General features: G+C 72.2%; 97 protein-coding genes, 1 pseudogene and 1 riboswitch (1 of these 99 running past the window's edge). Of the genes and pseudogenes, 69 read left to right on the top strand and 29 right to left on the bottom strand.

Features of this window, described 5'->3' with window-relative positions:
• The first annotated feature begins 222 nt into the window (after positions 1-222).
• A complete protein-coding gene (locus ACFWEE_RS05015; RefSeq protein ID WP_386886433.1) occupies positions 223-1,392 on the top strand; it encodes a MarR family transcriptional regulator in 1,170 nt (389 codons plus the stop codon).
• Positions 1,393-1,586: 194 nt separating this feature from the next.
• Here the strand turns inward: ACFWEE_RS05015 and ACFWEE_RS05010 are convergent, their stop codons facing one another.
• Both ACFWEE_RS05010 and ACFWEE_RS05005 read right to left on the bottom strand, forming a co-directional pair.
• Complete coding sequence (locus tag ACFWEE_RS05010) at positions 1,587-1,793, bottom strand: DUF397 domain-containing protein (protein WP_386886431.1); 207 nt, start codon at positions 1,791-1,793, stop codon at positions 1,587-1,589.
• Positions 1,790-2,623, bottom strand: coding sequence for a helix-turn-helix domain-containing protein (locus ACFWEE_RS05005; RefSeq protein ID WP_386886429.1), 834 nt, complete (start codon positions 2,621-2,623; stop codon positions 1,790-1,792). The genes ACFWEE_RS05010 and ACFWEE_RS05005 overlap by 4 nt, the downstream gene beginning before the upstream one ends.
• A 90-nt stretch (positions 2,624-2,713) precedes the next feature.
• Between ACFWEE_RS05005 and ACFWEE_RS05000 the strand changes: the two genes are divergently transcribed.
• The 3 genes from ACFWEE_RS05000 (at position 2,714) to ACFWEE_RS04990 (ending at position 3,996) form a co-directional block, all read left to right on the top strand.
• Entirely contained in the window at positions 2,714-2,959 is a 246-nt protein-coding gene (locus ACFWEE_RS05000; protein ID WP_386886484.1) for a hypothetical protein, read from the top strand.
• An 80-nt stretch (positions 2,960-3,039) separates the two neighbouring features.
• Positions 3,040-3,258, top strand: a complete 219-nt coding sequence (locus ACFWEE_RS04995) for an NUDIX domain-containing protein (protein ID WP_386886428.1) — start codon at positions 3,040-3,042, stop codon at positions 3,256-3,258.
• Positions 3,259-3,516: 258 nt separating this feature from the next.
• Entirely contained in the window at positions 3,517-3,996 is a 480-nt protein-coding gene (locus ACFWEE_RS04990) for a hypothetical protein (RefSeq protein ID WP_386886426.1), read from the top strand.
• A 355-nt stretch (positions 3,997-4,351) separates the two neighbouring features.
• On the opposite strand, the gene ACFWEE_RS04985 is transcribed toward ACFWEE_RS04990, so the two are convergent.
• Entirely contained in the window at positions 4,352-4,876 is a 525-nt protein-coding gene (locus tag ACFWEE_RS04985) for an ArsI/CadI family heavy metal resistance metalloenzyme (RefSeq protein WP_386886424.1), read from the bottom strand.
• Between the two features lie 80 nt (positions 4,877-4,956).
• Here ACFWEE_RS04985 and ACFWEE_RS04980 point away from each other — a divergent pair, with 80 nt between their 5' ends.
• From ACFWEE_RS04980 to ACFWEE_RS04970, 3 genes are all read left to right on the top strand, one after another.
• Positions 4,957-5,370 carry an ArsR/SmtB family transcription factor gene (locus tag ACFWEE_RS04980; RefSeq protein ID WP_386886422.1) on the top strand — a complete coding sequence of 138 codons (414 nt, stop codon included), beginning with the start codon at positions 4,957-4,959 and terminating at the stop codon, positions 5,368-5,370.
• Complete coding sequence (gene arsB, locus ACFWEE_RS04975) at positions 5,367-6,485, top strand: ACR3 family arsenite efflux transporter (protein WP_386886420.1); 1,119 nt, start codon at positions 5,367-5,369, stop codon at positions 6,483-6,485. Before ACFWEE_RS04980 ends, arsB begins: the two co-directional genes overlap by 4 nt.
• An 82-nt stretch (positions 6,486-6,567) precedes the next feature.
• A complete protein-coding gene (locus tag ACFWEE_RS04970; protein ID WP_386886482.1) occupies positions 6,568-6,984 on the top strand; it encodes an arsenate reductase ArsC in 417 nt (138 codons plus the stop codon).
• A 1-nt stretch (position 6,985) separates the two neighbouring features.
• Here ACFWEE_RS04970 and ACFWEE_RS04965 read toward each other — a convergent pair whose 3' ends face one another.
• The 4 genes from ACFWEE_RS04965 to glgX all read right to left on the bottom strand — a co-directional run bounded on the left by ACFWEE_RS04965 (position 6,986) and on the right by glgX (position 14,530).
• Positions 6,986-8,233 carry a hypothetical protein gene (locus tag ACFWEE_RS04965; RefSeq protein ID WP_386886418.1) on the bottom strand — a complete coding sequence of 416 codons (1,248 nt, stop codon included), beginning with the start codon at positions 8,231-8,233 and terminating at the stop codon, positions 6,986-6,988.
• A 225-nt stretch (positions 8,234-8,458) separates the two neighbouring features.
• Positions 8,459-10,336 (bottom strand): ABC transporter ATP-binding protein, encoded by a 1,878-nt coding sequence (locus tag ACFWEE_RS04960; protein WP_386886416.1) that lies wholly within the window; start codon positions 10,334-10,336, stop codon positions 8,459-8,461.
• A complete protein-coding gene (locus ACFWEE_RS04955) occupies positions 10,333-12,189 on the bottom strand; it encodes an ABC transporter ATP-binding protein (protein WP_386886414.1) in 1,857 nt (618 codons plus the stop codon). The genes ACFWEE_RS04960 and ACFWEE_RS04955 overlap by 4 nt, the downstream gene beginning before the upstream one ends.
• 133 nt (positions 12,190-12,322) lie before the next feature.
• On the bottom strand, positions 12,323-14,530 hold the full coding sequence (gene glgX / locus ACFWEE_RS04950) for a glycogen debranching protein GlgX (RefSeq protein ID WP_386886480.1): 2,208 nt from the start codon (positions 14,528-14,530) through the stop codon (positions 12,323-12,325).
• A 240-nt stretch (positions 14,531-14,770) separates the two neighbouring features.
• Between glgX and ACFWEE_RS04945 the strand changes: the two genes are divergently transcribed.
• Entirely contained in the window at positions 14,771-16,024 is a 1,254-nt protein-coding gene (locus ACFWEE_RS04945; protein WP_386886412.1) for an Ig-like domain-containing protein, read from the top strand.
• Positions 16,025-16,220: 196 nt separating this feature from the next.
• Positions 16,221-17,486 (top strand): Ig-like domain-containing protein, encoded by a 1,266-nt coding sequence (locus ACFWEE_RS04940; protein ID WP_386886410.1) that lies wholly within the window; start codon positions 16,221-16,223, stop codon positions 17,484-17,486.
• A gap of 116 nt (positions 17,487-17,602) precedes the next feature.
• Here the strand turns inward: ACFWEE_RS04940 and ACFWEE_RS04935 are convergent, their stop codons facing one another.
• Complete coding sequence (locus ACFWEE_RS04935) at positions 17,603-18,484, bottom strand: alpha/beta fold hydrolase (RefSeq protein WP_386886408.1); 882 nt, start codon at positions 18,482-18,484, stop codon at positions 17,603-17,605.
• A gap of 109 nt (positions 18,485-18,593) precedes the next feature.
• Between ACFWEE_RS04935 and ACFWEE_RS04930 the strand changes: the two genes are divergently transcribed.
• From ACFWEE_RS04930 to ACFWEE_RS04920, 3 genes are all read left to right on the top strand, one after another.
• Positions 18,594-19,361, top strand: coding sequence for an enoyl-CoA hydratase/isomerase family protein (locus ACFWEE_RS04930; protein WP_386886407.1), 768 nt, complete (start codon positions 18,594-18,596; stop codon positions 19,359-19,361).
• A gap of 374 nt (positions 19,362-19,735) precedes the next feature.
• A complete protein-coding gene (locus ACFWEE_RS04925) occupies positions 19,736-20,251 on the top strand; it encodes an ATP-binding protein (protein WP_386886405.1) in 516 nt (171 codons plus the stop codon).
• 434 nt (positions 20,252-20,685) lie between these two features.
• The gene (locus ACFWEE_RS04920; protein WP_386886403.1) at positions 20,686-20,901 is read left to right on the top strand and encodes an EF-hand domain-containing protein; all 216 of its coding nucleotides are present in this window, start codon (positions 20,686-20,688) and stop codon (positions 20,899-20,901) included.
• 97 nt (positions 20,902-20,998) lie between these two features.
• Here the strand turns inward: ACFWEE_RS04920 and ACFWEE_RS04915 are convergent, their stop codons facing one another.
• The gene (locus ACFWEE_RS04915; protein ID WP_386886401.1) at positions 20,999-22,483 is read right to left on the bottom strand and encodes a carboxylesterase/lipase family protein; all 1,485 of its coding nucleotides are present in this window, start codon (positions 22,481-22,483) and stop codon (positions 20,999-21,001) included.
• A 257-nt stretch (positions 22,484-22,740) separates the two neighbouring features.
• Between ACFWEE_RS04915 and ACFWEE_RS04910 the strand changes: the two genes are divergently transcribed.
• On the top strand, positions 22,741-23,694 hold the full coding sequence (locus tag ACFWEE_RS04910; protein ID WP_386886399.1) for a formylglycine-generating enzyme family protein: 954 nt from the start codon (positions 22,741-22,743) through the stop codon (positions 23,692-23,694).
• Positions 23,695-23,762: 68 nt separating this feature from the next.
• Here the strand turns inward: ACFWEE_RS04910 and ACFWEE_RS04905 are convergent, their stop codons facing one another.
• Both ACFWEE_RS04905 and ACFWEE_RS04900 read right to left on the bottom strand, forming a co-directional pair.
• Complete coding sequence (locus ACFWEE_RS04905; protein ID WP_386886398.1) at positions 23,763-26,096, bottom strand: N-acetylmuramoyl-L-alanine amidase; 2,334 nt, start codon at positions 26,094-26,096, stop codon at positions 23,763-23,765.
• 370 nt (positions 26,097-26,466) lie between these two features.
• Positions 26,467-27,444 carry a terpene synthase family protein gene (locus tag ACFWEE_RS04900; protein WP_386886396.1) on the bottom strand — a complete coding sequence of 326 codons (978 nt, stop codon included), beginning with the start codon at positions 27,442-27,444 and terminating at the stop codon, positions 26,467-26,469.
• A 696-nt stretch (positions 27,445-28,140) separates the two neighbouring features.
• Here ACFWEE_RS04900 and ACFWEE_RS04895 point away from each other — a divergent pair.
• Positions 28,141-30,315, top strand: a complete 2,175-nt coding sequence (locus tag ACFWEE_RS04895; RefSeq protein ID WP_386886394.1) for a SpoIIE family protein phosphatase — start codon at positions 28,141-28,143, stop codon at positions 30,313-30,315.
• Positions 30,316-30,451: 136 nt separating this feature from the next.
• On the top strand, positions 30,452-32,470 hold the full coding sequence (locus tag ACFWEE_RS04890) for a LamG-like jellyroll fold domain-containing protein (RefSeq protein WP_386886392.1): 2,019 nt from the start codon (positions 30,452-30,454) through the stop codon (positions 32,468-32,470).
• 133 nt (positions 32,471-32,603) lie between these two features.
• On the opposite strand, the gene ACFWEE_RS04885 is transcribed toward ACFWEE_RS04890, so the two are convergent.
• Together ACFWEE_RS04885 and ACFWEE_RS04880 are read right to left on the bottom strand one after the other, a co-directional pair.
• Positions 32,604-33,236: a TetR/AcrR family transcriptional regulator gene (locus ACFWEE_RS04885; RefSeq protein WP_386886390.1), complete on the bottom strand. Its 633-nt coding sequence runs from the start codon at positions 33,234-33,236 to the stop codon at positions 32,604-32,606.
• A gap of 284 nt (positions 33,237-33,520) precedes the next feature.
• A complete protein-coding gene (locus ACFWEE_RS04880; RefSeq protein ID WP_386886388.1) occupies positions 33,521-37,417 on the bottom strand; it encodes a type I polyketide synthase in 3,897 nt (1,298 codons plus the stop codon).
• A gap of 573 nt (positions 37,418-37,990) precedes the next feature.
• On the opposite strand from ACFWEE_RS04880, the gene ACFWEE_RS04875 reads away from it, so the two are divergent.
• From ACFWEE_RS04875 to ACFWEE_RS04830, 10 genes are read left to right on the top strand one after another with little or no spacing between them, the layout of a single operon-like run.
• Positions 37,991-39,106: a sedoheptulose 7-phosphate cyclase gene (locus tag ACFWEE_RS04875; RefSeq protein WP_386886387.1), complete on the top strand. Its 1,116-nt coding sequence runs from the start codon at positions 37,991-37,993 to the stop codon at positions 39,104-39,106.
• Complete coding sequence (locus ACFWEE_RS04870) at positions 39,103-39,825, top strand: cupin domain-containing protein (protein ID WP_386886385.1); 723 nt, start codon at positions 39,103-39,105, stop codon at positions 39,823-39,825. The genes ACFWEE_RS04875 and ACFWEE_RS04870 overlap by 4 nt, the downstream gene beginning before the upstream one ends.
• Positions 39,822-40,211 carry a cupin domain-containing protein gene (locus ACFWEE_RS04865; RefSeq protein ID WP_386886383.1) on the top strand — a complete coding sequence of 130 codons (390 nt, stop codon included), beginning with the start codon at positions 39,822-39,824 and terminating at the stop codon, positions 40,209-40,211. The genes ACFWEE_RS04870 and ACFWEE_RS04865 overlap by 4 nt, the downstream gene beginning before the upstream one ends.
• Entirely contained in the window at positions 40,204-41,304 is a 1,101-nt protein-coding gene (locus tag ACFWEE_RS04860; protein WP_386886382.1) for a zinc-binding dehydrogenase, read from the top strand. Before ACFWEE_RS04865 ends, ACFWEE_RS04860 begins: the two co-directional genes overlap by 8 nt.
• The gene (locus tag ACFWEE_RS04855; RefSeq protein ID WP_386886380.1) at positions 41,294-42,100 is read left to right on the top strand and encodes an SDR family oxidoreductase; all 807 of its coding nucleotides are present in this window, start codon (positions 41,294-41,296) and stop codon (positions 42,098-42,100) included. Before ACFWEE_RS04860 ends, ACFWEE_RS04855 begins: the two co-directional genes overlap by 11 nt.
• Positions 42,101-42,135: 35 nt before the next feature.
• Positions 42,136-43,257, top strand: a complete 1,122-nt coding sequence (locus tag ACFWEE_RS04850) for a VOC family protein (RefSeq protein WP_386886378.1) — start codon at positions 42,136-42,138, stop codon at positions 43,255-43,257.
• A gap of 39 nt (positions 43,258-43,296) precedes the next feature.
• Positions 43,297-44,397 carry a ketoacyl-ACP synthase III family protein gene (locus ACFWEE_RS04845; protein WP_386886376.1) on the top strand — a complete coding sequence of 367 codons (1,101 nt, stop codon included), beginning with the start codon at positions 43,297-43,299 and terminating at the stop codon, positions 44,395-44,397.
• Positions 44,388-45,371 carry a 3-oxoacyl-ACP synthase III family protein gene (locus ACFWEE_RS04840; RefSeq protein ID WP_386886374.1) on the top strand — a complete coding sequence of 328 codons (984 nt, stop codon included), beginning with the start codon at positions 44,388-44,390 and terminating at the stop codon, positions 45,369-45,371. Before ACFWEE_RS04845 ends, ACFWEE_RS04840 begins: the two co-directional genes overlap by 10 nt.
• 46 nt (positions 45,372-45,417) lie before the next feature.
• Entirely contained in the window at positions 45,418-46,155 is a 738-nt protein-coding gene (locus ACFWEE_RS04835; protein WP_386886372.1) for an SDR family NAD(P)-dependent oxidoreductase, read from the top strand.
• The gene (locus ACFWEE_RS04830) at positions 46,152-46,949 is read left to right on the top strand and encodes an enoyl-CoA hydratase/isomerase family protein (RefSeq protein ID WP_386886370.1); all 798 of its coding nucleotides are present in this window, start codon (positions 46,152-46,154) and stop codon (positions 46,947-46,949) included. Before ACFWEE_RS04835 ends, ACFWEE_RS04830 begins: the two co-directional genes overlap by 4 nt.
• Positions 46,950-47,034: 85 nt before the next feature.
• Here ACFWEE_RS04830 and ACFWEE_RS04825 read toward each other — a convergent pair whose 3' ends face one another.
• A complete protein-coding gene (locus ACFWEE_RS04825; RefSeq protein WP_386886369.1) occupies positions 47,035-47,511 on the bottom strand; it encodes a MarR family winged helix-turn-helix transcriptional regulator in 477 nt (158 codons plus the stop codon).
• A 112-nt stretch (positions 47,512-47,623) separates the two neighbouring features.
• Between ACFWEE_RS04825 and ACFWEE_RS04820 the strand changes: the two genes are divergently transcribed.
• The 4 genes from ACFWEE_RS04820 (at position 47,624) to ACFWEE_RS04805 (ending at position 52,737) form a co-directional block, all read left to right on the top strand.
• A complete protein-coding gene (locus ACFWEE_RS04820) occupies positions 47,624-48,859 on the top strand; it encodes an MFS transporter (protein ID WP_386886367.1) in 1,236 nt (411 codons plus the stop codon).
• Positions 48,860-48,879: 20 nt separating this feature from the next.
• Positions 48,880-49,818 carry an NADP-dependent oxidoreductase gene (locus ACFWEE_RS04815; RefSeq protein ID WP_386886366.1) on the top strand — a complete coding sequence of 313 codons (939 nt, stop codon included), beginning with the start codon at positions 48,880-48,882 and terminating at the stop codon, positions 49,816-49,818.
• Between the two features lie 121 nt (positions 49,819-49,939).
• Positions 49,940-50,857 (top strand): TIGR03619 family F420-dependent LLM class oxidoreductase, encoded by a 918-nt coding sequence (locus ACFWEE_RS04810; RefSeq protein WP_386886364.1) that lies wholly within the window; start codon positions 49,940-49,942, stop codon positions 50,855-50,857.
• 260 nt (positions 50,858-51,117) lie between these two features.
• On the top strand, positions 51,118-52,737 hold the full coding sequence (locus tag ACFWEE_RS04805; protein ID WP_386886362.1) for an AMP-binding protein: 1,620 nt from the start codon (positions 51,118-51,120) through the stop codon (positions 52,735-52,737).
• A gap of 94 nt (positions 52,738-52,831) precedes the next feature.
• Here the strand turns inward: ACFWEE_RS04805 and ACFWEE_RS04800 are convergent, their stop codons facing one another.
• The 4 genes from ACFWEE_RS04800 to gcvT all read right to left on the bottom strand — a co-directional run bounded on the left by ACFWEE_RS04800 (position 52,832) and on the right by gcvT (position 57,254).
• Positions 52,832-54,214, bottom strand: a complete 1,383-nt coding sequence (locus ACFWEE_RS04800) for an L-serine ammonia-lyase (protein WP_386886360.1) — start codon at positions 54,212-54,214, stop codon at positions 52,832-52,834.
• Positions 54,215-54,368: 154 nt separating this feature from the next.
• Positions 54,369-55,631, bottom strand: coding sequence for a serine hydroxymethyltransferase (gene glyA / locus ACFWEE_RS04795; protein ID WP_386886359.1), 1,263 nt, complete (start codon positions 55,629-55,631; stop codon positions 54,369-54,371).
• An 18-nt stretch (positions 55,632-55,649) separates the two neighbouring features.
• Positions 55,650-56,027: a glycine cleavage system protein GcvH gene (gene gcvH / locus ACFWEE_RS04790; protein WP_386886357.1), complete on the bottom strand. Its 378-nt coding sequence runs from the start codon at positions 56,025-56,027 to the stop codon at positions 55,650-55,652.
• 111 nt (positions 56,028-56,138) lie between these two features.
• On the bottom strand, positions 56,139-57,254 hold the full coding sequence (gene gcvT, locus ACFWEE_RS04785; RefSeq protein WP_386886355.1) for a glycine cleavage system aminomethyltransferase GcvT: 1,116 nt from the start codon (positions 57,252-57,254) through the stop codon (positions 56,139-56,141).
• Between the two features lie 148 nt (positions 57,255-57,402).
• A riboswitch (glycine riboswitch) is annotated at positions 57,403-57,500 on the bottom strand.
• Between the two features lie 171 nt (positions 57,501-57,671).
• On the opposite strand from gcvT, the pseudogene ACFWEE_RS04780 reads away from it, so the two are divergent.
• The 11 genes and pseudogenes from ACFWEE_RS04780 to ACFWEE_RS04730 all read left to right on the top strand — a co-directional run.
• Positions 57,672-58,160 (top strand): annotated as a pseudogene (locus ACFWEE_RS04780) (AAA family ATPase); the annotation flags it as partial.
• Between the two features lie 261 nt (positions 58,161-58,421).
• The gene (locus ACFWEE_RS04775; protein ID WP_386886479.1) at positions 58,422-59,189 is read left to right on the top strand and encodes an enhanced serine sensitivity protein SseB; all 768 of its coding nucleotides are present in this window, start codon (positions 58,422-58,424) and stop codon (positions 59,187-59,189) included.
• A 231-nt stretch (positions 59,190-59,420) separates the two neighbouring features.
• A complete protein-coding gene (locus ACFWEE_RS04770; protein ID WP_386886353.1) occupies positions 59,421-60,209 on the top strand; it encodes an enhanced serine sensitivity protein SseB C-terminal domain-containing protein in 789 nt (262 codons plus the stop codon).
• A gap of 559 nt (positions 60,210-60,768) precedes the next feature.
• On the top strand, positions 60,769-61,770 hold the full coding sequence (locus ACFWEE_RS04765; protein WP_386886351.1) for an ABC transporter permease: 1,002 nt from the start codon (positions 60,769-60,771) through the stop codon (positions 61,768-61,770).
• A 36-nt stretch (positions 61,771-61,806) separates the two neighbouring features.
• Entirely contained in the window at positions 61,807-63,582 is a 1,776-nt protein-coding gene (locus ACFWEE_RS04760) for an ABC transporter substrate-binding protein (protein WP_386886349.1), read from the top strand.
• A 72-nt stretch (positions 63,583-63,654) separates the two neighbouring features.
• Positions 63,655-64,662, top strand: a complete 1,008-nt coding sequence (locus tag ACFWEE_RS04755; RefSeq protein WP_386886347.1) for an ABC transporter permease — start codon at positions 63,655-63,657, stop codon at positions 64,660-64,662.
• Positions 64,659-65,759, top strand: a complete 1,101-nt coding sequence (locus ACFWEE_RS04750; RefSeq protein ID WP_386886345.1) for an ABC transporter ATP-binding protein — start codon at positions 64,659-64,661, stop codon at positions 65,757-65,759. Before ACFWEE_RS04755 ends, ACFWEE_RS04750 begins: the two co-directional genes overlap by 4 nt.
• On the top strand, positions 65,756-66,958 hold the full coding sequence (locus ACFWEE_RS04745; RefSeq protein WP_386886344.1) for an ABC transporter ATP-binding protein: 1,203 nt from the start codon (positions 65,756-65,758) through the stop codon (positions 66,956-66,958). The genes ACFWEE_RS04750 and ACFWEE_RS04745 overlap by 4 nt, the downstream gene beginning before the upstream one ends.
• Before the next feature lie 18 nt (positions 66,959-66,976).
• Positions 66,977-67,648, top strand: a complete 672-nt coding sequence (locus ACFWEE_RS04740; RefSeq protein ID WP_386886342.1) for a trimeric intracellular cation channel family protein — start codon at positions 66,977-66,979, stop codon at positions 67,646-67,648.
• Between the two features lie 135 nt (positions 67,649-67,783).
• The gene (locus tag ACFWEE_RS04735; RefSeq protein WP_386886340.1) at positions 67,784-68,695 is read left to right on the top strand and encodes a thioesterase family protein; all 912 of its coding nucleotides are present in this window, start codon (positions 67,784-67,786) and stop codon (positions 68,693-68,695) included.
• A gap of 276 nt (positions 68,696-68,971) precedes the next feature.
• Positions 68,972-70,432 carry an MFS transporter gene (locus ACFWEE_RS04730; RefSeq protein ID WP_386886338.1) on the top strand — a complete coding sequence of 487 codons (1,461 nt, stop codon included), beginning with the start codon at positions 68,972-68,974 and terminating at the stop codon, positions 70,430-70,432.
• Between the two features lie 214 nt (positions 70,433-70,646).
• Here ACFWEE_RS04730 and ACFWEE_RS04725 read toward each other — a convergent pair whose 3' ends face one another.
• Positions 70,647-71,015: a VOC family protein gene (locus ACFWEE_RS04725; protein ID WP_386886336.1), complete on the bottom strand. Its 369-nt coding sequence runs from the start codon at positions 71,013-71,015 to the stop codon at positions 70,647-70,649.
• Positions 71,016-71,144: 129 nt separating this feature from the next.
• Positions 71,145-73,037, bottom strand: coding sequence for an alkyl/aryl-sulfatase (locus ACFWEE_RS04720; protein ID WP_386886335.1), 1,893 nt, complete (start codon positions 73,035-73,037; stop codon positions 71,145-71,147).
• Between the two features lie 416 nt (positions 73,038-73,453).
• Here ACFWEE_RS04720 and ACFWEE_RS04715 point away from each other — a divergent pair, with 416 nt between their 5' ends.
• Complete coding sequence (locus ACFWEE_RS04715) at positions 73,454-74,416, top strand: zinc-binding dehydrogenase (RefSeq protein WP_386886333.1); 963 nt, start codon at positions 73,454-73,456, stop codon at positions 74,414-74,416.
• A 100-nt stretch (positions 74,417-74,516) separates the two neighbouring features.
• Here ACFWEE_RS04715 and ACFWEE_RS04710 read toward each other — a convergent pair whose 3' ends face one another.
• Positions 74,517-75,167, bottom strand: coding sequence for a TetR family transcriptional regulator (locus ACFWEE_RS04710; RefSeq protein WP_386886332.1), 651 nt, complete (start codon positions 75,165-75,167; stop codon positions 74,517-74,519).
• 64 nt (positions 75,168-75,231) lie between these two features.
• Between ACFWEE_RS04710 and ACFWEE_RS04705 the strand changes: the two genes are divergently transcribed.
• The 3 genes from ACFWEE_RS04705 (at position 75,232) to ACFWEE_RS04695 (ending at position 77,057) form a co-directional block, all read left to right on the top strand.
• Positions 75,232-75,429 (top strand): hypothetical protein, encoded by a 198-nt coding sequence (locus ACFWEE_RS04705; protein ID WP_386886485.1) that lies wholly within the window; start codon positions 75,232-75,234, stop codon positions 75,427-75,429.
• 67 nt (positions 75,430-75,496) lie between these two features.
• Positions 75,497-75,874, top strand: coding sequence for a DUF4190 domain-containing protein (locus tag ACFWEE_RS04700; protein WP_386886331.1), 378 nt, complete (start codon positions 75,497-75,499; stop codon positions 75,872-75,874).
• Positions 75,875-75,887: 13 nt separating this feature from the next.
• A complete protein-coding gene (locus ACFWEE_RS04695; RefSeq protein WP_386886329.1) occupies positions 75,888-77,057 on the top strand; it encodes a cysteine desulfurase family protein in 1,170 nt (389 codons plus the stop codon).
• Between the two features lie 24 nt (positions 77,058-77,081).
• Here ACFWEE_RS04695 and ACFWEE_RS04690 read toward each other — a convergent pair whose 3' ends face one another.
• Positions 77,082-77,768, bottom strand: a complete 687-nt coding sequence (locus ACFWEE_RS04690) for an N-acetylmuramoyl-L-alanine amidase (protein ID WP_386886327.1) — start codon at positions 77,766-77,768, stop codon at positions 77,082-77,084.
• A 61-nt stretch (positions 77,769-77,829) separates the two neighbouring features.
• On the opposite strand from ACFWEE_RS04690, the gene mnmA reads away from it, so the two are divergent.
• Positions 77,830-78,972, top strand: a complete 1,143-nt coding sequence (gene mnmA / locus ACFWEE_RS04685) for a tRNA 2-thiouridine(34) synthase MnmA (RefSeq protein ID WP_386886325.1) — start codon at positions 77,830-77,832, stop codon at positions 78,970-78,972.
• A 49-nt stretch (positions 78,973-79,021) separates the two neighbouring features.
• On the opposite strand, the gene ACFWEE_RS04680 is transcribed toward mnmA, so the two are convergent.
• Both ACFWEE_RS04680 and ACFWEE_RS04675 read right to left on the bottom strand, forming a co-directional pair.
• Complete coding sequence (locus ACFWEE_RS04680) at positions 79,022-79,819, bottom strand: alpha/beta fold hydrolase (RefSeq protein WP_386886324.1); 798 nt, start codon at positions 79,817-79,819, stop codon at positions 79,022-79,024.
• Positions 79,820-79,926: 107 nt separating this feature from the next.
• Positions 79,927-80,262, bottom strand: a complete 336-nt coding sequence (locus ACFWEE_RS04675) for a DUF427 domain-containing protein (protein ID WP_386886322.1) — start codon at positions 80,260-80,262, stop codon at positions 79,927-79,929.
• A 163-nt stretch (positions 80,263-80,425) separates the two neighbouring features.
• Here ACFWEE_RS04675 and ACFWEE_RS04670 point away from each other — a divergent pair, with 163 nt between their 5' ends.
• The 13 genes from ACFWEE_RS04670 to ACFWEE_RS04610 all read left to right on the top strand — a co-directional run bounded on the left by ACFWEE_RS04670 (position 80,426) and on the right by ACFWEE_RS04610 (position 94,636).
• Positions 80,426-80,965 carry a TIGR00730 family Rossman fold protein gene (locus ACFWEE_RS04670; protein ID WP_386886320.1) on the top strand — a complete coding sequence of 180 codons (540 nt, stop codon included), beginning with the start codon at positions 80,426-80,428 and terminating at the stop codon, positions 80,963-80,965.
• 66 nt (positions 80,966-81,031) lie between these two features.
• Positions 81,032-81,721, top strand: a complete 690-nt coding sequence (locus tag ACFWEE_RS04665; RefSeq protein WP_386886318.1) for an SDR family oxidoreductase — start codon at positions 81,032-81,034, stop codon at positions 81,719-81,721.
• A gap of 136 nt (positions 81,722-81,857) precedes the next feature.
• Positions 81,858-82,883, top strand: a complete 1,026-nt coding sequence (locus ACFWEE_RS04660) for a methionine synthase (RefSeq protein WP_386886316.1) — start codon at positions 81,858-81,860, stop codon at positions 82,881-82,883.
• Positions 82,884-82,982: 99 nt separating this feature from the next.
• Positions 82,983-85,184 (top strand): NAD-dependent DNA ligase LigA, encoded by a 2,202-nt coding sequence (gene ligA, locus ACFWEE_RS04655; RefSeq protein WP_386886315.1) that lies wholly within the window; start codon positions 82,983-82,985, stop codon positions 85,182-85,184.
• Positions 85,185-85,599: 415 nt separating this feature from the next.
• On the top strand, positions 85,600-87,789 hold the full coding sequence (locus tag ACFWEE_RS04650) for a putative bifunctional diguanylate cyclase/phosphodiesterase (protein WP_386886313.1): 2,190 nt from the start codon (positions 85,600-85,602) through the stop codon (positions 87,787-87,789).
• A gap of 177 nt (positions 87,790-87,966) precedes the next feature.
• A complete protein-coding gene (gene gatC / locus ACFWEE_RS04645; RefSeq protein ID WP_266709411.1) occupies positions 87,967-88,263 on the top strand; it encodes an Asp-tRNA(Asn)/Glu-tRNA(Gln) amidotransferase subunit GatC in 297 nt (98 codons plus the stop codon).
• Positions 88,264-88,268: 5 nt separating this feature from the next.
• Positions 88,269-89,771: an Asp-tRNA(Asn)/Glu-tRNA(Gln) amidotransferase subunit GatA gene (gene gatA / locus ACFWEE_RS04640; RefSeq protein WP_386886311.1), complete on the top strand. Its 1,503-nt coding sequence runs from the start codon at positions 88,269-88,271 to the stop codon at positions 89,769-89,771.
• A gap of 5 nt (positions 89,772-89,776) precedes the next feature.
• Complete coding sequence (locus ACFWEE_RS04635; protein WP_073727053.1) at positions 89,777-90,010, top strand: hypothetical protein; 234 nt, start codon at positions 89,777-89,779, stop codon at positions 90,008-90,010.
• A gap of 16 nt (positions 90,011-90,026) precedes the next feature.
• The gene (gene gatB / locus ACFWEE_RS04630) at positions 90,027-91,535 is read left to right on the top strand and encodes an Asp-tRNA(Asn)/Glu-tRNA(Gln) amidotransferase subunit GatB (protein ID WP_386886309.1); all 1,509 of its coding nucleotides are present in this window, start codon (positions 90,027-90,029) and stop codon (positions 91,533-91,535) included.
• Positions 91,536-91,668: 133 nt separating this feature from the next.
• A complete protein-coding gene (locus ACFWEE_RS04625) occupies positions 91,669-92,928 on the top strand; it encodes an SLC13 family permease (protein ID WP_386886477.1) in 1,260 nt (419 codons plus the stop codon).
• Between the two features lie 26 nt (positions 92,929-92,954).
• Positions 92,955-93,386, top strand: coding sequence for a signal peptidase I (locus ACFWEE_RS04620; protein ID WP_386886307.1), 432 nt, complete (start codon positions 92,955-92,957; stop codon positions 93,384-93,386).
• Complete coding sequence (locus ACFWEE_RS04615; protein ID WP_386886305.1) at positions 93,374-93,928, top strand: GNAT family N-acetyltransferase; 555 nt, start codon at positions 93,374-93,376, stop codon at positions 93,926-93,928. The genes ACFWEE_RS04620 and ACFWEE_RS04615 overlap by 13 nt, the downstream gene beginning before the upstream one ends.
• Before the next feature lie 63 nt (positions 93,929-93,991).
• On the top strand, positions 93,992-94,636 hold the full coding sequence (locus ACFWEE_RS04610; RefSeq protein ID WP_386886303.1) for a hypothetical protein: 645 nt from the start codon (positions 93,992-93,994) through the stop codon (positions 94,634-94,636).
• A gap of 43 nt (positions 94,637-94,679) precedes the next feature.
• Here ACFWEE_RS04610 and ACFWEE_RS04605 read toward each other — a convergent pair whose 3' ends face one another.
• Entirely contained in the window at positions 94,680-95,840 is a 1,161-nt protein-coding gene (locus tag ACFWEE_RS04605) for a PQQ-dependent sugar dehydrogenase (RefSeq protein WP_386886475.1), read from the bottom strand.
• Positions 95,841-96,191: 351 nt separating this feature from the next.
• The gene (locus ACFWEE_RS04600) at positions 96,192-97,184 is read right to left on the bottom strand and encodes an aldo/keto reductase (RefSeq protein WP_327180173.1); all 993 of its coding nucleotides are present in this window, start codon (positions 97,182-97,184) and stop codon (positions 96,192-96,194) included.
• Between the two features lie 343 nt (positions 97,185-97,527).
• Between ACFWEE_RS04600 and ACFWEE_RS04595 the strand changes: the two genes are divergently transcribed.
• The 7 genes from ACFWEE_RS04595 to ACFWEE_RS04565 all read left to right on the top strand — a co-directional run bounded on the left by ACFWEE_RS04595 (position 97,528) and on the right by ACFWEE_RS04565 (position 110,109).
• Entirely contained in the window at positions 97,528-98,478 is a 951-nt protein-coding gene (locus ACFWEE_RS04595) for a 2-hydroxyacid dehydrogenase (protein ID WP_386886301.1), read from the top strand.
• A gap of 353 nt (positions 98,479-98,831) precedes the next feature.
• The gene (locus tag ACFWEE_RS04590) at positions 98,832-101,672 is read left to right on the top strand and encodes a putative bifunctional diguanylate cyclase/phosphodiesterase (protein WP_386886299.1); all 2,841 of its coding nucleotides are present in this window, start codon (positions 98,832-98,834) and stop codon (positions 101,670-101,672) included.
• Between the two features lie 202 nt (positions 101,673-101,874).
• On the top strand, positions 101,875-103,731 hold the full coding sequence (locus ACFWEE_RS04585; protein ID WP_386886298.1) for an acetolactate synthase large subunit: 1,857 nt from the start codon (positions 101,875-101,877) through the stop codon (positions 103,729-103,731).
• A gap of 22 nt (positions 103,732-103,753) precedes the next feature.
• A complete protein-coding gene (gene ilvN, locus ACFWEE_RS04580) occupies positions 103,754-104,281 on the top strand; it encodes an acetolactate synthase small subunit (RefSeq protein ID WP_386886297.1) in 528 nt (175 codons plus the stop codon).
• Between the two features lie 135 nt (positions 104,282-104,416).
• Positions 104,417-105,418 carry a ketol-acid reductoisomerase gene (gene ilvC, locus ACFWEE_RS04575; RefSeq protein WP_386886296.1) on the top strand — a complete coding sequence of 334 codons (1,002 nt, stop codon included), beginning with the start codon at positions 104,417-104,419 and terminating at the stop codon, positions 105,416-105,418.
• Positions 105,419-105,754: 336 nt separating this feature from the next.
• Positions 105,755-107,347: a phosphoglycerate dehydrogenase gene (gene serA, locus ACFWEE_RS04570; RefSeq protein WP_386886295.1), complete on the top strand. Its 1,593-nt coding sequence runs from the start codon at positions 105,755-105,757 to the stop codon at positions 107,345-107,347.
• A 365-nt stretch (positions 107,348-107,712) separates the two neighbouring features.
• On the top strand, positions 107,713-110,109 hold the full coding sequence (locus ACFWEE_RS04565) for a Tox-REase-5 domain-containing protein (RefSeq protein ID WP_386886294.1): 2,397 nt from the start codon (positions 107,713-107,715) through the stop codon (positions 110,107-110,109).
• Positions 110,110-110,132: 23 nt separating this feature from the next.
• Here the strand turns inward: ACFWEE_RS04565 and ACFWEE_RS04560 are convergent, their stop codons facing one another.
• A complete protein-coding gene (locus ACFWEE_RS04560) occupies positions 110,133-110,939 on the bottom strand; it encodes an SDR family NAD(P)-dependent oxidoreductase (RefSeq protein WP_386886293.1) in 807 nt (268 codons plus the stop codon).
• 78 nt (positions 110,940-111,017) lie between these two features.
• Here ACFWEE_RS04560 and ACFWEE_RS04555 point away from each other — a divergent pair, with 78 nt between their 5' ends.
• The 3 genes from ACFWEE_RS04555 (at position 111,018) to ACFWEE_RS04545 (ending at position 112,773) form a co-directional block, all read left to right on the top strand.
• On the top strand, positions 111,018-111,401 hold the full coding sequence (locus tag ACFWEE_RS04555; RefSeq protein WP_386886292.1) for a MerR family transcriptional regulator: 384 nt from the start codon (positions 111,018-111,020) through the stop codon (positions 111,399-111,401).
• 86 nt (positions 111,402-111,487) lie between these two features.
• On the top strand, positions 111,488-112,192 hold the full coding sequence (locus tag ACFWEE_RS04550; RefSeq protein WP_386886290.1) for a hypothetical protein: 705 nt from the start codon (positions 111,488-111,490) through the stop codon (positions 112,190-112,192).
• Positions 112,189-112,773, top strand: a complete 585-nt coding sequence (locus ACFWEE_RS04545) for a hypothetical protein (RefSeq protein ID WP_386886473.1) — start codon at positions 112,189-112,191, stop codon at positions 112,771-112,773. The genes ACFWEE_RS04550 and ACFWEE_RS04545 overlap by 4 nt, the downstream gene beginning before the upstream one ends.
• Positions 112,774-112,811: 38 nt before the next feature.
• On the opposite strand, the gene ACFWEE_RS04540 is transcribed toward ACFWEE_RS04545, so the two are convergent.
• Positions 112,812-114,071, bottom strand: coding sequence for an amidohydrolase (locus ACFWEE_RS04540; RefSeq protein WP_386886289.1), 1,260 nt, complete (start codon positions 114,069-114,071; stop codon positions 112,812-112,814).
• A 173-nt stretch (positions 114,072-114,244) separates the two neighbouring features.
• Here ACFWEE_RS04540 and ACFWEE_RS04535 point away from each other — a divergent pair, with 173 nt between their 5' ends.
• A complete protein-coding gene (locus tag ACFWEE_RS04535) occupies positions 114,245-115,138 on the top strand; it encodes an FUSC family protein (protein ID WP_386886288.1) in 894 nt (297 codons plus the stop codon).
• Between the two features lie 25 nt (positions 115,139-115,163).
• Here ACFWEE_RS04535 and ACFWEE_RS04530 read toward each other — a convergent pair whose 3' ends face one another.
• Positions 115,164-115,343 carry the end of a PucR family transcriptional regulator gene (locus ACFWEE_RS04530; protein WP_386886286.1) on the bottom strand. Its footprint extends 966 nt past the window's final position, so only the last 180 of its 1,146 coding nucleotides appear in the window; its start codon lies off the right edge, out of view; its stop codon occupies positions 115,164-115,166.

The following is a 115,343-nucleotide window of genomic DNA, read 5'->3' as shown; positions in this document are numbered from 1 at the left end:
AATCCGAGCGGTGTTGTTCATCCGGGAGGTAGGTAGGGGGGTTGAGGAGACCACCCCTACCTCCCACCCTGGTCACGACGAGCAAGTATGACTAATGGTGAGCGAGTTGCGGCGAAGAGTAACGCATGCTTACGGTGCCCACAATGAATCGACCCCGACGCGGTGTTGGCGCACCAGGCCGGGGTCTCACCAAAGATCGACAAGGCAGAAAGACCCGATCTCGTGGCTATTCAGCAGCTTAGCCCTGCCCTGCCCGCACCCGCAGCTTCCCGCCCGTACCGCAGGGCCAGTGTCGGTTACGGCAAGCGGTCCGTGTCCGGCCAAGTCGCCTCCGGACCGCGCGACTTCGCGTTCCTGTCGGAGCGGGAGCGGTATGTCGCCGCCTACGTCGACCACTTGCCCGACGGCGCCGCGATGGACATCAAGTCGCTGGCCAAGGACCTGCCCCTGTACGGCCAGATGGCCATCGGTACCGCTCTGCGCGCTCTCGGCGTGGCCGGGCACTTGCGGCGGGTACGCAGGCGGGCGGAGGGCGGTGGCGCGTGCCGGTGGGTGACGCTCACCTTCTGGTCGCGCACCGCACGGGACAACGAGTGGTGGACCGCCCATCTCGAAGGTTCAGCCGCCGCACCCGAGCAGCCCTGCGCACCCTCCGTCGAGCCGTGCTTCACGTCCCGTTCCGACGCGGTCGTCCCCCAGCAGCGCACCGACGAATCTGCCCCCGGCCGGACTCCGTCCCCCGCCGAATCGGCCCCCGGCCGGTCACCGTCCTCCGACCGGACGTCGGAGGCGGTCACCACGGCCGACCCCGGCCCGGACCTGCCGGTACCCCCGGCGCCGCAGGCTGCGCCGGTCGCCGCGACGCCTGCCACGCCACCGGCTCAGAGTGCGCCTCCGGTTGCCGCCGATTGCCCCTCACCCGCGTATGTCGCCCTGGCCGAACTCGGTCTCCGCGAGCCGCGCTTGACGCTCTCGGCTGCGGACTGCGAGGTGCTGGAGCCGCTTGCCGCCGCGTGGTTCGCGCGGGGTGTCAGTGCCGGGTACCTGACGTCGGCGCTCACCGCCGGACTTCCCGAGCAGGTCGGCTCACCCGTCGGGCTGGTGCGCCGCCGCCTCACCGACAAGATGCCGCCCCGACTGTCCCCGACCCCCACCCCGCCGCCGCTCCCGGCACCGGGCACCCCCGGCTCCCCGGTACACCGACTCCTGGTGGAGTGCACCGACTGCGGGCGCCCCGCCCGCGCCGAAGCGCTCCCGGACGGCCTCTGCGCCCCCTGCCGCACCGCCCACCAGGCCCCGCAACCCGCCGACCCGGGTGCGGCCCCGGCCGAGATCGAACGCGACGTCCCGGCCCTCGTCGCCGGACTCCGCAACCTGATGCGGACCCCGTGACCAGCGCTCACCTCCCACCTGCTTGGTCACGGCCGAGAGTGCCGCTCGGGAGGGCGCCTTGATGGCAACCGATCGTAGGTCGGTAACAGCGTCAGGACGCGCGCCCGCGTCGCGCAACTCGGCCGTCGGACAGTGGACAGCCCCACCGTGCACGCACGGTGGGGCTGTCCACTGTTAGCAGGGTCGCTCGGTGGTCAGCCGGCGAACCCTTCGGTCTTGACGCCTGCCACGAACGCGGCGAAGGAGTTGGCGGAGATGTCCAGGACCGGGCCGCTCGTGTCCTTGGAGTCGCGGACGGGGACGATGCCGTGTACCGACAGCAGGTTCGCCGCGACCTCGATACAGTCGCCGCCGTTGCTGCTGTAGGAGGACTTGTACCAACGAGGGGATGGGGTCGTCACGGGTTGCCCTTTCGTACCTGTTCGATCATGGCCACTGACGCGGTGTGCGACAGCACCTCGGCCTGTAGCTGATAGTAGGCCGTCAACACTCCTTCTACGAAGCGTCGCTCTCGCTCCAAGTGCCCTTGGAACTGGCTCTCCGCGTATCCGACCATGGACCGGTCGGGGAGGGTCAGGAGTCGAACCGGCAGGTTGAACGGTCTACGCTCTGCGACGCTGTACGGCGCAACCTGCAGCATGGTGCGGGGCAGGGCAGCGAACTCGATCAGTCGGTCAAGCTGCGCCCGCATGACGTCGGCGCCTCCGACCTTCCGATACAGACAACTCTCGTCTATCACCACGTGGAGCACAGGTGGGGTAGGGCGCTTGAGGATGGTCTGCCTCTCCGTAAGGAACGCGATCCGCTCGGCCGCCTGCTCACTTGTGATGGCCTGGCGTGCTACCTCGGCGTCAGCCAATGCGGCAGCGTAGTCCGGAGTTTGAAGGAGCCCGGGCATGATGCCGCCGTTCTCGAACAGGCGGATCTCTACAGCTCGTGCTTCAAGCGCCGCGTACTCAGGGAAGCCCTCCAGGAGGGCTTGCTCCCGCACGGAGCGGCAAAGCTGTTCGAACTTGGTCCCCGATCCCAAAGCTTTGTCGACGGCTCGCGCAAACTCTAAAGTTGGCAATTTCCGACCAGTTTCGACCGCAGAAATATGCGAATTGGAGTATCCAACGAGCAAGGCGAAATGGGTCTGTTTGATCCCTTGCGCTTCGCGTGAGCTGCGCAGTTCTGCGCCGAACGCTGCGGCCGGAGATTCGTCAGGGTTTAACGGGCGTGTGTTGACCACGTTTTTCCTCCGAGCAAGAAAACTTGAAGACGGCGACAGACTAGGCCACGCTGAGCACCCCTGGTAGCGGAACTGCTACAGAGAGGAGCGATCGTGTATGCGCCTGGTATCGCCTCTCCGCCGCCGGCCGTCGGGACGGTGGTGGTGGACACCGGCCGTGATGGCCGCATCGGCGAGTTCCGGGGAGTCGCGGGCCCTTACTGGTCGTTGCGCCCCCTCGGCGGCGGGCTCGAATGGGAAGCCGCACCCGGAGCCGTCCGGCCGGCAACCTCGACAGAGCGGCTGCGCGCAGAGAACGCCCGGTGCAACGCCCGGAGTCGGGGTGACGTGCTGTGAGGGCGCCGAGCGCGCGTGAACCGGTGGCTGCCCCGGAGTCGGCGGGGCGGCCTCGTGTGAGCAGAGAGGAAGGGAAACCCGTGGCACGGGTCGACTGCATCGAACTCCCCACTCCCGTCCGGCGGGTCGGCGCCACCGTCTTGGTGCGCGACCGTGCCGGGGCCGTACTGCTGGCCAGGGCCCCGCGCGAGAGCGAGTGGCGACTGCCCGGTGGGGTGGCGTACGAGGGCGAGACCGTCGCGGGGGCGGCCGTCCGGGATCTGGCCGAAGTGACGGGCCTGGTGAGGAACTTCTGCTGAACGGCCTGGTGGCCGCGTGACCCCCTGGGAGTCGGATCCCGGTGGCCCCGTTCGGCACTTCTCGGAGCCGTAGCCACGGAGTCCCTGGAGCCTCAGCCCCCTCGTAAAGCCCCGTCCGCCGGTCCTGCCCCCCCGGGCCGGGCGGACGGCCCGCCCCGCTGCGACTGGTCCCCGCAGCGCGGGTGCGGGCCCCGCTCGGCCCTCCCCCGGGGTCGGGCGGGGCTCCCTTCCTGTCAGCGACACTTCCACGACACTTCCGTGAGGCCTCTCGTGCTGCAATGCACCGCTGTACGCCGTATCCCCGAGATCGAAGCGCTGGTCGCCCTGACCACCATGGAGAGAGCGCCCGCGCAGCCCGTCGACCACCTCTCCTTACTCGACGCGTACGCGCTCTGCGAGCTGGGAGAGCATGCCGAGGACGTCGAGCACGCCGCCTTCATCGGGGGCGCGGAGGACGGGTCCGACATCGACCTCTGGATGTACTGGGACGACGGTCTCCCGGCCCGGTTCGAGGAGTCCCGCTCGTGCCGGGCCATCACGTGGCTGATCACCCGGCCCGACAGGGCGGACCGGTGCACCCTGCCCCCGGGGCACCCGCCGGGCCACTCCTGGGACGTGACCGACCCGCTCGGTGACCTGCTGGACGAGGCCGCCCACCGGGCAGTCGGCCCGCTCCTGGACAAGCCCGTGGACGAGCCCGTGGACGAGCACGCGGAAGACCAGGGCGACGCGTCGTGACGGAGGGGCTGTACTTCCACTGCAACGACGTCCGCCGCGCGCCGTGGGCGGACCTGGCCGACCATCACATGCTGGCCGACGTGGCCCGTACGGTGACCTGCGAACTCGCGCAGAACCACGAAGGTGACCACGCGGACCACCTCGACTATCTCGGGCTCGGGCCCGGTGACGTCTGGGCGTACTGGAACGACGCCGACCCGTGTCACGTACGCGGTTGCCCCACCGTGCGGAGTGGCGGACCGGGCGCTCCCCGCGGTTCAGCAGGACCCCTGTCACCTGTACGCCGGTCACCCTCCAGGTCACTCCTGGGGCTTCGCGGACATGCTCCACGAGTAGGTGGGGCGCCTTGGCCGCCTCACCCGCCGCAGCCGCACCCCGCAGTCGCGGCAGTGGTCGCGGTCGTGGTCGCGGGCGTGACCGCGGCAGGGTCCGCCGCGGCCTCGCCGTCCTCCGGCCGGTCCGCGCAGCAGGCGTCCCCGCCGGGCGTGAGCGCGGGGCTCTTGCCCAGCTGATCGGCGTCGGCCTTGACGGTGTAGACCTCCCAGGGTTCCTTGCCGGGGCCGTGGACCCACACCTTGTCCTGGAGGGCGTAGCAGCAGGAGGTGTCGTTCTCCTCGAAGGTCGCGAGCCCGGCGTCCTTGAGGCGGGTGGTGGCGGCGGTGACCTCGTCGGTGCTGTCGACTTCCACGCCGAGGTGGTCCAGGCGGGTCGCCTGGTCCGGTTCGCCCTCGATGAGGACGAGCTTGAGCGGCGGGGTGGCGATCGCGAAGTTCGCGTAACCGGGGCGCCGCTTGGCGGGCTCGGTGCCGAACAGCTTCGAGTAGAAGACGACGGACGCTTCGAGATCGGCGACGTTGAGCGCGAGCTGGACGCGGGACATGACGTACTCCTCGATCAGGTTGTATCGATGTCTGTCTATTCAAGGTTGCGCCCTGAATCGAGGAACGTCAATATAGAAGCATGTCGAAACAAGAGCTCGTGGTGCTCGGCCAGGACGACGCCGGACGTGCCGGGGAGTGCTGCCCCGGTCTGCTGGACACCCCGCTGGACGAGGAGCGCTCACAGGCGCTGGCGAAGGTGTTCAAGGCCCTGGGCGACCCGGTGCGGCTGCGGCTGCTGTCGATGATCGCCTCGCGGGCGGGCGGCGAGGTCTGCGTCTGCGACCTGACCCCCGCCTTCGACCTGTCGCAGCCGACGATCTCCCATCACCTGAAGCTGCTGAAGCAGGCCGGGCTGATCGACTCCGAGCGGCGCGGGACGTGGGTGTACTACCGGCTGCTGCCCGAGACGACCGACCAGCTGGCGCAGGTCCTCTCCCGCCCGGCCGGCCCCGCCGGGGCGCTTCCGCTCGTGTCCGCGGGGACCTCTTCGTGAGCGGGTGTGCGACGGTGCCCGCGGTGCCCGTCGCCGGGCGGCTGTCGTTCCTGGACCGCCTTCTCGCCGTGTGGATCCTCGCCGCGATGGCCGCGGGCCTCGGCCTGGGCCGCCTCGTACCGGGGCTGGGCGACGCGCTCGCGAAGGTGACCGTCACCGGGGTCTCGCTGCCGATCGCGCTCGGCCTGCTCGTGATGATGTACCCGGTCCTCGCGAAGGTCCGTTACGACCGGGTCTCCACCGTCACCCGCGACCAGCGCCTGCTCGTCCCCTCCCTGGTGCTGAACTGGGTCGTCGGCCCGGCGCTGATGTTCGCGCTCGCCTGGATCTTCCTGCCCGACCTGCCCGAGTACCGCACCGGGCTGATCGTCGTCGGCCTGGCCCGCTGCATCGCGATGGTCGTGATCTGGAACGACCTGGCCTGCGGCGACCGCGAGGCCGCCGCCGTCCTGGTCGCCCTCAACTCGGTGTTCCAGGTGCTCGCGTTCTCCGCGTTGGGCTGGTTCTACCTCAGTGTGCTGCCCGGATGGCTCGGCCTGGAACAGACCGCCCTGGACGTGTCGGTGTGGGAGATCACCCGCTCGGTGCTGATCTTCCTCGGCATCCCGCTGCTGGCCGGGTTCCTCACCCGGCGCCTGGGCGAGAAGGCCAAGGGGCGCACCTGGTACGAGACGAAGCTCGTCCCCCGGATCGGGCCGTTCGCCCTGTACGGGCTGCTGTTCACCGTCGTCGTGCTCTTCGCCCTCCAGGGCGACGCCATCACCTCGAAGCCCCTGGACGTCGTCCGCATCGCGCTGCCGCTACTGGTGTACTTCGCGGTGATGTGGGCCGGGTCCCTGGCCGCCGGGCGCGCGCTCGGGCTCGGCTACCCGAAGGCGGCCACCCTGGCGTTCACCGCCGCGGGCAACAACTTCGAGCTCGCCATCGCGGTCGCCGTCGCCACCTTCGGCGCCGCCTCCGGCCAGGCCCTCGCCGGAGTCGTCGGCCCCCTCATCGAGGTGCCCGTCCTCATCGGCCTCGTCCACGTCGCCCTCGCCCTACGCCACCGCTTCCCCGAGTCCGCCGACACGGCGGCCGGACCCGTCACCGCTCCGGAAGGCTCCGCCCGTGTCTGACACCGTCTCCGAGGCCGTATCCGATTCCGACGCCAAGCCGTCCGTGCTGTTCGTGTGCGTCCACAACGCCGGCCGCTCCCAGATGGCCGCCGCCTGGCTCACCCACCTGTCCGGCGGCCGGGTCGAGGTCCGCTCGGCCGGTTCCGCACCCGCCGACACCGTGAACCCGGCCGCCGTACGCGCGATGGCGGAGGCCGGCATCGACCTGTCCGCCGAGACCCCGAAGGTGCTGACCGCCGACGCCGTACGGGCGTCCGACGTGGTGATCACCATGGGGTGCGGCGACACCTGCCCCGTCTTCCCCGGCCGGACCTACCTCGACTGGCAGCTCGACGACCCCGCCGGGCGAGGAGTCGACGCGGTCCGCCCGATCCGCGACGAGATCGAACGCCGGGTACGCGGCCTGCTCGCCGAACTCCTGCCGGAGAGCGCCAAGAGCGTTCAGAGCGCCGACAGTGCCCAGAGCGTTCAGAGCGCCGACAGCCCCAAGAGCGCCTGAATCAGTCGTCGCGCACGGGGCGCAGGGTCACCAGGTCGTCGCCGTCGCAGTACGTGACCGGGCCGCCGACGCCCTTGCCGGTCTTCGGGAACGCCCGGCAGTCCGATGTCCCCTTCCAGAGGGTGTGCCCCTCGTGGTCCAGCAGGAGCAGCCGGCGCCCGTCCTGCCAGAAGCCGTGGGTGACCGACCGGGCCGCGGTGCTCAGCCCGTGGGGGCGGACCGGCTGGTCGCCGATCGGGTGCAGGAGCCGGTCCGGGCGGCCGGGTGCGCGGACGATCTCGTTGCTGGTGCCGTCGGTGAGCACGTACGCGCCCGGGGCCAGCCGCTGGGAGGGGCGCAGGGTGCCGAAGTAGGGAGCGAGGTCCAGGGCGCCCTTGGCGTCCGGCAGTACCAGCCGGAAGCCGACGACCAGCGGAAGGGCGCGGTCCCAGCGGCACCCGGTGCGCGCGTCGCGCGGGGCCTGGGGCTGGTCCCAGACGAAGCTGTACCGCCAGCCGCGGTCCCCGTCCCCGGAGGTCACCCCGTTCGCGAGGACGGTGGCGCGGCAACTGCCCACGGCCGGTGCGGTGACCACGATGACCCGGTCGCCGGTCACGAGGATGCGGTCGACGGTGCCGTCGGGAGGCCGCAGCCCCGTCTCCCAGGACACCCCGCCGTCCTCCGGGTCGACGGTGCCGACACGGTCGGGGGCGACCAGACGGAACCCGCAGCCGACACCGCTGAGGCCGTCGACGGTGGCGTGCGCGTCGACCCGGCAGGCATCCACGACCCGTACCGCCCCGGGGACCGCGCGCGTCCACCGGAGCGCACCCGACGAGGCGTCCCAGGCGGTCAGGAGGCAGGAATCAGGGTGGCAGACCGCCGTCAGCACCTCGAAGGCGTCCTCGAACATGAACACCCGGCTGCCGGGCGGCAAGGCGTGCCGCCAGGTCACCAGCCCCCGCTCCGGGTCGAGACCGGCGATCGCACTCGGCTCGCCGCGGTCGTCCCTGCCGCCGACCAGCACCACCCGGTCAGTACGGAGGAACGCGGAGTGCGCCGACCCGGGTTGGTGCGAGGTCAACGCGAACTCGGCCGGTAGATCCAGCCGCCAGCCCGGGTTCCCCGCGCCCTCCAGGTTCTCCGCGCCCTTCAGGCGGACCAGCGTGCGGCCTTGGCCGAGCAGCCCCGCCCCGGGGGCGTTCAGTGCCCAGGTGCCATCGGAGTCCGGGCGCACCGGCAGCGGGAGGCGTGAGGATTCCTCGGGCACTGAATCGCCGTCGCCGAACATCGGCTCCGAAGGCGCGAAACAGCCAGCCGCCAGCAGTCCCACCGCCACGGCCAGGAGCCCCCGCCGCCACCGATGCCTCATCGCGCCCCCCGCGATCGATTCGCCCTCACGGTAGAACGCCGTGGGCCGGACCACCGTTCTCCCGTCGTATCGTGACGACCTTGTGGCCCACGGCGCATGGAGCGAAACGGGGGGCGGGAGGCGTCAGGCCAGACTCTCCCGCCACGCCCGGTGCAGACCCGCGAACCTGCCCTCGCCGCCGATGAGTTCGGCCGGTGAACCGTCCTCCACGATGCGGCCGTGCTCCATCACCAGCACCCGGTCCGCGATCTCCACCGTGGACAACCGGTGCGCGATCACCACCGCCGTACGGCCGTGCAGCACCGTGTCCATGGCCCGCTGCACCGCGCGCTCGCCGGGGATGTCGAGGGAGCTGGTCGCCTCGTCGAGGATCACCACCGCCGGGTCCGCCAGCAGCGCCCGCGCGAACGCGACCAGCTGGCGCTGCCCGGCGGAGATCCGGCCGCCCCGCTTGCGTACGTCGGTGTCGTACCCCTCCGGCAGGGACTCGATGAACTCGTGCGCGCCGATCGCCTTCGCCGCCCGCTCGATCTCCTCCGGCGTCGCGTCCGGGCGGCCGATCGCGATGTTCTCCGCGACCGTCCCGGAGAACAGGAACGCCTCCTGTGTCACCATCACCACACCGCGCCGCAGCTCCGCCGTGCCCAGGTCCCGCAGGTCCACGCCGTCCAGCAGCACCCGGCCGCCGGTCGGGTCGTAGAACCGGGCCAGCAGCTTCGCCAGCGTCGACTTGCCCGCACCCGTCGAACCGACGACGGCCACCGTCTGCCCGGCCGGCAGCGTCAGGTCGAAGCGCGGCAGCACCTCGCCGCCGGTGCGGTACGCGAACCGGACCCCGTCGAAGACGACCTCCCGGCCCGGCTGCTCGCCGCGCGGCGCGGGCAGCTCCACCGGTGCGGCGGGCTCCGGTACGGACGGGGTCTGCGCGAGCAGGCCCGCGATCTTCTCCAGCGACGCGGCGGCCGACTCCCAGGAGTTGAGGAACATCGCCAGCCGGTCGATCGGGTCGTACAGCCGCCGCAGGTAGAGCACGGCAGCCGCCAGCACGCCCAGCGCCAGGGTGCCCGAGGCGACCCGGTAGGCGCCCCAGAGCACCATGCCCGCGACGGCGGTGTTGGCGACGAGCCGGGAGCCCGTCACATAGCGGGCCATCTCCAGCAGGGTGTCGCCGTTCGACCGCTCGTGACTGTGGTTGAGCGTCGCGAACACGGCGTCGTTGGACCGCTCGCGGCGGAACGCCCGCACCGGCCGGATGCCGTTCATCGTCTCGGCGAACTTCACGATCACCGCCGCCATCGCGGAGGACCGCACGGAGTACGCCCGCCCCGCCCGCGCCTGGTAGACCCGCACCAGCAGGTAGAGCGGCACGAAGGAGAGCACCGCGATGGCCCCGGTGCCCAGGTCCAGCCAGAGCAGCATCCCCGAGATGAAGACGAAGGAGAGGACCACCGTGATCAGCTCCTGGAGGCCCTCGCTCAGCAGCTCCCGCAGCGACTCCACGTCCGTCGTCGACCGGGAGATCAGCCGGCCCGAGGTGTAGCGCTCGTGGAAGTCGACGCTCAGCGCCTGCGCGTGCCGGAAGATCCGGCCGCGCAGGTCCAGCAGCACGTCCTGGTTGATGCGGGCCGAACCCCGGATGAAGGCGTACTGGAGGAGCCCGCCGCCCGCCGCACAGAGCGCGTAACCGACGCCCACCGCGATCAGCGGGCCGTGGTCGGAATCCCGGAACGCGGGCACCGCGCTGTCGATCGCGTACGCCACGAGCAGCGGGCCCGCCTGGACGGCGGCCTGTTGGACGAGGAGCAGCACCACGGTCACCAGGACGCGGGCGCGGAGCGGCCCCAGCAGCGAGGCGAGCAGCGCCCGGGTGGCGCCGGGGGGAGTGGGCAGGGTGTCCAGGTCGAACGCGTCGCCGGGCCCGGGCGCGGCGCCGGGGGCGGACGTGTCCGGTGCGGGGGTGCCGTCGGCGGACGGGGCGCCCGCGGTGGTGGTACTGGTCATGGGGTCGTGGCCTCCTCGGCGACCGTGATGCCCGGGTGTTCGGAGCCCGACATCAGCCAGGCGTACTCGGCGTTCGTCCGCAGCAGCTCCTGATGCGTGCCGACGGCCGCGATCCGGCCGCCGGAGAGCAGCGCGACGCGGTCGGCGAGCATCACGGTGGACGGCCGGTGGGCCACGATCACCGCCGTGGTCTCCGCCAGCACCTGTCGCAGCGCCGCCTCCACCCGCGCCTCGGTGTGCACGTCCAGCGCCGAGAGCGGGTCGTCCAGCACGAGGAAGCGCGGCCGGCCGACGACCGCGCGGGCCAGCGCGAGCCGCTGGCGCTGACCGCCCGACAGGCTCAGCCCCTGCTCGCCGACCTGGGTGGCGGTGCCCTCGGGCAGGCCGTGGACGAACTGGGCCTGGGCCACGTCGAGAGCCCGGTTCAGGTCCGTATCGTCCGCGTCGTCCGAGCCCATCAGGACGTTCTCCCCGACCGTCGCCGAGAACAGCGTCGGCTCCTCGAACGCCACCGACACCAGCGACCGCAGCCGCGCCCGGTCCATGGCGACGATGTCCTCGCCGTCCAGGGTGATCCGCCCGCCGGTGAGCTCGTGCAGCCGGGGCACCAGGGCGGTCAGCGTCGTCTTGCCGGAACCCGTGGCGCCGACCAGCGCCATCGTCTCGCCCGGCCGGACGTGCAGATCGATCCCGGAGAGCACGGGTACGGAGTCGGGCGCCGCGTCCGGGTAGCGGAAGGCGACCCCCTCGAAGACCAGTCCGGGAGCAGTCCCGGGAGCAGTCCCGGGAGCCGTCCCGGCGGCAGCCGCGGGGGCGGACCCGGGGGCGGTGCCCGTCGCGTCACCGGGGACAAGGCCGCTCTCCTCGGCCACGTCCATGACCTCGAAGTACCGGTCGGTGGCGGTCGCCGCCTCCTGGCTCATCGCCAGCAGGAAGCCGATCGACTCCACCGGCCAGCGCAGCGCGAGCGCGGTCGACAGGAACGCCACCAGCGTGCCCGCCGAGAGGTCGCCGTCCGCCACCTGGATCGTGCCGAAGACCAGCGCGGCACCGATCGCCAGCTCCGGCACCCCGGTGATGAGCGCCCAGATCCCCGCCAGCAGCCGGGCCTTGGTCAGCTCGGTGGAGCGCAGCCGGTGCGAGAGCTCCCTGAACGCCCGCGCCTGGCTGCGGTGGCGGCCGAAGCCCTTGATGATCCGGATGCCGAGCACGCTCTCCTCGACCACCGTCGTCAGGTCGCCGACCTGGTCCTGGGCGGTGCGCGCGGCCAGCGAGTACTTCGACTCGAAGACGGAGCTGAGGACCATCAGCGGGACCGCCGGGGCGAGCAGCACCAGCCCGAGCGTCCACTCCTGGAGGAAGAGGATGACGAACCCGATGGCGATCGTCACCGAGTTGACCAGCAGGAACGTCAGCGGGAACGCCAGGAACATGCGCACCAGCATCAGATCGGTGGTGCCGCGCGACAGCAGCTGACCGGACGGCCAGCGGTCGTGGAAGGCCATCGGAAGGCGTTGCAGCCGGCGGTACAGGTCGGCCCGCATGCCCGCTTCGACCCCGGCCAGCGGCCGGGCCACCAGCCACCGCCGCAGCCCGAACAGCGCCGCCTCCAGGATGCCCAGGAGCAGCAGCCAGAGCGCCCCGAGCCAGACCCCGCCCGGGTCACGGTCGGCCACCGGGCCGTCCACCATCCACTTGAGCACGAACGGGATGACCAGCCCGAGCCCGGACGCGAACACCGCGACGAACGCGGCGGTGAACCAACGGGCGCGTACGGGACGCAGGTAGGGCCACAAACGCTTCAGGGAGCGCACGGTGGACCGGTCCGTGCGCTCGGCGGGGTTCTCGGGCATCAGGGGCGATCCTATGGTTCACCACTGACAACCCTCATGGGGTTTTCCGGCCGTCCGGGCGCTCAGGCACCGCACCGGGGGCGCCCGCCCCGGCACTGGGGGCGCCCGATCCGCCTGTACGGGCGCCCCCCTGTCACCCCGTCACCCGCAGCAGCAGCACCGAGCGCCCCGGCACCGTGAGCACCGAGCCGCCCGCGTGGACCGTGCCCGGGGCCTCGGCCTGGTCCTCCCGGGAGGTGTCGAGGAGGAGTTCGTAGGAGGCGGCCCACGGCGGGCCCGGCAGCAGGAAGGCGGCCGGCTGCTCCGCCGCGTGCAGGATCGCCAGGAAGCTGTCGTCCACGATCTGCTCGCCCCGCGCGTCCCGGCCCGGGATGTCCCGCCCCGAGAGGAAGAGCCCGAGCGTCGCCGCGGGCGCGTACCAGTCCTCGGCCGTCATCTCCTCGCCGTGCCGGGTGAACCAGGCCAGATCCCGCAGCCCGTCGGCGGTCTGGGGCCGCCCGGAGAAGAACGCCCGGCGGCGCAGCACCGGATGGGTGTGGCGCAGCCGCAGCACCCGGGCGGTCAGCTCGGTCAGCCCGCGCCACCCGGGGTCGTCCAGCAGCGACCAGTCGACCCAGCTGATCTCGTTGTCCTGGCAGTAGGCGTTGTTGTTGCCGCCCTGCGTACGCCCCATCTCGTCGCCCGCCACCAGCATCGGCACCCCGGTGGAGAGCAGCAGGGTGGTGAGCAGGTTGCGCAGTTGGCGGCGGCGGAGCGCGTTGATCTCCGGGTCGTCGCTCTCGCCCTCCGTACCGCAGTTCCAGGAGCGGTTGTCGCCGGTGCCGTCGCGGTTGCCCTCGCCGTTGGCCTCGTTGTGCTTGTGGTGGTAGCTCACCAGGTCGCGCAGGGTGAAACCGTCGTGCGCGGTGACGAAGTTGACGGAGGCGTACGGGCGCCGCCCGCCCCACGCGTACAGGTCGCTGGAGCCGGAGAGGCGGTAGCCGAGGTCGCGCACGTCGGGCAGCGCGCCGCGCCAGAAGTCGCGGACGGCGTCGCGGTAGCGGTCGTTCCACTCGGTCCACAGCGGGGGGAAGGCGCCCACCTGGTAGCCGCCGTTGCCCACGTCCCAGGGCTCGGCGATCAGTTTCACCCGGCGCAGCACCGGGTCCTGGGCGATCACCGCGAGGAACGGGGAGAGCATGTCGACGTCGTGCATGGAGCGGGCCAGCGCCGCCGCCAGGTCGAAGCGGAAGCCGTCGACGCCCATCTCGGTGACCCAGTACCGCAGGGAGTCGGTGATCAGCCGCAACACGTGCGGCTGGACCACGTGCAGGGTGTTGCCGCAGCCGGTGTAGTCGGCGTACCGGCGGGCGTCGGACTGGAGGCGGTAGTAGCCGCGGTTGTCGACCCCGCGCATCGACAGGGTCGGACCGAGCTCGCCCGCCTCGGCGGTGTGGTTGTAGACGACGTCGAGGATCACCTCGATCCCGGCGTCGTGCAGGGCGCGCACCATCCGCTTGAACTCGCCGACCTGCGCCCCGGCGGTGCCGCTCGCGGCGTAGTCGGCGTGCGGGGCGAAGTAGCCGATCGAGTTGTAGCCCCAGTAGTTGTGCATCCCGCGCCGGAGCAGATGGTCCTCGTGCGCGAACTGGTGCACCGGCAGCAGCTCCACCGCCGTCACCCCCAGCCGCTTCAGGTGCTCGATCGCGGCGGGATGGGCGAGACCGGCGTACGTACCCCGCAGCTCGGGCGGGATGCCGGGGTGCAGCTTGGTGAAGCCGCGTACGTGGAGCTCGTAGATGACGGTGTCGGCCCAGGGTGTCTTGGGGCGCCGGTCGTCCATCCACTCGTCCTCGCCGCCCGGGAGATCGTCGTGGACGACCACCCCCTTGGGCACGAACGGCGCCGAGTCGCGCTCGTCGCGCACGGTGTCGGCGACGTGCTGCTGCGGCCAGTCCCGCAGGTGGCCGTACACCTCGGGCGGCAGCGAGAAGGTGCCGTCCACGGCACGGGCGTACGGGTCGAGCAGCAGCTTCGCGGCGTTCCACCGGGCCCCCGTCCACGGGTCCCAGCGGCCGTGGACGCGGTAGCCGTACCGCTGGCCCGGCCGTACCCCCGGCAGGAAACCGTGCCAGATCTCGTGGGTCAGCTCGGTCAGCCGGACCCGCGTCTCGCGGCCCGACTCGTCGAAGAGGCAGAGGTCGACCGCTTCCGCCCCGCCCGCCCAGAGGGCGAAGTTGGTGCCCGCCACCCCGTCCGGCCCCACCCGGAACCGCGCCCCCAGGGGCATGGGCGCACCCGGCCACACCGGGGGCGGTTGCGGGTGGTCCGGGCTCCCCGCGGGGGCACCGGACTGCGGCACACGGGTGGTGTTCTCCGACGGCCCGTCGCCCGCGCGGACCGGTCGTACCGGCTCCTGCACGGCTTCCTGCTCGGCTGCGCTCGACACTCCCGGCCTCCTGCGGCTCGTGGGGACGGGCAAGACGGGAGACGCACGCGGCGTCCCGGCCGCGGCCTCCCGGTGAAGTCCTCCCCCCTGTTCTGCCCACCGGGAGGCCCACACTCACGTTTCCCCGGAGCGACCCTGGTCGTTGGTGGGTGCGTGACTCACACAGCGAAGAGAGCGCGGACCGGTCCGGCCGCCGTGCTGACATGGGCAGGACTACTGGTGGTCGCGGCCGTACTGACCGGCTGCACCGGGGGAATTCCGTTCGTCAACGGCAAGGCGCGCGCCCCCGAGGACGCGATCCTCGTCCTTCCGGCGGACGGCGCGAAGAACGTCCCCGCCTCCACCCGGATCGGGGTGGAGGTCCCGGACGGGCACCTGGAGAGCGTCGAGGTGGCGCAGATCGAGGACGCCCGGAGCGACCGGATCACCGGAAAGATCTCCGAGGACGGCCGCCGGTGGACGCCCACCGGCGGTGCGGGACGGCTCCGGCTCGCCGCGAAGTACAGCGTCGACGCGGTGGCCGTGGACCGGATGGGGCGCAGATCGGCCCGGCACACCACCTTCACCACGCTGGTCCCCGGGCACCACTTCATCGGCTACGTCAAACCGGAGCACCGCTCCACGGTCGGCACCGGGATGATCGTCTCCTTCGACTTCAGCAGCCCGGTCACCCACCGCGCCGCGGTGCAGCGCGCCATCAAGGTCACCGCCGACCCCGCCGTGGAGGTGTCCGGCCACTGGTTCGGCAAGGACCGCCTCGACTTCCGGCCGGAGAAGTACTGGAAGCCGGGCACGGTGGTCACCGTCGACATCGGCCTGCGGGACGTGGAGGGCTCGCCCGGCGTGTACGGCAGCCAGAACAAGCGCGTCCGCTTCACCGTGGGCCGCTCCCAGATCTCCCTGGTCGACGCCGCCGCGCACACCATGGAGGTACGCCGCGACGGCGAGCTCGTCAGCACCGTGCCGATCACCGCGGGGGCGCCGAAGACCACCACGTACAACGGGAAGATGGTGGTCAGCGAACTCCACGAGGTGACCCGGATGGACGGGCGCACGGTGGGCTTCGGCGGGGAGTACGACATCAAGGACGTGCCGCACGCCATCAGGCTCACCGAGTCCGGCACCTTCCTGCACGGCAACTACTGGGCGCCCGAGGACACCTTCGGCAACGAGAACGTCAGCCACGGCTGCATCGGGCTGCGGGACGAGAAGGGCGGCAGCGGGTCCGCCCCGGCGGGCTGGTTCTTCGACCGCACCCTCGTCGGCGACGTCGTGGAAGTCGTCAACTCCGACGACAAGACGGTCGCGCCGGACAACGGACTCAGCGGCTGGAACCTCGACTGGAAGCGGTGGAAGGCGGGATCGGCCCTCCCGGCGGTCTCCGGGGCGGCCCGCGCGGGGCGGTGACACCCCGTCTCGGTGAGCGTCCTCGCACCCCGTGTCACCTGCGTTTGTTCCGCCCGTACTTGGGACTGAACGGTGACATCCCCAGTACTTCACCGTCCCGTACCGTGTGGTTTTCTTCTCGATAGGCGCGCATGTTCGACGCGCGGGGGTGTGCGGGGCCCGGTTGGGTCAGGCCGTGCGAGGGGAGACAACCACGATGAGCGGGAAGCCGATACGAGGGCGTGCGGCCGGGACCGGTGGGGGAACGCGTGGGCGCCGGGGCCCCGGCATCCTCGCGGTGCTGCTGGGCGCACTGCTTCTGCTGGTGACGGCCTGCGGCGGTTCCGGCGGAAGCGGTGCGAACAGCGGCAGCGGCGCCGGCTCCGAGGGAGGCAGCGGCCAGGTCCAGGACACCGCCGCCTCCGAGGCGGTCGTCAACGTGGCACCGGCCGACGGCGCCGCCTCCGTGGAGACCAGCGGAGCGCTGAAGATCTCCGCCGCCAAGGGCAAGCTGACCACCGTCAAGGTGGTCGACGCCCAGGGCGCCGAGGTGCAGGGCACCCTCTCCGCGGACGGCACCAGCTGGACGCCCGAACGGCACCTCGCGGCGGCCACCAAGTACGCGGTGCACGCCATCGCCGAGGACGCGAAGGGCCGTCAGTCCGCGAAGGACACCACCTTCACCACGCTGGTCCCGAAGAACACCTTCATCGGGCAGTACACCCCGGAGGACGGCTCGACCGTCGGCGTCGGCATGCCGGTCTCCATCAACTTCACCCGCGGCATCACCGACCCCGACGCCGTGGAGAAGGCCATCACGGTCACGGCCGAGCCCAGCGTGCGGATCGAGGGACACTGGTTCGGCAACGACCGCCTCGACTTCCGCCCCGAGGACTACTGGGCCCCCGGCACCAAGGTGAAGGTGGAGCTCAACCTCGACGGTGTGGAGGGGCGGCCGGGCGTCTACGGCAAGCAGGCCAAGTCCTTCACCTTCACGATCGGCCGCCGCCAGGTCTCCACGGTGGACGCCTCCACCCACCGGATGGTCGTCGTCCGTGACGGCAAGACCCTCAAGGACATCCCGATCTCGGCGGGAGCCCCGGCCACCACCACGTACAACGGCCAGATGGTCATCAGCCAGAAGCTCCCGGTGACCCGGATGAACGGCGACACGGTCGGCTTCGGCGGGGAGTACGACATCAAGGACGTGCCGCACGCCATGCGCCTGTCCACCTCCGGCACCTTCGTGCACGGAAACTACTGGGGCAACTCCGGCATCTTCGGCACCACCAACACCAGCCACGGCTGCGTCGGCCTGCGGGACGTGCGCGGCGGGTACGACGGACAGACCCCGGCCGCCTGGTTCTACAACCAGTCGATTCTCGGAGACGTCGTCGTGGTGAAGAACTCCAAGGACAAGGTCATCGCCCCGGACAACGGCCTCAACGGCTGGAACATGGACTGGTCCGAGTGGATCAAGTGACCGTGCTGAGCAGCTGAGCGGCTGAGCAGCTGGAATCGGGCGGTGGGCCCGGTGCCGTGGAACGACGGCACCGGGCCCACCGCCGTTCCGCGTCCCGGAGCCGGTCCCGGGCAGGTTCAACCGGTGTGGGCCGCCAAGGCGTCGACGAGCACCGGCCAGAGCTCCCGCGGACGGTCGTGGCCCATGTCGGGGATCAGCAGGAGTTCCGCACCGGGTACGAGCTCCGCCGTGCGCTTCCCGCCGCTGGGGGAGATCAGCGTGTCGTCCAGGCCGTGGATCACCAGCGTCGGCACCCGCAGCCCGCGGAGCGCGTCCGCGCGCGAACCGCCCAGGACCATCGCGCCCAGTTGCCGCCCGATCCCCGCGGGGTAGTACGCGCGGTCGTAGCTCGCGGCGGCCAGCTCACGCAGCGCCGCCGCGTCGCCGTACCGCCGGGAGGCCCACACCAGCTCCTTCTCCGCCGCCGCGACGTATCCCTCGCGGTCCGCCGGCTTCGGAGCGGACACCACCGCCTGGGCCTGCGGAGTGGACAGGCCGTACTCGCTCTCGCCGGTCGAGGACATCATCGACGTCAGGGTCAGCACCCGGTCCGGGGCGGAGAGCGCCATCGTCTGGGCGATCATCCCGCCCATCGAGGTACCGACCACGTGGGCGCGTCCGATACCGAGCGCGGTGAGCAGACCGAGTCCGTCGTCGGCCATGTCGCGCAGCCGGTAGGTAACCATCGCGAGGGCGGCGGGGATGTCGCCCGAGCCGACGGTTGCGATGAACTCGCCCGTGTCGACCGGGTGTTCGTCGAACCTCGTGGACAGCCCGCAGTCGCGGTTGTCGTACCGGATCACGTACCTGCCGCGGTCCGCCAGCGCCCGGCAGAAGTCCTCGTGCCAGGCGAGCATCTGCGCACCGAGCCCCATCACGAGCAGGACGGGCGGGTCCCCGGGGTCGCCGAAGCTCTCGTACGCGATGGACACCTCGGGAGACACGGCAACGTTCGGCATACAGGGATCCTGCCACGGAGTCGACGGAGCGCGCCCACGGACGGGCCACGTGACCCGCGCCTCTCCCGCTGCCGCCCTCGTCCGCCGGGACAACCCTTAGCCTGCCGCTATGACCGTAACCCTCGAAGTGCAGGACGGCGTCGGCACGATCCGGCTGGACCGGCCGCCGATGAACGCGCTGGACGTGGCCACCCAGGACCGGCTGAAGGAGCTGGCCGAGGAGGCCGCCCGCCGCGACGACGTGCGTGCCGTGGTGGTCCACGGCGGAGAGAAGGTGTTCGCGGCCGGGGCGGACATCAAGGAGATGCGGGACATGGATCACGCGGCGATGGTCGTACGGTCCCGCGCGCTCCAGGACTCCTTCACCGCCGTCGCCCGCATCCCCAAGCCGGTCGTCGCCGCCATCACCGGTTACGCCCTCGGCGGCGGCTGCGAACTGGCGCTCTGCGCCGACTTCCGGATCGCCGGGGAGAACGCCCGGCTGGGCCAGCCGGAGATCCTGCTCGGGGTGATCCCGGGGGCGGGCGGCACCCAGCGCCTCGCCCGCCTCGTGGGCCCCTCGCGGGCGAAGGACCTGATCTTCACCGGCCGTCACGTGCGGGCGGACGAGGCCCTCGCCATCGGTCTGGTCGACCGGGTGGTTCCGGCGGACGAGGTGTACACGCAGGCGCACGCCTGGGCCTCGGCCCTGGCGAAGGGGCCGGCGCTGGCACTGCGGGCCGCGAAGGAGGCGGTGGACGCGGGCCTGGAGACGGACCTCGACACCGGTCTCACCATCGAACGGACCCTGTTCGCGGGGCTGTTCGCCACGGAGGACCGGGAGACCGGCATGCGCAGCTTCATGGAGGACGGGCCGGGGAAGGCCACCTTCCGCTGAGCCGACGGGCCCGGCCCGGCCGCCCGGGTGTGTGCGTCGTGCGCGCGTGGGGCGGGGTGCGCACGACGTGTGTGCGTGGACGTCGTGCGCGCGTGGGCCGGGTCGCGTCGTGCGGGGGCGTGGGAGCGGTGCGGATTCATCCGTGCGGGCGGCATCGGCGGTACCCGCACCGGGCCGCACCGCTCGCCCCGGGCCGCCCACCGGCCGTCGCGGTCGTTTCGTGAGGCCGATGTTCCGTCGCAGGTCAGCGGGGTCGGCCCGATCATTTTTATGCCTTTGGCATATGCCGATCTCCCTACCGGATCCGGCCATTCCGGGGATGGGATTCCCGCGGAACGGCTCCGGAGGAGGTCCGCTCCCGCCATGATGGGGGCATGGCGGGCCTGGAGGGTGGGGAGCAGCCGCGCGCGCACGGCAGTGCGGCGACGGCGCGGCGGGTATCGGTGTCGGAGGACGAACAGCCGGACCATGTACTGGAGTTGTACGGCAACCCGACCGGCGAGGACGGTGTGCGGCTGCCGTCCCGTCCGGAGTCGGCGGCGACGGCCCGCCGGATCGCGTCGGCGGTGGTCCTGCGGCAGTGGAACCTCTCCCCGCAGCTCGCCGAGTACGCCGTCCTGCTCGTCTCGGAGCTCGTCGGCAACGCCGTACGGCACACCGGGGCGCAGTACTTCGGTCTGCGCATGGAGCGCCGCCGGGGCATGATCCGGATCGGGGTGCGCGACCCCTCGCGCGGCCTGCCGTGTCTGATGCCGGTGCGGGAGATGGACGTGAGCGGGCGGGGCCTGTTCCTCGTCGACAAGCTCTCCGACCGCTGGGGGGTCGACCTGCTGCCGCGCGGCAAGATCACCTGGTTCGAGATGCGGATCTCCGACCGCACGGACCGGTAGGGCGCCCTCGCCGCTCCCCGGTGTACGCAGAAGCCCCCGTCCGCCGTGGTCCGGCGAGCTGGGGGCTTCTGTGGGGGGCCGTGAAATGGGGGGTGGTCCACGGCCGCGTGCATGACCTGTGCTCGGGTCGGAGGAGGTCGTGGGACGACTATGGCACATCAGTCCCCGGGAAACCAAAGGTGCATTTCGGGCAATTGTGGATCAATGCTCCCTTTTGGTATGTGAATCGTAGGTTTCATCAAGGAAACCCCTGGCATTCAGTGAATGAATATGGGGTTCCTTGGATGATTCGTAGATTCCTTGTGAAGGGTGAAGAGTGCTGCCGGTCCCTCGGTCCGGCCGGCGGTCCGGCGCTCCCACCGGCCGCCGCAGGGGTGGGCGCGTCGGCCCGTTAATCTGACCACCGTCAATCGGACAAGCGATAGGGGCGGAAAATGGCGGACATCGAGTCGGCACGCAAGGCGTTCGAGCACTTCGACCAGAACGGTGACGGCCTCATCACGGCCGCCGAGTACAAGAGCGCCATGGCGCAGCTGGGCGACCCGTTCGTCACCGAGACCGTCGCCCAGGCGATCATCAACTCCCACGACGCCAACGGTGACGGCCTGCTCACCTTCGACGAGTTCTGGGCCTCGCAGAACAAGGCCTGAGCACGGCGCCGCGAGGAGCCCGCGGACCGGCGCTCAAGGGGCCCGAACCGCCGGGGGTCCCCGGCCCCGCGGCGGGGCCGGGGCTCACCCACGTGACTCAGTCCGCCGCCCGGTAGGGGGCCCAGCCGCGCAGCTCGTCGTCGCGGGGCGCCTCCACCACGGCGGGAGCGCCCGGACCGAACGCCATCACCGGCCGCCGCGCGTCCCAGGCGTCCCACCCCGGATCGCCGGTGGCCGCGAACCGCACCCAGGCCGCGTGCATCGCGTCCGCCAGCTCCTGCGGGGCGTGCGGACCGGCCAGCGCCACGGCGTCCGGCTGGGCCAGGGTGTCGAAGACGAAGCCGATCTCCAGGGCGTGGCAGGCGCCGAGCCGCCGCACGGGGGAGGGCCAGCCGAACTCGTAGAGGTACGTCCGGCCCGGGGCGCCCGTCCGCGCGTCCGCCAGGACGTTCAGAGGGACCCTCAGCAGCAGGTCCGTCGCGAGCGCGCCGAGCAGCTCGCCCGGTGTGGCGTCCGGGCGGTTGGCCCGGTACACGCGCGCCGTCGCGCCCGGTACTCCGAACTTCAGCAGCGCCAGCCGCAGCCGGACGCGCCCGAGGCGCTCGGTCAGCCCACTGGGCACGAACCAGAGGCGGTACTCCTCGGTGTTCGTCCCCATCAGCAGATCCACCCCGGCCGCCGCGCCCTCGCGCAACGCCTCGGCCGGGTCGCGGGGGAGCAGGTCGCCGTCGACGACGATCTGGAACGCGTTGCGGCCGGTCAGCGGGTTCCCGCCACGGGTCACCTCGCTCTGCGCCGCGAGCAGCGCGGACGGCTCCACGGCCGCCAGCGCCGCGGCCGTCGCCGGAACGCCCAGGCGCCGGGCGACGAGTTCCGTCGTACGGCGTCCCGCCCCGGGCGTCCGCGCGTCCGGCGCCCCGCTCTGCAGCACCGCCCGCCGGAACAGCCCCGCCGCCCTCGGCGCGGCGAGCAGCGCGGCGATGCTCACCGCCCCGGCCGACTCGCCCGCCACCGTCACCCGCCCCGGATCGCCCCCGAACGCCGCGACGTTGTCCCGCACCCACTCCAGCGCGGCCAGCTGATCGAGCAGCCCGAGGTTGGCGGGGGCGTCCGGGAGGACCGCGAACCCCTCGATCCCCAGGCGGTAGTTGACCGAGACCAGCACCACGCCGTCCCGGGCGAACGCCGTCCCGTCGTAGACCGGGACGGCGGAGGACCCGTGCAGCAGCGAGCCGCCGTGCATCCAGACGAGCACCGGCAGCCCGGTCCGCTCCGGGCCGGGCGTCCAGACGTTGAGGTTGAGCCACTCGTCCCCGGGCACCTCGGGGTCCGGCAGCAGGGCGTCCAGGGGCGGGTCGTACGGCCGCTTCGGCGCGGTCGGCCCGAACGCGACGGCCTCCCGCACCCCCGCCCACCGCTCGGGCGGCTCCGGCGCCCGGAACCTGCGGGCGCCCACGGGGGCAGCCGCGTACGGGACGCCCCGGAAGACCGTGACCCCGTTCTCCCGGACTCCGCGCACGGCTCCGTGGAGGGTGGTGACGATGGTGACGGCCGGGCGGTCGTCCGGATCTCTTGCGCGCATGTGCGTCGGCCCTTTCGCGGGTGCCCTCCAGCATGGGGTACTTCCCCGCCGGGCGCGGTCCCAAGAGCCCGCGACCCGGCCGCGCGCACCCGCGAGACGTACCGGGACCCGCGAGACGTACCGGGACCCGCCGACGGCGCACGCGGACGCCCCCGCGATCCTGGACGCGACCGCCGCCGCCCGCCGGCCCCGTACCGCAGCACGTCACTCACCGCAGCACGTCACCCACGGCAGAACGTCACCACCGGAGCTTCCGCATGAGCACGTCCCCCCGGCCCTGTTGCGCCCCCGGCCGCACCCCGCACGGCCCCGACCACGGCACCGGCCCCGACCACGGGCCCGCACTGCTGGGCATACCCGCCGTCCCACCGCCCCCGGGGGACGTACGCGCCCCCGGGCACACCTGGGCCGAACTGCCCGGCGGCACCTTCTGGATGGGCGACGCCTTCGACGAGGGGTACCCGGCCGACCACGAGGGCCCCGCCCGCCGGGTCACCGTCGCCGCCTTCGCCATCGACACCACGGCCGTCAGCAACGCGCAGTTCGCCGCGTTCGTCCGGGCCACCGGACACCGCACCGACGCCGAACGCTTCGGCACCTCCTTCGTCTTCCACCAGCTCGTCCACCCCGACGCCCGGCGCCACGTCGTCGGCACCGTCCCCGGAGCGCCCTGGTGGCTCGGCGTGGAGGGCGCCTCCTGGTCGGCGCCCGAAGGCCCCGGCTCCGGCGTCGAGGACCGCGCCGACCACCCCGTCGTCCACGTCTCCCACGACGACGCCCTCGCCTACTGCGCCTGGGCCGGAGTGCGCCTGCCCACCGAGGCGGAGTGGGAGTACGCCGCCCGGGGCGGGCTGAACAGCGCCCGCTACCCGTGGGGCGACGCGTTCACCCCCGACGGCGAGGAACGCTGCAACACCTGGCTCGGCGACTTCCCGCACCGCTCGGACCGGCCCGGCGGCCCCGGCACCGTACCCGTCACCGCCTACCCGCCCAACGGCCACGGCCTCCACAACACCTCCGGCAACGTCTGGGAGTGGTGCTCCGACGCCTACGGCCCCGGCGAACGCGTCATCCGCGGCGGCTCCTACCTCTGCCACGCCTCCTACTGCAACCGCTACCGGGTCGCCGCCCGCTCCCACAACACCCCCGACTCCTCCACCGGCCACGGCGGGTTCCGGTGCGCCCGCGACACGGGCGCGACGACGCCGTGAGCACGGCAGCGCGCCCCGGCCGGATGTCCCGGTCGGGGCGCGCTGTCACACCGAGTGCCGTACGGACGCTACTTGAGGTACACCAGCCCGTCCGTGGTGATGGCGGGCCGGCCGCTCGTGCCGACCACGACCAGCTTCACCGTGTGCTTGGCGGCGCCCGACCAGGTGGTCGTCCAGATCGCGTCGCGGTACTTGGTGGTCGAGGACTTCAGGTCCACCGTGGCCGTCTTCTTGCCGTCCACGTAGACGTACACCTGCCCCGAGGTCGAGGCACGGGAGACGACGAGCGCGGCCGACCGGCCGGTGAACGTCCACGTGATGCTCGCGTTCTTGGCGCTGCTGGAGTACGACTTCCCGCCGAGGTAGCTGGAGGAGGACTTCGCCGTCCACGTGCCCGTCCGCGTGGTGGAGGTCTCCTGGAGGATCACCGGGGTGCCGATCACGGACGCGGCGGCGGTGTTGCCCGCGCGGTCGTACGCCGTCATCTTCCAGGTCGTCGACACACCCGGCTTGGCGGTCTGGGCGGCGCTGACCGTCGTCGGCGCGAAGGTCTTCGCCACCGGAGCCGTCAGCCGGACCTCCTTGAGCGCGATCCCGTCCGCGGCCTTCCACTTGAGGGTGAGCGGAACCGACGTGGTGTTGACCGTGCCGGCGCTCAGCGCCAGCGAGGGCTTCGTGGTGAAGGCGGGCGCCGTCTTCTCGGCGACCACCGTCGCGGCGGCCGAGAGCGCCGACACCTTGCCCGACAGGTGCGTCGCGCGGACCTGCACCTTGTGCGTGCCCACGGCGAGCGCCGCCGAGGCGGAGGTGGTGGAGCCGTTCGTCGTCGCGACCACCTTGCCGTCCACCAGCAGCTCGTACTTGGCGACGAAGACGGACGGAGTGGACGACGTCCAGGCGACCTTGACGGTCGACTGCGTGTACGTCGTCGAACCCGAGGTGCTGCTCCCGGTGACCGAGGAGACGGCCAGACCGGTGACCGGCCCCGCCGCGGCGGAGCGGATCGCGCCCAACTGCCCGTAGAGCGCGGTGCCGGGGCACTCGGTGTTGAAGCCGTCGCGGTGACCCGAGATCTGGTTGAAGGTGTACGACTTCCCGACGGTGTAGGAGATGCCGGTGCCGCTCGACTGGGTCGCGCCGGCCACCAGCGTCGTCTTGCCGGCCGGATCGCCCTTGTACTGGCCGAGCTTCCACGCGGCGAGCCGGGCCACCGCCGTGGTGGCGGGGGTCGACGCCTTGGTGTCGGTGTACATGCCGATGACCGCGATACCGGCCGTCTCACGGTTGAAGCCGTAGGTGTGGGCGCCGAACACCGGCCGGTCCACACCGCCCTTGCGGCCCTCGAAGATCGTCCCGCACTTGTCGACGATGAAGTTGTAGCCCAGGTCCTTCCAGCCGTTCGACTGGACGTGGAAGGCGTGCAGGCTCCGCATGATGGCGGGGGAGTCCGCGCAGGAGTAGTCGTTCGTCTGCGCGGTGTGGTGGACGAACACGGCCTTGACCGACGTCGTGTACTCCGGCGCCTCGTTGTTGAGCGCCTCGTTCGCGCCCCACGCGGCCCGGCTGACGATCGGCGGCCTCGGCATCGTGGACACCGGTGCGGGCGCCACGGTCGGCGACGGACCGGCCGTCGTCGGGGTCGGTGCCGGCGTGGTCGGGGTGGCCGTCACGCTCGGCGCCGCGGTGGTGGGTGCCGCCGTCGTCGGGTCCGCCGTCGGCTCGTCGGTGCCCCCACCGGGCAGCTCGCCGGTCTCCGGGGTCTCCCCGGCCGCCGGGGACCCGGGAGTCTCCGTCGCCGACGCGGTGTCCGTCGGGGTGGGCCCGGTGGTCTCGCCGTCCTCGGCGGAACCCTCCGTGCCCTCCGGCATGTCCTGCGCGTACGCGGCGGTTTCCGCGTCGAGCCCGGAGCTGCCGGGGTCGACGGTGTCCAGCCGGAGACCCGCGGGCAGACCCGCGGACGAGGTGCCCCCGGAGGTCACCCGGACCTCCACGCCGTTCGACGCCCCGACCCAGCGCGGCTCCGTGGTGCCCCGCACACCGGCCTGGCCGGTCTCGGTGCGGCCGTCCACGTCGGTCGCCAGCGGCAGCCAGCCGGTCCACTCGCCGGTGGCCACCGAGCGGGTCCGCGCCTCGACCGTGCCGGATATCTTCGCCGCCGGGTCGGTCCAGGTGACGCCCAGCAGGCTGAAGGGCTTGGTGTCCTTCTGCTCGAACTCGGCCGCGGTCCCGTCCGCCGACAGCTTGAGCTCGTTCTTGTGCACGTCGACCGGCGCCGGGGCGGACTTGGCGTCCACGCCCCCGTGCGGGTCGTCGGTGCCGGTGACCCCCTGGAACACCAGGACACCCGCCACGGCCGCCGTCGCGACGGCCGCCGTGGCCCATACTCTTCGCTTCGATCTCACGTTTGATTCCCCGAGGACTGGTGATGAGAGAACGGCAGTCCGTCGGTCGGGGCTCTTCCTGGGGCGTGGTCGGTGTGGCGTCCACTGCGGGACGCGACAACCCTCGGGAGCCGGCCGACCCGGTGGTGCCGGAGGGACAGTCTCGCACGGGAGTTCACTCATAAAGGTGAAGGCTCGGTCACGTGTATGTCTTGGTGCGGTAAGCCCGAGGACGGCCTCGCGCGGGACGCGGCTTCCGGGGTTCCGCCGCCGAAATTCCGGAAGCCGCGTGCCGAGGGCGCCTCACACGCCTGACGGGTCCTCCGGAGGTTCTCTCCTCAGGACCCACCGGACGCCCGCGGCGCCCAGCGAGGGAGCCGCGCGGGATGGTTCACGCCGCGAAGAACCGGGAGAGCTCGCTCCGGTCCTCCGGCTCCACCAGGTCCGGGCGGGTGTAGCGCTCGGCCCGTGCGTGGTAGTCGAAGTCGCCCCGCACGAGGCCGCGGTAGTCCCGCACGCACCGTTCGAGAGCGATCCGTTCCGCACCCTCCATTTTGGCCGCGTCCATCTCCACGACCAGGTCCCTCTCGGCCCGCCGGACACGTTCCGCTATCCGGGCCAGCTGGATACCGGCCTCGTCGACGGCCTCTTGGAGCGTGCAGCCGCGGTCGCGCTGGATGAGGCGGACGGCATTGTGCTCGTAGCCCATCGCCGCCTCCTTCTCGAAGGAGCAGATGTCGTTGCAGAGGCCGGAGTGGTCGGTGACCGCGTCCCGGAGCGCGACGTACGCGGGAAGGCTCCGGGCGGCGTCCGTGAGATCGATCCCCGCCGTGATCTCGTGCAGATCGAGGAAGGGCTGCATCGCCACCGAATCCCGGCGGTGCTTCACGAACTGGGCCCGGGACGGCACCTGTCCGGCGGCCCGTTCGACCGCCTCGGCGTAGTACGTCCAGAGCCAGGCCACGGTGTCCCTGCGGAACTGCCGTACCCAGGCCGTCGAACGGTCGCGGTACGTACGGTTCCGCAGCTCCTCCAGGGTCAGTTCCATGGCGGAGTGCGCCACGGCCCCGTCGAGTACCTCGACGAGCCGGGTGATGGCGGAGCCGCACATCCGGGGATCCCGTCCGGCGGGTCCGTCGTCGAATTCGTCGTCGACCAGAAAGGCCCAGAAGAGCCACTGGCAGAACAGGTCGAGATGCTGCTGGGAAGCGGTCGGGAAGATGAGGGAGATCCACAGCTCCGGCCGGGTTCTGATCATCTTCTTCCGGGCCACCGGAGAAAGCTCCACGCCATGGAAGTCCGCCCATCTCCAGGCGGCCTCCTTGGTCTTCTCCAGACCCGGATTGCATCCGGCGCTGGCGAACGGCATGTGAAACGCCGGTAAGGCGATCTGGCTCATTGATACCCCTCGTCAAGACGGTGTGGATGGAGGGTGGGTTCGGCGGGTGGTCGTGGTGTGCACGGAGCGCGAAATCGTCGGGAGCCGTCGGAGTGGGGGCGTTCCGGAATCCGCCTTCTTTGGCCAAGGCATTACCCTGCGAGGTGAGGCGGTTGTGGTGGTTCCTCCCTCTTCCTTCTCCCTGTCGTAGCGGGACCGCCGAACGGGTGTATTCGGCGGTCGGGTGGAACCGGACTTCGGACCCTCGCGTCACCATGCGTGACACCCAGTCAACCCCGGGCGAGCGGCTGAGGGAAGTCGCCCGTGACCGAAATTGTATGGTGCCGCCGAACGCTGGTGACTTTATGAGCGGTTGATGACCGGGCCAGTCCACTCCGTGGCGTACCGATGTCCATGTCGCGGGTGCTCACCGGTCTCACGGAGCGGTCGCGCCGCACCCTCCCGCCGCTGTCCCGAAACCTGCGGCGTTCCCCCCGCGCTTCCCCAGGCCCATCGCCGGAAGCCTTGGCGTTACTGCCCTCCGGCGCTCTCCAGCGGTCCGTCGGCCGCCCGCCGGGCACCCGCCCCCGCCCGTCCTCCGTCCGCACGCCCCCCGATGGCGCGAGCGCGTCGCGGGTCCCAAGGTGAGGAGAGGCGAAGTCGTGTTCGAAGGGCGGTGGTGGAGCAGTGCCGGACGACGACCTCCCGTCGGCGGTCCCCCCGGGCGACCCGGCACCCCCCGCTCTGCTGCACGCCCTCGTGACCGCCCCCGCCATCCGCACGTACGTGGTCGACCGGGACCTGCGCATCGTCCGGGCCGGCGCGCTGACCTTCGGCGAGGCCCCGGACCACGTGGTCGGGCAGCTCCTCACCGACGTGTTCCGGCTGGAGGATCCCGACGCGGCGGTACGCGCCCTCGGAACGGGCACCCCGGAGCCCCCCGGCACGACGTCGCCCTCCTCCACCCGGCCGGCCGCGCCCGCGCGGGACGCCGAAGGCCCACACCCCGGCGAGGGCGGCCCCGGCCCCGTCGGCGTGGTCAAGGCGCACCGCACCGACCCGGCCGGCACCGACCGCACCTTCGCCGTCGCGTTCCACCCGCTGGCCGCCGACTCCGACACCGCCGCACTGCCCGACGCCGCCGCCCCCGGACCCGCGGCGCTGCTCGTGCTCGCCGCCGACATCACCGCCCAGGAGCGCAACTCCGCCCGCGCCGCGGCCCTCGACGCCGTACGCGAACGGGTCGGCCAGTCCCTCGACCTCGCCGTCACCTGCGAGGAACTGGTCATGGCGCTCGTGCCCGGATTCGCCGACATCGCGGTCGTCGAGATCGTGGACGACGTGCTGCGCGGAGCCGACGCCCCCGCCGGCCCGCCGCCCCGGGGCACCCCGCTGCGCCGCATCGCGTTCCGGGGCCCCCTCGGCGCCGACGGGGCCGCCCACCCGGTCGGCGACGTACGGGAGATGCCGCACCCGACCCCGTACTCCCTCTCGCTCGAAGACCTCCGCCCCCGCCTGGTGCAGCTCGCCCCCGGCCTGCCCTGGTACGCGACCGACCCCGACCGGGCCAGGTCCATCGAGGAGTTCGGGTCGCACTCACTGATCGTGGCGCCCCTGGCGCTGCGCGGTACCGCGTTCGGCGTCGTCAGCTTCTACCGGTGCGGCGGGAGCGAGCCGTACGACGAGAGCGACCTCTCCTTCGGGGTGACCCTCGCCGCGCACACCGCGCTGAGCGTCGACAACGCCCGGCGCTACGAGCGCGACCACTCCGTCGCCTCCACCGTCCAGCGCCGGCTGCTGCCGGCCGGCCCCTCCTCCCCGATCGCCGTCGAGACCGCCCACGTCTACCTGCCCGGCCGCAACAGCGGCAGCTGGTTCGACACCATCTCCCTCTCCGGCGCGCGGACCGCCCTCGTCGTCGGCCGGGTCGACGGCCAGGGCGTGCAGACCGCGACGACCATGGGCCAACTGCGCACCGCCGTCCGCACGCTCGCCGCCCTCGACCTCTCGCCCGAGGAACTGTTCTCCCGGGTCAACGACATCGCCGTCCAACTCGCCGAGGAACGGGCGGCGCTCCCCGTCGGCGACGCCCTGCGCCTGCGGCCCCTCAGGGCGACCTGCCTCTACGGGGAGTACGACCCGTTCACCCGGCTCTGGACGGTGGCGCGGGCCGGGGCGCCCGTTCCTCACATCATCCGTCCGGACGGCACCCCGCAACCCTTCGACCTGCCCGAGGGGCCGCCGCTCTCCGCGACCGAGAACGCCCCCTTCGCCACCGCCGAGATCTCCCTCGAACCGGGCAGCCTCATCGTCATGCACAGCGGCGGCAGCAACCTCGCCGACCGCCCCGGCCTGCGCCCCGTGGACGACGTGCTCGCACCGCCCGACCGGGACCTGCGGGAGATCGCCGACGGCATCATGTACAACTACCCGCCCGTCGCCCACCCGGAAGGCGCCGTGCTGCTCCTCGCCCGCCCCACCGCGGTCAGCCCCGCCCAGGTGGTCACCATCGAGCTCGACGACGACGCGGGCGCCCCGGCGAAGGCCCGCACCGTGACCCGCTCGCACCTGGCCGAGTGGAAGGTCCCCAAGGACGCGCTGTACGCGGTCGAGCTCATCGTCAGCGAACTCGTCACCAACGCCGTGCGCTACGGCACTCCGCCGCTCTCCCTGCGCCTGGTCCGGACCCACACCCTCACCTGCGAGGTCCGCGACGCCAGCCTCGTCGCCCCCCACCTGCGCCACGCCCGGGTCGGCGACGAGGGCGGCCGGGGACTGTTCATCATGTCCCAGCTCGCCTCCCGCTGGGGCACCCGCTACACCCACGACGCGAAGATCATCTGGGCCGAGGTGGAGCTGTAGTACCGCTCCGCCGCAGGTCACGGAGTTGCCGAAGTTGTCGGAGTGTTGGGCAGCCGGTCGCCGGTGCGACATCCGCCCGCCCCGGTGGGCTTTCTAGCGTGCGTGCATCCACCTCGATTCGTTGCTGGGAGCACGTATGCACACCACCCCTGACGGCAGCCCCGACGCGCCGGAGCGCAGCCTCCCGGCGGCAGCCGCCGCGCACTCGGCCGAGTGCGGCTGTCCGCGCACCGCCGAACTCGACGGCGACGGGCTCGCGGCCAGGAGCCGTCGCACCTTCCTGCGCGGCGCGGGCGTGCTCGGCGCGGGGGCGGCCGTGACCGCGACCGGACTGCTGGGCGCGACACCGGCCTTCGCCTCGGGAGCCTCCGAAGCGGGGCACGGGAAGAAGCCCGGCGGCGGCAAGCACGGCACGTGGAGCCCGGACCCGGAGAACCCGCGGTTCACCTTCGTCGTCATGCCCGACACGCAGTACATGTTCGACATCGACCGCATCCACCCGGCCCCGATGGAGGCATCCTTCCGCTACGTGCTCGACCAGGCCGGGCGGGCCGGCGGCAACGACGAGAACATCGTGTTCCTCGCCCACCTCGGCGACGTGACCAACAACGGTCACGCCGAGGAGTACGCCGCGGTGACCAAGGTGTTCGACATGCTCGACGACGCGGGTGCCGCGTACGGCGTGCTGGCGGGCAACCACGACGTCGGCGGCGACGACCAGCGCGGCCGGACGCCGTACCTGGACACCTTCGGCCCGGCACGGGCCAAGAAGTCGCCCGCCTACCACTCCTCCAGCCCCGACGGCTACAACACCAGCCACATCTTCCGTGCGGGTGGCCGCAGTTGGATGGTGCTCTCGCTCGACTGGCGCATGTCGGCGGCGGGTTTCGCCTGGGCCAACGCCGTCATCAAGGCGAACCCGACGCTGCCGGTGATCGTGACGACCCACGAGATCGTCGGCTCGTACGACGACGGCTCCGCCGAACTCTCCGCGTACGGGCAGCAGATGTGGGACGGGCTGATCAAGGACAACGACCAGATCTTCCTCACCCTGAACGGCCACTACTGGCCGCCCGGCTCCACCGTGAAGAAGAACAGCGCCGGCAACGACGTCCACCTGCACATCACCAACTACCAGGACCGCTACTACGGTGGCTCCGGCATGCTGCGCTCGTACCGCTTCGACCTCAACCGGGGCAGGATCGACATCGCCACGTTCTCCCCGTGGATGCGGGAGCGCGCGGCCGAGGACGAGCTGAACGCCGCCGCCGCCCAGGAGATCGAACTGACCTCCGCGGTCGACTACTTCTCCCTGGACATCGACTTCGAGCAGCGCTTCGCCGGTTTCGCCCCGGTCCCGGAACGGGCGCCCCGCGCCGCCCGGCGGATGCTGGTTCCCGGCACCCTCGCGTACTGGCGGTTCGACGGCTCCGGCGCCGAGGGCGGCAGCCTGCCCTCCGGCACGGTCGTCCAGGACCAGGCGGGCCACGGCAACGACCTGGTCCTCCAGCAGGTCCCGGGCGCCGCGGCGAACGCGCTGACCTGGACCGGCGACCACCACCCCGACCAGCCCGGACACGGCGGCCTCGTCTTCGCCGGCCAGGGCAACCCGGTCGCCGGCGCCTACCTCCGTACCGTCGACAAGGCGCCGATCAACGCGGAGACCTTCCCGCACGGCTACACCATCGAGCTGTTCTTCAAGGTGCCCGCCGACTGGAACGGCGGGCGCAACGGCTGGTCCTCGATGCTCAGCCGCGCCGGCACCGCCGCGGAGGCCGGGAAGAACGGCCCGTCGTCGACCGCCGACGAACCGGTCATGACGCTGGGGCTCAGCGGCTCCCTGGAGATCCAGTGGAACGCGTACCCGCTCAACATGGACGGAGCGACCACCGCGTGGAGCCACCTGCTCCAGCAGCAGGAGTGGTGGCACGTGGCCGTCGTCAACGACGGCAAGGTCAGCAAGCTGTACGTGAACGGCTGCGAGGAGGGCCGCAACCCCACGTCGAAGGCGGTCGGCCTGGCCTCGCTCCACAAGCCGTTCCTCGTCGGCGGCTACCAGTGGGCCGGGAACGTCAGCCAGGTCTTCCACGGCACCCTCGGTGACGTACGCATCGTCGACCGGGCGCTGCGGGTGGACCAGTTCATGAACGCCTGATCCGGGCGGGTGCCCCGGCTCCGGCCGGTGGCGCCCGGCTCCCGGTGCGCCCGTCACCCGATCCGCGGCGCCGTCCCGGCGGTGTCCGCTGCCGGGACGGTGGCCCGTCGGACCGGGCCACCGGTGCCGCGTCCTACTCCTCCAGCCGCGTCGGCGCCGCGGCGATGCCGTCGACCAGCAGCGTGACGATCTCCTGCAGGCGGTGCTCCAGCGGGGGATGGCGGCTGGCCGGGCTGGACCGCGCCCACTCGTAGAGGGCACCGAGGTAGAGGTCGCGCAGGGCGTGGCTGACCCGCTCGGCCGAGACGTTCCGGGAGAACTCGCCGGTCTTCTGGCCGTTCTCCACGACCACCTCGAAGAGCTTCGCGAGGTGCGGGTCCTCGAACAGCGGGCGGCCCGCCCGCACCCACGCGGTGAGCATGGCCACGGTGAGGTCCTCCTCCGCGTCGTTGATCCGGCCGAGGGCTTTCATGTACTGCGCGAGCTGCGACTGCGCACTCGGGCAGTGTGCCGGGGCTGTCTCTCCCACGGCCGCCTTGATGCTTTCCCGGCGTTGCTCGGCCCAGGCTCCGATGAGGTCCTCCTTCCGGGGGAAGTAGTTGAAGAACGTCCCTCGGGCGACGTCCGCGCGTTCCGCGATCTCGTCCACGGAGGCGTGGTCGTATCCCTTCTCCATGATCACTTCCAGTGCGCTGCTGTACAGGCGATCACGGACGCGCTGCTTGTTGCGTGCGCGACGGCCGACGGGCTGCTCGACGATGTCCACTGTGACTCCGTGTGCTCTCAGGCTCCTCCAGGGGAGTGGTCCTGGGTGTCCACGAAGAGCCTGTGCGAGGAAGGGTGCAAAAGTGCGATGTCGGCCGCGGAGCCGACAAGGCGAAATTTATACCACGGTCCAAGTTTTTGCCACAGAAATGACACGCGGCTTGGGGGAACGGGGCACCCCGGGCTCCCACCCCGGCGCGTGGCCCCCGTTTTCCCTGGCCAGGAGGGGCGCGGGGGGCACGGCGGTCGGCGCGGTCGTCGCCGAGAGCGCGGCGGTCAGGGTGGTCACGACACCGCCCGCGCCAGGTCGCTCGCCAGACTGCGAACACTCTCCTCGCCCAGCAGCCTGCCCGTCGAGACCCGTACATCGTGCAGCGCGGACATCTGATGCCGCAGGCGGACCGCCATCAGGGAATCCAGCCCCTGGGCGTGCAGCGAACGGTCGAGATCGAGATCCTGACCGTCCATCCCCAGGACGGAGGCCGCCAGCGCGGGCAGCCCCTGCGGGTGCGTGGGGGGCGCGGGGTGCGTGGGGTGCGTGGGGGCACTCCCGTCCGCGTCCGCCGCGGGCCGGACGGGGGCCCGCTCCGGAGCCGGGGGAGCGGGGTCCGCGCCGCTCCTCCGGACGGCCGTCGCGGGGGAGAGCAGGCGCCCGCGCGCGTGAGCGACCAGGGCGGAGAGACGTTTCGCCGCCGCCTGCCCGTCCCCGGCGGACCGGCGCAGGACGATGGAGCCGAAGCGGGCCACGATCCGCCCGTCGTCCCCCAGTACGACCACATCACCGCGGACCACGGACCCCGAGGAAGCCGTGACCCTCGCGACGCTCCAGAACCGCTCGGGCAGATCCGCGGCGAACTCGATCGAGCCGAAGCCGACGGGGGCGTACGTCTGGCGCACGCCGAACCGCGTCGGCGCGAGCGCGGCCAGCAGGGGCAGGAGCGCGGACTCCCAGGCCGCCGGTGCCGACGCCTCCGGGCGGCGCATCCGGCCGAGAGCCGCGCCGTTGCGCCGCCACGCGCGTTCGACCGCCTGGAACGGAGGACTCACCGCGAAGCCCATCCGCCCGATGTACCGGGCGAATTCGTGCTCCGGCAGGTACTCCCCGCAGGAGGCGAGGGCGCGGTCCAGAAGGGCGCCGCCCGACTCCCGCCGGATCTCGCCGCCGACGCGGATCGTCGCCGTCATGCACGGCACGGGTTCGGCGAAGCGGGGATGCTCGGCCAGGACCGAGCCCTGCCATCCGGAGGCGTCCGGGCGGAGCGAGACCTTGAGCCGCAAGGCGTCCGCGTCCGCCGCTTCCACCGAGGCGCCGTGCAGGCGCACCTGCCGCAAGGACAACGGGGTGCCGGGGCGCAGCTCGCGGGCGACGTGCAGCAGCGCTCCGGCGTGGACGACCGGGGGGACGGGGGCGAATCCGTCGACGCCGACGGCATCGCCCCAGCCGGCCGGCTTCGCCCATTCCGCCAGATCCAGGTGCCGGGTGTGACCGTGCTGGGTGCCGGACGCCGCGTCCGGGGCAGGGTCCAGCCGGAACGCGGTGGCCTGCCAGGGGTACCGGGGCAGCGCGACGGCCTCGGGCCGCCCTCCGTGGTAGCGCTCCCAGTCCACCCGGCCGCCCGCCGCGTAGAAACGCCCGACCGAGCGGGCCAGCGCCGACGCCGGGTCCTGATCGCGTCTGAGCGACTCGACCGCGCAACCGGGACGGCCCAGGGTCTCCTCCGTGCCGTGGGTGAGCAGCGGGTGCGGGCTCACCTCGACGAAGACGCTGTCGCGCGCGGTACCCGCGGCCCTGATCGCGTCGGTGAAACGGACCATGCCGCGCAGGTTCCGCACCCAGTAGTCGGCGTGCAGTTCCGGCCCCTCCACCGGCTCGCCGGTGACCGTGGAGACCATCGTGCGGGAGACCGGCCCCGGGGAGAGCCCGGCCAGCTCCTGGAGCAGGTCGGCCCGGAGTTCGTCGGTGAGCGGGCTGTGGGAAGCGACGTTGACGTTCACCTTGCGGGCCATCACGCCCCGGGCGTCCAGCTTCTCGGCGATCTCGTCGAGCACGCCGCCGTCGCCGGAGAGCACCGTGGCGGTCGGCGCGTTCTTTGCCGCCACGCACACGAGGCCGCCGTACGGGGAGACCACCTCCGCGGCCTCCCGGCCGCCGAGCTCGACGGCCATCATCGAGCCGCGTCCGGCCAGACGCTTCATCAGCCGGCTGCGCCGGGCGATGACCGCGGCGGCGTCCGCCAGCGACAGGGCCCCGGCGATGTGGGCGGCGGCGGTCTCGCCCATGCTGTGCCCCACGCAGACGTCGGGGGTCACGCCCCGCTCGGCCCATGCCGCCGCCAGAGCGATCTCCATGGCCCACAGGGCGGGTTGCACCACCTCCACCGCCGTGGGGAAGGACTCGGGCCGCGTGCCGAGGAGTTCCAGGACGGACCAGCCCAGTTCGTCACCCAGGACGCGGTCGCACGCGGTCAGGGTCCGGCGGAAGGCCGGCGAGGAGGCGAGCAACTCCTGTCCCATGCCGACCCATTGGGACCCCTGGCCGGGGAAGACGAACACGGTGCGCTTGGCCGGTCCGGGGCCCGCGTCCCCCGTGCCGGCGTTCGCGGTGTTCTCCCCGCGGGCCAGCCGGTCCAGCTGGTCGGCCAGTTCGGCGTGGGTGGCTCCCACCGCCCACAGGCGGTGGGCATGGCCCTCCCTGCGGGTCGCGGCGGCGGCGCAGACCGGGCCCAGCGCAAGGTCGTGGCCCGCGCCTCCCGGCCTCAGGAACGCGGCATAGGACAGGGCCAGTTGGTTCAGGGCCCGCGGCGAGCGGGCGGAGAGCACCAGCAGGTGCGGCGCGGGTGCGGCGCCGTCGCGGGGAGCATCGGCGCCGTCGCGGGGCACGGGCGCGTGCGCACCGAGCACCACATGGGCGTTGGTACCGCTGATCCCGAAGGAGCTGACGCCGATCAGGGCCGCCCCGCCCTGCGGCGCGAGGGGTTCGTTCCGGGTCACCAGCCGCACCGCGTCGGCGGCTGCCGCCACCTGGTCGTTGGGCCGGCTCACGTGCAGGGTCGCCGGCACCGTGCGGTGTCTCAGGATGAGGAGCGACTTGATCAGCCCCGCCATGCCGGCCGCCGCCTCGGCGTGCCCGATGTTGCTCTTCACCGAGCCGACCCGCAGCGGCGCGGTGCGCGGCCCGTCCTCGCGGCGCTCCGCGATCAGGGCCTCCAGCTCGACCGCGTCGCCGATCGTGGTGCCGGTGCCGTGCGCTTCGACGTAGTCCAGTTGTCCCACCCCGACGCCCGCCGCCCGGCACGCCTCCCTGAGCATGGCGCGCTGTCCGCCGACCGAGGGGCGCAGTAACAGCCCGTCGCCCTGGCCCTCGTGGGTGACGGCGCTCCCCAGGATCACGCCGAGCACCGGATCGCCGTCCGCCAGCGCGTCGTCGAGGCGCTTCAGGATCACGGCCCCCACTCCCTCGCTGCGCACGAAGCCGTCCGCCCGCGCGTCTCCGAAGCGGCAGCGGCCCCCGGGCGACAGCATGCCGCCCTGGGAGTAGGCGATGGCGTCGTCCGGAGACACGATGAAGTTGACCGCGCCGGCGATCGCCAGATCGCTCTCCCCGCTGAGCAGGCTCTGCCGCGCGCCGTGCACGGCCACCAGGGACGAGGAGCAGGCGGTGTCCAGGACGAGGCTGGGGCCGCGCAGATCCATGGCGTAGCTGATCCGGCCCGCCGTGGCTCCCCGGATGCGGCTGCCGACCGCGCCGTGCACGCCGGGCGGGGCGTGCACCTCTCCGTACTCGGCGGTGGCCTGCCCGACGAAGACTCCGGTGCGGCTCGCGGCGAGGGACGAGGGGACGATCCCCGCGTCTTCCAGGGCTTCCCACACGACGTGCAGGAGCAGCCGCTGTTGCGGGTCCATCGCCTTCGCCTCCACCGGAGCGATCCCGAAGAAAGAGGCGTCGAAGGCGAAGGGGGCGTCGAGGAAACCGCCGTGCCTGCTCACCGTCTTTCCGGGGGTGCCCGGCGTCGGGTGGTGGAACAGCCCGGCATCGAAACGATCAGATCCCACCGGTGTGATCGCATCGGTATTCGCCAGCAAATTGTTCCAGAATTCATCCACGCCGCCCGCCTGCGGGAACCGGCATCCCATGCCGATGACAGCGATGGCCGAGCCGGCACTTCCTGACTCTCTGGGCATTTTCCCCTACCTCGTGTGTCGTGGGCGCTTCGGCGGGGCCGGACCCCATGCGGAGCGGGTCCAAAAATACACTCGCGAACAACTTTGGTCCATGGGGTATTCGTGCGGGCGAAACACGCCACTTTGCCGGTCCAGTGGCGAAAATTCGCGGTCACAGCCCCCGGGTGGGCCGGAATGTTCTGCGGCTTCCCGACTGAGAGGTATCGCCACGTCGAGGACGCGGGGGCCGATTTGACGGCTTCGGGAGGACTTGTCGGTTCGCGATCGTGATTCAAATCACACTCTAGCTGTACTGGCATTCAAACTTGTGCTCGCATCTATAGTTCATGGCAGCAGCAGGCCGACCGGCGATGATCAATTGGCCTGAGCGTCAAGGCGGAGTTTCCCGGGGCGCGTGCTCCAGCTCCATCTCTTCCCGCCCTTCTTTCCGTTCGGGAACAAGACGAGGAGTATCGAATGACGGCCGTCATGCCGCCAGAAACATATTTCACACACTCCGGAAACGGGCTGTTCACAAAAGGAACGCCGGCGCGTTCCTGGACCGTCAGTACGGCCAAGCCCGTCACCTACGAGGTGCGTTTCGAGAACGGAATACTCGATCCCGCCCATTCCGCCCTGGCCGAAGCGGGCAACCCGCCCGGCAGCACGGGCACCCGGCGCCTGCTGGTGGTCGAGGAGCAGGTGCAGCGCCTCTACGGAGACCGCATCGCGGCGTACTTCGACGCACGCGGCATCGAGACGGTGACCCGCGTCCTGCCCGCCCACGAGCAGCTCAAGACGATGGAGTCGGCCTTCCACGTGGTGGAGTCCATGGACGCCTTCGGCATCGCGCGCCGCCACGAACCCGTCGTCGCCATCGGCGGCGGGGTCCTCATGGACATCGTGGGCCTCGCCGCCAGCCTCTACCGGCGGTCCACCCCGTACGTCCGTGTCCCCACCACCCTCATCGGCCTGGTGGACGCGGGCGTCGGCGCCAAGACCGGAGTCAACTTCGGCCGGCACAAGAACCGGCTGGGCACCTACCACCCGTCCTCGGTGGCGCTGCTCGACCCGGCGTTCCTGGCCACGCTCGACCAGCGGCACATCTCCAACGGCCTGGCCGAGATCCTCAAGATCGCCCTCGTCAAGGACCGGACCCTCTTCGAACTGCTCGCCGCCCACAGCAAGACCCTGCTCAACGGCAGGCTCCAGCTGACCGAGGACCCCGACGGCCGCCACCTCGTCGCCGAAGAAGTCCTGTGCCGGGCCGTCCACGGCATGCTCGAAGAACTCCAGCCCAACCTCTGGGAGCACCAGCTCCAGCGGCTGGTGGACTACGGCCACTCCTTCTCTCCCGTGATCGAGATGGAGGCGCTGCCCGAACTCCTGCACGGAGAAGCGGTCTGCGTCGACATGGCCTTCACCACCGTCGTCGCCCGCCGACGCGGCCTGGTGAGCGACGAGGACACCCGGCGCGTGCTGGCGGTCATGGAAGACCTGGGCCTGCCCGTCACGCACCCCGCCTGCACGCCCGACGTGTGGGAACGCGCCCTCACCGACACCGTCCGGCACCGCGACGGCCAGCAGCGTCTGCCGCTGCCGGTCGGCATCGGCCAGGCGTGCTTCGTCAACGACCTCAGCCCGCATGAACTGCGCGCGGCCCACGCCGAGTTGCAGGAGCACGACCGGTCCCTGCGGGGTGCCCTGTGATCGTCGCCGACACCTCGCGGGCCTCGCACGTCCACGGCGTGCACGGCGCCGAAGGCCTCACCTACTGGAAGTGCCTCGCACGCCGCACCGGCACCACCGGCACGTGGGAAGCGGTCGAATGGGCCTGCCTGCCGCCCGGCGGTGTCAGCGGAGCCCACCTGCACACCCGCACCGAGGAGATCTACTTCGTCCTCTCCGGGCGCGGCGAACTGCTCCTGGACGACACCACCCACCCGGTGCGGCCCGGCACCACGGCCCTCACCGGCGTCGGCAGCACGCACGGCCTGCGCAACACCGGTGACGGCGAACTCGCCTGGCTCGTCGTGGAGATGTCCGCACCGGCCACCCACGCCGTCCTCACCCAGGACGCCCCCGCCCATCCTGGAGGAACCATGCCCCGCAGCAGGGTGTACCAGCTCGACGAAGTCCGCAGCGTCGACCCGTCCGAAGCCTTCGACGGGCCCCTCTCCACCATCCGCATCCTGACCCTCGCGGAGGCCGGCAGCGAGACGCTGAAGGCCCGGAACAGCGAACACGTGCTCTTCGTGATCGACGGAACGGGCGTCGCCGAGACCGCGGGCTCCCGGGCCGAGCTCGTCCCCGGCACCGCCGTCACCCTCCCGCTGGGCACCCAGGCGCACGTCCTGGCCCACGAGGGCGGACTCCAGCTCTTCCACGCCGCGATGGACGTGCCCGGCCGGGAGGAGAGCACCCGGTGATCATCTCCTCCGCCGTCGCCCACGCCGAGGCGCTCCACGCCGGCGCCGGGTCGGTCCTCCGACGCTGCCTCGCCCGCCGGGGCATGCTCCACAGCGAGTGCGAAGCGGTCGACCAGATCGTCCTGGAACCGCACGCCCGCATCGACCACCGCGGGCGCACCGGGGTCGACGAGGCGTGGTTCGTCCTGTCCGGGACGGTCACCGTCGACGAGTGCGACTCCGCGCCGTGGTCGCTCCACGCGGGCCAGCTCATGCTCAGCCCGGCCGGAGCCCGCCCCCACCTCACCACCGGCGACCTCCCCGCCACCCTGCTGCTGCTGGCGACGCTGCCCGACCGGTACGCCGCCCAGCTCCCCCCGCGCGTACCGGAGCTGCACCATGACTAGCCCGGCCCACGACCCCGCCTGGGTGCGGGGAACCATGACGGCCGTCGCCGTCACCTCCCCCAAGAGCGTCGAGACGGTGGAGATCCCGATCCCCGGGCCGCTCGCCGGCCACGCACTGGTCCGCGTCTCGTACGCCGGACTCTGCGGAACCGACCTGGAACTCCTGCACGGCACCGCGAGCTACGTCCTCGACGGGCGGACCCGCTACCCGCACGTCGTCGGGCACGAATGGAGCGGCACCGTCGTGACCGCGCCCGGCACCGGACTGGCCGCCGGGCAGCGCGTCGTCGGCCAGACCATGGTGCCCTGCGGCGGATGCGCCCACTGCCGCGGCGGCCGGCGCGGCCTCTGCCCGCACATGCGCGAGGTCGGTCTCTACGGGCTCCAGGGAGCGGCGGCCCAGTACGTCCGGGTCCCCGCGAGCTCGCTCGTCCCCGTGCCCGACACGGTCGACGCCCGCTCCGCCGCACTGGTCGAACCCGCGGTCACCGTCGTCGAGGCGTTCCGGCGGGCCGGTTGCCTCCCCACCGACCGCGTGGCCGTCGTGGGGACCGGCACCATCGGCCTGCTGGCGGTCCAGCTGGCCGCCCATCTGGCCCAGCACGTCGACGCCGTCGGTGTGGACGCGCCGGCCCTCGAACTCGCCACCGGCCTGGGAGCGCGGCGCGGCCTCCTCCCCGGCCAGGCCGACCCGAGCGCGTACTCCCTGGTCGTCGAAGCCTCCGGCGCCTCCGCCGGCTTCGCGAGGGCCCTGGAACTCGTCGAACCCGGCGGTCGGGTCGCCGCCGTCGGCGTCACGCACGAACCCGTTCCGCAGGTCGACGCCGCCCGCATCACCCTCGACGGGATCTCCGTGCTCGGCATCCGCCACGGGCTCGACCACTACGACGAGACCCTCGGCCTCTTCGCCCGCGGCGTTCTGCGGGCCGCCCCCCTGATCCACGCGGAGCTGCCCGCCGCGGAAGCCCGGCAGGCGTTCCGGACCCTGGAGACGGGCCGCGGCGCACGCCCCAAGATCCTGCTCTCGTTCGACGCCGCGGACGCCGCGGACGCCGCCGACGCACGGGAAGCCGAGGAAGCCCATGTCCGATGACACCTCCCCGACCGCCGCCCGGCGGCCCACCGCCCTCGTCACGGGCGCCAGCTCCGGCATCGGCCGAGCCACCGCCGTCGCACTCGCCCGGGCGGGACACCGCGTCGCGGTCGGCTACCGCACGGACGAGGAAGGCGCCCGGCGCACGGTGCGGGACATGCCCGAAGGGACGGAGACGACCCTGGTCCGGCTGGACCTCGGCGACCCGCGCGCCGCCGCGGAGGCGGTCCGCCGCGTGGCCGGGGAACTCGGCGGGCTCGACGTCTTCGTCAACAACGCCGGGATCAACCGCCGGGCCGACGCCCTCGACGAGGACGCCGACGGATGGCAGCACCTCCTCGACGTCGACCTCACCGGCCCGTTCCTCTGCGCCCGGGCGGCAGCCGCCTCCATGGTCGCGGCCGGCCGGGGCGGACGCATCATCAACGTCACCTCCGTGCACGAGCACATCCCCATCCGGGGCGGCAGCGCCTACTGCGCCGCGAAAGCCGCGCTGGGCGCCGTCACCAAAGTGATGGCCCTGGAACTCGCCGAACACCGCATCACCGTCAACTCGGTGGCACCCGGCGAAACGGCGACCCCCATGAACGGCGTGCCCGAACGCACCGACGCCGCCGACGTGAAGCGACCCGCGATCCCCGTCGGCCGCCCCGGGCGCCCGGCCGAGGTGGCCGCGCTCATCACCCACCTCGCCTCGCCCGCCGCCGCCTACACCACCGGGGTCTCCCTCACCGTCGACGGCGGCCTCAGCCTCATGGCCGCGATCGCCAACCAGGGCTACGCCAACACCCTCTGAGCCGCACCCACTCCGTACCGGAAAGGCACCGCACCATGGCCCTCCAGCTTCCGCAGACCGGCACCGGAATCCCCACCGCCCGGAGCGTGGACCACTTCGCCTTCACCGTCCCCGACCTCGACCAGGCGATCGATTTCTTCACCACCACGCTCGGCGGCGAACTCGTCTACCGCCTCGACCGCCTCGTCCGCGACGACGACTGGATGAGCGTCCACCTCGACGTCGACCCCAGGGCCACGACCGAGATCGCCATGCTGCGCCTCGGCCCCACCAGCAACGTCGAGCTCTTCGAGTACACCGCCCCCCGCCAGAACAACGTCCCGCCGCGCAACAACGACGTGGGCGGCCACCACCTCGCCTTCTACGTCGACGACGTCGACGCCGCCGTCGCCTACCTCGGCGGCCGTCCCGGCGTGCGGGTCCTCGGCACGCCGCAGACCATGCCCGAGGACGCCCCCAACGCGGGCGACCGCTGGATCTACTTCCTCACCCCCTGGGGCATGCAGATGGAGGTCCACTCCGTCCCGCAGGACATGCCCTACCAGAAGGAGACCGACGGCCGGCGCTTCGGCCCGGTGGCGTCCTGGCACAACGGGACCGTCACCACACCGGCACCCGGCATCCCCACCGCACGCAACATCGACCACGTCGCCTACACGGTGGCCGACCTCGACGCGTCCGTGGACTTCTTCACCGGCGTCCTCGGCGCCGAACTCCTCTACCGCATCGGCCCGATCCCGCTGCCCGCCGACGTCATGAGCACCCAGCTCAACGTCGACGGAGCGGGAACCATCGAACAGGCCATGCTGCGCCTGGGCCCCACGGACAACATCGAGCTGTTCTCCTACGCGGTCCCCGGCTCGTCCTCCGTGCCCCCGCGCAACAGCGACGTGGGCGGTCACCACCTCGCCTTCTACGTCGACGACGTCGACGCCGCCGTCGCCTACCTCGGCGCGCAGGAGGGCGTCGAGATCCTCGGCACCCCCGAGACCATCACCGAGGGCCCCATCGCCGGCGACCGCTGGGTCTACTTCCGTACCCCCATCGGCATCCCGATGGAGGTGCTGAACATGCCCGACGGCGGCATGCCCTACGAGGCGACGACCCGGGCACGACGCGCCCCCGGCGGCCCGGTCGCCTGGACCAACCGTCCCTGAGACACCCCCGTCCCCCCGCCCGAAGAGAGGAGACCTCCCATGCGGTGGAACGACATACACGTGGCCGGTACCGGAGCCTGGCTGCCGGACGATCACGTCACGGCCGAACAGGCGGTGGCCGACGGCGACTACAGCGCCGACGAAGCCGGACGCAGCGAACAACTGACACTGACGGTGGCCCCGCCGGAAGCCTCCACCCCGGGCATGGCCGCGGCGGCGGCCCGTCAGGCCCTGTGGCGCGCGGGCGCGGACCCCGGCCAGGTGGACGTTCTTCTCTACTCCGTCCTCAAGCACAACGGCATCAACGTCGCGAACCCCACCTCCTACGTCCAGCGCGAGGTGGGCAGCGCGGCGGCGTTCGCCGCCGAGGTCCGCGCCGGTTCGAACGGGGGACTGGCCGCCCTGGAGCTGGCCTGCGACAGGCTGTCGGCCCGCCCCGAGGCGAACCTGGCCGTGGTGGCCTGCGCGGACATCTGGGGGCCTCCCCACTTCGACCGCTGGCGCGCCGACTCCGGCCTCGTCTTCGGCGACGGCGGCAGCGCGGTCGCCGTGTCGACCCGGGGCGGGTTCGCCCGGCTGCGGTCCCTGGTGACGACCCAGGACCCCGAACTGGAAGGCCTGCACCGCGGCCACGACTCCTTCGGAGACTTCCGCAACGACGCGGACCACCCCATCGACCTCTACCGACGGGCCCAGGAGTTCCTGACACGGATGCCCAAGGAGGAGCTGTGGAAGCGGGGTTCGGCCGGGCTCCACGCCGCGGTGAGCCAGGCGACGCAGGAGGCCGGGGTCGACCTGGCCTCGGCGGACCACATCGTGCTGCCCCACTTCGGCTCCCACCTGCTGCAGCGTCAGGTCCTCCGGCCCCTCGGGCTGACCGGATTCACCCGCACCACCTGGGAGTTCGCCCGCCGCGTCGGCCACCTGGGCGCCGGCGACCAGCTCGCCGGCCTCAACCACCTCGCGGAGAGCGGTTCCCTGCGGGCGGGCGAGCACATCGTCCTCGTCGGTGTCGGCGGCGGCTTCAACTGGAGCTGCGCCGTGCTGGAAGTCGGTGAGACGCCCGGCTGGACGCGACGGGAGAACCACCCCCACCCCACCACCGTGCCCATCGCAGAGGAGACCGGGACATGCCCGTAGGGATCATCCGCATCGGGGCCCACGTGCCTCCGGACGTAGTGGACAACGCGACCGTGGCCCGCTGGAGCGGAGCCAGTCCGGACTGGACCGACCAGCGCACCGGTATACGGGAGCGCCGGTACGCGGCGGACGGGGTGGCCACCTCCGACCTGGCGACCGCCGCCGCCCTCGACGCTCTCGGCGCCGACCGGGAGGAGTGGCCGCACATCGACTGGATCGCGCTGGCGACCTCCACCGGGGACAGGCCGCAGCCCGCGACCGCGGCCCTCACCCAGGACAAGCTGGGACTGCACGGCATCCCCGCCTTCGACGTCAACGCCGTGTGCTCCGGGTTCCTGTTCGCCCTGGACATCGGCCGGGCGCTGGTGGACCGGCCCGGCGGCGAGTCCGGCGCGCTGGTGGTCGCCGCGGACATGTACTCCCGCATCATGAACCGCTCCGACCGGAAGACGGTCGCCCTCTTCGGGGACGGTGCGGGGGCCGCGGTCCTCGGACCCGTCCCCGAGGGCTACGGCATCCACGCGGTGAAGCTGGTCACCGACGGGGACCGCAGCGGCCTGGTGGGAGTCGCCGCCGGCGGGACCGCGAAGGCGCTCGACCCGCAGGCGTGGGAGGCCGGTGAGCACCTCTTCGCGATGGACGGGCGGGCGGTGCGCGACTACGTACTGGCGACCCTGCCCAAGCTCGTCGCCGAAGTCCTCCAGGAGAGCTCCCTGGAGCTCGGCGACATCGACCGGGTGATCTTCCACCAGGCCAACACGCGGCTGCTGGAGCAGTGCGTGCGCGACCTGGGGATCGACCCCGCGCGCGTCCCGATGACGGCTCCCCGCTACGGCAACACCGGGGCGGCCTCCATCCCGATCACCCTCCACGACGCGCACCTGCGCTCGCCCCTGCGGCGCGGCGAGCGGGTGCTGCTCGCCGGGGTCGGCGGGGGCATGACGGCGGGCGCCGCCGTCATGACCTGGTACTGAACACCGCGCACCGGCACGAACCGCACCCGGACCTCAAGGAGACGAGATGAGACTCAAGGGCAAGACGGCGGTGATCACGGGCGGGACACGAGGTCTCGGACTGGCCATCGCACGCGAGTTCCTGACGGAGGGGGCGAACGTCGTGTGCGCGGCCCGCTCCCGGGGGGACGTCGGAAAACTGCTGGACCAGCAACCGGAACACACCCGGTTCCTGCTGGCCGACGTGAGCGACCCCGGGGCGATGCGCGACGTCATGCGGACGGCGGACGCCGAGTTCGGCGGTGTCGACACGGTCGTCGCGAACGCGGGCGTGAACCGCGACGGCAAGATCGAGTCGCTGGCCTACGAGGACTGGCGGGCCGTGATGGACACCAACCTCACCGGGGTCTTCCTCTCGGTGCAGGCGGCCGTCCCGTACCTCAGGAAGAGCGGCGGCTCGGTGATCACCGTGTCCTCGTGCATGGGCAGCCGGGTGGCCGTGGGAGCCGCCGGGTACGCGGCGTCGAAGGCGGCCGTCGAGATGTTCACCCGCGTCGCGGCGATCGAACTGGGACGCACCGGGGTGCGGGTCAACTCCCTCGCACCCGGCTTCCTCGACGAGGGAATGGGCCGGGAACTCGTCAGCAACGAGCGTGCCTGGGAGGCGTACCGGAAGCGGTTCGCGCTGGGCCGCGCCGGCGAGGTGGGCGAGGCGGCCCGCGCGGCGGTCTTCCTGGCGTCCGAGGACGCGAGTTACGTCAACGGCGAGATCCTCGGAGTCAACGGAGGCCTGTTGTGGGCGTGAGCACGCGTACCGGAGCGGCTGCCGCCGCCCTCCTCACCGTGGACGAACACGTCGCCACGATCCGCCTGGACCGGGCGCCCGTCAACGCGCTGAACCGGGACGCGCAACGCGCCCTGCACCGGGCGGCGGCGCTGGCGGCCACCGATCCCGACGTGCGGGCCGTGGTCCTGTACGGCGGTCCCGCCATCTTCAGCGCGGGCGCGGACATCAAGGAGATGGCCGGGATGACCCACGCGGACATGCACGAACACGCCTCGGCGCTCCAGTCCGCGTTCACCGCGGTCGCGGAGATCGGCAAGCCGGTCGTCGCCGCCATCAACGGCGCGGCCCTGGGCGGGGGGTGCGAACTCGCGCTGACCGCGGACTTCCGCGTCTGCGCGGAGGACTCCCGGCTGGGGCTCCCCGAGATCCTGCTCGGCGTCATACCGGGAGCGGGCGGCACGCAGCGGCTGCCCCGGCTCGTCGGCCTCGCGGTGGCGAAGGACATGATCTTCTCGGGGCGCGCCCTGACGGCTCCGGAGGCGCTGTGCGTGGGCCTGGTGGACGAGGTGGTTCCCGGCGACGAGGTGCTGTCGGTGGCCACGGCACGGGCCCGTTCCTACGCGCGCGGTCCGGCGATGGCGCTGGCGGCGGCGAAGTACGCCCTCGACAAAGGCAGCGCGCTCGGCCTCGACGAGGGTCTGGCGGTCGAACGGGAGCGGTTCGCCGCCTTGTTCGGGACGGAGGACCGGGCGCGGGGCATGGGAAGCTTCGTCGCCCGGGGGCCGGGCCACGCGCGGTTCGGCGGTCGGTGAGGTGGTGCCGGCCCCGGCCTCCGGGCGGACGGCGCCGCCTTCGGCGCACGGCCCGGCGCCGCAGGGCGGTTGCCGGGGCCGGCCGTCACGCCGACGGGCCGACGAGGAAGTGCAGGCCCCCCGGGGTGCGGTCCACGGCCATGCCCGAGCGGGAAAGCACGGCCGACAGGGCTTCGGCGTAGGTGACGGCGGCCAGTGCGGCCAACTCGGCCCCCTGGTCGGTGAGGCGGCCGAAGACGCCACGCCGGTCGTCGGGGCACAGACAGCGCTCGCAGAGGGAACGGTCCTCCAGTCGCCCCGTCAGCCGGCTCACGGAGCTGTGCGTCAGCCCGACGGCCTCGGCGAGGTCCTGCATGCGCAGGCTGCGTTCGGGGGCCCCCGCCAGGGCGGCCAGGACGTGGAACTCGGAGACGCGCAGCCGGTGGCGGCGGTCGAGCGCGCGCTCGACGGCGTCGGTCACCCGCGCGTGGGCGCGGTGGACGGCCATCCAGTCCGCGGTCGCGGGTGCCCACGGGGGCGGCGTCTCCCGTGCTTCCTCGGTGCGTCCGGTCGCGTGCGTCATCCGGTGCCTCCGTAAATCCGTTCTCGTCCAGTCATCTTGACACTCCGTCACTGAGCATGCAATCAATGTGTTTGCATGCACGTACCGCGTACATATCTTGAGAGGTGGCGCCATGCCCCTGCCCCTGTTCTCCTTACTCGTCTGCGTGTTCGGGGTGGGAACCGCCGAATACGTGATCGCGGGCCTGCTGCCCAACATCGCCACCGACGTCGACGTCAGCGTTCCCAGCGCGGGCCTGCTGGTGACCGCCTACGCCGTGGGCGTGGTCATCGGCGGCCCGCTCATCACCGCGCTGACCACCCGCGTCGAGCGCAAGACGCTCATGCTCGCGCTGATGGCGATCTTCACCCTCGGCAACGTCATCGCCGCCCTCGCCCCCGGCTACACCGTGCTGCTGGTGGCCCGCGTCGTCTCCTCGCTCGCCCACGCCACCCTCTTCGCGGTGGCCCTGGTCGTCGCCGTCAACTCCGTCGCCCCGGAGAAGCAGGGCCGGGCCGTCGCACAGGTCGCCGCCGGCCTCAACCTGGCCACCGTGCTGGGCGTCCCCCTCGGCACCCTCCTCGGGGAACAGTTCGGGTGGCGGTCCGCGTTCTGGGCCGTCTCCGGCGTGGCCCTCGCCGGCACCGCGCTCATCGCGCTGTTCATCCCCACCGCCCGCGAAGCGGAGGGCGGCGTGGCGCCCGACACCACCAGCCTCCGTGCCGAAGTGTCCGTCTTCGCGCGCCCGCAGGTGCTGCTGGCCATCGGCATGACCGTGCTCGGCCAGACCGGCGCGTTCACCGCCTTCACGTACCTCGCGACGATGCTGACCGACACCACCGGCTTCTCCGGCACCTCGGTCACCGTCCTCCTCCTCGTCTACGGGGTCGGATCGCTCGTCGGCAACCTGGTGGGAGGCCGGCTGGCCGACCGCTCCCTGATGGCGTCGCTGTGCGGGATGCTCGTCGCGCTGCCCCTGGCACTCGTGGTGCTGGGCCTCACCCTGGACAGCAAGCCCGCCGTCTCGGTGGCCGTCTTCGTCTTCGGTGCGGCGGCCTTCGCCATCACGCCCGCCCTCCAGGCGCGCCTGCTGGCCGCGGCGTCCGGTGCCCCGACGCTGGCCGTCTCGGTCAACATCTCCGCCTTCCAGCTCGCCAACGCCTTCGGCGCCTGGATCGGCGGCCTGGTGATCGGGTCGTCCCTCGGAGCCGACGGGGTCACCTGGACCGCCGCGGCCGTCTCGCTGCTCGCCCTGCCCGTCGCCGTCCTCGCCCTGCGCCACGACCGCCGCGGCGGACGGCCCAAGGGCGCCGGCCCGCTGGACGAGAGCCCCGCACCCGCCCAGAGCCCCGCTCCCGCCGAGGCCTGAACCACGAGGAAGTCAGCACCGTGCGCGCAGTCATCATGAACACCTTCGGAAGCCCCGACGTCCTGCACGAGAGCGAGGTGCCCGACGCGCCCGCCCCCGGGCCCGGCGAGGTCACGGTCAGGATCGAGGCGGTGTCCGTCAACCCCGTGGACAACCAGGTCCGTTCGGGGTCCAAGGGCGACGAGCTCACCGTCCCGCTGCCGATGATCCTGGGCTGGGACCTGTCCGGCCGTGTCGAGGCCACCGGACCCGGCGCCGAGCGTTTCGCCGTGGGCGACCCCGTCGTCGGGATGAGCGCCCAGGCCGGAACCGGACTGGGCACCTGGGCCGAGCGGGTCACCATCGGCGAGGACCTGCTCGCCCCGGCCCCGCGCTCGCTGGGCCTGCGGGAGGCCGCCGCCCTCCCGCTCGCCGCGCTCAGCGTGTACCAGCCCTTCGCCCGGCTCCCCCTCCCGCCGGGCGGCACGATCCTGGTCACCGGAGGCGTGGGCGCCCTGGGAGGCTACGCGCTCCAACTCGCCCGCCTGCGCGGATGGCACGCCGCCGCGCTAGTCCGCGAGAAGGACACGGAGCTCGCACGCGAACTCGGTGCGCAGGAGGTCCACACGTCCGTCGCGCAGGCCCGCCGGTCCGGCGGCTACGACGTCGTGTTCGAGACCGCCGGCATCCCCGACGCGATCGAGGCGGTGAAGGACGGCGGCCGGCTGGTGACCGTCGTCCCCACGGTCGTCCCGCCCCCGGAACGCGGTATCACCCCGGAGATCTCCTTCGTCGAACAGGACGGCCGGGCCCTGGAGGCCTTGGTCGGCCTCGTGGACAGCAAGGACCTCACCGTGCGCGTCGGTACCGTCCACCCCTTCGCCCGGGCCGCGGAGGCGGTACGCGCCTTCGAGGACGGCGGAATCCGCGGCAAGGTCCTCCTCGTCCCCACCGCACCCGACGGCGCGGACCGCCCGTAACCCCCGGCGCGGGGTGCGGGTGCCCCGCGCCCGTGGCCGCACCCGCACCCCGCTACCCCGTACGACAGACCGCCGGGCGGAACACCCGCCCGTCGCGGTCCCGCACAAGGAGAACCACCCGGTGAAGATCGGCATCAACCTGCCCAACTTCGGCCCCGGCATGGACGCGCAGACTCTGCTCGGCTGGGCCCGCACCATCGAGGATCTGGGGTACGACCTCCTGCTGGTCTCCGACCACGTGGCCCTCACCCCGGACGCCGCCGGACGCTCTCCGGAGCCGTTCTACGAAGCCTTCACCTCGCTCGCCTGGCTCGCCGGACAGACCTCCCGCATCGAGATCGGAACCGGCGTGGTGATCATGCCGCACCGCCATCCGCTGCTGCTGGCCCGCATGGGCGCCACCCTCGACCAGCTCTCCGGGGGCCGCTTCGTCCTCGGCGTCGGCGTCGGCTGGGCACGCCAGGGATACCAGGCGCTCAACGTCCCCTACACCTCCCGGGGCCGGCTCACCGACGAGTACCTCGCCGCCCTGCGGCGGCTCTGGAGCGACGGGCGGGCCACCTTCCGGGGCGAGACCGTCTCCTTCACCTCGGTCCACAGCGCCCCCATGCCCCACCGCCAACCCTCGCCCCCCGTCTGGATCGGCGGCAACAGCCTGCCCGCGGTCCGCCGCGCCGCCCGCCACGGCGACGCGTGGCACCCGCTGTGGCCCCGGGCCGACTGGCTCCAGCAGGTGGCCGTGCCCACCCTGCGCAAACTCACCGAAGAGGAGGGACGCCCGCCCGTCCAGCTCTGCCCCCGCATCCAGGTCTCCCTCACCTCCGAGCCGCTGCCCGACGCGACCCGGCAGACGGGACACGGCACGACCGAACAGCTCCGGGACGACCTCCGCACCCTCGAAGCCATGGGCTGCGCCTACGTGATCCTGGACACCGACCCCGGCGACCAGCGGCTGCGCGGCACGGCCCAGCAGGACTGGCGCACCCTGGAGACCATCGCCGCCCAGGTCGTCGACCTCGCCACCCACACCGTGCGCTGACCGCGCGCCCCGGCGCCGCCCACCGCCCGCCCGGCACCCCGGGAGCCCGTACGAGCGGGACGCGGACGCGGCGCCGGGCCCGGCCCGAGCCCCGGTGGGCTCCGGCCGGCCCTCACCCGCGCCCGTTCCGTTCCACCCCGCGCCCGTTCCGCTCCACCCCGCACCCGTTCCGCTCCACCCCGCACCCGTTCCGCTCCACCCGCACCGGAGAACGCACCTCGACCGAACCCGACACCACGACCTCGTCCAGGAGAGCCCCCGTGCCCACCTCACAACCGTCCATAGCCGACCTCGTCGCCGCGTTCGCAAGCCCGGACACGGACCTCGCGCACCTCCTCTGCGACCGGCACCCCGCGCACCACCCCGCACTGCGCGTCGTCGGCCCCGACCTCCGCGCCGACCTGGTCACCTACGGAGAACTGGCCGAGCGTTCCCGCCGGCTCGCCCACGCGATGCACCGGCTCGGAGTGGGCGAGGGCGACCGCGTCGCCACCCTGATGACGAAGTCCGCCGAACACGTGGTCACCCTGCTCGCGACCTGGCGCCTCGGAGCCGTACACATACCGCTGTTCACCGCCTTCCAGAGCGAGGCCGTCGCCGCCCGCACCGCGCACGCCGCGCTCGTCGTCGCCGACGCCGCGCAGTTGCCCAAACTCCAGCCCCTGGCCGAGGCCGGGGCACCGTTCCCCCCGATCGTCGTCAACGGCGACCTCACCCACGCCCCCGGACCCGGGACCCACCGCCTCCAGGACCTGGAGACCGACACCCCGCTGCCCACGCCCACGCCCGGCCGCCGTCCCGGCGGTGACGCGCCCTTCATCGACCTGTACACCTCGGGAACGACGGGCCTGCCCAAAGCCGTCACCGTCCCCGTCCGGGCGACGGCGGCCTTCGCCGCATACCAATGGTTCGGTCTCGGCCAGCGCCCCGACGACGTCTTCTGGAACCTCGCCGACCCCGGCTGGGGATACGGCCTCTATCAGGCGGTCATCGGCCCGCTCGCCCTCGGCCTCACCACCACCCTGCTCCGCGCCCGGTTCGACGCCGGGCTCACCGCCCGCGCCCTCACCCGCCTCGGCGTGACGAACTTCGCCGCCGCCCCCACCGCCTACCGGGCGCTGCGCAACACACTCGGCGACCGCCCCCTGCGCACCGCGCTCCGCGCCTGCTCCTCCGCCGGTGAACCGCTGCCCCCGGACCTCGCCCCCTGGGCCCGGCGCTGCCTGGGCGCCGACCTCTTCGACCACTACGGCCAGTCGGAACTGGGCATGGCCGCCGGACAGGCCTGGGGCCCCGTCCCCGGCCCACCGTCCGCCCGCCGCGAGCTGCGCCCCTTCCCCGGCTGGGAACTGACGGTCGTCGACCCCGGGACGGGACGCGAGACCCGGGACGAGACCGGGCTCCTCGCCGTCGACGTGGCGCGCAGTCCGCTCATGTGGTTCGACGGGTACGCGGGAGCCGCCCAGCCCGCCCCGGGGGCCGGCGGCACGTTCGCGCGGGACGGCCGGTGGTTCATCACCGGCGACCTGGCCCGGGTCGGGCCCACGGGCGCCCTCCACATCGAGGGCCGTCAGGACGACGTCATCGTCATGGCCGGCTACCGCATAGGTCCGGTCGAGATAGAGAACGTCCTGCTGGACCACCGGGACGTCGCGGAGGCCGCGGTCACCACCGCCCCGGACGCGCTCCGCGGAGAGGTCGTGGAGGCGTACGTCGTACCCACCCGCACCGCCGCCACCGGCCCCCGCCTGGAGGCGGAACTCCAGGCCCTGGTGAAGACCCGGCTCTCCGCCCACGCGTACCCGCGGCACGTCCACTTCGTCGCCGACCTGCCCCGGACGAACAGCGGGAAGATCCGCCGCGCCGCCCTGCGGTCCTGACGCACCGGGACGCCCCGCCCCGCGGTTCTGACGCTCCGCGCCGCGCCGCCCCGCGGTTTTGACGCTCCGCTTCCCGGGTTCTGTCCGGCGGTGTTCAGCACTCGATGATGTTCACCGCGAGCCCGCCCCGGGCCGTCTCCTTGTACTTGACGGACATGTCCGCGCCGGTCTCCTTCATGGTCTTGATGACCTTGTCGAGGGAGACCTTGTGGGTGCCGTCGCCGCGCAGGGCCATCTTCGCGGCGGTGACGGCCTTGACGGCCGCCATGCCGTTCCGCTCGATGCAGGGGATCTGGACGAGGCCGCCGACCGGGTCGCAGGTGAGGCCGAGGTTGTGTTCCATGCCGATCTCGGCGGCGTTCTCGACCTGCTCGGGGGAGCCGCCCAGGACCTCGGCGAGCGCGCCGGCGGCCATGGAGCAGGCGGAGCCGACCTCGCCCTGGCAACCGACCTCGGCACCGGAGATCGAGGCGTTCTCCTTGAAGAGCATGCCGATGGCGCCCGCCGCGAGGAGGAAGCGGACGACGCTGTCGTCCTTCTCCTCCGGGGTGGCGCCGCCCGCCGCGAAGTTCATGTAGTAGTGCAGCACCGCCGGGATGATGCCGGCCGCGCCGTTGGTGGGGGCGGTCACGACCCGGCCGCCCGCGGCGTTCTCCTCGTTGACCGCCATGGCGTAGAGGGTGATCCACTCCATCGCGTGGGTCTGCGGGTCGCCCTCGGCCCGCAGCTGGCGGGCGGAGTTGGCGGCGCGACGGCGGACCTTGAGACCGCCGGGGAGGATGCCCTCGCGGGACATGCCCCGGCCGACGCACGCCTGCATGACCCGCCAGATCTCCAGCAGACCGGCACGGATCTCCTCCTCGGTGCGCCACTCCTTCTCGTTCTCCAGCATCAGCGAGGAGATGGAGAGGCCCGTCTCACGGGCCAGGCGGAGCAGTTCGTCGCCGGTGCGGAAGGGGTGGGCGAGGACGGTGTCGTCGGGGATGATCCGGTCGGCGCCGACCGCGTCCTCGTCGACGACGAACCCGCCGCCCACCGAGTAGTACGTCTTCTCCAGCAGCAGCGCGCCGGTCTCGTCGTACGCGTGCAGGGACATGCCGTTGGCGTGGTACGGGAGGGCCTTGCGGCGGTGCAGGACCAGGTGCTCGTCCGCGTCGAACGGGATCTCGTGGGCGCCCAGCAGGTTGATGCGGCCCGTGGTGCGGATCCGCTCGACCCGGGCGTCGGCGGACTCGACGTCCACGGTCCGGGGCGACTCGCCCTCCAGGCCGAGGAGGACCGCCTTCGGCGTGCCGTGGCCGTGGCCGGTCGCGCCCAGGGAGCCGTACAGCTCGGCGCGTATCGCGGCGGTCGGCGCGAGCAGGCCCTCGTTCTTCAGCCGGCGCGCGAACATCCGCGCCGCCCGCATCGGGCCCACCGTGTGGGAGCTGGACGGCCCGATGCCGATCGAGAACAGGTCGAAGACCGAAATGGCCACGGATGACTCCTAGCTGGGCGGACGCCGTTGTCCACCGGCGAAACGAAGAATGGGTGTGAGGGGGGCGGAGCAACAGGGCGGGGCACCGCGCTCACCTTCCAGTGTGCGCGATGCCCCGCCCGACCTGCGAAAAATGCCCGTGAACGGGCGGTTGCTACTTGCCCAGGCCGGGGTACAGCGGGAACTTCTCGGCCAGCGCGGCGACGCGGGCCTTCAGGTCCTCGGCGTCGAAGGCGGGCTTCAGGGCCGAGGCGATGATCTCCGCCACCTCGGTGAAGTCCTCCGCCTGGAAGCCGCGGGTCGCCAGGGCCGGCGTACCGATGCGCAGACCGGAGGTGACCATCGGCGGGCGCGGGTCGTTCGGGATGGCGTTCCGGTTGACCGTGATGCCGATCTCGTGGAGCCGGTCCTCGGCCTGCTGGCCGTCCAGCTCGGAGTTGCGCAGGTCCACCAGGACCAGGTGCACGTCGGTGCCGCCGGAGAGGACGGAGACGCCCACCTCGGTGACGTCCGGCTGGACCAGACGCTCGGCGATGACGCGGGCGCCGTCCAGCGTGCGCTGCTGGCGCTCCTTGAACTCCGGGGAGGCCGCGACCTTGAACGACACGGCCTTGGCCGCGATCACGTGCTCCAGCGGGCCGCCCTGCTGGCCCGGGAAGACCGCCGAGTTGATCTTCTTGGCGAGCTCCTGGGTGGAGAGGATCACACCACCGCGCGGACCGCCGAGGGTCTTGTGCGTGGTGGTCGTGACGACGTGGGCGTGCGGCACCGGGTTGGGGTGCAGGCCCGCGGCGACCAGGCCCGCGAAGTGCGCCATGTCGACCATCAGGTACGCGCCGACCTCGTCCGCGATGCGGCGGAAGGCGGCGAAGTCCAGCTGGCGGGGGTAGGCGGACCAGCCGGCCACGATCAGCTTCGGCTGGGACTCCTTGGCGAGGCGCTCCACCTCGTCCATGTCCACGACGCCGTTCTCACCGACGTGGTACGGGACCACGTTGTAGAGCTTGCCGGAGAAGTTGATCTTCATGCCGTGGGTCAGGTGACCGCCGTGGGCCAGGTTCAGACCCATGATCGTGTCGCCCGGCTTGAGCAGCGCGAACATCGCGGCGGCGTTCGCCTGCGCACCGGAGTGCGGCTGGACGTTCGCAGCCTCGGCGCCGAAGAGCGCCTTGATGCGGTCGATCGCGATCTGCTCGACCACGTCGACGTGCTCGCAGCCACCGTAGTAGCGGCGGCCCGGGTAGCCCTCGGCGTACTTGTTGGTGAGGACGGAGCCCTGCGCCTCCATGACGGCGACCGGAGCGAAGTTCTCCGAGGCGATCATCTCGAGGGTGGACTGCTGGCGGTGGAGCTCGGCGTCGACAGCGGCGGCGACGTCCGGGTCCAGCTCGTGGAGGGAGGAGTTGAGAAGCGACATCAGGCGGTCCCTTGGGTCTCAGTTGCCGGAGAACTCGGTGTATTCGTCGGCGGTGAGCAGATCCCCCGGCTCCTCCGCGACGCGAACCTTGAACAGCCAGCCACCCTCGAAGGGGGCGGAGTTCACCAGGGACGGGTCGTCCACCACGTCCTGGTTCGCCGCGGTGACCTCGCCGGTGACGGGCGAGTACAGGTCGCTGACGGACTTGGTCGACTCCAGCTCGCCGCAGGTCTCGCCCGCGGTCACCGTGGAGCCGACCTCCGGAAGCTGGGCGTACACGACGTCACCGAGCGCGTTGGCCGCGTACTCGGTGATGCCGACGGTCGCCACGCCGTCCTCGACGGCCGACAGCCACTCGTGCTCCTTGCTGTACCGCAGCTGCTGGGGGTTGCTCATGACCTGAATTCTCCTGTACGCGGGTGGGTGCTGATGAACGATGGTCTTACGGGATGAGACGCGACTGCGTCACGTTCGCCCCGGTGGGCGGGGCGCGACGGGCGCCGACGCCTACTTCTGGCGCTTGTAGAAGGGCAGGGCCACGACCTGGTACGGCTCGTGGGTGCCCCGGATGTCGACGCCCACGCCCTCGGTGCCGGGTGCGGCGAACGCCGCGTCCACGTACGCCATGGCGATCGGCTTGCCCAGCGTCGGGGAGGGGGCGCCGGAGGTGACCTCGCCGATCACCTTGCCGTCCGCGACCACCTGAAAACCGGCGCGCGGCACCCGGCGGCCCTCGGCGACCAGGCCGACGAGCTTGCGGGGCGGGGCGGTCTCGGCGCGCTCGGCGGCGGCGGTGAGGGCCTCGCGGCCCACGAAGTCGCCCTCCTTCTCGAACTTCACGACCCGGCCGAGGCCCGCGTCGAACGGGGTCAGCTCGGTGGTCAGCTCGTGCCCGTACAGCGGCATGCCCGCCTCCAGGCGCAGCGTGTCGCGGCAGGAGAGCCCGCAGGGGATCAGGCCGTGCGGGGCGCCGGCCTCGGTGAGGGCCGCCCAGAGGGCCTCGGCGTGCTCGGGGGCGACGAAGAGCTCGAAGCCGTCCTCGCCGGTGTAGCCGGTACGGGCGATGAGCGCGGGCACCCCGGCGACCGTGCCGGGCAGGCCCGCGTAGTACTTCAGTCCGTCCAGGTCGGCGTCGGTGACGGACTTCAGGATGGCGGGGGACTCGGGGCCCTGGACGGCGATCAGCGCGTACGCGTCGCGGTCGTCGCGGACCTCGGCGTCGAAGCCGGCGACCCGCTCGGTCAGGGTGTCCAGCACGGTCCGGGCGTTGCCCGCGTTGGCGACCACGAGGTACTCGTCGTCGGCCAGGCGGTAGACGATCAGGTCGTCCAGGATGCCGCCGTCCTCGCGGACGATCATCGTGTAGCGGGCCCGTCCGACGCCGACCGTGCCGATGTTGCCGACCAGCGCGTGGTTCAGGAAGCGGACGGCCCCGGGGCCGGTGACGGCGATCTCGCCCATGTGGGAGAGGTCGAAGAGCCCGGCGCGGGTGCGCACCGCGTTGTGCTCGTCACGCTCGCTGGCGTACCGCAGCGGCATGTCCCAGCCGGCGAAGTCGGTCATGGTCGCGCCCAGCGAGCGATGCAGCGCATCGAGGGCGGTCGTACGGGGGGCGGTGCTCATGAGGTGTGGCTCCCAGGGCGCAGGGCATGACGACGAGGACGGTCCCTCCCCATCTGTCATCGGAACCTGAGAGGTTCGCCGAGAGGCCCCTGACGGGTCGGCTTGCACCTTGGGTGGAGCCGGTGAACGGCTCGCTTTTCAGATCTGCCTCATCCACGCGGTACGGGGCCTGAGAGATTCAAGGGAGGAACTTGCTCCTTCGGCGCCCGGCACACACGGTGGCCGGGACTCTCCCGCGTGGATTCAAACGGCCGGTATGCAGTTGCGCGCACATCATCGCACGCAGGGCGGACCGCCTCGGCGCCCGGTACCCCCGCCCCCGCCGCCGCCCCGCCTCCCGTCCGGGACGCTTGCCGCGCATTACCTTTTCTTTACACTTTGTGGGCAGGGGTGGGTGACTCGACAGGGGGAGTGCCGATGTCGTGGCGACCGTACGCGGGGGTGGTGCGGAGGACGGTCCCGGCGCGGCGGGAACAGCCCGCCGCCGAGAAGGGGCCGCCGGCCGTGCGCGACCTGCGCGGCGGGGCGGGGGACGGACCGCGGCGGCTGGAATTCGCCCCCGGGGACGTGGTCGTCGTCTCCGGGCTGCCCGGCAGCGGCAAGTCGACCCTGATCCGGCGCACGGTCACCGCCCGCGCCATCGACTCCCAGGACACCCGGGACCGCTTCGCGGCGGCCCTGCCCCGCTTACTCCCGTACGCCCTCTACCGCCCCCTGGTCCGCGCCGCCCACTACTACGGGCTGCTGCGGGCGCTCCGCTCCGGCGAGGCGGTCGTCGTCCACGACTGCGGCACCCAGGCATGGGTGCGCCGCTGGCTGGCCCGCCACGCGGTGAGCCGGGGCCGCACCCTCCACCTGGTGCTGCTCGACGTGACACCCGAGACCGCGCGGGCGGGCCAGCGCGAACGCGGACGCGGCGTCTCCGGGTACGCCTTCGCCCGGCACCGCCGCGCGGTCGGCCGGCTGCTGCGCGACACGGAACTCGGCCTGCTGCCCCCGGGCTGCGCCTCCGCGGTGCTGCTGGACCGTCCGGCGGCCGGGGCGCTGCGGTCCATCGCCTTCCCGGACCTGGCCGTCGGCGGTCCCGCGCCCGTACCGGGACGACGACGCCCGTCGGCGGCTACTGTTTCTGCCGCAGGACACGGTCGAGTAGAGGACACAGAGGCAGTGGACATCCCGGCACAGACGCCGCCCCAGCAGCTCCAGGGGTGGCCGGCGAACGAGCTCGAAGAAGTACTCAGCGCCTCGCTGGGCGTCCCCGAGGCGGCCGGCCGCCTCGTCGAGGTGCTCGGCCGCAGCCAGGTCTGGATTCCGCTCCCCAACGGCGGCAACCCCGCCAGCGCCGACCTCGACCTGCCGACGATCGAGCTCGACGGCGCGGCCTTCGTCCCCGTCTTCAGCTCCGAGGCGCAGTTCCTCGGCTGCGTCGGCACCCATCTCTCCTTCGCCGTCGCGCCCGCCCGCGAGTTCGCGCGCGGACTGCCCCCGCAGCTCGGCATCGCCGTGAACCCGGGCGGCGCGGTCGGGCTCCCGCTGCCCCCCGCCGCCGTCGCCGAGCTCTGCCGCACCGGCGGCAGCCCGCTGGACGGACCGGCCGGCGGCGGCCGGGTGCGACTGTGGGAGCCGGACTGGAAGGAGGAGCCGGTGGACTTCCTCGCCGCCGTCTCCGCCGAGTTCCGGCAGACCGGTCTGGTCGCCACCGCCCGGCGGGCCCTGGCCAGCATCGAGGGCGGCGACCCCGTCCTCTTCATCGGTGTCTCCGGATTCCAGGCGACGCTGTGGGACGAAACGACGCGAAGCGTCCCCCTCGACGCGCTGGGCCGGGCGCTCGGCCGCGTCCAGGTGCCGTGGCCCGTCAACCTCGTCCTCCTCGACGTGGCCCAGGACCCGGTCGGCGACTGGATGCTGGAGAAGGTGCGGCCCTTCCACCAGTGAGCCCGTCTCCTGGTGAGCCGTTCCCTCCGTGGGGCGGAGAGCGGCCGTGCCGTACCGGCCGGCCGGCCTTCCCCGGGGGCGGATCGCGGGCCCGCCGTTGTCCGGCATGTCGGGTGGTGGCGTCAAGTCGGTGTCAGTGAGGGCGCATAAGCTGGTTTGATGGCGAGGTCGCTCCCGCGCGCCCGGGGGCGTCCGTGCGACACGGTGAATCGACGAGGGGCGGGACCCAGGGTGAGTGCGTCAGGCACGGCGGCGGCCGGGCAGGTCGAACACATGCTGCGCCAGGTGACCCCCGGGCGCTTCGACACCTACGAGGAGCTGCTGAAGGCTCTGTCGGACGGCCAGGTCTGGATGCTGCTCTGGCACGGCACGGCCGGTTCCCCGGACGCCCAGTACGGCAACATCGGGGTGGACGGCCTCGGTTACGCCCCCTGCGTGACCTCCCCCCAGGAGCTCGCGGCCAGCGGCTGGAACCGTGCCCACGAGGTGATCACCGGCCGGGAGATCGCCCGCTCGCTCTTCCCGGACCACTGGGGCATCTGGCTCAACCCGCACGCCCCCGGCGGCGGCGTCGGCATCCCCTGGCTGGACCTGCGCCGGATCGCCACCGGCCTCGACCGGCTGCCCGCGGGACCGCTCACCCTCTCCGAACCGGCCGTCGAGATCCCGCAGTTCTACGCGCTGCTGTCGCAGAACGCGCACCGCACCCCGGCCATCCGCTCGCTGCGCCGCGCCTGGGTGCAGCCGGCGCTCGGCGCCCCGTACCTCGCCATCGGACTCGACCTCTACGACACCGGACGGGCCGCCGTCGAGTCGGCCCGCGCGATGATGGGGCAGACGATCGGCGCCGTCCCGGACGGGCTCCCCGTCTCCACGGTCGCGATGTCCGACGACTACGACCCGGTCGCCATGTGGCTGCGGGCCAACGCCCGCCCGTTCTACGACCGCGAGGCCCACGCGGCTCCCGCCCAGGCCCCGCTCACCGGCGGCTACGGATACCCGCAGCGCGGGGCGTACTGAGCGGGGACGTGCCGTCGGTCCGGAGGTGACCGGGCGGACGTACCGAGCGGGACACGGTGCCGGTCCGGAGGCGACGGTGCCGGACGCACGTGAGCGGTGGGCGCGCCCCGGTTCCGGGTGTGCCCCGCCCGTGCTCGCTTCCAACCTGCCGGTACGGCACCGTAGCGACCGCTTTCCGCCCGGTCGCACTGACCGTCCGTCATGTCCGCTTGGCGGTTTCCGGGTGGTGAACGTGGAACTCGTCGGCCCCTGTGCCCATATGTGCGTCGAGCGCCTCCCGTTCGCGGGGTGTAACCCGGTGTTCGGATAACGGTAGCCCCAGGACAGCATCACGGTTGCGCATACTTTCCCCGTCAGCTCTGGCAACTGATCGCGTACACGCTGAAGACTCCCGTGTCATGCATGGGGTCGGCGATTCCGTGAGCGAGTGCACGACGAAGTTCAGCTGCTCAGCGGGGTCGCATCATCTGTGGCCACTGGGCATTCTCATAGGCAAGGCGAGCCGTCTACAGCGGCGTTGCAATGGCCGGCGACCACCGGCTGGAAGGGTCAGGGCGCTGTGACCGCACCGATCGAGACCACCGGGGCGGCTGCCGGGGCGCAGCCGGAGGCTGTGCTCGACGAGGGCATCAAGTCCCAGGAGATCGTCGGACGTTCGCTCGGGCGTATCGCCTGGATCCGCTTCAAACGGGACAGAGTCGCCGTCGTCGGTGGTGTCGTCGTCGTCCTGCTGATCCTGATCGCCGCTCTGTCCCGGCCGCTCCAGTCCTTGCTGGACCTCGATCCGAACGCCTTCCACCAGGACCTGATCGACAGCAACACCTCGCTGCCCAAGGGCGGATTCGGCGGCATGAGCCTCGATCACCCGCTCGGTGTGGAGCCGAAGTTCGGGCGGGACATCCTCGCCCGCATCCTGGAAGGCTCCTGGGTGTCCCTGGTGGTCGCGTTCGGCGCCACCGTCCTCTCGAACGTCATCGGCACCATCCTCGGCGTGGTGGCCGGGTACTACGGCGGGCGCGTCGACTCCGTCATCAGCCGTCTGATGGACACCTTCCTCGCCTTCCCGCTCCTGCTGTTCGCCATCGCCATCTCCGCGACGCTGCAGGGCGGTGCCTTCGGGCTCGACGGGCTGCCGCTCCACATCTGCGTGCTGATCTTCGTCATCGGCTTCTTCAACTGGCCGTATCTGGGACGGATCGTCCGGGGGCAGACGCTGGCCCTGCGCGAGCGCGAGTTCGTGGACGCGTCCCGCGGCATGGGAGCCGGCGGCCCGTACATCCTCTTCCGGGAGCTGCTGCCCAACCTGGTCGGCCCGATCATCGTCTACTCGACGCTGCTCATCCCGACCAACATCATTTTCGAGGCCTCGCTCAGCTTCCTGGGGGTCGGCATCCAGCCGCCCCAGGCGTCGTGGGGCGGCATGCTCAACCAGGCGGTCGACTACTTCCAGATCGATCCGCAGTACATGGTCGTGCCGGGCCTTGCCATCTTCGTCACCGTGCTCGCGTTCAACCTGCTCGGTGACGGTCTCCGCGACGCTCTCGATCCGCGCAGCCGCTGACTCGGTCCGCGCAGAGAGCTCCACAAGTTTCCGACAATGGAGGGGATTCCGACCATCATGCGAAGGTCATCACTTGCCGCGGTCGCGGCCCTGGGCAGCGTGACCCTGCTGCTCGCAGGTTGCAGCAAGGCAGACGACGGAAAGAGCGACGGCGAGATCAAGTCCGCCGGCGCGGACGCCGCGACGAAGGATGTCGTCAACGCCTCCACCGAGAAGGGTGGCACGGTCACCTACGCGATGGCGGACGTCCCGGACTCGTTCGACCCGGGCAACACCTACTACGCGTACATGTACAACTTCAGCCGGCTGTACGCCCGCCCGCTGATGACCTTCAAGCCGGACGCCGGCGAGAAGGGCAACACGCTCGTCCCCGACCTCGCCTCCGCGCCGGGCACCCAGAGCGACGGCGGCAAGACCTGGACGTACAAGCTGCGCGAGGGCCTCAAGTACGAGGACGGCTCGCCGATCACGTCCAAGGACGTCAAGTACGCCGTCGAGCGCTCGAACTTCGCGCGTGACGTCCTCTCGCTCGGCCCCAACTACTTCCAGCAGTTCATGCAGGACGGCGACAAGTACCAGGGCCCGTACAAGGACAAGAGCCCCGAAGGCCTCAAGTCCATCGAGACGCCGGACGACACCACCGTCGTCTTCCACCTGAACCGGGCCTTCCAGGAGTTCGACTACCTGGTCGCCACGCCGCAGACGGCCCCGGTCCCGCAGGCCAAGGACACCGGCGTCGACTACGTCAAGAAGATCGTGTCCTCGGGCTCGTACAAGTTCCAGAGCTACACCGAGGGCAAGCAGGCCGTCCTCGTGCGCAACGAGAACTGGGACGCCAAGACCGACCCGCTGCGCAAGCAGTACCCGGACAAGATCGTCGTCAACCTGAAGGTCAACCAGTCGACGATCGACCAGGACCTCCAGTCCGGCGACACGCTGATCGACCTCGCGGGCAAGGGCGTCGAGACCCAGACCCAGGCGCAGCTGGTCAGCGACCCGAAGAAGAAGGCGAACACCGACAACACCTACGGTGGCCGCCTGGTCTACGCGGCGCTCAACACCAAGGTGAAGCCGTTCGACAACGTGGAGTGCCGCAAGGCGGTCCAGTACGCCATCGACAAGGTCTCCGTGCAGACCGCCGAGGGCGGCAGCATCCGCGGAGACATCGCCACCACCGTCCTCCCGCCGGACATCACCGGCTACGAGAAGGCGGACGCGTACGCGACCGAGGGCAGCAAGGGCGACGTGGCCAAGGCCAAGGAGCACCTGAAGGCCTGCGGCCAGGACAAGATCACGACCAACATCAGCGCGCGCGGCGACCGTCAGGAAGAGGTCGACGCGGCCACGGCGATCATCGCGTCGCTGAAGAACGTCGGCATCGAGGCCTCCCTGAAGCAGTACCCGTCGGGCAAGTACTTCACCGACTACGCCGGTGTCCCCGCGTTCGACGCGAAGAACAACATCGGCATCATGATGATGCAGTGGGGCGCCGACTGGCCGTCCGGCTACGGCTTCCTGCAGCAGATCCTGAACAGCGCGGCGATCGGCGCGTCCGGCAACACCAACCTCTCGCAGTTCGAGAACAAGGAGGTCGACGCGAAGCTGGCCCAGGCCATCGCCTCGCCCGACATCGCCGAGCGCAACAGGCTGTACGCGGAGGTCGACAAGACCACCATGGACGAGGCGGTCCTCGTTCCGCTGACCTACTTCAAGGTCCTGCTGTACCGCTCGCCGTACGCCACCAACGTGGTGTCCACCGCGGCCTTCAGCGGTGAGTACGACTACCTCAACATCGGCACGACCAAGAAGTAGCAGCCCCGGAAGGCAGGTGAAGGCATTGGTTGCCGCAGGCCGAGAGGCCTGCGGCAACCGGCGCCGATCCCCGTGATCTCGTACATCCTCCGCCGGACGGTCGCGGCAGTGGTCCTGCTGCTGGTCGTCACGGCGGTCACCTTTGGCATCTTCTTCCTGTTGCCCAGGCTCGCCGGCCAGACCCCCGACCAGTTGGCGCAGCAGTACATCGGGAAGAGCCCCACGGCCGCGGACATCGCGGCGGTCAAGCACAACCTCGGCCTGGACCAGCCCGTCTACCTGCAGTACTGGCACTTCATCAAGGGGATCGTCAGCGGCGCCACCTACGACCTCGGCCCCACCACGGCGGACTGCAACGCGCCGTGCTTCGGCTACTCCTTCAAGAACCACATCGAGGTCTGGCCCGAGCTCACCTCGCGCCTTCCGGTGACGATCTCGCTCGCCGCGGGCGCGGCGGTGATCTGGCTGGTCTCCGGCGTCGCGGTCGGAGTGGTCTCCGCGCTGAAGCCGGGCTCGTTCTTCGACCGCACCTTCATGGGGGTCGCCCTCGCGGGCGTCTCGCTGCCCATGTTCTTCACCGGACAGCTGGCGCTGCTGCTCTTCACCTACCAGTGGCCGATCTTCGGCCGTACGTACGTCCCGATCACCGAGAACCCGGCGCAGTGGGCCAACACGCTCATCCCCGCCTGGTGTTCGCTGGCGCTCCTGTACTCCGCCGTCTACGCCCGGCTCACCCGTTCGGGGATGCTGGAGACGATGAACGAGGACTTCATCCGTACGGCCCGCTCCAAGGGCCTGTCCGAGCGCGCGGTGGTCACCCGGCACGGCCTGCGCGCCGCGCTCACTCCGATCATCACCGTCTTCGGCATGGACCTCGGCCTGCTCCTCGGCGGCGCGCTGATCACCGAGCGGGTGTTCTCCCTGCACGGCATCGGCGAGTACGCGGTGCAGGCCATCACCGACAACGACCTGCCGCCGGTCCTCGGCGTGACCCTGCTCGCCGCGTTCTTCGTCGTGCTCTGCAATCTCCTGGTGGACCTTCTCTACGCCGCCGCCGACCCGCGGGTGAGGCTCTCGTGACCGAACTGTCCAAGACCGGCGCCGCAGTGGGCGACCCGGTGCCCGCGGCCGGATCGGCGGCACCGACCGCCTTCCTCGAAGTACGCGACCTCAAGGTGCACTTCCCGACCGACGACGGCCTGGTCAAGTCCGTCGACGGGCTCAGCTTCCGCCTGGAGAGGGGCCAGACCCTCTCCATCGTGGGCGAGTCCGGCTCCGGGAAGTCCGTGACCTCCCTGGCGGTCATGGGCCTGCACCGGCTCGGCGCCCGGGGCAAGAACGTACGCATGTCCGGCGAGATCTGGCTGGACGGCAAGGAGCTCATCGGCGCCGCTCCGGACGAGGTCCGCCGGCTGCGCGGACGCGACATGGCGATGATCTTCCAGGACCCGCTCTCCGCGATGCACCCGTACTACACGGTCGGCAACCAGATCGTGGAGGCGTACCGCGTCCACAACGACGTGACCAGGAAGACCGCGCGCAAGCGGGCCGTCGAACTGCTGGACCGGGTGGGCATCCCCGAGCCGGCCAAGCGCGTCGACAGCTACCCGCACGAGTTCTCCGGCGGCATGCGCCAGCGCGCGATGATCGCGATGGCGCTCGCCAACAACCCGCAGCTGCTCATCGCCGACGAGCCCACCACCGCGCTCGACGTCACCGTGCAGGCGCAGATCCTCGACCTCATCCGCGACCTGCAGAAGGAGTTCGACTCCGCGGTCGTCCTCATCACGCACGATCTCGGTGTCGTCGCCGAGATCGCCGACCAGGTCCTCGTGATGTACGGCGGCCGGTGCGTGGAGCGCGGACCTGTGGACGCGATCTTCTCCCAGCCCCAGCACCCGTACACCTGGGGTCTGCTCGGATCGATGCCGCGCATCGACCGGGAGCAGACCGAGCGTCTCGTCCCCGTCAAGGGCCAGCCGCCGAGCCTCATCAACGTCCCGACGGGCTGCGCGTTCCACCCGCGCTGCCCCTACGCGGACATCCCCAAGGGCGGCATCACCCGCACCGAGCGCCCCGACCTCCAGGTGGTCGGCAGCGGGCACTTCTCCGCCTGCCACCTCCCGACGGAGGACCGCACGCGGATCTGGACCGAAGAGATTGCGCCGAAGCTGTGAGTGAGACGACGAAGACGGACACGGCCGGGGCCGGACTCCCGCGGCAGGCGAAGGCAGCCGAGGACCGGGAGGTGCTGCTCAAGGTCGAGGGCCTGGTCAAGCACTTCCCGATCAAGAAGGGCATCCTGCAGCGGCAGGTGGCCGCGGTGAAGGCCGTCGACGGCCTCGACTTCGAGGTCCGCAAGGGGGAGACCCTGGGCGTCGTCGGCGAGTCCGGCTGCGGCAAGTCGACCATGGGCCGGGTGATCACCAAGCTGATCGAGCCGACCGGCGGCAGGATCGAGTTCGACGGCCGTGACATCACGGACCTGGGGACCGGCGCGATGCGTCCGTTGCGCCGCGACATCCAGATGATCTTCCAGGACCCGTACGGCTCCCTCAACCCGCGCCACACCATCGGCTCCATCGTCTCGGCGCCGTTCAGGCTCCAGGGCGTGACGCCCGAGGGCGGGGTGAAGAAGAAAGTCCAGGAGCTCCTGCAACTGGTGGGCCTGAGCCCCGAGCACTTCAACCGCTATCCGCACGAGTTCTCCGGCGGCCAGCGCCAGCGCATCGGCATCGCCCGCGCGCTCGCGCTCAACCCGAAGCTCGTGGTGGCGGACGAGCCGGTCTCGGCGCTCGACGTGTCGATCCAGGCGCAGGTCGTCAACCTCCTCGACGACCTGCAGAACGAGCTGGGTCTCACCTACGTCATCATCGCCCACGACCTCTCGGTGGTCCGGCACGTCTCCGACCGGATCGCGGTCATGTACCTCGGCAAGATCGTGGAACTGGCCGACCGCGACTCGCTCTACAGGGCGCCGATGCACCCGTACACCAAGGCGCTGCTCTCCGCGGTGCCCGTACCGGACCCGAAGCGCCGGGCGGCCAGGAGCGAGCGCATCCTGCTCAAGGGCGACGTGCCCTCGCCGATCTCGCCGCCGAGCGGCTGCCGCTTCCACACCCGCTGCTGGAAGGCGACGGAGGTGTGCGCCACGGTGGAGCCGCCGCTGATCACGCTGAAGACCGGGCACCAGGTCGCCTGCCACCACCCGGAGAACGCGCCGGACCAGGCTCCCGGCGAGACCGTACTGCCGCAGGCGCGCGAGGCGATCGTGGCCACCGCGCCGAAGGCGACGGAGCCGGAGCCGGAGCCGGAGCCGGAGCCGGACGCGCCGGAAGTGTCCGCCGGGGACGCGGAGGACGGCCCGAAGGGATAGCACCGGCACAATTGGCCGGTGCTCACCGAACTGTTCACCCCCTCCGTCCAGCACGCGCTCGATGTCGTCGGGATCTTCTTCTTCGCGATCTCCGGCGCTCTGCTCGCCGTACGCAAGAACTTCGACGTCTTCGGCATCGCGGTTCTCGCCGAGGTGACCGCGCTGGGCGGAGGGATTTTCCGTGACGTGATCATCGGGGCGGTGCCGCCGGCCGCCTTCACCGACCTCGGCTACTTCCTCACCCCGCTGTTCGCGGCGGGCCTGGTCTTCTTCCTCCACCCGCACGTCGAACGCATCCAGGTCGGCGTCAACGTCTTCGACGCGGCGGGACTCGGCCTCTTCGCCGTGAGCGGCACGACCAAGGCGTACGACTACGGGCTCGGGCTGACCGCCTCCGTCGCGCTCGGGCTCGCCACCGCGGTCGGCGGCGGTGTGCTGCGGGACGTGCTGGCCAACGAGGTGCCCTCGCTGCTGCGCTGGGACCGGGACCTGTACGCGGTGCCCGCGCTCGTCGGGGCCTCGATGGTCGGGCTCTGCATCCAGTTCGACGTCCTGAACGGCTGGTCCACCGGCTTCGCGGTCGTCACCGGGTTCGTCCTGCGGCTGCTGGCGATGCGGTTCCACTGGCGGGCACCGCGCGCCTACAACCGCCGCTCGGCGAGCGGCGAGGAGGGGGCGGCGGCCACCTGAGGGCCGGGCGCGGCTCCTGCGCAGGAGTCGGCTCGTGCGCCGACTCGGCTCGTGCGCCGAGTCGGCTCCTGCGCCGGGGGCTGCTCGTACCCGAAAAAGCTACCGCTCAGTAATCAACCGGTGTAGCGTGCTGGTATGGCACAGGCAGCAGCGCACCCGGTACCGACCGGGCAGACGACCTCGGAGCGGGCGACCCCGGGACCGGCGACCCTCGCACGGGCGGCCGTCGGGGAGAGCGAGTTCGACCGGGACACCGCGGTCGTCCGGCGCGAGGAAGGCGTCTACGACGCGGAGCTCTCCGCGGGGTGGACCATCATCCACGCGGTCAACGGCGGCTATCTGCTGGCGCTCCTCGGCCGGGCCCTCGGCGACGCGCTCCCGCACCCCGACCCGTTCTCGGTGAGCGCGCACTACCTCACCGCCTCCGTACCCGGCCCCGCCGTCATCCGTACCGAGGTCGTCCGCGCCGGGCGCACCCTCTCCACCGGCCAGGCGACCCTCTACCAGTACGACGAGGACGGCAGCGAGATCGCCCGCATCCGGGTGCTCGCCACCTACGGCGACCTCGACGCCCTCACCGACGAGGTCCGCACCACCGCCCTCCCCCCGGCGATCCCGCCGCTCGACCAGTGCCTCGGCACCGAGGCGGGCGGCGACGTGATCCCCGGCAGCTCCGCCATCACCGAGCGGCTCGACATCCGGCTCGACCCCGCGACCGTCGGCTGGGCGCTGGGCAAGCCGTCCGGCAGGGGCGAGATGCGCGGCTGGTTCGGCCTGGCGGACGGCCGCGACCCGGACCCGCTCTCGGTGCTGCTCGCCGTCGACGCGCTGCCGCCGACCTCGTTCGAGCTGGGCCTCAGGGGGTGGACCCCCACCGTCGAACTCACCGTCCACCTCCGCTGCCGCCCGGCCCCCGGCCCGCTGCGCGTCGCCATCTCCACCCGCAACCTCGCGGGCGGTTTCCTGGAGGAGGACGCCGAGGTCTGGGACAGCGCGGACCGGCTCGTCGCCCAGTCCCGCCAGCTCGCCCGGGCCCCGCGGGGCTGAGCCCGGCGACCCGCGGAGCCCGTGACGCGGGGCCCCGATCCGCAGCGCCCTCCCGACTCGCTTCCCGACCCGTTTACGACTCGCTTCCCGACCCGTCCGGTGGACCGCCGGACGGGTCCGTGCTGTCCGGGCCGCTCCCCGCCGGACCGGCGGGAAGGACAGCGGCGGTGACCGGCACCGGCCCTGACGTGCCGTTTGCTCCCGACGGCCGCCGGGTACCCGGACTCAGCGCCGAGCGGCGGTGCAACGGCACCGTACTCCAGGGAGGCAACACCCATGAGCCACAGCGACGGAACGCGGCTCGGGACCATCACCACCAAGGTCCCGGCCCGCCTCGACCGACTGCCCTGGTCACGATGGCACTGGATGATCGTGATCGGCCTCGGGACGGTCTGGATCCTGGACGGTCTGGAAGTGACCGTCGTCGGGAACATCGCCAGCCGCCTCTCCGAGGACGGCAGCGGACTGCCGATCACCGACGCCCAGGTCACCGGGCTCGCGGCGGCCCTCTACGTCGCCGGGGCGTGCTCCGGCGCCCTCTTCTTCGGCTGGCTCACCGACCGCTTCGGCCGCAAGAAGCTGTTCCTGATCACCCTCGCGGTCTACCTCGCCGCCACCGCCCTGACCGCCGTCTCCTTCTCCGTCTGGTGGTTCTTCCTCTTCCGCTTCCTCACCGGCTTCGGCATCGGCGGCGAGTACGCGGCCATCAACTCCGCCATCGACGAGCTGATCCCGAGCAAGTACCGGGGCCGCGTCGACCTGATCATCAACGGCAGCTACTGGCTGGGCGCGATGGGCGGCGCGCTGCTCTCCGTACTCGCCCTGAACACCGACATCTTCCCGAAGAACATCGGCTGGCGGCTCACCTTCGCCCTCGGCGTGGTCCTCGGCCTGGTCATCCTGCTGGTCCGCCGGCACGTGCCCGAGAGCCCCCGGTGGATGTTCATCCACGGGCACTCCGAAGGCGCCGAACGCATCGTGGACGACGCGGAGAAGGCCATCGAGGAGGAGAAGGGCCGCCCGCTCCCCGAGGCGGAGACCGCGATCACCATCCAACAGCGGCGCAGCATCGGCTTCCTGGAGATCGCCCGCACCCTCTTCCGCGACTACCCCAAGCGCGCGACGCTCGGCTTCTCGCTCTTCATCGGCCAGGCGTTCCTGTACAACGCCATCACCTTCGGGTTCGGCTCGATCCTGGTGAAGTTCTTCGACGTGTCCAGCGGCACGACCGGGTACTTCTTCGCCGTCATCGCCTTCGGCAACTTCCTCGGCCCGCTGCTGCTCGGCCGGCTCTTCGACACCTGGGGCCGCCGCCCGATGATCGCGGGGACCTACATCCTCTCCGGTGCGCTGCTCTTCGGCACCGCCGGGCTGTTCGGCGCGGGGGTGCTCACCGCCACCACCATGACCCTCTGCTGGTGCGTGGTGCTGTTCTTCGCCTCGGCCGGGGCGAGTTCGGCCTACCTGACGGTCAGTGAGATCTTCCCGATGGAGACCCGGGCGATGGCGATCGCCTTCTTCTACGCCATCGGTACGGCCGCGGGCGGCATCTCCGGGCCCCTGATCTTCTCCGGGCTCACAGCGAGCGGGGTCGTGGGGGACGCAGTCCTCGCGTTCTGCATCGGGGCGGGGCTGATGGTGATCGCCGGACTGGTCGCGGTGTTCTTCGCGGTGCCCGCCGAGCGGAAGGCGCTGGAGGACATCGCCACCCCGCTCTCGGCGAGCGAAGCACCCTGATTCCGGCGGCGGGTGGGCCGCCTCCGAGGCCATGGCGGTGGTGCCCGCCCTGCCGCGGCGGCCGGGCAGCCGCCGACCGGGGCTCCTCCGCCCCGCCGTCCGACGGCCGCGGAGAGCTGGTGGCCGACTTCTCCGAGCACATCCGGGGTCGCTCCGGCCGAACGCCCGGGAACCCCGCACCGACCCCGGGAAGCCGTACTCACGGGGTGACGTGTCAGCGTGCCGGGATCGGCTGGGTCAGGTTCACCGGGTTGCCGTCGGGGTCCTGGATGTGGGCGACGCGCTGCCCCCACGGCATGTCGTTCGGGCCGCCGCGGACCGAGCCGCCCAGAGCCTCCACCCGGCCGAGTGTCTCGTCGACGTCGTCGACACCGATGCTGAGCAGCATCCGCGGCGCCGCCCCGCTCTCCACGTCCGTCCTGGCCACGAGCCCGAGGTCGGTGTCGCCGATGCGCAGGCCGCGGTAGAAGACGGGCCCTTCCTCCGGTACCCGGAAGACCTCCTCGGCGCCGAACAGATTCGTGTAGAAGGTGAGCAGGAGGTCCTGATGGGCGGTCAGGATCACGGGCTGGACGGTGGACATGGCACTCCTGTCGTGAACGGTCGTGGCGCCGGGTAGACCGCTCGCCGACGGTGAACTCATCGGCAGCCGGACTGAGGGGTGGTGGCCCGCGCGGGGCGGGGATCTGCCGAGCGGCCGGTCCGGGGCGTGTCAGGGGGTGACGATGGGGAAGTCCGGGTCGCCGGGGTCGAGTACGGCGGTGAGGCGGTGGAGTGCCGAGGCGTCGCCTTCGATCCGGACACCGGCTCGGTCGAGGCCTTCGGGGGTGAGGCCGGTGACGGTCAGGTGCGACAGGGCGTGGACCGTGCTGGTGAGGGTGGCGTCGGCCGCTGTCTTCTGGGGGGCGCTGCTGTAGCTGAGGACGCCGTTGGACAGCGTCAGGCGGTAGTGCTCGGCGGTGTCGGTGAGGTGGACGTCGATGGTGAGCTTCTCGTCCCACGCCTTGGGGCCGTTGATCTGGATGGCGATGGCGTCGAAGAGCATGGTGGGGGTGAGGTGGGCGATGACGTCGGGGGAGGCGGTGACGGTGGGGGTGCCGAACCGGCCGTGGCGCAGTTCGGTGGTGCCGGAGAGGTAGAAGTTGCGCCAGGTGCCGTTCTCCGAGCCGTAGCCGAGCTGCTCGAACGTGTCGGCGAGGAGTTCGCGGGCCGCGGCGTGCCGGGGCTCGGCGAAGACGACGTGGCTGAGCACCTCGGCCGTCCAGCGGTAGTCGCCCGCCTCGAACGACGCGCGCGCCTTCTCCACGACGGCGTCGGCGCCGCCCATGAACCGGACGTAGCGCTTTCCGGCTTCGACCGGGGTGTGCTGCCACAGGTGGGCGGGATTGCCGTCGAACCAGCCCATGTAGCGCTGGTAGATGGCCTTGAGGTTGTGGCTGGCCGAGCCGTAGTAGCCGTGGGTGTTCCAGGCGTTCTCCAGGGCCGGGGGGAGGGGGAGGTGTTCGGCGATCTCGATACCGGTCCAGCCCTTGTTGATCAGGCGCAGCGACTGGTCGTGGAGGTAGCCGTACAGATCGCGCTGAGCGGCCAGGAAGCCGACCACGCGCTCTCGGCCCCAGGTGGGCCAGTGGTGCGAGGCGAACGCGACGTCCGTCGTCCCACCGAAGAGGTCGATGGTGGCGGTCAGGGCGTGGGACCAGGCGTGCGGGTCCCGGACCACGGCTCCGCGCAGGGTCAGCGTGTTGTGCAGGGTGTGGGTGGCGTCCTCGGCGGTGCACAGGGCCCTGAACTCCGGGAAGTGGACGAGTAGTTCGGCGGGTGCCTCGGTGTTGGGGGCCATCTGGAAGACCATCCGGATGCCGTCGACCGTCTCCTCCTGTCCCGTTCTGGTGACGGTCAGGGTCGGCGCGATCAGGGTGACGGTGCCGGTGGAGGTGGTCTGCCCGAGTCCGGCTCCGACGGCGCCCTGCGGTCCGCGGGCGAGCGCGGCACCGTACATGTAGGCGGCGCGGCGGCCCATGGCGGTGCCCGCGTACACGTTCTCCGCCACCGCGTGTTTCGTGAAACCCTCCGGCGCGATCACGGGGCACCGGCCGCCGTCGACGTCCTCCTGCGTGGTGACACCCTTCACTCCGCCGAAGTGGTCGACGTGCGAGTGTGTGTACAGGACGCCGGTCACCGGGCGCTCGCCCCGGTGCTCGCGGTACAGGGCCAGGGCCGCGGCGGCGGTTTCGGTGGAGATCAGCGGGTCGATGACGAGGACGCCGGTGGCGCCTTCGACGAACGTGATGTTCGACAGGTCCAGGCCGCGTACCTGGTAGATGCCTTCGACGACCTCGAACAGGCCCTGTTCCGCGACCAGTCGGGACTGGCGCCACAGGCTCGGGTTCACCGTGTCGGGTGCCTCGCCCTCGAGGAACGCGTACGTGTCGTTGTCCCACACGACGGTGCCGGCGGCGTCGGTGACGGAACTGGGCGTTCTGCGGGCGATGAGGCCCCGCCCGGCGTCCTCGAAGTCCTGCGTGTCGGAGAACGGGAGCCGGTCCCTGATCTCGTTCTGCTGTCGGACGATGGGCGACTGAGCGGCCTTTGATGTCGAACTCATACGGTCAGATTCACATTGAAATCGACCCGAATATCGTCACGACACCACCTGCCTGGACGTCGTGGCAGAGATCGGGACGGGTGCCCCGGTGCCCCGGTACGTCACGGCCTCGGACGCGGCCCGCATCGCCGGCAACACCGCGTCCCCTGCCCTGGACCGTCGCTCCCACCCGCGCCACCACCGGTGCGCGTCGGACGGACGCCGTCGAAGCGGCCATCCGCGCCTCGCTCACCGTCACCGTCGGCGCGCCGCGGACAGCCGGGAGACACGCCCTCGTCCGCCGCTCCGGACCTTCGGGCGCCCCGCGGCCTTGCGGTGCTCCGCGTCGGCGCCGTGTGCTGATCCACCAGGAATCGCAGCCGGCCCTTATCGTCGGTCCGGGAACAGAGGGCGTGGTTCGAGGGCGGGAGACGGCGTTGAAGGCCATCGTGATCCAGAGGTTCGGAGGCCCGGAGGGGCTGGCCGTCGTCGATCTGCCGGACCCGGTGCCCGCCGCCGGTCAGGTGGTGATCGCCACCGAGGCCGTGGGCGTGGGCGGCGTCGACACCGTGATCCGCAGCGGGGCGCTGGCCGCCTACGGCTTCACGGCGGGCCACGTCCCGGGCGGCGAGGTGGCGGGCACCGTGACCGCGGTCGGTGACGGCGTCGACGCCGCGTGGATCGGCGAACGGGTGTGGGCCGCCACCGGCACCGGCGGCGGCTACGCCGAGCGGGCAAGCGCGCCGGTCGACGAGGTCGTAGCGCTGCCCCCGAACCTGTCCGCGGTCGACGCGGTGACCCTCGGCAGCGCCGGTGTGGTCGCCCACTTCGGGCTCCGCCACGCCCACTTCGCTCCCGGGGAGACCGTCCTGGTGCGCGGTGCGGCCGGCAGCATCGGGATCATGGCCGTGCAACTGGCCGCCCGCGGCGGCGCCGCCGCGGTGGGGGTCACCACCTCCTCGTACGAGCGGGGGGAGCGGCTGCGCCGCCTCGGCGCGACCCACGTGCTGGACCGCTCCGGCGACGGAGAGGAAGAAGCTCCCGCAGGCTACGACGTCATCATCGACGTGGTCGCCGGCCCGGACCTGCCGTCGTTCTTCGACCGGCTCAACCCGAACGGCCGCATGGTGGCCGTGGGAGCCGTCGCCGGCCAGCCACCGGCGGACTTCGGCACGAAGATCATGGCGGCGTTCCAGAAGTCGATGTCCTTCGCCGCTTTCAGTGCGGCCACGGTCACCGGAGCCGACCGGCGGGCCGTGCGGAGCGAGCAGTTCGCCGCGGCGGGACGGGGCGAGATCGAGACGGTGGTGCACGACGTGCTGCCCCTGGACGCGGCCGTGGCGGCGCACCGGACGATGGACGCGGGCGAGGTCTTCGGCCGGATCGTGCTGACGCCGTAGCTGCCGTGGTCGTGGGCGTGGGCGTGGTCGTGGCCGTGGCCGTGGCCGTCCGCCGCCGGGCGCCGGTCGGTGCGCGCCGCTCGCGGCGTGCGGTCCGGGTTCACGCCTCGGGCCCGGAGCGGCCGGGGGCCGGGTCGTCCAGCCAGTGGCGGCGCCCCAGGGTGATCAGCCGCAGGCGCCGCCGGGCCACCCGGACGACCTCGTCCTCGGTGCCGGGCGCCGCGTCCAGCAGGGCGGATGCGGTGATCACCATGTGGTCGACGTGGAGCCCGCCCAGCATCTGCAGATCCTCCCGGCTCCACCCCGCCGACTCCGGCTGTCCGGCCAGCGCGTCGGCCACCTCCCGTGCGAACAGGGCGAGTTGATCCGCGATGGCCGCACGGACCCGGGCCACCCCGCCGTGCTGCTCCCGGGCGATGAAGCGGAAGTGCGCGGGCCGCGCGGCCACATGGGCCGCGATCGCCGCGACGCTCCGCTCCAGCCGCTCCTCGCTGTCCCCGGCGTCGGCGAGGACCGCGCCGATCATGCCGTGCAGGCTGCCGAGCGTCTGGTCGACCAGCGCCACCCCGAGGGCGGCCGTGTCCTCGAAGTGGCGGTAGAAGGCGGTGGGGGCGACCCCGGCCGCCCGGGTCACCTCGCGCAGGCCGAGGCCGCTCAGGCTCTGGTGCTCCAGGAGGTGGAGGGCCGCGTCCAGCAGCGCCTGACGTGTCCTCAACTTCTGGGCCTGACGGGCTCCGGCGATGTGACTCATGCCATTGAGTAAACAACTGTTCTCCGACGTGGGGAAACGGAAACGGGTTTAGACTAAGTGGTCAGTGAACAGTTGTACTCCCACTGCTCCGGCCGTCGTCCAGAAAGGCCGCCCCATGTTCGTCCTCGTCGCCGCTCTGCTTCTCTTCGGGCTCGTGCTCGGGACGGTCGCGCACCTCCCGCTCGCGCTGACCCTGGCGTCCGCCGCCGTGGTCGGCTGCTGGCTGATCGGCTTCGCGGTCCGCGAACGCCGCTCGCACTGACGCGCCCGACCGCCGGGCCCCCGACCGCCAGGCGCATGGCCCGCATCCGACCGAAGGAGCTCGCACCATGACCCTCTCCTCGCTCGTCACCCCCGTCCTGCACCCGGGGCGCCGGACCGACCCCGACGCCCGGTCCGCAAAGGCCGGCGCCGCCGACGCCCGGCCCGCGACCACCGGAAAGGAGGCCACCAGGAAGGCGTCCGCCGGGGAGCGGGTCCGGGACGCCGACAGTCTCGCCGTCGCCTCGTTCGTCCTCGGGCTGCTGGGCCTGCTGGTGTTCAACCTGCTGCTCGGCCCGGCCGCCGTCGTCATGGCGCTGATCGCCCTCGCCCGGTCCACCGAACGCCGCGCGAGGGCCTTCCTGGGGCTCGCCCTGGGCGTCGCCGACCTCGCCGTCCTCGCGGTGTTGGTCACCGCTCACGGGACGGTCGCCTGGGGCTCGTAGAATCGGACGCACCATGGCTTACCTCGACCACGCCGCGACCACGCCGATGCTTCCGGAGGCGATCGCGGCGATGACCGCGCAGCTCGCCGCGACCGGCAACGCGTCCTCCCTGCACGCAGCCGGGCGCCGGGCCCGCCGAACCGTCGAGGAGTCCCGGGAGACCCTCGCCGACGCCCTCGGCGCCCGCCCCAGCGAGGTGGTCTTCACCTCGGGCGGCACCGAGGCCGACAACCTCGCCGTCAAGGGCCTGTACTGGGCCCGCCGCGACGCCGACCCCCGGCGCACCCGGGTGCTGGCCGGCCCGGTCGAGCACCACGCCGTCCTGGACGCGGTCGACTGGCTCGCCGAGCACGAGGGCGCGACCGTCGAATACCTCCCCGTCGACCACTACGGCCGGGTGCACCCCGAGGCGTTGCGGGAGGCGATCCTCCGCGACCCCGACGACGTCGCGATGATCACTGTGATGTGGGCCAACAACGAGATCGGCACCATCATGCCGGTCCGGGAACTCGCCTCCGTGGCAGCCGAGTTCGGGATTCCGATGCACGCCGACGCGGTGCAGGCCTTCGGGCAGCTGGAGGTCGGCTTCGCCGATTCCGGGCTCGCCGCGATGACGGTCAGCGCGCACAAGATCGGCGGCCCGTTCGGCATCGGCGCCCTGCTGCTGGGCCGCGCCCACACCCCCGTACCCGTCCTGCACGGCGGGGGCCAGGAACGGCACGTGCGGTCCGGCACCCTCGACGTGCCCGCCGTCGCCGCCTTCGCCGTCGCCGGGGAGCACGCCGCCCGCCACCGCGAGGAGTTCGCCCGCCGCGTCGGAGGGCTCCGCGACGACTTGGTCGTGGCCGTGCTGGAGGCCGTACCGGACGCCGTACTCGGCGGCGACCCCGCCCCGGGCGGCCGGCTCCCGGCCAACGCCCACTTCAGCTTCCCCGGCTGCGAGGGCGACTCCCTCCTGCTGCTGCTGGACGCCCAGGGCATCGAGTGCTCCACCGGCTCCGCCTGCACCGCCGGGATCGCCCAGCCCAGCCACGTCCTGCTGGCCACCGGCACCGACCCCGACCTGGCGCGCGGCACCCTGCGCTTCTCGCTCGGCCACACCTCCACCGCCGAGGACGTCGCCGCCGTGGCCCGCGCGATCGGCCCCGCCGTCGAACGCGCCCGCACCGCCGGACTCAGCTGACCGGCCGGGGGAGCGGCGTCCCGCTCAGGCGGCGCGCCCCGAGGACGCCCGCCGGACCAGCTCCATGTAACGGTCCCAGTCCCAGTACGGACCCGGGTCGGTGTGGTCCGTCCCCGGCACCTCCACGTGCCCGACGACGTGCTCCCGGTCCACGGGGATGCCGTACCGCCCGCAGACCGACGCCGTCAGCCGCGCGGAGGCGGCGTACATCGCCGCGGTGAAGTCCTGCGGGCGGTCCACGAACCCCTCGTGCTCGATGCCCACGCTCCGCTCGTTGTACGCGCGGTTGCCCGCGTGGAACGCCACGTCCAGCTCCCGGATCATCTGAGTCACCGACCCGTCCTTGCCCACGACGTAGTGAGCGGCGGCCCGGTGCGCGGGGTCCTGGAAGACCCGCACCGCACTCGCCAGACTGCCCTGGGTGACGTGCACGACCACCCTGTCTATCCGGTAGTCGTCGGGGCGGTCCGCGCGGCGCCAGTTCGCCTCGGAGGCAGCCGTCCAGCGGGCCCCTGCGTAGTCCAGCTCACCGGGGGTGCGCGGCTTCTCCACGCCGGGCAGCCGCCACCACGCGTGCTTCAGCTCGTCCCGCGCCAGGGCCGCGGCCGTGACCGCCGCGGCCATGGCCGAACCGCCGATCAGCAGGGTGCGACGGCTCACACCGTCCGCCGCCCCGTCCCGGCCCGAGCCGCTGCCTCCCGTGGTTCCCATGACAGCTGCAACGCATATCCGCGGGCGATCGGTTCCAGGAGCCCCGTACTCTGGACGGGCTATGACTCAGACTTCCCAGCGCCCCCTCCGCGTGCTCGCCGCCATGTCCGGCGGAGTCGACTCCGCCGTCGCCGCCGCGCGCGCCGCCGAGGCGGGGCACGACGTGACCGGTGTGCACCTCGCCCTCTCCGCGAACCCGCAGTCGTTCCGTACCGGAGCGCGCGGCTGTTGCACCATCGAGGACTCCCGGGACGCCCGCCGGGCCGCGGACGTCATCGGCATCCCGTTCTACGTCTGGGACCTCGCGGAACGCTTCCGCGAGGACGTCGTGGAGGACTTCGTCGCGGAGTACGAGGCCGGGCGCACGCCCAACCCCTGCCTGCGCTGCAACGAGAAGATCAAGTTCGCCGCGCTGCTCGACAAGGCGCTCGCCCTCGGCTTCGACGCCGTGTGCACCGGCCACTACGCCACCGTCGTGCGACACGACGACGGCAGCCGCGAGCTGCACCGCGCCTCGGACATGGCCAAGGACCAGAGCTACGTCCTCGGGGTGCTGGACGAGAAGCAGCTCGCGCACGCGATGTTCCCGCTCGGCGACACCCTCACCACCAAGGAAGAGATCCGCGCCGAGGCCGAGGCGCGCGGACTGGCCGTCGCCAAGAAGCCCGACAGCCACGACATCTGCTTCATCGCCGACGGCGACACCCAGGGCTTCCTGGCGAGCCGGCTCGGCGGCAAGGCCGAGGGCGACATCGTGGACGAGTCGGGCGCGAAGCTCGGCACCCACGACGGGGCCTTCGGCTTCACCATCGGCCAGCGCAAGGGCCTGCGCATCGGCCACCCGGCCCCCGACGGGAAGCCGCGCTACGTCCTGGACATCTCCCCGGTGAACAACACCGTCACCGTCGGCCCGGTGGAGGCCCTCGACGTCACGGCCCTCACCGCCATCAAGCCGCGCTGGTGCGGCACCGCCCCGGCGGGTCCCGGCACCTACACCGCGCAGCTGCGCGCCCACGGCGGCGAGACCGAGGTCACCGCCGAGCTGGTCGACGGCACCCTGCACGTCTCCTTCACCGAGCCGGTGCGTGGGATCGCCCCGGGCCAGGCGATCGTGCTCTATGACGGCACCCGGGTCGTGGGCTCGGCCACCATCGCGACCACCGTCCGGCGCGAGACGGCCCCCACCGCCCCCACCGCTCCCTGAACCCGTGAGTCCCGTGGCCGGCGCGTCCGCCCGGCCACGGGAGCCCGTCTCACGCCTGGGGGACCAGGCGGGCGAAGAAGGCCGCCAGGACCGGGGCGAGCACCTGCGGGGCGAGCTCCCTGGTCTGGCCGCTCAGCGTCCGGTGCCGGGCGCCGGGGATCGCCTCGGCCAGTGCCAGCGCCGTCTCCCTCACCGGGTCCGCGCTGAACCCGCCACTGACGATCAGGGTGCGGGCGGTCACCGCCCCGAACCGCTCCAGCGGGGGAGCCCCGTCACCGAGCAGGGCGTCGTCGTACTCCAGCGTGTGGGCCAGGCCCTCCAGCCCGGACCACAGCGGTGCCCGCCGCATCCGCGCCACCGTCTCCGGTGCCACGCCCGTCCGTGCCAGGAACAGCTCCACCGCCCCGCCCCGGTCGCCGGACGCCAGCCGCTCCCGCAGCTCCGCCGTGCACCGCGCCTTGTAGCGCAGGCCCTCCTTGCCCGGGGTGTACGGCGGCTCGAAGACCGCCAGCACCTCCATCGGCACGCCCGCCGCTTGCGCCTCCAGCGCCAGCGCCCCGCCCGACGACATCCCGAACACCGCCACCGGCCCGTCCACGACCCCGACGACCGCCGCCAGATCCTCGATCTCGCGGGCCGCCGCGTACGGACCACCCGGGCCGGCCCCGCTGCCGCCGCGGCCCCGGCGGTCGTACGTCACGACGGTGAAGCGGGGCGCGAGCAGCTCGGCCAGCGGGCCCTCGGTCGCGGAAGTGCTCAGCGCGCCCCCGACCAGCACCACCGGCGCACCTTCGCCCTGCCTGCGGTAGGCGATCGGGGTGCCGTCCAGCGAGAGAATCCTGTCCATGGGAGGGCAGACCCCGGCTGCCCGGGGAACTCATCGCTGCCGCGCGCACTTTTTCCTCGCCGGTCGAGGGAGGCTCAAAAAAGCTGCTCGCGGGGGGGCGTTGGCGGTCAGTCGGCGACGGTTTCAGTCTCGTAGAAGCAGAAGTGGTCCTTGATCGACGCCACTTCGGGCTTCGGATCGAGGTAGGCCCAGACGAGGTCGGCCGCTCCCGGCACCGACCAGTAGGAGGCATCTCCCTTGAACGGACAGTGCGTCCGGGTCCCGGAGGCCGTCAGCAACTCGGTACGGACGTCCTCGGGCGGCAGGTAGTAGCGGACCGGGCAGCCGGTCTCGCGCAGCACGAGCGGCCGTCGGCTTTCGGCCAGCACCTGCCCCTCGCGGACGACGCGTACGTGATCGGTGCCGGGCTCGACGGTGATGCGGTGTCCCTTGGCGGAAGTCATGTCAGGTGCAGCGGACGGCACACCCGATTTCTTCCCGCGTCGCAGCGCGCCGTGCCGCACCGCACCGTGCCACGCCGCACGCCCCGCACAGCACCGCCCCCTCTTCCCGTCCGCCCTCCGGGGCGGGGACGGCGCGACCGGCGCACGGTCGTACGGTGTCCGTATGAACATCTGTGTCTTCCTCTCCGCCGCCGACCTCGACGACCGCTACACCCGCCCCGCCCGCGAATTCGCCGAACTGCTCGGGCGAGGCGGACACACCCTCGTCTGGGGTGGCTCGGAGAGCGGGCTGATGAAGGTCGTCGCCGACGGGGTGCAGGAGACCGGCGGCCGGCTGGTCGGCGTCTCCGTGGACTTCCTCGCGGACAAGGCCCGCCGGAACGCCGACGAGATGGTCATCGCCCGCGACCTCGCCGAGCGCAAGGCGTTGCTGCTGGAGAAGGCCGACGCCGTCGTGATCATGGTCGGCGGTACGGGCACGCTCGACGAGGCCACCGAGATCCTGGAGCTCAAGAAGCACGGCAAGCACACCAAGCCGGTGGTCCTGCTCAACGCCGACGGCTTCTACGACGGCCTGCGGCAGCAGTTCCTGCGCATGGAGGAAGAGGGCTTCCTGCCGATCCCCCTCACCGACCTCGTCTTCTTCGCCGAGGACGGTGTCGGAGCGCTGGCCTACCTGGAGGAGTCCGCAGGTCAGCTCTGATCCGGGCCGCCCGGTCCCGTGCGCCCGCCGGGCGGCCGTACGGGACCGGGTGGGATCATGGAGCCCATGCCTACCCACCTCATCACCGGCGCCGGTTCCGGCATCGGAGCAGCCGTCGCCCGCCGCCTGCGCGACCGCGGCGACGACCTCGTCCTGCTGGCCCGCGACGCGGGCCGCGCCAAGGAACTGGCCGCCCTTCACCCCGGGGCCCGCACGCTCGTCGGCGACCTCGGCAACCCCGACCGGCTCTCCTGGGCGTTCGGCCAGCAGCCGATGCCCGAGAGCCTCGACTCGCTGCTGCACATCGCCGGAGTGGTCGAGCTGGGGAGCATCGGCGACCTCACCCCGAAGGCCTGGCACTTCCAGCTCAACGCCAACCTCGTCGCCCCCGCCGAGCTGACCCGGCTGACGCTGCCGCAGCTGCGCGTCGCCAAGGGCCACGTCGTCTTCGTCAACTCCGGCGCCGGACTCTCCGCGTCCGCCCAGTGGGGCGCCTACGCCGCCAGCAAGCACGGCCTCAAGGCGCTCGCCGACTCGCTCCGCCACGAGGAGCACGGCAACGGCGTCCGCGTCACCTCCGTGTACCCCGGCCGCACCGCCAGCCCGATGCAGGCCAAGGTCCACCAGCAGGAGGGCAAGGAGTACGACGCCGGGCAGTGGATCGACCCCGAGTCGGTGGCCACCACGATCCTCATGGCGCTCGACCTCCCGCGCGACGCCGAGGTCAACGACCTGACGGTCCGCCCCGGCCGCTGACCCGGCCCCCGTGCCCCTCGGGACCCCGCGTGCCCCCGGAGCGGCGTGCCCCGGCCCCCGTACCGCGGGCTCCGCGCCCCGGGCCCGCCGCGCCCTCGGGGCCGGCCCCGCCGCCCGGGGACCGTACGCTTCCCGGGTGAGCGAGAAGAGCAGGTTCAGCGAGTGCGCGGCGACCGGGGTCGGGTCCATGCCCGGAGGCGACGCGCGGGAGACGGCGAAGACCGTCACCGGGTCCTTCGCGGACGGCCAGGGCATCCCCCACCTGGCGGAACTCCCCGGCCGGGGTCCCGGCGCGGACATGATCGGGCGGACCGTCGGACTCCTCGTGGAGATGTACGGGCACGTCGAGCCCAGCGGCTGGCGGATCAGCGACCGTCCCGGCCGCGACACCCGCCGCGCCCGCTCCTGGCTCGGCGAGGACCTCGACGCCCTGGAGGAGTTCACCCAGGGGTACGAAGGGGTGCTCAAGGTCCAGGCGGTGGGGCCGTGGACGCTCGCCGCGGCCCTGGAACGGCGCAACGGCGAGGCCGTCCTCGGCGACCCCGGCGCCTGTCGCGACCTCGCCGGATCGCTCGCCGAGGGCCTGAAGGCCCACCTCGCCGAGGTGCGCCGGAGGGTCCCCGGCGCCGACGTCGTGCTCCAGCTCGACGAACCCTCCCTCACCGCCGTGCTCGGCGGCCGGGTCAGGACCGCGAGCGGCTACCGAACCCACCGCGCCGTGGACCGCCAGATCGTCGAGAGCGCCCTGCGCGACCTGCTCGCCGTCGCCGGTGACGGCGCCGGCCTCGTGCACTCCTGCGCCCCCGAGGTCCCCTTCGCCCTGCTGCGGCGGGCCGGGGCCGCCGCGGTCTCCTTCGACTTCTCGCTGCTCACCGAGGGTGAGGAAGAGGCGATCGGCGAGGCGGTCGAGGGCGGCACCCAGCTCCTCCTCGGCATCGTGCCGGGCACCGACGCCGCCTCGGCCGGATTGTCGGACCCTGGCGGTAGCGTCATGGGGGTCAGGAAGCTGTGGAGCAGGCTGGGGCTGAATCCGGGGACTCTCGCCGAGTCCGTCGTGCTCACCCCGGCGTGCGGCCTCGCGGGCGCCTCGCCCGCGTACGCCCGCGCCGCGCTCGCCCACTGCGCCCGGGCGGCACGCTCCCTCGCGGACAACCCCGAGTGACGGGACGCGCGGCACGGACCCCTGACCCGGGGCACCGCGCCGCGCCCCCGCACCAGGCGAGAGACCACGCGAGAGACAACCCCAACGGAGGACGGGACGATGGCCGGCACCGGCGACGAGCGGATCGAGCAGGACACCGAGGTGCCCACCGAGGCACGGGAGCGGCACGCCCTGGTCGCCGAGCAGATCGAGGACCACCGCTTCCGGTACTACGTGCGGGACCAGCCGGTCGTCAGCGACGCCGAGTTCGACCTGCTGATGCGCGAACTGGAGGCGCTGGAGGAGGCCCACCCCTCGCTGCGCACCCCGGACTCGCCGACGCAGAAGGTCGCGGGCCCGTACATCACCGAGTTCATCTCGGTCGAGCACCGCGAGCGGATGCTCTCCCTGGACAACGCCTTCGACGACCTGGAGCTGGCCGCCTGGTTCGAACGCGTCGCCAAGGACGTCGGCTCCACCGGCCACTCCTTCCTCTGCGAGCTGAAGGTGGACGGCCTCGCCGTCAACCTCACGTACGAACACGGCAGGCTGACCCGCGCCGCGACCCGGGGCGACGGCGTCACCGGCGAGGACGTCACCCCCAACGTCCGCACCATCGCCGAGATCCCGCACCGGCTGAAGGGCGACCGCGTCCCCGCGCTGGTCGAGATCCGCGGCGAGGTCTTCTTCCCCATGGAGGACTTCGAGGAGCTCAACGCCCGCTTGGTCGCGGCCGAGGACAAGCCCTTCGCCAACCCGCGCAACGCGGCGGCCGGTTCGCTCCGTCAGAAGGACCCCAAGGTCACCGCCGGCCGCCCGCTGCACATGGTGGTCCACGGCATCGGCGCCCGCGAGGGCTTCGACATCGACCGCCTCTCCCACGCCTACGAACTGCTCCGCGAGTGGGGCCTGCCCACCGCCCGGCACAACAAGGTCGTGGACACCCTCGACGGCGTGACCGAATTCATCCGGTACTTCGGCGAGAACCGGCACTCCGTGGAGCACGAGATCGACGGGGTCGTCGTCAAGCTCGACGAGATCCCGCTCCAGGGCCGGCTCGGCTCCACCGCCCGCGCCCCCCGCTGGGCCATCGCCTGGAAGTACGCCCCCGAGGAGGTCAACACCAAGCTCGTCAACATCCGCGTCGGCGTCGGCCGCACCGGCCGCGTCACCCCGTACGCCCAGGTGGAGCCCGTGAAGGTGGCCGGCTCCGAGGTGGAGTTCGCCACCCTGCACAACCAGGACGTCGTCAAGGCCAAGGGCGTCCTGATCGGCGACACCGTCGTCCTGCGCAAGGCCGGTGACGTCATCCCGGAGATCCTCGGCCCCGTCGTGGACCTGCGCGACGGCACCGAGCGGGAGTTCGTCATGCCCGCCGAGTGCCCCGAGTGCGGCAGCCCGCTGAAGCCCGCCAAGGAGGGCGACATCGACCTCCGCTGCCCCAACGCCCGCTCCTGCCCCGCCCAGTTGCGTGAGCGCGTCTCCTACCTCGCCGGGCGCAAATGCCTCGACATCGACCACTTCGGTTATGTCGCCGCAGCCGCCCTGACCCAGCCGCTGGAGCCCGCCGAGCCGCCGCTGCTCGACGAGGGCGACCTCTTCGGGCTGACCATCGAGCGGCTGCTGCCGATCCGCGCCTACGTCCTCGACCAGGACAGCGGACTGCCCAAGCGCGACCCGAAGACCGGCGAGGAGAAGATCGCCACCGTCTTCGCCAACCAGAAGGGCGAGCCGAAGAAGAACGCGCTCGCCATGCTGGAGGGCATCGAAGCCGCCAAGCAGGCCCCGCTGGCCCGGGTGCTCACCGGACTCTCCATCCGGCACGTCGGCCCGGTCGCCGCGCAGGAGCTGGCCCGCCAGTTCCGCTCCGTCGACGCCATCGACGCCGCGACCGAGAAGGAACTCGCCGACGCCGACGGCGTCGGCGACATCATCGCCGCCTCCGTCAAGCAGTGGTTCGCCGTCGACTGGCACCGCGAGATCCTGCGCAAGTGGCGGGAGGCCGGAGTCCGCATGGAGGACGAGGGCGCCGGCGAGGACGAGGGGCCCCGCCCGCTGGAAGGGCTCACCGTCGTCGTCACCGGCACCCTCGCCGGCCACACCCGGGACGGCGCCAAGGACGCGCTCCAGAGCAGGGGCGCCAAGGTCACCGGCTCCGTGTCGAAGAAGACCTCCTTCGTGGTCGTCGGCGACAACCCCGGCTCCAAGTACGACAAGGCGATGCAGCTCAAGGTGGCCGTGCTCGACGAGTCCGGTTTCGCGGTCCTGCTCGACGAGGGCCCCGAGGCGGCGCGCGCGGCGGCACTGCCCACCGAGGAGTAGCCGCGGCGGCGGGCGCGCGGTGGACCGGGCACCGAGACGTTTTCGCAACACGCCGAAGACGCCGCCGGGGAGTGGCCCGGTCCCGGAGCGGGGATGAACCCTCCCCGGCGGATCGGCGTGCGGCGTCGGACGCGCGCCTCGCGCGGCGGAGGACGTACCCGTACGGCACGACGGGATGTACGGGACGTACCGGTACGTCCCCACGGCGCGAGGAGGCGCAGCGACCGTCACCGCGCGTCCGCCGGGAAGCACGGGACCACCCAAGAGGTGCGGAGCGCTGACCCGGAAGCACTCCGCGTCCTACTGTTGGCTCCTGCGCCCTCCGTGCACGGCTGCGTGGTGGGGGCGGGCCATGGTGGCATGGGAGTGGGGGCCACCGTGTGACATCGCCACCGCAGGCTGTGAGAGGGACGGAATGAAGCCGACCGAGAGCGCCGCACCGGTGCCGCGGATGCAGGGTTTCGCGGGCCTCACGCCCAAAGTGGGCGCCCTCCTCGTGGCGCTCGCGGGCCTCCAGCTCGTCACGGGCCTCGCCCGGAGCCTGCACGACGGCGACGCCCTGTTCCCGGACGGCACCCCCGGCTGGTCCCTCGCCGTCCTGACCGGCGTCATCGTCGGCCACCTGGTCGCCCTCGGCCGGGACCGCTGGTGGGGCGGCACCGGCTCCGGCGCCGCGCTGACCCTCTCCGTCCTGCTGCTCTACGGCTGGGTGCCCGCCGGACTCGTCAGCGTCATCGTCGTCGTCCTCGTCGGCGTCGCCCGCAGACACCGCTGGTCGCAGGGGCTCCTGCACGGAGCCGTCGACATACTCGGCATCGGCGCCGCCGCCCTCGTGCTCGCCGCCTTCGGCATCGGACCCAGCGTCGAAACCCCCTGGCGGCCACTCGACTGGGGCATCGACACCCTGCCGGCCGTGGTCCTCGCCGCCGCCACCCACCTCCTCGTCACCCGGGCCCTCCTCTGGTACGCCCGCGCGCCCCAGGGCGGCGGACTGCCGACCATCGCCCGCACCACACTGCTGCGCCAGGGGCTCGTCGCCGTCGCCCTGCTCGGCATCGCCCCGCTGATCTGCGTCGTCGCGACGACCATGCCCGTCCTGCTGCCGCTCTTCGCCGTGCCGCTCGTCGCCCTGGACTCCACGCTCTGGATCGCCCGCGCCCGCGCCGAGGAACAGCTCCGCGACCCGCTGACCGGACTGCCCAACCGGCAGTGGCTCCTCCAGCGGACCTGGTCCGCGCTGGAGGAGGCCGAACCCCTCGGCAACCGCTCCGCCCTGGTCCTCATCGACCTGGACCGCTTCCGCGCCGTCAACGACACCCTCGGCCACCTGGCCGGCGACCGGCTGCTGCTCCAGATCGCCGACCGGCTCCGGCTCGCCCTGCCGCGCGGCGCCGAGGCGGCCCGGCTCGGCGGGGACGAGTTCGCCGTGCTGCTCCCGTACACCGAGTCCACCACCAGCGCCCAGCGGGTCGCCCGGCACCTGGTCGCCGAACTCTCCTCGCCGCTCGACCTCGACGGCCTCACCCTGGTGCTGGAGGCCAGTGCCGGGGTTGCCGTCCACCCCGAACACGCGCAGGACGCCGAGGGACTGCTGCGCCGCGCCGACGTCGCCATGTACCAGGCGAAGCGCGACCGTACGGGCGTGGAGGTGTACGAGTCGAAGCGCGACAGCAACACCCCGGACCGTCTCGGCCTCCTCGGCGACCTCCGCAGGGCCCTGGACGCGGGGGACGTCGAACTGCACTACCAGCCCAAGGTCCGCTTCGACGGCCAGGTGGCCGGGTTGGAAGCCCTGGTGCGGTGGGTGCACCCCGAGCGCGGCCGGGTCCCCCCGGACGAGTTCATCGCCATCGCCGAGTCGTCCGGGCTGATGCCCCATCTCACCGAGTACGTCCTGGAGACGGCACTGGCCCAGGTCGCGCGCTGGCGGGCCGAGGGCCTGTTCGTGCCCGTCGCGGTCAACGTCTCGCCCCGGGACGTGCACACCCCCGGGTTCGCCGGCGGCGTGGCCGCCCGGCTGGCCCGCCACGGGGTCCCCGCCGGCTCCCTCCAGCTGGAGATAACGGAACACGTGCTGCTGGAGGACCCGCAGCGCGCCGCCGACACCCTCGCCGGGCTCACCGGGCACGGCGTGAAGATGTCGCTCGACGACTTCGGCACCGGATACTCCTCCCTCGTCCACCTGCGCCGGCTGCCGGTGAGCGAACTCAAGATCGACCGGTCGTTCGTGGCCCGGCTCGCCGTCGACCAGGAGGACGCGGAGATCGTCCGCTGCACCATCGACCTCGCCCACTCGCTCGGACTGCTGGTCGTCGCGGAGGGCGTGGAGGACGACGAGACCTGGGAGCGGCTGCGGGACCTGCGCTGCGACGCCGTACAGGGCTGGCTGGTGGCGGCGGCGATGCCGCCGGACGAGGCGACGGCCTGGCTGCGGGCGCGCGGCGAACACGGCTGGCGGCGCCCCGCCGAACTGAAGGCCGAGGCCGCTGCCGCGGCGGTGACAGCGGCGAAAGCGACGGCGGCACCCACGAAGGTGACGGCGGCACCCGAACCGGGGCAGCTCCCCTCGGGCCGCGCCGTGAACTCCGGCCCGGCCCCGGCCTGAGGCGGCGTACGGCGGGGTACGGGCGAGGGCCGCACCCCGCCGGCCCCAGGGCCCCGGCACCCGGTGGCGGAGGCGTGTGCGGGCGACCCCATAAGATTGGGCCAAACCGACTTGGCCAATCCTGTTGGCCGATGCGACACACCGTAGCCACACACCCCAACCCCTGAGGATCGCTGCATGCCTGGCATCACGCGCGAGGAGGTCGCCCACCTCGCCCGGCTGGCGCGTCTGGAGCTGAAGGGCGAAGAGCTCGATCACTTCGCCGGTCAGCTCGACGACATCATCGGCGCGGTCGCCCGCGTCTCCGAGGTCGCCGACCAAGACGTACCGCCGACCTCCCACCCGCTGCCGCTGACCAACGTCATGCGGGCCGACGTGGTCCGCCCGTCGCTCACCGCCGAGCAGGCGCTCTCCGGCGCTCCCGCCCAGGAGCAGCAGCGTTTCAAGGTGCCGCAGATCCTGGGGGAGGACTAACAGCCATGACGGACCACAGCACCATCATCAAGCTCACCGCGGCCGAGATCGCGGCGGCCATCGCCTCCGGCGAACTCACCGCCGTCGAGGTCACCGAGGCCCACCTGGCCCGGATCGAGGCCGTCGACGAGAAGGTCCACGCCTACCTGCACGTCGACCGCGAGGGCGCGCTCGCGCAGGCCCGCGCCGTCGACGCGAAGAAGGCCGCCGGCGAGAAGCTCGGCCCGCTGGCCGGCGTCCCGCTCGCGCTGAAGGACATCTTCACCACGAAGGACATGCCGACCACCGTCGGCTCCAAGATCCTCGAAGGCTGGGTCCCGCCGTACGACGCGACCCTCACGCGCAAGCTGCGCGAGGCCGACGTCGTCATCCTCGGCAAGACCAACATGGACGAGTTCGCCATGGGGTCCTCCACCGAGAACAGCGCCTACGGCCCGACCGGCAACCCGTGGGACCTCACCCGCATCCCCGGCGGTTCCGGCGGCGGTTCCTCCGCCGCGCTCGCCTCGTACCAGGCCCCGCTCGCCATCGGCACGGACACCGGCGGCTCGATCCGCCAGCCCGCCGCCGTCACCGGCACGGTCGGCGTCAAGCCCACCTACGGCTCGGTCTCCCGCTACGGCATGGTCGCCTTCTCGTCCTCCCTCGACCAGGGCGGCCCCTGCGCCCGCACGGTCCTGGACGCGGCCCTGCTGCACGAGGCCATCGCCGGGCACGACCCGATGGACTCCACCTCCATCGACGCCCCGGTCCCGCCGGTCGTCGAGGCCGCCCGCAACGGCTCCGTCGCGGGCCTGCGCGTCGGCGTCGTGAAGCAGTTCTCGGGCGAGGGCTACCAGGCCGGTGTCGTCCAGCGCTTCAACGAGTCGGTCGAACTGCTCCGCTCGCTCGGCGCCACCGTCGTCGAGCTGGACTGCCCCTCCTTCGACCTGGCGCTCTCCGCGTACTACCTGATCGCGCCGTCCGAGTGCTCCTCGAACCTGGCCCGCTTCGACGCCATGCGCTACGGCCTGCGGGTCGGCGACGACGGCACGAAGTCCGCCGAGGAGGTCACCGCCCTCACCCGTGAGGCCGGCTTCGGCGACGAGGTCAAGCGCCGCATCATCCTCGGTACGTACGCCCTGAGCTCCGGCTACTACGACGCCTACTACGGCTCGGCGCAGAAGGTCCGCACCCTCATCACTCGCGAGTTCGAGAAGGCGTTCGAGGAGGTCGACGTCATCGTGTCGCCGACCACCCCGACCACCGCCTTCCCGATCGGCGAGCGCGCCGACGACCCGATGGCGATGTACCTCGCGGACCTGTGCACCATCCCGACGAACCTCGCCGGCAACTCCGCCATGTCGCTCCCCTGCGGCCTGGCCCCCGAGGACGGCCTGCCGGTCGGTCTCCAGATCATCGCCCCCGCGATGAAGGACGACCGCCTCTACAAGGTCGGAGCCGCCGTCGAGGCCGCCTTCGTGGAACAGTGGGGTCACCCGCTGCTCGAGGAGGCTCCGTCGCTGTGAGTGCCATGGCAAAGAAGGCCAAGAACTTCAAGAAGTCCAAGACCGGCCTGTACGTCTCGCTGGGCTCCACCGCCTTCGGTGCGATCAGCGTCGCCAAGCAGGCGAAGCTGGCGCGCAACGACAACGACGTGCTCCGGCTCATCGACGCGGCCGTCTCCGCCGCGGCGATCGTCACCGGTCTCGCGATCCTGTACCGCGAACTGAAGCGTCTCGGCGACGACGACGTCCTGCTGGGCTGAGAGGGAAAGTTTCACCGTGACTGTCATTGACCTGGTGTCGTACGAGGACGCTCTCGCGGCGTACGACCCCGTCATGGGCCTCGAAGTCCATGTCGAGCTGGGCACCAAGACCAAGATGTTCTGCGGCTGCTCCACCGAGCTCAAGCAGGACGCCAACACGCAGACCTGCCCGGTCTGCCTCGGTCTGCCCGGCGCACTCCCCGTCGTCAACGAGATCGGCGTCGAGTCCGCCATCAAGATCGGCCTCGCGCTGAACTGCGAGATCGCCGAGTGGTGCCGCTTCGCCCGGAAGAACTACTTCTATCCGGACATGCCGAAGAACTTCCAGACCTCCCAGTACGACGAGCCGATCGCCTTCAACGGCTATCTGGACGTCCAGCTGGAGGACGGCGAGATCTTCCGCGTGCAGATCGAGCGCGCCCACATGGAGGAGGACACCGGCAAGTCGACGCACGTCGGCGGTGCCACCGGCCGCATCCACGGCGCCTCGCACTCGCTGCTCGACTACAACCGCGCGGGCATCCCCCTCATCGAGATCGTCACCAAGCCGATCGAGGGAGCGGGCGAGCGCGCCCCCGAGGTCGCCAAGGCGTACGTCGCCGAACTCCGCGAGCTCATCAAGGCGCTCGGCGTCTCGGAAGCCCGCATGGAGATGGGCCAGATGCGCTGCGACGTGAACCTGTCGCTGCGCCCCAACGGCACCGAGACCTTCGGCACCCGCTCCGAGACGAAGAACGTGAACTCCCTGCGTTCCGTCGAGCGGGCCGCCCGGTTCGAGATCCAGCGGCACGCCGCGGTGCTCTCCTCCGGCGGCACGATCGTGCAGGAGACCCGGCACTTCCACGAGGAGGACGGCTCCACCACGGCCGGCCGCATCAAGGACAACGCCGAGGACTACCGCTACTTCCCCGAGCCCGACCTGGTGCCGGTCGCCCCGTCCCGCGCGTGGGTCGAGGAGCTCCGCAAGGGCCTCCCCGAGCTGCCGCGCGTGCGCCGCAACCGGCTCCGCGAGGAATGGGGCGTCTCCGAGTTCGACATGCAGTCGATCCTCAACGCCGGTGCCGTCGACCTGATCGTCGCCACCACCGAGGCGGGCGCCCCGTCCGACCAGGCCCGCAAGTGGTGGATGGGCGAGCTGGCCCGCAACGCCAACGAGACCGGCCGCGGCCTCGACGAGCTGCCCATCACCCCGGCGCAGGTCGCCCGGGTGACCGAGCTCGTCGCCTCGGGCGACCTCAACGACAAGCTGGCCCGCCAGGTCATCGAGGGCGTCCTCGCGGGCGAGGGCGACCCGGACGCCGTCGTCGAGAAGCGCGGCCTGAAGGTCGTCTCGGACGAGGGCGCGCTGTCCACGGCCGTGGACGAGGCCATCGCCGCCAACGCGGGCATCGCGGACAAGATCCGGGCCGGCAAGGTCGCGGCGGCGGGCGCGCTCGTCGGCGCGGTCATGAAGGCCACCCGCGGCCAGGCCGACGCCGCCCGGGTCCGCGAGCTGATCCTGGAGAAGCTCGGCGTCGAGGGCTGACCCCTCCCGCAGCGCGACTTCGCGTCCACGAAGGGGCGACGCATCCGGCATTCGGGTGCGCCGCCCCTTCGCTGCTGTCCCCACCTTTCCGCGCCCGCCCCCGGTGGCGGGCCCGTCGGCCCCGGAGGGTCCGCTGAACACCGTGCTCGCCGCGACGGTCTCCGTCGCCGTCCTCCTCGCGGTCCTGGCGTTCGCCGTCGTACGCCCCCGGGGGCTGCCGGAGGCCGTCCTCGCCGTGCCCGCCGCCCTGCTGGTGGTGGCGATCGGAGCCGTACCGCTCTCCGAGGCGCGCGAGCAGACCGAGGACCTGCTGCCGGTCGTCGGCTTCCTCGCCGCGATCCTCGTACTCGCCCAGCTCTGCGCCGACGAAGGGCTGTTCCAGGCCGCCGGTGATCTGGTCGCGCGGCTCTGCGGGGGCCGCACCGGGCCGCTGCTCGGCGGGGTCTTCGTGGTGGCCTCCGTCATCACCGCCGTCCTCTCGCTGGACGCCACGGTCGTGCTGCTGACCCCGGTCGTCTTCGCCACCGCCGCCCGGGTGGGCGCCCGCCCCCGCCCGTACGTCTACGCCTGCGCGCACCTGGCGAACTCGGCGTCCCTGCTGCTGCCCGTCTCCAACCTCACCAACCTCCTCGCCTTCACCGCGAGCGGGCTCTCCTTCACCCGGTTCGCCGCGCTGATGACGCTGCCCTGGCTGGCCGCCATCGCCGTCGAGTACGTCGTCTTCCGCCGGGTCTTCGCCGAAGACCTCGCGGCCGGCGCCCACGCACCGGACCCCGAGGCCGAACGCACCGAGGTACCCGTCTTCACCCTGGTGGTGCTGGTGCTGACCCTGGTCGGGTTCGTCGTCACCTCCTTCGCGGGCGCCGAACCCCTCTGGGCGGCCCTGGCCGGCGCCCTGGTGCTCGGGGCACGCGCGCTGGGCCAGCGCCGGACCACACCGCTGCGGCTGCTCCACTCGGCGAACCTGCCGTTCTGCCTCTTCGTGCTCGCCCTCGGCGTCGTGGTCAAGGCGGTCGTGGACCACGGGCTCGGTACCGGCATCGGCAAGCTGCTCCCGGACGGCTCCTCGCTCACCGCGCTGCTCGCCGTCGCGGCCGTCGCCGCCGTGCTGTCCAACCTGATCAACAACCTCCCCGCGATCCTCGCGCTGCTGCCGGTCGTGGCGGCGGCCGGACCCGGACCGCTGCTGGCCGCGCTGATCGGGGTCAACCTCGGCCCGAACCTGACGTACGTCGGCTCGCTGGCCACCCTGCTGTGGCGCCGCATCCTGCACGCCCACGACTCCCCGCCCGACCTCGGCCACTTCACCCGGCTCGGCCTGCTGACCGTCCCGGCCACGCTCGCCGTCTCCACGGCCGCGCTCTGGGGGGCGCTGCAGCTGATCGGTGTCTGAGGGGACACCCCTTAGCCTTCATACACATGAACGAGAACGTGTACGTGGGCAACGCCGGCGCGGACGCGGCGCTGGACCGGGGATGGATCCTCGGCCACTTCAAGGACGCCGCGGACCCCCGCCACAGCGAGGACGTCGAGATCAAGTGGGGCGTCCACCCGCGCGGCGACGAGCGGGCGCAGTGGGTGCGGGGCGAAGAACGCACGGCGCTGCTGGTGCTCATCAGCGGGCGGTTCCGGGTGGAGCTGCCCGGCCGGGACGTGGTGCTGTCGCGCCAGGGCGACTACGTCGTCTGGGGCCACGGCGTCGACCACTCCTGGTTCGCGGAGGAGGAGTCCGTCGTGCTGACGGTCCGCTGGCCCTCGGTGCCCGGCTACGCGGTGCCCGTCGCGGCGGACCCGCGTGCGAGGATTTCCGACCGGGGCAACGATGACGAAGGAGCCGCATGTTCGCAGTGAGCCTGGGTGAGGACGGGGCCGAACTCTTCCCGCTGGAGGTCTGGCAGGCCGAGGAGTTCCTCGCCCACATGGACCGGGCCCGCCCGGCCCTCGACCCCTGGATCCCCTTCGCCACCTTCGCCACCGACCTGCCCTCCGCCCGCGCCCTGATCCAGCGGTACGCGGAGAAGCAGGCCGCCGACACCGGACGGCTCTACGGCATCCGGCTGGACGGCACCCTCGTCGGCGGTGTGATGTTCCGGATCTTCGACGCGGAGTCCGGCAGCTGCGAGGTGGGCTGCTGGCTGGAACCGGACGCCACCGGACGCGGTCTGGTCACCCGGGCCGTGCGCGTGCTCATCGACTGGGCCGTCGACGTCCGGTCGATGCACCGGATCGAGTGGCACGCCTCCGCCGGGAACACCCCGTCCATCGATGTGGCCCGCCGGCTCGGCATGACCCGCGACGGGGTCCTCCGGGAGAGTTACCCGTATCACGGTGTGCGCCACGACACCGAGATCTGGTCGGTCCTCGCCCCCGAATGGCGGGCCGGACGGGCCTGAACCGCCGGTGACGGCGGCCGGCGGACCGGGACGTTAAGAGGGTTCTCATACGGGACCCCTAGCGTGCGGCGCATGAACACCTCCACCGCCAAGACCTCCACCGCCCCTGCCGCCGAAGACGACCGCGAGGAGCAGCCGCCCACGTCCGAAGCCGCCGCCGCGGTGGCCGAGGGCGGCTCCCCGGCCACCGGGGAGAAGAACGGGCCGTCCGACGCCCTCACCAAGACAGACGGGTCCGAGGAGTCCGACGACGACCTGGACGCGAGCCTCGACGCCGAGGACCCGGACGACGAGGACCTGGACGACGACGCCTCCCGGGGCGTCGGCGCCGGAGCCGGGGCCGTCGTCTCGACCGCCCTCGGCGTGGTCGGCCTGATCGGCGGCTGGACCGGCAAGGTCGCCTCCGAGCGCGAGACGCTGATCGGCCAGATCAAGACCTCCAACGGCGGCACCGCCGCCCAGCAGATCTCCGAGATCTACGGCGACTCCTGGCACACCACCGCCCTCGTCAACGGCATCTTCGCGATCCTCGCCCTGCTCGTCGGCGTCTTCGTGCTGGTACGGCCCGCCTTCGGCACGCCCTCCGCGCACCCGCAGCCGTCCTGGATCCGCTCCGTCGCCCTCGGCGGCGTGGTGCTGGGCGCGATCGGTCTCGTCCTCTCGATCGCCATGTTCTTCGACCTGATCGTCGCCCTGCCGAGCACCTGACCGGGCCCGGACCAGGGAGGGGCCGGTTCCCCGGAGCCGGCCCCTACTCGACCTCCACCAGCAGGATCCGGTCGTCGCCCGGCTTCGGGTCGCCGCGCCCGTCGGTGTTGCCGGTCACCACCCACAGCTTGTCGCCGCCCGCCGCGACCACCGTCCGCAGCCGGCCGTACGTCCCCTCCAGGAACGCCTGCGGCTTCGCCAGGGGCTCCTTCGCCGAGCCGCTCAGCGGAATCCGCCAGAGGCGCTCGCCGCGCAGCCCGGCCATCCAGACCGAGCCCTGCGCGTACGCGATGCCGCTGGGCGACGCCTCGGCCGTCTTCCACTGGGCGACCGGGTCGATGAAGTCACCGCCCGCGCCCTTCGGCGCGATCCCCTCCACCTCGGGCCAGCCGTAGTTGCCGCCCGGCTCGACGAGATTCAGCTCGTCCCAGGTGTCCTGGCCGAACTCCGAGGCCCAGAGCCGCTTCTCGCCGTCCCACGCGAGCCCTTGCACATTGCGGTGACCGGGGGAGTAGACCACCGAGTCCGCCTCCGGATTGCCGTGCACCGGCTCCCCGTCCGGGGTCATCCGCAGGATCTTGCCCGCCAACGAGTCGTCGTCCTGCGCCAGTTGGTCGTCGCCGGTCTCACCGGTGCCCGCGTACAGCATCCGGTCCGGGCCGAACGCGATCCGGCCGCCGTTGTGGACCGCGCCCTTCGGGATGCCGCGCAGGATGGTGTCGGGCGCCCCCAACTGCTCGCCCGCGGGCCGTCGTTCGTCGTACACCATGCGGGCGATGCGGTTGTCGGACTCGGTGGTGAAGTAGGCGTACACCTGGTGGTCGGCGCCGTACGTCGCGGAGACGGCGAGCCCCAGCAGCCCGCCCTCACCGGACGGCGACACCCCGGGGACGGAGCCCAGCAGGGTCGTGACGCCGGTCTTCGCGTCGACGCGGGTCACCGTGCCCTCGTCCCGGGAGGAGACCAGCAGATCGCCGCCGGGCAGCACCGCGAGCCCCCAGGGGGACCGCAGGCCGGTGGTGAGGGTGGAGACGACCTTCGCCGAGCCCTCGGCGGGCGGCAGCGAGACCGTGGGGGAAGGGGAGGCCGACGGCGAGGCGGCCGTGGCACCGGTCGCGCGGGAGGTCCTGGAACCCGCCGGATCACCCGAGGACGACGAGCAGCCGGCGGTCAACGCCAGCGCCGCAGCGGCGAGGAGGGCCAGCACCGCCGGGCGGCGAGCCCCCGGGACCCGAACCGATCCGGACACCGCACCTTCGGATTCCACCACCGCACCGCCCGATCCCACCACCGCACCGCCCGATCCGGACACCGCACCGCCCGTTCCCACCACCGCACCGCCCGATCCCACCACCGCACCGCTTGATCCGAACACCGCACCGCGCACAGAACCGATCCTTCTCCGGGCCCGCCGGGCCCCCTCGTCCGCTCCCGGGCCGCCCGTCCACGGACCGCCCCCGCCCATGGTGCCCGTACCGGCGCCGGGTACTCGGGCATCGCGCCGAACCGGCCGCATCCCGCCCGCGCCGCCGCTCCCACGAGCCGCGCCGAGCCGTCAGTCCCAGGAACCGAGGGCCGGCGGGAGCGCCGCGATCTCGGCCAGGTCGCGGTCGGTGAGCGCCAGAGCGGCGGCCCCGGCGTTCTCCACCGCCCACTCCTCCCGCTTGGCACCCGGCACCGGCACCACGTGCGGGCCCTGCCGCAGCACCCATGCCAGCGCCACCTGCGCGGGCGTCGCCCCGTGCCGCTGCGCGACCCGGCGCAGCCCGGCCACCACCGGCTGGTTGGCCGCCATCATCTCGGCGGTGAACCGGGGGTGCCGGGCCCGGGGATCGTCCGGCTCGAAGCCCTGCCCCGGCTTCAGGGTGCCCGTCAGGTAGCCGCTGCCCAGCGGCATCGCCGCCAGCAGCCCCACCCCGCGCGCGGTGCACCAGGGCAGCAGGGAGACCAGCGCCTCCGGCGACCACACCGACAGCTCCGCCTCGACCGCGCTGACCGGGAAGACCTGCTGCACCCGCTCCAACTGCCGGATCGTCGCGTCGTGCAGCCCGGCCCGGGACCTGCGCGGCACCCGCGCCCCCACGGCGCACAGCCCGAGCGCCCGTACCTTCCCGGCGGTCACCAGCTCCGCCATCGCGCCCCAGGTCTCCTCCACCGGCACCTCCGGGTCGGCGCGGTGCAGCTGGTACAGGTCGATCACATCGGTCTGCAGCCGTCTCAGCGAGGCGTCGCAGGCCCTGCGCACGTACCCGGCACGGCCGTTGGCGACGATGTGCTGATCCCCCACCAGCAGCCCGCACTTGGTGGAGATGAAGGCGTCCTCGCGGCGGCCCTTCAACGCCCGGCCGACCAACAGCTCATTGGTGAACGGGCCGTACATGTCCGCCGTGTCGAGCAGCCGGACCCCCGCGTCGAGAGCCGCGTGCACCGTACGCACCGAGCGTTCGCCGAGCCGTTGTGACGCGCTGTAGCCCCAACTCATCGGCATACAGCCCAGCCCCACCGCGCCCACGGCGAGCGCCGCCCCACCGATCGTCCTGCGCTCCAACTCCCCGAACCCTCCCTCGGCCGTGTCCACACGGCCTCGCCCCACCGCCCAGGGCCCGCCCCGTGCTCGTCCCACGATAGGGAGTGGATCAGCACGTTGCGTCACGCGGCTCGGGCCTTTCGTTCGGATCGTGCCGGGCTCGTGCCGGGCGAAGGGCCCAGCTTCGCGCGAAGACGACCCGACTCCTCACCGGCGCGCCCCGGAGACCCGCCTCCCGCCTCGGCGGCCCGACGCCCACGGCCCGCTCGGCCTCGGCGGCAGGCCGCCACCGGCCCCGCGCGGCCTCGGCGACGCGGCTTCCACCGCCCCGCACGGCCTCCAGCGCCTCGCATAGCCTCGGGGCATGACTTCCACGACCCGCCCCGACGTGTGGCTGCCCGTTCCGGCCGACGAGATACCGGGGCTCCCCGAGGGCTTCACCTACCACTTCTGGGACGGCGGAACCGAGTTCCCCGCCGACCCGGCGCAGTGCGCCTTCTACGTGGTGCCGTACGCGAAGGACCAGCGGACGTCCGTCCGCCCGATCCCCGGAATGCGCGCCGTACAGGTCGTCCAGACCCTCTCCGCCGGCACCGACCACGTGGAACCCGCCCTCGCGGGGCTCCCCGCCGGCGTGCGCCTCTGCAACGCCAAGGGCGTGCACGAGGCGTCCACCGCCGAGCTCGCCGTCGCGCTGGTCCTCGCCTCGCTGCGCGACCTCCCCGGCTTCGTGCGGGGCCAGGACGCCGAGGAGTGGCGGTCCGGCTTCTACCCGGCGCTCGCCGACAAGTCCGTGCTCATCGTGGGGTACGGCTCCATCGGCTCGGCCATCGAGGACCGGCTCGCGCCCTTCGAGTGCGCGCGGGTCACGCGCGTCGCGCGCACCCCCCGGACCACCGCGCGCGGGCCCGTCCACGCACTCGACCACCTGCCCGCGCTGCTGCCGCAGGCGGACGTGGTGATCCTCTCCACCCCGCTGAACCCGTCCACGCGCGGGCTGGTCGACGCCGCGTTCCTGGCGGCGATGCCGGACGGCGCACTCCTGGTGAACGTCGCGCGGGGCCCTGTGGTGGACACCAAGGCGCTGCTGGTCGAAGTCGAGTCGGGGCGGCTGCGGGCCGCACTCGACGTCACCGACCCGGAACCGCTGCCCGCGGGCCACCCGCTCTGGCATGCTCCGCACGTGCTGATCAGTCCGCACGTGGGCGGCAGCACTTCTGCGTTCCTGCCGCGCGCCAAGCGGCTGATCGCCGCTCAACTGACCCGGTTCGCTGCGGGGGAGCCCCTGCGCAACGTCGTGCACACCACCGGCTGACAGCGGTCCGGAGCGGCGATACCACGCCCCGTACGCACAACACCCCAGGTCGTCACGGAGAGTAGAGGAAGTATGGCCCTGCGTGACGAGTCTGGTGTATCGTCCAGAGGCGGGGGCTGCGCCGTGGCAGGACGGCGGCGGGGCGGGCAGCTGGACGCGAGGGGGCAGTGGGCGATGTGCGGCCAAAAACGGGACGGACGGACGCGGAACCGGCGACAGCGGTCCTCGGCGGGAGCGCTGCGCCGCAGCCGCCCGCCGTCGCGACCGGTGCTCCGCCGCGTGGCCGCGGGCCGGAGCGCGGCGGCGGTGCGCGCGACGGCGCGGCGGACCGCCACCGACCGAGGGTCGGTCCGGTGAGTGCCCTGGACGCCCCGCTCTCCCGCGGGTCGGCCGTGGCCGCCCGCGCGAGGCTGCTGCCCCAGGTCCTGCTCGCCGTCGTCTGCGCGGGGTACGCCGTCGGTGCCGCCGTCGGCTGGGGGTCGACCCGACTGGCGCTCTTCATGGGCGACTTCGGCCTGAGCCTGGCGGCCCTCATCGCCTCCGTCTCCTGCTTCCTCTACGCGGGCGCGGCAGGCCGGCCCTCCCGAGCCGCCTGGCTGCTCTTCTCGTTCTCCTCCGCGATGGCCGCCTGCGGCAACGCCGTCTGGGGCTGGTACGAAGTCGTCCTCGACGGACACGTACCGCCGCTCTCCGCCGCCGACTTCTTCTTCCTCTGCTTCGCACCGCCCGCGATCGTCGGCCTCCTGGTCCTCGCCAAGCGCCCCGTCACCCGGGCCGGCTGGGTCTGCCTGGTGCTGGACGCCTGGCTCATCGGCGGCTCGCTGCTCACCCTCTCCTGGAGCCTCGCCCTCGCGCACACCACCGACGTCGTCGGCGAGGGGGAGAGCGTCGCCCGCGCCGCGCTGTCGCTCGCCTATCCGCTGCTCGACATCGTGCTCGTCTCCATGGTCCTGGCCCTGCACTTCCGGCGGAACAACGCCAACCGCTCGGCGGTCAACACCGCCATCGCCGGACTCGCCCTGACCGTCGTCAGCGACGCCCTGTTCACCTCCCCGCTGCTCCGCTCGACCTACCACTCGGGCCAGCTCCTGGACGCGGGCTGGTTCGCCGGTTCGCTGCTGCTCGCCTACGCGCCCTGGGGCGTACGCCACACCGGCGCCCCGGCCGGGCACCCCGGGTGCGCCGAACGCCCCGGCCGGACCGGCCGCACCACCAGCCGCCCGATCGCCGGCTCGCTGGCCGCGCTCACGCCCTACCTCGCCGCCGCCGTCTGCACCCTCGGCATCCTGTACAACGTCGTCGAGGGCCGCCGGGTCGACGGGGTGGTGGTCTTCACCGGCTGCGCCGTCGTGCTGGCCCTCGTGCTGCGCCAGGCGATCATGCTCCTGGACAACCTCACCCTCACCCAGGAACTCGCCCAGCAGGAGAACCACTTCCGCTCCCTGGTCCAGGGCTCCAGCGACGTCATCATGATCGCCGCGCCCAACGGCACGCTCCGCTACGTCAGTCCGGCCGCGGCAGGGGTGTACGGACGCCAGGCCGAGGACCTGATGGGCGCGACGCTCTCCTCGATCATCCACCCCGACGACCGCGGCCGGGTCGTCCACCAGGTGCGGCGCTTCCTCGCCGCCCAGCCCGCGGAGGAGCCCACCACCCGGATCGAGTGCCGCTTCCGCTCGGGCTCCGGGGACTGGCTCAACGTCGAGTCCACCGTCAACCGCCACCACGGCGGCCTCCTGCTCAACAGCCGTGACGTCACCGAACGCGTGCGGCTGCAGGCGCAGTTGCAGCACAACGCCGAACACGACCCGCTCACCGACCTGCCCAACCGAGCGCTCTTCACCTCACGGGTGCGCCAAGCGCTCGGCGGACGGCGGGCCGGAGACCTTGGCACCGCCGTGCTCTTCATCGACCTCGACGGCTTCAAGGCCGTCAACGACACCATCGGGCACCAGGCCGGCGACGAACTCCTCGTCCAGGCCGCCCAGCGGCTCGCCGACTCCGTCCGCGCCGCCGACACCGCGGCCCGGCTCGGCGGCGACGAGTTCGCCGCGCTGATCGTCGGCGACGGCACCCGCGACCAGGCCGCCCGGGAGTACCAGGTCCACGAGATCGCGGACCGGCTGCGCCTCACCCTCTCCCAGCCGTACCTCATCGGCACCGGAGAGGTGCGGGTGGCGGCCTCCATCGGGGTCGCCTTCGCCGAGCCCGGGATCACCCCCACCGACCTCATGCGCAACGCCGACCTCGCGATGTACCGCGCCAAGGCCGCCGGCAAGGACCGCGTCGAGCTGTACGCCCCCCAGATGCAGGCCGACGTCGTGCGCCGCTCCGAGCTCGCCGCCCGGCTGCGCACCGCCCTGCGCGACGGCGAGTTCGCCCTGCTCCACCAGCCCGTGGTGCACCTCGCCACCGGCACCGTCGCCGCGGTCGCCGCACAGGCCCGCTGGCGGTCCGCCCAGGGCATCCTCTTCACCCCCGCCGAGTTCCTGCGCGTCGCCGACGACGGGGACCGCACCGCGGAGCTGGGCCGCTGGCTGCTGGAGGAAGCCGTCCAGCAGGCCGCCGAACGCACCCGGGCCGGGTACCCGGTCTCCGTCTCCGTCCGGCTCTCCGCCGGGCGCCTGCTCGACAACGCCCTCCCCTTCGGCTCCGTCGAGGCGCTGCTGACCCGCCACGGCCTGCCCTCCGGCGCCCTGATGATCGAAGTCGGCGACAGCGACCCGCGGATCGCCTTCGACGAACTCGAACGCCGCCTCGTGGCACTGCGCCGCCTCGGCGTCCGGATCGCGCTCGACGGCTTCGGCAGCGGGTACGCCGCCATCAACGCGCTGCGCCGCCTCCCCATCGACGTACTCAAGCTCGACCGGGGCCTCGTCGAAGGCGTGGTCGAGTCGGCCCGGCTGCACAAGATCACCAGCGGGCTGCTGCGGATCGCCTGCGACCTCGGGATGCAGTCGGTGGCCGACGGCGTCGACGTCCCGGAGCAGGTGCTCGCGCTGCGGGCCATGGGATGCACCCACGGCCAGGGGATGGCCTTCTCGGGTCCGCTGGACGAGTACCGGCTGCGCCACGCGCTGCGCCGCGGCCACTTTCCCGTACCCGGGGTACCGGCAGCTCAGCCCGTGCTCGCCGGGGGTTCGCCGCCCCGACTGGGCGGCTCACATGATGAGACGTCCGTCCCACCCGCTTGACACGGTCGGCGTGCCGGAGAGAGGGTCAATGCCATGCGCACCCGAATTCTCGTACTTGGAAAGCGCGTCGGCTGAAGCGGGGTCACACGACACTCCGCTTACCGCACCGGCGCGCTCCCCTCGCTTGCCTCACGGCACGAGGGGTTTTTTGTTGCACTGGCACTCCCCAAAACCCCGCAAAACCCTCAGCCTCGAGAAGAGAATGCCGATGACCGAGCAGGCCACCGGGGCCCACCACCCCCAGTCGCGGTCCCGTACCGGCGGACAGCCGTCCGCCATCGTTGAGCACGTCACGGGCGCGCAGTCCCTCATCCGTTCTCTCGAAGAAGTCGGCGCCGACACGGTATTCGGCCTTCCCGGCGGCTGCATTCTCCCCGCCTACGACCCGCTGATGGACTCCACCCGGGTGCGCCACGTCCTGGTCCGGCACGAGCAGGGTGCGGGTCACGCGGCCTCCGGTTACGCCCTGGCCACCGGCAAGGTGGGCGTCTGCATGGCCACCTCGGGCCCCGGCGCCACCAACCTGGTGACCCCGATCGCCGACGCGCACATGGACTCCGTGCCGATCGTCGCGATCACCGGCCAGGTCGTCACCGCCTCCATCGGCACGGACGCCTTCCAGGAAGCCGACATCTGCGGCATCACCATGCCGATCACCAAGCACAACTTCCTGGTGACCAACGCCGACGACATCCCGCACACCATCGCCGAGGCCTTCCACATCGCCTCCTCCGGCCGTCCGGGCCCCGTCCTCGTCGACATCGCCAAGGACGCCCTCCAGGCGCAGACCACCTTCAGCTGGCCGCCCACCCAGGACCTCCCGGGCTACCGCCCGGTCACCAAGCCCCACGCCAAGCAGATCCGCGAGGCCGCCAAGCTCATCACCCAGGCCAAGCGCCCGGTGCTGTACGTCGGCGGCGGCGTGATGAAGGCCGGTGCCACGGCCGAGCTGAAGGTCCTCGCCGAGCTCACCGGAGCCCCGGTCACCACCACCCTGATGGCGCTGGGCTCCTTCCCCGACAGCCACCCGCTGCACGTGGGCATGCCGGGCATGCACGGTTCGGTCACCGCCGTCACCGCGCTGCAGAAGGCCGACCTGATCGTCGCCCTCGGCGCCCGCTTCGACGACCGCGTCACCGGCAAGCTGGACAGCTTCGCCCCGTACGCCAAGATCGTCCACGCCGACATCGACCCGGCGGAGATCGGCAAGAACCGCCTCGCCGACGTGCCGATCGTCGGCGACGCCCGCGAGGTCATCGCCGACCTGGTCCAGGCGGTCCAGGCGGAGCACACCGAGGGGAACACCGGCGACTACAGTGCCTGGTGGAAGGACCTCAACCGCTGGCGCGAGACCTACCCCCTCGGCTACGACATGCCCGAGGACGGCAGCCTCTCCCCGCAGCAGGTCATCCAGCGCATCGGCGAACTGGCCCCCGAGGGGACGATCTTCGCCGCGGGCGTCGGCCAGCACCAGATGTGGGCCTCGCACTTCATCCAGTACGAGCAGCCCGCCACCTGGCTCAACAGCGGCGGCGCCGGGACGATGGGGTACGCGGTCCCGGCCGCCATGGGCGCCAAGGTCGGCCGCCCGGACGCCCCCGTCTGGGCCATCGACGGCGACGGCTGCTTCCAGATGACCAACCAGGAACTCACCACCTGCGCCCTGAACAACATCCCGATCAAGGTCGCCATCATCAACAACGGCGTCCTCGGGATGGTCCGCCAGTGGCAGACCCTCTTCTACAACCAGCGGTACTCCAACACCGTGCTGAGCGGCGGAGCCGACACGGACGGCGTCGCGCAGCGCGGCACCCGGGTGCCGGACTTCGTCAAGCTGTCCGAGGCGATGGGCTGCTACGCCATCCGCTGCGAGGACCCGGCCGACCTGGACAAGGTCATCGAAGAGGCCAACGCCATCAACGACCGCCCGGTCGTGGTCGACTTCATCGTCCACGAGGACGCCATGGTGTGGCCGATGGTCGCAGCCGGCACCTCCAACGACGAGGTCATGGCCGCCCGCGGCGTCCGTCCCGACTTCGGCGACAACGAAGACGACTGAGAGACAGAGAGAGACCGACTCCATGTCCACCAAGCACACGCTCTCCGTCCTGGTCGAGAACAAGCCCGGTGTCCTCGCCCGGATCACCGCCCTGTTTTCCCGACGCGGGTTCAACATCGACTCGCTCGCCGTCGGGACCACCGAACACCCCGACATCTCCCGCATCACCATCGTGGTGAATGTCGAGGACCTGCCTCTGGAGCAGGTGACCAAGCAGCTCAACAAGCTGGTCAACGTCCTGAAGATCGTCGAACTGGAGCCCGGCGCTGCGATCCAGCGCGAGCTCGTCCTGGTGAAGGTCCGTGCGGACAACGAAACCCGCTCGCAGATCGTCGAGATCGTCCAGCTGTTCCGCGCCAAGACCGTGGACGTCTCCCCGGAGGCGGTCACGATCGAGGCGACCGGAGGCGCCGAGAAGCTGAGCGCGATGCTCAAGATGCTGGAGCAGTACGGCATCAAGGAGCTCGTCCAGTCCGGCACCATCGCCATAGGGCGCGGCGCGCGCTCGATCACCGACCGATCCCTGCGCGCTCTCGACCGCACCGCATGACCCCTCGGGGGGCCGCGGCGCACAGCGCGGGCCCTCCGGCCCGGTCTTGCCGCTCGGATGGCGAGACCGGAGAACGTACACGGCGCCCCCCGCCGTACGGTGGGACGCAACACCTGCACACAAGGAGAATCACCAGTGGCCGAGATGTTCTACGACGCCGACGCTGACCTGTCCATCATCCAGGGCCGCAAGGTCGCGGTCATCGGATACGGCAGCCAGGGCCACGCCCACGCGCTGTCGCTGCGTGACTCCGGCGTCGACGTCCGTGTCGGTCTGCACGAGGGCTCCAAGTCCAAGGCCAAGGCCGAGGAGCAGGGTCTGCGCGTGGTCACCCCGGCCGAGGCCGCGGCCGAGGCCGACGTCATCATGATCCTCGTGCCGGACCCGATCCAGGCCCAGGTCTACGAGGAGTCCATCAAGGACAACCTCAAGGACGGCGACGCGCTGTTCTTCGGGCACGGCCTGAACATCCGCTTCGACTTCATCAAGCCGCCGGCCAACGTCGACGTCTGCATGGTCGCCCCCAAGGGCCCGGGCCACCTGGTCCGCCGCCAGTACGAGGAGGGCCGCGGCGTTCCGTGCATCGTGGCCGTCGAGCAGGACCCGTCGGGCAAGGGCCTGGAGCTGGCGCTCTCCTACGCGAAGGGCATCGGCGGCACCCGCGCCGGCGTCATCAAGACGACCTTCACCGAGGAGACCGAGACCGACCTCTTCGGCGAGCAGGCCGTCCTCTGCGGTGGCACCGCCGCCCTGGTCAAGGCCGGTTTCGAGACCCTGACCGAGGCCGGTTACCAGCCGGAGATCGCGTACTTCGAGTGCCTCCACGAGCTGAAGCTCATCGTCGACCTCATGTACGAGGGCGGCCTGGAGAAGATGCGCTGGTCCATCTCGGAGACCGCCGAGTGGGGCGACTACGTCACCGGCCCGCGCATCATCACGGACGCCACCAAGGCCGAGATGAAGAAGGTCCTCGCCGAGATCCAGGACGGCACCTTCGCCAAGAACTGGATGGCCGAGTACCACAACGGTCTGCCCAAGTACAACGAGTACAAGAAGGCCGACAGCGACCACCTGCTGGAGACCACCGGCCGCGAGCTGCGCAAGCTCATGAGCTGGGTGAACGACGAGGAGGCGTAAGCCTCCGACCGCTGGGCGGGCCCCGCCGCACCATGGCGGGCCCGCCCGGCGGTGCTTCGCCCGGCCCCGTGTCACTGCGGGGCGCGACGGGCGGAGCGACAGAACGCAGACCGGAAGGGTGTCACCGAGAGGCCGCGGCCGTACGCATGTACAAGCCGTCCACTCCCGTGAGGGTGAACCTTCCACCGGGGAGGAGTCAACGCCCCGGCGCATGACTACACTGCTCAACACATCTACGCGTCAGGGCCCACAGTGTCGTGCGTCTTCCACGCGGCTAAGCCTCCACCGCCTGCGGCCGTCGGGACGGCCGTCCGCACTGGATTTGTGAGGACACACGTGAGCTCGAAACCTGTCGTACTCATCGCCGAAGAGCTGTCGCCCGCCACGGTCGACGCCCTGGGACCGGACTTCGAGATCCGGCACTGCAACGGCGCCGACCGCGCCGAACTGCTCCCGGCCATCGCCGATGTCGACGCGATCCTGGTGCGTTCCGCCACGAAGGTCGACGCCGAGGCCATCGCCGCGGCGAAGAAGCTCCGGGTCGTGGCCCGCGCGGGTGTCGGTCTGGACAACGTGGACGTGTCCGCCGCCACCAAGGCCGGTGTGATGGTCGTCAACGCGCCGACCTCCAACATCGTCACCGCCGCCGAGCTCGCCTGCGGTCTCCTGGTCGCCACCGCCCGCCACATCCCGCAGGCCAACACCGCCCTGAAGAACGGCGAGTGGAAGCGCTCCAAGTACACGGGTGTCGAGCTCAGCGAGAAGACCCTCGGCGTCGTCGGCCTCGGCCGCATCGGCGTGCTGGTCGCCCAGCGCATGTCCGCCTTCGGCATGAAGATCGTCGCGTACGACCCCTACGTGCAGCCGGCCCGTGCCGCGCAGATGGGCGTCAAGCTCCTCAGCCTGGACGAGCTGCTGGAGGTCTCCGACTTCATCACCGTGCACCTGCCCAAGACGCCCGAGACCGTCGGTCTCATCGGCGACGAGGCGCTGCACAAGGTGAAGCCCTCGGTGCGCATCGTCAACGCCGCCCGCGGCGGCATCGTGGACGAGGAGGCGCTCGCCTCCGCCCTCAAGGAGGGGCGCGTCGCCGGAGCCGGACTCGACGTGTACGCCAAGGAGCCCTGCACGGACTCCCCGCTCTTCCAGTTCGACCAGGTCGTCTGCACCCCGCACCTCGGCGCCTCCACGGACGAGGCCCAGGAGAAGGCCGGCATCGCCGTCGCCAAGTCGGTGCGCCTCGCGCTCGCCGGCGAGCTGGTGCCGGACGCGGTCAACGTCCAGGGCGGCGTCATCGCCCAGGACGTGCGCCCGGGCCTGCCGCTCGCCGAGAAGCTCGGCCGCATCTTCACCGCCCTCGCGGGCGAGGTCGCGGCCCGGCTCGACGTCGAGGTCTACGGCGAGATCACCCAGCACGACGTGAAGGTGCTCGAACTCTCCGCGCTCAAGGGCGTGTTCGAGGACGTCGTCGACGAAACCGTCAGCTACGTCAACGCGCCGCTCTTCGCGCAGGAGCGCGGTGTCGAGGTCCGCCTCACCACCAGCTCCGAGTCGGCCGAGCATCGCAACGTCGTCACCGTGCGCGGCACCCTCGCGGGCGGCGAGGAGGTCTCGGTCTCCGGCACCCTGGCCGGCCCCAAGCACCTCCAGAAGATCGTCGCCATCGGTGAGCACGACGTCGACCTGGCGCTCGCCGACCACATGGTCGTCATGCGCTACCAGGACCGTCCCGGTGTCGTCGGCACCGTCGGCCGCATCCTCGGCGAGGCCGGTCTGAACATCGCGGGCATGCAGGTCTCGCGCGCGGACGCGGGCGGCGAGGCGCTCGTCGTCCTCACCGTCGACGACACCGTCCCGCAGCCGGTGCTGAACGAGATCTCCGAGGAGATCGGGGCCGCCATGGCCCGCTCGGTGAACCTCGTCGCCTGAGCCGCCTTTCGCACCGTGTGACCTTCGCACCCGGGGCCCGTACGTCCACCACGGACGTCCGGGCCCCGGGTGCTTCGCCGTCCCGGCCCGGCTCCCCGTCCCGCTCCCCTCGTCGCGGTCCCCGCTCCGTACTGCCCAGCCCCTCGTCGCGGTCCCGGTCCTCTCTCCGTACTGCCCCGCGGACTGAATAGTCCGATATGGGCCCGCAGTTGGGTCCTGGGGCCCACGACTCCGGCCGCCGTCCGCCCTAGCGTGTGCGGCAGTCGTGTCGCGTACGGGCACCGGGGGTTGGGGTCAGCATGTCGGCAGTCGGTGGGATACCCGTTGGCGGAGGGGCCGCTCCGGCGCCCGGTGGCAGACAGCCGATGCCGCGCGCGCTCGCCGTGGCGCAGACGCTCCTTCTGGTGCTGGCCGCCGCGACCGCGGTGGGCGCGCTCGGACTGTTCGGCTCGGCGCTCGCGGTGGACGCGGTCGACGGCGAACTCCTCGGCGTGGTCGCCTGGGCGGCGCTGCCCGGGGTGCTGGCCTGGTGGCTCTCGCGCCGGCTCCACGAAGGCGGCAACGGCCTCCGGTGGGCGCTGACCGCCCTCCTGCTCTGGCTGGCGGCCGGGGGGCTGGCGAACCTCGCCGACGGTTCGCCGCACGGTGTCACCCAACTCCTCGTCCCCGCGACCGTCCTGATCCTGCTCTTCCGGCGGCGGAGCCGGGAGTGGTTCCTGCTGCCGCCCGGACGCCGGGCGGCGAAGCCGGAGTTCTCGTTCCCGCACCTGATCACCTGGCGGCGCGACCGGGGTCAGACCGCGCTGGAGTACCTGGGCCTGGTCCTCATCGTCGTCGCGCTCGTCGGGGCGCTCACGGCCACCGGCCTGGGCGGCCGGATCACCGGGGGGCTCCAGTCCGCGATCTGCTCGCTCACCGGCTCCTCGTGCCCGGCCTCCGGCAGCGGTTCGGTGGAGGCGGGCAGCGGTACGGGCGCAACCGGCGGTACGGACGGGAGCGCCGGTACGGACGGGAGCACCGGTACGGGCTCCACCGGCGAAGGGTCCTCGACCACCACCGGCGGCACCGGATCGGACGGCGGCACCACGACGACCGGGGGCTCCACGACGGCCGGTGGTTCGTCGACCGGGGGCTCCACGTCGGAAGGCTCCACCTCCGGTTCCACCGGCGGCACGTCCGGCGGTTCCACCGGCGGCACGTCCGGCAGTACGTCCGGCAGTACGGACACCTACCCCGAGACGAGCGAGGAGCCGGAGGCCGCCTACGACACCCCGGTCCTCGTCACCGACCCCGACCCCGACTCCGGAGCCGACTCCGGCGGCAAGGACGACGACGAGCAGGACTGCGGCGGCTGGGGACTCTTCGGCTGTGCCTGGGACCAGACCACCCAGGTGGTCAAGGGCGTCGCGGTCGACGGCGTGTGGGGTGACGTCACCGGCATCGTCAGCCTCGTCAAGCCCGAGACGTGGTCCGGTATCGCCGACTACGGCAAGCAGCTCGGCCACGACTGGATGCGGGACTCCAAGGACGCCTCGGGCAAGTGGGGCGACGGGGACTACCTGGGCGCGGTCTTCGACTGGGGCAAGGCCTCGGTCAACACCGTCGTCAGCGTCGGCGACACCGTGTTCGTCGGCGACGAGGTGCGCGACCGGTGGAACAACGGCGAGAAGACGCGCGCCGTCACCGACGTGCTGTGGAACGTCGGCTCGCTCTTCATCCCGGGCTACGACGTCGGCAAGGTCGCCGGGAAGGTCGGCGAACTCGGCAAGATCGGCAAGGCCGCCGAAGAGGTGGCCGAGGCGGCCGGGGACGCGGGCGCCGCGGCCCGGCGGGCGGCCAAGGCCGCCGAGGCGGGCGACCTCGACGCGCTGAGCAAGGCGGCCAGGGAGGCCGACGAGGCCGCGGACAAGGCGGAGGACGCGGCCCGGAGGACCGGCTGCGTCATCGCCTTCGGACCACCGCTCGTCCGCGTCGGCGGAGGCGAGGGCTCCGGCGGAGTCGGGACCCCGGCGGGAGGCGGGGTCGCCGGGTCGGGTACCGGCGTTCTCGCGGCGGGCTCCGGCGGCCGGATCGTCCTCGCGGACGGCGGCTGCGACACGGCGGCCAAGGAGGCGGCGGAGAAGGCCCGCGCCGAGGCCCGCGCCGCCGCGCTGGAGAAGAAGCGGCTGGAGGAGCCCGAGCGCGCCCGCAAGGCGGCCGAGGACCTGAAGCAGTATCCGGAGCCCCGCCACGGCGACACCTCGGACCCGCGCAACTACGAACCGGCGCCCTGGGCCAAGGACTTGAACGACCCCGAGCTGGGCTCCGCCGACCTCGGCGACGGCTACTGGGCGAGCCGCGACCGCAACCCCCAGCCCAACTGGACCAACGAGTCCTGGCTCCGCTACCAGGAGCAGGTCACCGGCACGGTCCGGGGCCGGGAGTACGTCGTGCCCAGCCCCAAGGAGGGCAGGCCGGCGGTCGAGTACGACGGCTGGGACTCCAGCCGCCAGACGTTCCTGGAGGCCAAGAACGGCTACACCAGCTACCTCGCCCAGCCGGGGAAGACCGCTCTCACCTCGTCCGGCAAGGAGAAGTTCCTCGCGGAAGCCCGCGCCCAGGTGGAGGCGTCCGGAGGGCGCGCGGTCGAATGGCACTTCTCCGACCCGGACGTGGCCAAGGCCGCCCGCGCCGCCTTCCGTGAGGAGGGACTGCCGGTCAAGGTGGTGCACACCGCGCAGAAGCCGGTCGACAGCGCGCGGAAGCCGGGCGCGTTCGACTGACGGGCTCTCCGGCAACGCCGTGATCAACGCACGTGGCGCGCCGCCCTGAGGAAGAACCTCCCCGTGAGCGCGGTCGCCGTACGCGTCGGGAGCACCCGGCCGAACACGAAGGTCTGGAGTCGGTAGGCCCAGCCGTCGACGACCGCGGGGGCGCGACCGCGCAGGGCGGCCACGACGGTCTCGGCGACCTGTTCGGGCCGGCGTTTGCCGGGAGCGCGGCCCGGGTTCATCGGCGTCTCGGTCGCGCCGGGGCTGACCGCCACCACCCGGACGCCCGTGCCACGGGTCTCGTACCAGAGCCCCCGGGTGAAGGAGAGGACGAACGCCTTCGACGCCCCGTACACGGCGTTGTGGGGCGCGGGCGCGTACGCGGCGGTGCTCGCCACGTTCACGATCGCGCCCCGCCCGCGGGCGAGCATGGCGGGCAGGAAGAGCGCGGTCGTCTCCGCGACCGCTCCGGCGTTCAGGTCGGCCAACTGGCGTATCCGCGCCGGATCGACGTCGCCGACCGCCCCGATGTGGGCGGCACCCGCGTTGTTGACCAGGGTGCCGACCTCGACACCCGCGTCCTCCAGGCGCTTCGCCAGGCGCGCGGGGGCGTCCTGTCGGGAGAGGTCCAGGGGCACGGTGAGCACGGCCACCCGGTGCTCGGCGCGCAGTCGTTCGGCCACCGCCTCCAACCGCGCCGAGTCCCGTGCCACCAGCACCAGTTCGGCGCCCCGCGCGGCCAGCTTCTCCGCGATCGCGGCCCCTATGCCCGTCGAGGCACCGGTGATCAGCGCCGCACCCTGGCCGACGGACCGCTGTCCGATTCGTTCGTTCGAAGTCATGCCCGTCACGCTAGACTTTCACGCCGACGTCAAGGTCAAGCCCGAGGACCGGGGCGCGTTCGGAGGAGGCGGCGGAGCATGCGGATCGGAGAACTCGCCCGCGCGGCCGGGATCAGCACCCGCGCGCTGCGGTACTACGAGGAGCAAGGGCTGCTGCCGGCCGAACGCCGTGCCAACGGATACCGGGAGTACGACGAGCAGGCGGTGCTCCAAGTCGCCTTCATCCAGGACCTGTTCCGTGCGGGCCTGCCGTCCGGGATCATCCGGGAGATCATCCCGTGCGCGGGGTCCGGGCAACCGGAGGGCGACTGCGCGGCGCTGGTCGGCCGCGTCCGGGAGATCCGTGACCGGCTGGCCCAGCAGGAGCGGCAGCTCGCCGAGCGGCGCGAGACGCTGGAGCGCTACCTCGCCGGCGCCGCACGCCCCGCAGGCGTCGACTCCCACCTGCACGACCTGGCGTAGTTCCGCCGGGCCGAGGCGCTAGCCTGCTGACGCGAGCGGCGTCGGGCACGGGGCGACGCCTCGGAAACCGGCGACGGAGGAAGCGGATGCGGCGTGTGGTGCGGGGCTTCTGGGGCCCACGGGTGGAATCCGTCGAAGAGCTCGCCGGACGCTGGGAACTGACGCTCCAGCAGGTGGCCGGGTTGCTCGGGGGAGCGGCGGCCGGGGCCGGCTCGGCGTGGCGGCGCGTGAGGGCGTCCGGTGCCGATGACGCCCCGCTCGCCCCGGGGCGGGAGCCACTGGCCGAGGTCCTGCGCGAGGCGCGCGCCGCCGACGACTGGTCCGACCGGGTCGGCACCGGGCTGCGGCTGATCGCCGCCCCGGCCGCCGGAGTCCGGGTGGAGATCAGCGGACTCGCGGGCGGCGCACCGGAGTTCCTGCTCCAGTCCGTGGTGGTGGCCGTCGACGCACCGGACGGTGCCGAGGTGCCCGAGGGGGAACTGCTCGCCGCCCTGGCACGCGTCTGGCAGCCCGACTTCGGCGACGTCAGCGACGACGACCTCCTCGACGCCCTGGAGGACGAGGCCGGTTACACGGTCGGCGACCCGGTCGTGGGCCGGTACGGCTATCTCTCGCCCGCGCGGGCCGCCCTGGTCCCGGACGGGATCGAGGCGCACGGCGAGGAACTGCCCGGCGGGGGCCTCCTGCTGGCCCTCGGTGGCGCGCCCGAGGTGCTGGCCGCCTACGGGGCGCTGAGCGCCGCCGGGGCGCTCCGGCCGCTGCCCCGCCCGCTGGACCGGGCGGCGTGGTGAGCGTCCGCGCCGGGGAGCCCTTCGACACCGGCCGGGCGGTGGCCGAGGTGACGGCGCTGGCGGCGGGGCCCGTACCGGCGTCGGGGCCCACCCTCGCCGAGGGCGACCCGGTGACGGGGGAGTGGCGGTCCACCAGTGGGGAGGGCTTCCGGATCGTCCCGCTCTGGGAGAGCGACGACCTCACCGGCGTGTACGGCGACGACTGGACCGACACGGAGGGCGCGGCGCGTCGGCAATGCGACGCACTCGTCGCCGAGTTGGACGTCCGGTGGGGGCCGCACAGCCGGGTGGCGATGCACCCGGCGCTGTTCCGCAGGCAGGCCGGGCTTCCCCTGCCCGCGCTCCACGCGGCCCTGCTCGGCGCGGACTGCTCCGGCGACCTCAGCGTCTGGGGCCCGCTGCCCGGCGGCGCGCGGTGGGTGGGCGTGAGCGTCGGCCACAGCGACGGGGACGCGCCCCTGGTGATGGTCGCGCTGGTCAGCGGGGCGCCCGTCGTCGAGGCGGACCGGGACGAGGCGGACCGGGGCGAGGCGGACCGGGGCGAGGCGGACCGGAGCGAGGCGGACCGGGGCCGCGGCTGATCCGCTATCCGGGTACGGAAGGCGCGGGCAGCCGCCGGTCAGGAGGGCGCGGGCATCCAGGCACGGGCCGCGGCGGTGAGGGCCCCGACCCCTGCGGTCAGGGTGGGTTCGACGACCGGTGCGTAGTGCGGTGAGTGGTTGTTGGGCAGGCCGAGGACGACCGCCTCGATCGCGGCCAGGTCCTTCGCGTCCCCGAAGGCGGCCGGGTCCGCACCGCCGAGGAGCCAGTACACGCAGGGGGCGCCCGCGGCCTGGGCCAGGACGCCGACGTCCTCGCTGCCGGTGACGGGCCCGGGGTCGACGACGAGGCCGAGGGCGGCGGTGAGGGCCTGCTCCGTGAAGGCGCACGCGTCGGGATCGTTGACGACGGCGGGGAAGGACTCGGTCACGGTGATCTCCGGGTCGCGGGGAGCCCCCGAGGCGGCGGCCTCCGCCTGCACGATGCGGTCGACCGCGGCCAGCACGCGGTCGCGGACGGGCCGGTCGAAGGTGCGCACGCTCAGGGAGAGCTCGGCGCGGTCCGCGACGATGTTGCCGCGGCTGCCCGCGTGGAGGGCTCCGACGGTCACCACCGCGGTGGAGGAGGCGGCCACCTCGCGGGAGACGATGCCCTGGAGCCGCATGACGGTCGCGGCGGCCATCACGACCGGGTCGACGGTCGTCTCGGGCCGTGACCCGTGGCCGCCCCGGCCGTGCAGGACGACGGAGAGCGAGTCGGAGGCGGCGAACGCCGGTCCGGGACGCAGCCCGACGACCCCGGCCGGCAGCGGCGACACGTGCTGGCCCAGGACGACGGCCGGACGGCCGAACCGCTCGAAGAGGCCGTCGTCGATCATCGCCTGAGCCCCCCGGCCGGTCTCCTCGGCGGGCTGGAAGACCAGCAGGGCGGTGCCCTGCCAGCCCGAGAGGTCGCCGGACAGGGCCGCCGCGGCCCCCAGCAGGCAGGCGACGTGCATGTCGTGGCCGCAGGCGTGCATGAGCGGCACGCTGTTGCCGTCGGGGTCGGTGCCGTGAGCCGTGCTCGCGTATGGCAGGCCCGTCCGCTCCCGGACCGGCAGGGCGTCCATGTCCGCGCGCAGCAGCGCGGTGGGTCCCTCGCCGTTGCGCAGGACGCCGACGACCCCCGTACCGCCGACGCCCGTGAAGGTCTCGTAGCCCAGGGCGCGCAGCCGTCCGGCGACGATCGCGGCGGTGCGGGTCTCCTGGAAGGCCAGTTCCGGGTGCGCGTGCAGATCCCGGTAGAGATCCGCCAGGCCCGAAGGATCCGCCGGACCGGACACGGAGGTGGATGGCTGCATGGTGTCTCCCGGTCGGTGCTCGGCCGTGTCCGGCCCGTCCCGCCGGGGCGGGCGCTAGGGCGGACACGGCCCGAGGGCCGCTGCTCCCGTGATGCGGCACGGTGTGAAAAGCGCTACTTCGTATCTATATGAATGGTGTCCGCAGGGGGCTCCGGATGCCGCCACCGGAGCTAATGGCGAGGGCCACCGCCCTCGTGCTGTTCGCGGTCGTGTTCGTCGGCGCCACGTGGTGGCTCTTCGACGGCGGCACCGCCCTGGCCGTCTACCTCGGCATGACGTTCATGACCGTCGCCGCCGGCCGCCTGCCCCTGACGGACCAGTGCCTGATCGGGCTGTCCGCCGGTCTCGCCGCCGCCGTGGGCGCTCTCGTCGGTGGCAACACACCCCTGCTCATCGCCGCGGTCGTGGTCGCCTGCGCGGCGCAGGGGCTGGTCAACCGGCGCAGCGTGGGAGCCGCCGCCCTGCTGCCGTCCAACCTCGTGCTCTACGCGGCGCTGGTCCCCGGGAACCCGGCGGCGGTCGCGGCGGCGTCCTGGCTGGGCGCGGCGCTCGTGATCGTCGCGGCCCGTCTGACCCGGATGCGCGTCCCCGCCGATCCCGCCCCCGCCCGGGACGCCGCACTGAACGCCTTCGAGCTCGCCGCGGGCTGCACCGCCCTCATCGTCGCCGGCCGCGCCCTGGACCTGCCGCGAGGGAACTGGGCCGTGCTGACCCTCTGCCTGGTACTGGTTCCGGGAACCGGCGCGACGCGCCGGCGGGTCGTCCACCGCGCGCTGGGCACCGGCGCGGGCGCGCTGGTCGCCGTCGCCGCCGTGGCCGCCGCCCCCTCGGCCGTCTGCCTGGTCCTGGCGGCCGTGTGCGCGGTGCTCACCGTCGCCTACGCGATGCTCCCGGACGACTTCCTCTACGCGGTGTTCCTGACCCCCACCGTCCTTCTTCTCTTCTCCAGCGGCAGGGCCGAGGCCACGTTCCCCGTCGCGCTCCAGCGGGTGGAGATGACCGCGCTCGGGGCCGCCCTCGCGCTCGCCCTGACCTGGGCGACCGCCGCCTGGACGCGCCGGGCGTGACCGCCCCGTCCGTCCAGGAAACGCCTCAGAGCCGGGCCGCCTTCAGCGCCATGTGCAGCAGCAGCCGGTCCTCGCCGTCGCCCAGGTCGAGGCCGGTGAGCTGCTGGACCCGCGAGAGCCGGTAGTACAGCGTCTGGCGGTGGATGCCCAGCTCCGCGGCCGTCCGGCTCGCCTGGCCCGCGAGGTCGAGGAAGGTCTCCGCGGT

Source organism: Streptomyces sp. NPDC060184 (assembly GCF_042728795.1).
In the GTDB taxonomy this organism is placed as follows: domain Bacteria; phylum Actinomycetota; class Actinomycetes; order Streptomycetales; family Streptomycetaceae; genus Streptomyces.
This window is presented reverse-complemented; position numbering and strand designations above follow the sequence as displayed.

What these genes read in the sequence shown, in the direction of transcription:
- ACFWEE_RS04985 (WP_386886424.1), bottom strand. Translation starts at nt 4,876, where the DNA reads ATGTCCCGCGTCCAGCTCGCGCTCAACGTCGCCGATCTCGAAGCGTCC.
- ACFWEE_RS04980 (WP_386886422.1), top strand. Translation starts at nt 4,957, where the DNA reads ATGTCGAAACAAGAGCTCGTGGTGCTCGGCCAGGACGACGCCGGACGT.
- ACFWEE_RS04970 (WP_386886482.1), top strand. Translation starts at nt 6,568, where the DNA reads ATGGCCGCCGCCTGGCTCACCCACCTGTCCGGCGGCCGGGTCGAGGTC.
- ACFWEE_RS04960 (WP_386886416.1), bottom strand. Translation starts at nt 10,336, where the DNA reads ATGACCAGTACCACCACCGCGGGCGCCCCGTCCGCCGACGGCACCCCC.
- ACFWEE_RS04955 (WP_386886414.1), bottom strand. Translation starts at nt 12,189, where the DNA reads ATGCCCGAGAACCCCGCCGAGCGCACGGACCGGTCCACCGTGCGCTCC.
- ACFWEE_RS04940 (WP_386886410.1), top strand. Translation starts at nt 16,221, where the DNA reads ATGAGCGGGAAGCCGATACGAGGGCGTGCGGCCGGGACCGGTGGGGGA.
- ACFWEE_RS04935 (WP_386886408.1), bottom strand. Translation starts at nt 18,484, where the DNA reads ATGCCGAACGTTGCCGTGTCTCCCGAGGTGTCCATCGCGTACGAGAGC.
- ACFWEE_RS04930 (WP_386886407.1), top strand. Translation starts at nt 18,594, where the DNA reads ATGACCGTAACCCTCGAAGTGCAGGACGGCGTCGGCACGATCCGGCTG.
- ACFWEE_RS04925 (WP_386886405.1), top strand. Translation starts at nt 19,736, where the DNA reads ATGGCGGGCCTGGAGGGTGGGGAGCAGCCGCGCGCGCACGGCAGTGCG.
- ACFWEE_RS04920 (WP_386886403.1), top strand. Translation starts at nt 20,686, where the DNA reads ATGGCGGACATCGAGTCGGCACGCAAGGCGTTCGAGCACTTCGACCAG.
- ACFWEE_RS04915 (WP_386886401.1), bottom strand. Translation starts at nt 22,483, where the DNA reads ATGCGCGCAAGAGATCCGGACGACCGCCCGGCCGTCACCATCGTCACC.
- ACFWEE_RS04910 (WP_386886399.1), top strand. Translation starts at nt 22,741, where the DNA reads ATGAGCACGTCCCCCCGGCCCTGTTGCGCCCCCGGCCGCACCCCGCAC.
- ACFWEE_RS04900 (WP_386886396.1), bottom strand. Translation starts at nt 27,444, where the DNA reads ATGCCGTTCGCCAGCGCCGGATGCAATCCGGGTCTGGAGAAGACCAAG.
- ACFWEE_RS04890 (WP_386886392.1), top strand. Translation starts at nt 30,452, where the DNA reads ATGCACACCACCCCTGACGGCAGCCCCGACGCGCCGGAGCGCAGCCTC.
- ACFWEE_RS04880 (WP_386886388.1), bottom strand. Translation starts at nt 37,417, where the DNA reads ATGCCCAGAGAGTCAGGAAGTGCCGGCTCGGCCATCGCTGTCATCGGC.
- ACFWEE_RS04860 (WP_386886382.1), top strand. Translation starts at nt 40,204, where the DNA reads ATGACTAGCCCGGCCCACGACCCCGCCTGGGTGCGGGGAACCATGACG.
- ACFWEE_RS04855 (WP_386886380.1), top strand. Translation starts at nt 41,294, where the DNA reads ATGTCCGATGACACCTCCCCGACCGCCGCCCGGCGGCCCACCGCCCTC.
- ACFWEE_RS04850 (WP_386886378.1), top strand. Translation starts at nt 42,136, where the DNA reads ATGGCCCTCCAGCTTCCGCAGACCGGCACCGGAATCCCCACCGCCCGG.
- ACFWEE_RS04845 (WP_386886376.1), top strand. Translation starts at nt 43,297, where the DNA reads ATGCGGTGGAACGACATACACGTGGCCGGTACCGGAGCCTGGCTGCCG.
- ACFWEE_RS04840 (WP_386886374.1), top strand. Translation starts at nt 44,388, where the DNA reads ATGCCCGTAGGGATCATCCGCATCGGGGCCCACGTGCCTCCGGACGTA.
- ACFWEE_RS04835 (WP_386886372.1), top strand. Translation starts at nt 45,418, where the DNA reads ATGAGACTCAAGGGCAAGACGGCGGTGATCACGGGCGGGACACGAGGT.
- ACFWEE_RS04825 (WP_386886369.1), bottom strand. Translation starts at nt 47,511, where the DNA reads ATGACGCACGCGACCGGACGCACCGAGGAAGCACGGGAGACGCCGCCC.
- ACFWEE_RS04820 (WP_386886367.1), top strand. Translation starts at nt 47,624, where the DNA reads ATGCCCCTGCCCCTGTTCTCCTTACTCGTCTGCGTGTTCGGGGTGGGA.
- glyA (WP_386886359.1), bottom strand. Translation starts at nt 55,631, where the DNA reads ATGTCGCTTCTCAACTCCTCCCTCCACGAGCTGGACCCGGACGTCGCC.
- gcvH (WP_386886357.1), bottom strand. Translation starts at nt 56,027, where the DNA reads ATGAGCAACCCCCAGCAGCTGCGGTACAGCAAGGAGCACGAGTGGCTG.
- gcvT (WP_386886355.1), bottom strand. Translation starts at nt 57,254, where the DNA reads ATGAGCACCGCCCCCCGTACGACCGCCCTCGATGCGCTGCATCGCTCG.
- ACFWEE_RS04760 (WP_386886349.1), top strand. Translation starts at nt 61,807, where the DNA reads ATGGAGGGGATTCCGACCATCATGCGAAGGTCATCACTTGCCGCGGTC.
- ACFWEE_RS04735 (WP_386886340.1), top strand. Translation starts at nt 67,784, where the DNA reads ATGGCACAGGCAGCAGCGCACCCGGTACCGACCGGGCAGACGACCTCG.
- ACFWEE_RS04730 (WP_386886338.1), top strand. Translation starts at nt 68,972, where the DNA reads ATGAGCCACAGCGACGGAACGCGGCTCGGGACCATCACCACCAAGGTC.
- ACFWEE_RS04725 (WP_386886336.1), bottom strand. Translation starts at nt 71,015, where the DNA reads ATGTCCACCGTCCAGCCCGTGATCCTGACCGCCCATCAGGACCTCCTG.
- ACFWEE_RS04720 (WP_386886335.1), bottom strand. Translation starts at nt 73,037, where the DNA reads ATGAGTTCGACATCAAAGGCCGCTCAGTCGCCCATCGTCCGACAGCAG.
- ACFWEE_RS04710 (WP_386886332.1), bottom strand. Translation starts at nt 75,167, where the DNA reads ATGAGTCACATCGCCGGAGCCCGTCAGGCCCAGAAGTTGAGGACACGT.
- ACFWEE_RS04700 (WP_386886331.1), top strand. Translation starts at nt 75,497, where the DNA reads ATGACCCTCTCCTCGCTCGTCACCCCCGTCCTGCACCCGGGGCGCCGG.
- ACFWEE_RS04695 (WP_386886329.1), top strand. Translation starts at nt 75,888, where the DNA reads ATGGCTTACCTCGACCACGCCGCGACCACGCCGATGCTTCCGGAGGCG.
- ACFWEE_RS04690 (WP_386886327.1), bottom strand. Translation starts at nt 77,768, where the DNA reads ATGGGAACCACGGGAGGCAGCGGCTCGGGCCGGGACGGGGCGGCGGAC.
- mnmA (WP_386886325.1), top strand. Translation starts at nt 77,830, where the DNA reads ATGACTCAGACTTCCCAGCGCCCCCTCCGCGTGCTCGCCGCCATGTCC.
- ACFWEE_RS04680 (WP_386886324.1), bottom strand. Translation starts at nt 79,819, where the DNA reads ATGGACAGGATTCTCTCGCTGGACGGCACCCCGATCGCCTACCGCAGG.
- ACFWEE_RS04675 (WP_386886322.1), bottom strand. Translation starts at nt 80,262, where the DNA reads ATGACTTCCGCCAAGGGACACCGCATCACCGTCGAGCCCGGCACCGAT.
- ACFWEE_RS04670 (WP_386886320.1), top strand. Translation starts at nt 80,426, where the DNA reads ATGAACATCTGTGTCTTCCTCTCCGCCGCCGACCTCGACGACCGCTAC.
- ACFWEE_RS04665 (WP_386886318.1), top strand. Translation starts at nt 81,032, where the DNA reads ATGCCTACCCACCTCATCACCGGCGCCGGTTCCGGCATCGGAGCAGCC.
- ligA (WP_386886315.1), top strand. Translation starts at nt 82,983, where the DNA reads ATGGCCGGCACCGGCGACGAGCGGATCGAGCAGGACACCGAGGTGCCC.
- ACFWEE_RS04650 (WP_386886313.1), top strand. Translation starts at nt 85,600, where the DNA reads ATGAAGCCGACCGAGAGCGCCGCACCGGTGCCGCGGATGCAGGGTTTC.
- gatC (WP_266709411.1), top strand. Translation starts at nt 87,967, where the DNA reads ATGCCTGGCATCACGCGCGAGGAGGTCGCCCACCTCGCCCGGCTGGCG.
- gatA (WP_386886311.1), top strand. Translation starts at nt 88,269, where the DNA reads ATGACGGACCACAGCACCATCATCAAGCTCACCGCGGCCGAGATCGCG.
- ACFWEE_RS04635 (WP_073727053.1), top strand. Translation starts at nt 89,777, where the DNA reads ATGGCAAAGAAGGCCAAGAACTTCAAGAAGTCCAAGACCGGCCTGTAC.
- ACFWEE_RS04620 (WP_386886307.1), top strand. Translation starts at nt 92,955, where the DNA reads ATGAACGAGAACGTGTACGTGGGCAACGCCGGCGCGGACGCGGCGCTG.
- ACFWEE_RS04615 (WP_386886305.1), top strand. Translation starts at nt 93,374, where the DNA reads ATGTTCGCAGTGAGCCTGGGTGAGGACGGGGCCGAACTCTTCCCGCTG.
- ACFWEE_RS04595 (WP_386886301.1), top strand. Translation starts at nt 97,528, where the DNA reads ATGACTTCCACGACCCGCCCCGACGTGTGGCTGCCCGTTCCGGCCGAC.
- ACFWEE_RS04585 (WP_386886298.1), top strand. Translation starts at nt 101,875, where the DNA reads ATGCCGATGACCGAGCAGGCCACCGGGGCCCACCACCCCCAGTCGCGG.
- ilvN (WP_386886297.1), top strand. Translation starts at nt 103,754, where the DNA reads ATGTCCACCAAGCACACGCTCTCCGTCCTGGTCGAGAACAAGCCCGGT.
- ACFWEE_RS04565 (WP_386886294.1), top strand. Translation starts at nt 107,713, where the DNA reads ATGCCGCGCGCGCTCGCCGTGGCGCAGACGCTCCTTCTGGTGCTGGCC.
- ACFWEE_RS04560 (WP_386886293.1), bottom strand. Translation starts at nt 110,939, where the DNA reads ATGACTTCGAACGAACGAATCGGACAGCGGTCCGTCGGCCAGGGTGCG.
- ACFWEE_RS04555 (WP_386886292.1), top strand. Translation starts at nt 111,018, where the DNA reads ATGCGGATCGGAGAACTCGCCCGCGCGGCCGGGATCAGCACCCGCGCG.
- ACFWEE_RS04550 (WP_386886290.1), top strand. Translation starts at nt 111,488, where the DNA reads ATGCGGCGTGTGGTGCGGGGCTTCTGGGGCCCACGGGTGGAATCCGTC.
- ACFWEE_RS04540 (WP_386886289.1), bottom strand. Translation starts at nt 114,071, where the DNA reads ATGCAGCCATCCACCTCCGTGTCCGGTCCGGCGGATCCTTCGGGCCTG.
- ACFWEE_RS04535 (WP_386886288.1), top strand. Translation starts at nt 114,245, where the DNA reads ATGGCGAGGGCCACCGCCCTCGTGCTGTTCGCGGTCGTGTTCGTCGGC.